The following is a 110,434-nucleotide window of genomic DNA, read 5'->3' as shown; positions in this document are numbered from 1 at the left end:
TTCCCGTTCTGGCCGGCGCGTCCGGGGCCGGGTGTGGGCCGCCTTCCGTCCTGAGGGGCCCGTCGGGGGCCGGGCGTCAGCTGCTTCCTGTCCTGTCCGTTGCGTCTGGGGCCGGACGCCGTCCGTTTCCCGTTCTGGCCGGCGCGTCCGGGGCCGGGTGCCGGCCTCTTTCCGCCCTGAGAGGCTCGTCGGGGGCCGGGCCTCAGCCGCTTCCCGTCCTGCCCGTCGCGTCTGCGGCCGAACACCGTTCGCTTCCCGTCCTGGCGGGCCTGTCCGGGGGCGGGCGACGGCCGCCTTCCGTCCTGACCAGCCCGCCCGGGGCCGGGCGCCGGTCGCTTCCCGTGCCGCACTTCGTGCCGGGGCCGGCCGCCTGGCCGGCCCCGGCGCCGCGCTGCCCCGTCCGTCCTGACCGCCACCACACCGGAGAGTGATCACATGGCTGCCCCGACCGGCACCGCCCTGACCCGCGCGATGTCCCGGGTCCCCGGGCCGGTGACCGTTGTGACGACCGTCGACGGCACCGGACGGCGCTGGGGGTTCACCGCGACCTCCTTCACCTCCCTGTCCCTCGACCCGCCCCTTGTCCTGGTCTGCCTGAGCCGCACCGCCAGCACCCACCCGGCGTTCGCGAGCGCCGACCGCTTCCTGGTCAACCTGCTCGCGCACGGCCAGGACCACCTCGCCCGCCGCTTCGCCCGCTCAGGCGTCGACCGGTTCGCCGAAGGGGACGCCGAGGGCGACGTCGTACCGTGCGAACTGGGCCTGCCCGGCGTTCCCGACGCCTGTGTCCGCGTCGCCTGCGCCCTGCACGCCCTGCACGACGGCGGCGACCACAGCATCCTCGTCGGCCGCGTCCTCGACACCCATGTCGACGACGACCGCACCCCGCTCGTCTACTACGACCGCACGTTCACCCACCCGGCCACCGCGCTCGACGTGCCGGACCCGCTGCTGTCCCTGCACCTCGCGGAGTGGTGAGCGCGCCATGGACGTGACCGTGAAGCTCGCCGTCGTCTACTACTCCGCCACCGGCCATGTCGCCGACATCGCCCGCGAACTCGCCGAAACCGCCGCGAAGGCCGGTGCCGAGGTCCGGCTGCGCCGGGTCGCCGAGCTGGCTCCGCCGGAGGTCGTCGCCGCCCAGCCCGCCTGGGCGGCCCGCGCGGCGGCGACCGCCGACATCCCCCTCGCGGCCGTCGAGGACGTGGTGTGGGCCGACGCCGTCCTGATGGGCTCGCCCACCCGGTTCGGCAATGTCGCCGCCCAGCTCAAGCAGTTCCTCGACACCCTCGGCCCGGCCTGGAAGAAGGGCGAGCTCGCCGACAAGGTCTACAGCGCCTTCACCTCCACCGGCAGCCCGCACGGCGGCAACGAGTCCACGCTGCTCGCCCTCATGCAGTCCTTCCACCACTTCGGGGGCATCGTCGTCGCCCCCGGCTTCACCCACCCGGACAAGTTCGCCGACGGCAACCCCTACGGCACCGCCCACCACGACGCGGGCGGCACCGCCCCGGTCGGCGACCTCACCCGCAACGCGGCCCGGGTCCAGGCCGACCGCGTGGTCCGCCTCGCCAGGGCCCTCGCGTCCGCCGCCCTCTGACCGGGCCGGGGGGTCCCACCCCCGGGAACCCCCCCGGCCCCGCTTCACGCCCTTCATCAGTCAGCAGCCGCTGCGACCCCAGGGAGAGCCATGTCCCGCCGCCTGTTCACCTCGGAATCCGTGACCGAGGGACACCCCGACAAGATCGCCGACCGGATCAGCGACACCGTCCTCGACGCCCTGCTCAGGGACGACCCGCGCGCCCGGGTCGCCGTCGAGACCCTGATCACCACCGGGCAGGTGCACCTTGCGGGAGAGGTCACCACCACGGCCCGCCCGGACGTCCCCGCGCTGGTCCGGGAGGCGATCCTCGACATCGGCTACGACGCCTCCCACAAGGGCTTCGACGGACGCTCCTGCGGGGTGTCCGTGTCGATCGGCGCACAGTCCCCGGACATCGCGCAGGGCGTCGACACCGGAGGCGCGGGCGACCAGGGGCTGATGTTCGGGTACGCCTGCGACGAGACGCCCGAACTCATGCCGCTGCCCATCCAGCTGGCCCACCGCCTCGCCCACCGGCTCTCCCAGGTGCGCAAGGAGGGCCTCGTCCCCTGCCTGCGCCCCGACGGCAAGACCCAGGTCACCATCGAGTACCTGGGCAGTCGCGCGGCCCGTCTGGACACGGTCGTCGTCTCCGCGCAGCACGCCGCCGACGTCGACCTCGAGACCCTGCTCGCCCCCGCCATCCGTACCCATGTCGTCGAGCACGAACTGGCCCGGCTGGCCGACGACGGCATCAAACTGGACACCGAGGGCCACCGCCTGCTGGTCAACCCGACCGGCCGCTTCGAGGTGGGCGGCCCGATGGGCGACGCCGGCCTCACCGGCCGCAAGATCATCATCGACACGTACGGCGGCATGGCCCGCCACGGGGGCGGCGCGTTCTCCGGCAAGGACCCCTCCAAGGTGGACCGTTCGGCGGCGTACGCGATGCGCTGGGTCGCCAAGAACGTCGTCGCCGCCCACCTCGCCCGCCGCTGCGAGGTGCAGGTGGCGTACGCGATCGGCAAGGCGGAGCCCGTCGGCCTGTTCGTCGAGACCTTCGGCACCGCCGCCGTACCGCAGACCGCGATCGAACACGCCATCCGGGAGGTCTTCGACCTCCGACCCGCCGCGATCATCCGCGACCTCGACCTGCTGCGCCCGATCTACGCCCGGACGGCCGCCTACGGCCACTTCGGCCGCGAACTGCCCGAGTTCACCTGGGAGAGGACGGACCGCGTGGACGCGCTGCGGCTCGCGGCGGGGGCCTGACATGCGGATCGCCGTCACCGGCTCCATCGCCACCGACCATCTGATGACCTTCCCCGGCCGCATCGCCGAGCAACTGCTCGCCGACCGCCTCGACCACGTCTCGCTGTCCTTCCTGGTCGACACCCTGGACGTCCGCGACGGCGGAGTCGCCGCCAACATCGCCTACGGTCTGGCCCAACTCGGCCACCGGCCACTGCTGTTGGGCGCCGTGGGCGCGGACTTCGCCCCGTACGGCGAACGACTGGCCGCACTCGGCGTGGACGTCTGTGGGGTCCATGTCTCCCGTACCCGTCACACCGCCCGCTTCCTGTGCACCACCGACCCGGACGGCAACCAGATCGCCTCGTTCTATCCGGGCGCGATGGCCGAGGCCCGGAACATCGACCTCGCCGACGTCCTGCGCAAGGCCCCCGCCGACCTGGTGCTGATCGGCGCCGACGACCCGGCGGCGATGCTCAGGCACACCCACGCCTGCCGCACCCACGGCATTCCCTTCGCCGCCGACCCCTCCCAGCAGCTCGCCCGGCTCGACGGGGACCAGATCCGCGAACTGGTCGAAGGCGCGGACCATTTGTTCACCAACGAGTACGAACACGCCCTGCTGCTCGCCAAGTCGGGCTGGACCCACGCCGACGTCCTGCACCGTGTGGGCACCTGGGTCACGACCCTCGGTGAGAAGGGCAGCCGCGTCGAGCGCGCCGGAGACCCGCCGCTCGACATCCCCGCGGTCCCCGCCGACCGGGCCGCCGACCCGACCGGCGTCGGCGACGCCTTCCGCGCCGGATACCTCGCCGCCCTGACCGCGGGCCTCGACCCCGCCGAATGCGCGCGACTCGGCTCGCAACTGGCCACGCTCGCCCTGTCCAGCGTCGGCACCCAGACCTACGCCGCGCCCCGCGCCCTCGTCCCCTCAGGAGGCGATACGACATGACGGTCCACGCACCCGTGGCCGAGCGGACCCTCAGGGGCCCCGCCGAACTGATCGCGGCCGGCCACCGCTCGTACTCCTTCGAGTTCTTCCCGCCCAAGACCGGCAAGGGGCAGCGGGCCCTGTGGAGCGCGCTGCGCCGCGTCGAGACCCTCAACCCGTCCTTCGTGTCCGTCACCTACGGCGCAGGCGGCACCTCCCGCGAGCGCACGACCGAGCTCACCCGGCGCATCGCCGAGGACACCACCCTGCGCCCGGTCGCCCACCTCACCGCCGTCGGGCACTCCGTCGCCGAACTCCGTTCGATCATCGGCCGGTACGCCGACGCCGGCATCCGTGACGTCCTCGCCCTGCGCGGCGACCCGCCGGGCGACCCGCAGGGGCCCTGGACCCCGCACCCCCGGGGCGTGCGGTACGCGGCCGAACTCGTCGAGCTCATCCGTTCCTGCGGGGCCTTCTCCGTCGGCGTGGCCGCGTTCCCCGAACGACACCCCCGCTCACCCGACTGGGACACCGACATCCGGCACTTCGTCACCAAGTGCCGGGCCGGCGCGGACTACGCCATCACCCAGATGTTCTTCCGCGCCGAGGACTACCTCCGGCTGCGCGACCGGCTCGCCGCCGCCGGATGCCACACCCCGGTCATCCCCGGGATCATGCCCGCCACCGGCTACGAGCAGATCGCCCGCTTCGCCCGCCTGAGCAACGCGACCTTCCCGGACGACCTCGCCCTGTGCCTGCGCACCGCACAGTACGACCCGGCCCTGTCCCACCGCATCGGAGTGGACCACGCCACCGGGCTCGCCCAGCGCCTCCTCGACGAGGGCGCCCCCGGTCTGCACTACATCACCCTCAACCATTCGTCCGCCGCCACGGACATCCACCGCGGCCTGCGTCTGCCGGAGGCCCGCCCGTGAGCAGGTTGCGCTGGCTGACCGCGGGGGAGTCCCACGGTCCCGCACTCGTGGCGACGCTGGAGGGTCTTCCGGCCGGTGTGCCGGTCACCACGGAGATGGTGGCGGATCATCTGGCCCGGCGTCGGCTTGGTTATGGGCGTGGTGCGCGGATGAAGTTCGAGCGCGACGAGGTCACCTTCCTGGGGGGTGTGCGGCACGGTCTGACGCTTGGTTCTCCGGTTGCGGTGATGGTGGGCAACACGGAGTGGCCGAAGTGGGAGCAGGTGATGGCGGCGGATCCGGTCGATCCGGAGGTCCTGGCGGGGCTGGCGCGTAATGCCCCGCTGACCCGTCCGCGTCCTGGTCACGCGGATCTCGCCGGTATGCAGAAGTACGGTTTCGACGAGGCCCGGCCGATTCTGGAGCGTGCCTCGGCGCGGGAGACGGCGGCGCGGGTGGCGTTGGGGGCGGTGGCCCGGTCGTATCTGAAGGAGACGGCCGGCATCGAGATCGTCAGCCATGTCGTCGAGCTGTGCTCGGTGAAGGCCCCGCAGGGCGTGTACCCGACCCCGGCCGATGTGGAGAGGCTGGACGCGGACCCGTTGCGCTGCCTGGATGCGGATGCGTCGAAGGCGATGGTGGCGGAGGTGGACCAGGCGCACAAGGACGGTGACACCCTGGGTGGGGTGGTGGAGATCCTGGCCTACGGCGTTCCGGTGGGTCTGGGCTCGCATGTGCACTGGGACCGTAAGCTGGACGCCCGCCTGGCCGGGGCGCTGATGGGTATTCAGGCGATCAAGGGCGTGGAGATCGGCGACGGGTTCGAGCTGGCGCGGGTGCCGGGTTCGAAGGCGCATGACGAGATCGTGGGCACGCCGGAGGGCATCCGGCGCACCTCGGGCCGCTCGGGCGGCACGGAGGGTGGCCTGTCGACGGGTGAGCTGTTGCGGGTGCGGGCGGCGATGAAGCCGATCGCGACCGTCCCGCGGGCGCTGCAGACCGTGGACGTCACGACCGGCGAGGCGACCCAGGCGCACCACCAGCGCTCCGACGTCTCCGCGGTCCCGGCGGCCGGGATTGTCGCCGAGGCCATGGTCGCCCTCGTCCTGGCGGATGCGGTGGCGGAGAAGTTCGGCGGCGACAGCGTGGCCGAGACCCGCCGCAATGTGCGGTCCTACCTCGACCACCTGGCGATCCGGTGAGTGGTGTGCAGGTGGTGCTGGTGGGTCCGATGGGGGTGGGCAAGTCCACCGTCGGCAGGTTGCTGGCCGAGCGGCTCGGCGTCGGCTTCCGGGACACGGACGACGACATCGTGGCCGGGCAGGGCCGTTCGATCGCGGAGATCTTCGTGGACGAGGGTGAGCCGGTCTTCCGGGCGATCGAGAAGGCCGCCGTGCACAGGGCGCTGGGCGAGCACGACGGTGTCCTCGCGCTGGGCGGGGGTTCCGTCCTGGATGCCGACACGCGGGCGCTGCTGGCCGGGCGGCGCGTGGTCTACCTCTCGATGGATGTCGAGGAGGCCGTCAGGCGGACCGGGTTGAACGCGGCCCGGCCCCTGCTCGCCGTCAACCCGCGCAAGCAGTGGCGCGAGCTGATGGAGGCCCGGCGGTCGTTGTACGAGGAGGTGGCCACGGCGGTCGTGGCCACCGACGGCCGTACACCCGAAGAAGTCGCCCGGTCGATCGCAGTGCACGAAATCGTCGTGAACGGGCCGGCCCATGGAAGGAATCCGCGAGTTGCCGGCGCCGGCTGGAGTCGCTCCGGGGGCGCGGCCAGGCTGGTCGAAGATCAGTCGTTGCGACCCCAGGAGAACCGATGAAGATCTCTCGTCACCCGGCCGGCGCCCCCTGCTGGGCGGACCTCGACACCACCGACGTCCCCGCCGCCCGCTCCTTCTACGGCTCCCTCTTCGGCTGGGAGGCCCTCGAACTCCCCAGTGGATACGTGAACTTCACACTGGGCGGAGAGAAGATCGTGGGCGCGGTCGCGCTGCGGGAGGGCCAGGAGCACTCGGCCGGCTGGAGCGTCTACTTCATGTCGGACGACCTGGACGCGACGACCAAGGCGGTCGAGGAGGCCGGCGGCCGGGTGGTGAGCCCGCCCGCCAAGGTGGGGCCGGCCGGCACCGCCGCCGTCTACCACGCGCCCGACGGCGCCGTGTTCGGCGCCTGGGAGCCGGACAAGCACATCGGGTCCGGTCTGGTGCGGGAGAGCGGCACGCCGGCCTGGTACGGACTCAGCACCCCGGACGTCGACGGCGCCAAGGCGTTCTACGCCCAGGTCTTCGGCTGGACGTCCGCCGTGCCCGGCGAGGCCGGGGGCGCCGCCGCGCACCTGAGGTTCGTCGGCGGGGTCGCGGACTTCGGCGGAATCACCAGCGGGCCCGAGGGCGCGGCCGGCTGGACCCTGCACTTCGGCGTCGAGGACATCGACGGCGCGGCCGTCACGGCGTCCGTCCTGGGCGGCAAGGTCGTCACCGCCCCCACCGAACTGCCCGGCGTCGGACGCGTCGCCGTGCTCGAGGACCCGTCAGGCGTGACCTTCGCGCTGGTGCAGCACGCCTGACGGAGGCAGACCGCCCCGGCGGGCAATCCCCCGGTCCGCCGGGGCGGCACGCGATCAACTGCACGCTTCCTTCAGCCGCCCCGCCCGGCGTGGAAGAAAACCCGCAGATCGTCCCCGTGGCTCGCCTCCGCGCGACGCGGTGAGCACGATCTGACTGTCGGCCCGAGAGCTCCGCAGCGGAGGGAGGTGGTTCGCCGTGCAGAGCGAACCTCCCAGTCAGCCCCCGCGTACCGCAGCCCTCCGCCCGGGGGCGCCGTGACGGCTCACGGCTGACCCTCCGTCCCTCGGCGACGGCTCCGGTGCGCGCCTTCGAGCAGCAGCCAACCGTCCCGCCGTCCTGCCGAGGTGACCCTGCCATGACGTACACCCAGCTGCCCAGCGAGCTCCACCACCCCCTCCAGCGCCACGACCTGCGCGCCACCCGGCAGCGGCCCGCCTGTCCGCAGGGCTCGGTGGGCCGCCGCATGACGACGCAAGTCATCGCGCTCGACGAGCATTTGACGGTACGTCAGGCCCTTGACCGGGTCCGGGACGACGGCGCCCGCGCCGACACCGTCTACACCCTCCCGGTGGTCGACCGGGAGCGCCGGCTGACCGGTGTGGTGGCCCTGCGCGATCTGGTGCTCAGCCCGCCCGAGGACGACATCGCCGCCCACGTCGTCACCTCCGGCGCCCGGGCGCACGCCGACGACCCCGCCGAGGAGACGGCGCGGCTGATGCGGGAGACCGACGCACTCGCCCTGCCCGTCGTCGACGGCGAGGAGCGGCTCGTCGGGCTGCTCACCATCGACGACGCCGTCGAGGTGATCGAGGACGCGGACACCGAGGACGTGGCCCGGCAGTCCGGCTCCGAGCCGTGGACGGGGCACTACATGGCGGCCACCGTCTGGCGGCTCGCCCGCTACCGGGTGGTGTGGCTGCTGCTCCTGCTGCTCGCCGCGACGCTGACGGTCACCGTGACGGAGGCCTTCGAGAGCACGCTGGAGAAGGTCACCCAACTCGCCACGTTCATCCCGCTGTTGATCGGCACCGGCGGCAACGCCGGCGCACAGGCGGCGACCGCGGCCGTCCGCGCGCTGGCCGTGGGGGAGGTGCGGGTGTCGGACCTGCCCGCGGTGGTGTGGCGGGAATGCCGGGTGGGTGTGGTGCTCGGCTCGATCCTGGCCCTGCTCGGACTGGTCCTCGGCACCCTGTTCGTGGGCGTGCACATCGCCGTCGTGGTCGGCGTGGCGCTGGTCATCATCTGCGGCTGGGCGGCGACCGTGGGCGGCACCATGCCCCTGCTGGCCAAGCGCCTGGGCATCGACCCGGCGGTGGTCTCGGCCCCAATGGTGACGACCCTGGTGGACGCCACCGGCCTGGTCATCTACTTCCTCACCGCCCGCGCCGTACTGGGCATCTGACCACCGCGCGAAGGCGCCCCGCCCACCGGCCGGTCCCGAGACGGGCCGGCCGGTGGGCGGGGCGCCGTGCTGGTGGCGGTACGGCTCCCGGGCCGCACGGCCTATGGCTGTACGGCCTCCGGCCGAACGGCCTCCAGGGTGCGCGCCTCCCTCTTGCGCTGCCGGCGGCCGACCCGCGGTTCCTGGTCCGGCAGCCAGCCGAAGGCGAGGCAGCTTCCGACGGCTCCCAGGAGCAGACCGACGAAGAAGCCGCCCAGGTTCGAGGTGAGCCAGGTGCCCAGGGAGGCCAGGACGCCGATGATCGAGTAGAACAGGCGCTGCGTGGGGTTGAAGAGGGTCAGCAGCCCGCACAGCAGCATCACGGTGGGCAGGAGGTAGCCGGCCAGGTTCTGGGTGGCGGCGTGCATGATGACTTTCAGCGAGGCCTTCTCGGTGAGCAGGATCTCCGCCCCGCCCAGGGCGAGCAGCAGCCCGCCCCAGAACGGACGACGGGCCCGCCACTCACGAAAAGCGGGCCGCGCGCCTTGCTTCGGACTGTCCGACATCAGCAACCCGAGTCGCTGAAGCTGAGTTTCAGGCCCGGCAGCTTGAACACCCCGGCCGTCGTCGCATAGTTGGTCTGCCGCAGGTTGTCGATGTGCACCGTGTCGGCCTGCTGGCTGAAGACGCCCGGCAGTCCCTTGACGCCGGCCTTGTTGAGCGTGCTCGCGTCGTTGCCGATCTCGATGTTCTTGAAGGAGGCGTCGCCGGTCAGCAGGGTCGAGTCCGTGGTCAGGTCGGTCGCCTGCACCTTCGACGAGCCGCTGCCCGCCTTGATCAGCAGGTTGGTGCCACCCAGGTCGACACTCTGGCACAGGCTGTCCAGTGTCGCGCTCTTGATGGCGGAGGTGACGATCAGCACCTGCCCGCCCGTGTCGCCCGCGTTGGGGCTGTTGTCGATCATGCTGTCGAGCCCACCGAACTGCTCGAAGCCGGTGCCGTCCAGCGACTTGGCGGTCACCGTGAAGGGCATTCCGGAGATCGAGAACGAGACCCCCAGTGCCCCCTCGGCGGTCATGATCGCGAGACCGGCCGCGACCGTGACGGCCGGGACCGCCATCACGGCGGCGCGGCGCAGCCGGACCCGCCCGCGTCTCGCGGGGTCGGGTGAGGAACCGCTTTCTGGGTTCCCAGTGGTGAGTTCGGCGGACGAGGCCATTTCTGCTCCCATGTGCATTGGTCGGTGCGGGTTGGGCATCATCGGCGCGTTGTCCTGGCGCGGACAGCGGCTGCAGACGCACGCCTCCTCCCAACTCCCGGCGGGTGGAAGGGCTTTCTCGTACTCCGCAGTAGCCAGCGAGGAAGTTACCCGTGGTTACTTTTAAGGGTCAAGGGAGTTGTGAAAAAAGGGTGTCGGTTGTGCCCCACCTGTGGGCCGGCAGGTCCCGCCGGGTCCGGCCAAACTCTTGAACGATCGTCAACTCCCCTGTCCTGCCTTGACGTTGACTGACACTCAGGTCTACAACTGCCCCTGGCTTCCCCCAGATCCGTGGCGCCGGATCCAGCCACGCGGCACCGTCCGCGTCTCCCGGAACCCTTCTGTCCGCACGGGTCCTTCACGGCCCGAGATCCCCCAGACGGCCCGGTAAGGGCACTTCCCCCCTGGTCCGCTCCAGGCCGTCGCTTCCGCCCGGCCCGGCCACAGGCCCACCCCCAGGGTCTGCGGCCGGTCACCGGCCGGACGTCGTTGCCGGTCCGTGGCGTACGGAGAAGGCGTCACGGTCCGGCATCGGCGGACGCCGACCGGCGTCCCCCCACTTCCTTGCGCCACATCGGAAGCCCCCCAACCCTCAAACCCCGCACAAGAAAGAGGTACGTCCGCATGCGCACTCGCACCCTCCTCACCCTCGTCGGCACCGTCGCCGCTCTCTCGATCCCCGCGGCCGTCCCGGCCTCGGCGGCCGACACCCCCGTCCTCACCACCGGCTCGACCGGCGGCACGGCCGTCGCGGTCGGTGACGTCCTTTCCGCGCCGCTGGCCAGTGGCACCAACGCCACGCTGTACTCCAGCGCGACCGGCACCAGCGGCGTGAGCTGCAAGTCCTCGACCTTCACCGCCACGGTCGCGGACAACCCCGCCGCGCCGGGCACGGCCACCGAGACGGTCGGCGCGCAGACCTTCGACAGCAGCAGCTGCACCAGCAACGTCCTGGGCGTGACGGGCGTCACCAGCATCACGGTCGACAACCTGCCGTACACCACCACCGTGGCCTCCGACGGCACGCTCACCGTGACCCCGGCGAGCGGCTCCACCATCCAGACCACGGTCAAGCTGAAGACCCTGCTGGGCAGCATCACCTGCGTCTACCAGGCCCCCAGCCTGACCGGCACGACGAACAACAGCGACGCCAGCATCAACTTCACCAACCAGCAGTTCAGCAAGGTGTCCGGCTCGTCGCTCTGCTTCAGCAGCGGCTACTTCACCGCCAAGTACGCCCCGGTGACGGACAACGGCGCCACCGTCTACGTCAACTGACCCTCAAGAAGACGTAGTTCAGCGTCGACGCAGACGCAGCGCCAGGGCGGCGCCGCCGGTGAGTACCAGCACCGCAGCGGCGCCGCCCGCCAGCATGGGCGCGGACGGGCCCGAGCCCGCGGTGGAGGTCGAGGCCACCGGTGTGCTGTCGGGGGCGGCGGACCCCTGCCGTGGAGTCGCGGCCGCCTCTGCCGTACGGGACGGAGTCGTACGAGGCTCGGGCGCGGCCGTGGGGCTGCCGCTCGCGCCCTTCCCGCCACCGCCCGCGGACGTCGACGCCGATGCTGCCGTACCGCCGCTCCTGCCGCTCCCCGCCGTCCCGAACACCACGTCCGAGCACGAGTAGTACGTGTCCGTCGTGCTGCTGTTCTGCCAGATGGTGTAGAGCACGTGGTGCCCGCTCCGGTCGGAGGGCAGCTTCGCGGTGATGCGGTACGCGCCGTTCGTCAGGGCCGGGTCCTTGACCGAGGCGAACGGCTGGTCCGGCAGCTCGTCCCAGGTCAGCGGCTTCTTCGGGTCATAGCCGGGCTTGGTGAGGTAGAGCCTGAACGTGCCGGTGTGCGGGATCGTCGAGGCGTATTTCATCGTCAGGGTCGCGCCCGGCTTCAGGGTCGTCGACGGCCAGTCGGAGCGGGCGAGGTCGAGGCCCTTGTAGGCGGGCAGTCCGCCGCTGCACAGCTTTCCGTCGGGGATGACCTGCCGGTCCCTGCCGCCCACGTCCGCGACCCGCAGGTTGTCCCAGAACGTGAAGGGGGCGCCGTTCGCGGCGACGGCCGCCCTGCACGCCGCCGACTGCGCGTCGCCGCCGCCGTCGGGCGAGCAGGCGTAGGCCCTGCTGACCGGATCCGTGGGCGCGCCGTGCGCCTGCGCGGGGCCCGCCGCCCACAGAGGCAGCAGGAACGGGGTCACGAGGGCGGCCGCCAGGGCGGTGCGGTGTGCGGTCATCCGGGGCATCCGGAACGTCTCCTCGGCCGGCGCGGAACGATGTGCTCCCGTGAAGTACGGGCGACCGGCCCGGCGCGTTCAGCGCGCGACGCCCGGGAGTGATCCGGAGCGAACACCTCCTCGAATCCTGACCGTTCACCTGCGTCGTACGCCCCTCGGGGCAACCCGGGCCACATTGAAAACCAACCGGTCGCCTCGTACTCTGGCGGTCGCCGGCACGGGCACCTCACCGTCTGGTCTGTCATCCGTTTCCAGGGGGACCGAGGGAGGGACATGCCTCAACCGACCATGCCTCGACCTGCCTTGACGGCCACCGTGCCGCGTCAGCTCGTCCACCGCGCCGCCGTGGCGGAAACGTTTCTCACCGGCTGGGAGCGCACCGGTCCCGACCGGTTCACGCTGTTCGCGCAGTGGCCGCGAGCCCATCAGTTACACGTGTCGCCGGACCGGTCGGCGTATGAGCCGCTGCTCGTCGCGGAGACCGTCCGCCAGTGCGGAGCACTTCTCGCGCACGCCGAGTACGACGCCCCGTTCGACCACTGCTTCGTACTGAAAGAGCTGCACGTCACCACGCATCCCGAGCACCTCGCCGTCGGCGCCGCGCCCGCCGAACCCGTCCTGGACGTCACCGTCTGCGACGTCCGCCGGCGCGCGGGCCGCCCCACGGCCCTCCGCTACCACACCGACGTACGCCTCGGCGGCGAGCGCGTCGCCGGCGCGCACATCGCCGTCAGCTGGACCAGCGAGTCCGTCTACCGCCGGCTGCGGGGCGGTCGCACGCCGGCCACCGTCACCCCGCTGCCGCTCCCGCCCGCCCTGCCGGCCGCCGCCGTGGACCGCGCCCTGCCCGCGGACGTCGTGCTGGCCCCGCCCGCCCGGCCCGGCCGCTGGCAACTTCGAGTAGATACCGCCCATCCCGTTTTCTTCGACCATCCGCTCGATCACGTCCCCGGCATGCTGCTCCTGGAGGCGGCCCGGCAGGCCGCCCGTGTCCGGGCCGTCGGGCCGACAGGGGGTGGGTCCTTCCATGCGGCCTTCCATCAGTATGCTGAGCTGGACAGACCCACCTGGATCGAGGTGACGGACGAGACCGGGGCGGGTCTGAAGGTCCGCGGATTCCAGGGCGAGTCGACGGTGTTCGAGTGCGCCGTCGGCGCCGCCGCACGGTGAGATATCGTTTACTGCGAGTGAGAAAAACAAACAGCCCGGCCCGTTTAGAGCTCCAGGAGTGTTCAGTCGATGGCGAGGCAGTTACGCGCCGAGCAGACCCGCGCGACGATCATCACGGCCGCAGCAGACCTGTTCGACCGCCGCGGCTACGAGTCGACCAGCCTGAGTGACATCGTCGAACACGCGCAGGTCACCAAGGGCGCCCTCTACTTCCACTTCGCGGCCAAGGAGGACCTCGCCCACGCCATCATGGAGCTGCAGTCCAAGGCCTCGCGCGAGGTGACGAAGGACCTCGACGGCCGGGGCTACTCCTCGCTCGAAACCCTGATGCGCATCACCTTCGGCATCGCCCGTCTCTCCGTCGAGGGCCCGATCCCACGGGCCGGGCTCCGGCTCGCCACCGGGGAAGTGGCCGTGCGGCCGCCACTGCAGCACCCCTTCACCGAATGGCGGGACATCGCCACTCGCAAACTCCTCGGCGCCGTCAAGGAGTCCGACGTCCACCCGGACATCGACGTCGACGCCGTCGCCCACTCCCTCGTCAGCTTCTTCGTCGGCACCCGCGTCGTGGGCCGCTCCCTCGAACCCGTCGCCCACCAGCCCCGCAGACTGGCCGAGATGTGGCACCTCACCATCCGCGGCCTGGTTCCGGTGCCCCGTCGCGCCCGCTATGTGAGCCTCGCCGCCCGGCTGGAGCGGGAGCGCTCCGCTTGACGTGCCGGTGTGCGGCTCCGCCGCGGGGTGCGACGGGTCGCCCGTCGTCCGTTGTCGGTCGTCGGTCGTCCGTCGTCGGCCGTCTGCGGCTGCGTCGTGGCTCGGCGCGCCCGCGCGGCGGAGCCGCGGATCGGCTGTGACATCAGCCGCTGCCGCGGCGGGGCGCCGCGCCCCTTTCAGGCGTCGGCAACCGCAGCGGACTCGTTCGGCCCGCTTAGGGTGGGCGCATGCCCCACAGCCAGTCCGCGCCCGTGATCCTCGGCAACGAGCCGGGGTCCTTCCCCCGCAGCGTGCTCGCCGAGCGGCATCCCGCGATCATCCGGCAGGTCCGGGAGGCCTTCCCCTACGGCCCCGCACAGCACCGCGCCCTCGACGCGCTCCTGGCGAGCTGCACCAAGGGCGTCGTCGAACCGCTCCCCGCCGACGCGCACGACCGGGCCCGCTGGGAGGCGTGGGGCATGGCCCAGTACGCCGGCCGTTCCTGGTACGACATCCCCTGGCTCTGGTCGGAGAGCTACTTCTACCGGCAACTCCTCGACGCCGTGGGCTACTTCGGCCCCGGGCCCTGGCAGGGCATCGACCCGTTCCGCCCCTTCAAGCTGGCCGAGCTCGACTCCCCTCAGACGGACGAGGAACTGGCCGCCCTCGACGCCCTGTCCGCCGACGACCAGGACCGCGCCCTGCTGCACGGCTCCCTCTGGGGCAACCGCGCCGACCTGGGCTTCCGCCTCTCCGCCGCCGGCGCCGGAACCGCGGACACCGCCCCGGGCCTGGTCGCCGACGACAGCGAGACCCTCTGGTCGCTGCTCCCGCCGTCCGGCGCGGGCACGCTCTGCCTCATCGCGGACAACGCGGGCCGCGAACTCATCCCCGACCTGCTCCTCATCGCCCACCTGCTCGAACGCGGGCGCATCGGGCGTGCCGTCCTGCACATCAAGCCGTACCCGTACTACGTCTCCGACGCGACGACGGCCGATGTCCTCGACGCGCTCAGGAGGCTGACCGGGGCGCGGGGCGCAGCCGTCGAGTACGGCCGCATCCTGTGGTCCGCGATGACCGACGGCCGCCTCGGCCTCCGCGCCCACCCCTTCTCCGTCGCACCGCTGCCGTACGCGGACATGCCGGGCGACCTGCGCGCGGAACTCGCCACGGCCGCGCTGACCGTCGTGAAGGGCGACCTCAACTACCGGCGCCTCGTGGGAGACCGGCTGTGGGCCCCGACCACGCCCTTCGCGGACGTCACGGCCCACTTCCCCGGACCGGTCGCCGCCCTGCGCACCCTGAAGTCCGACGTGATCACCGGCCTGGACCCCGAAACGGAGGCCGCGCTCGTGGCGGCCGAGGGGCAGCGGTGGCGGACCGGCGGCACCCACGCCCTGATCCAGGTGCGGACGTGAGGGTCTGTACCTGAACTCAAGCCACCTGCACCGGCAGCGACTTGATCCCGTTGATGAAGTTGGACGTGAGCCGCCTGGCCGGCCCCGCCGTGCGCAGGACCGGCAGGGCGCGCAGCGCCTCCCCGTACAGCACCCGCAGCTGCAGCCGGGCGAAGTGCGCGCCCAGGCAGACGTGCGGGCCGTTCCCGAAGGAGACGTGCGGGTTCGGCGTACGGGACAGGTCGAGGCGGTCCGGCGCGGCGAAGACCCTTTCGTCGTGGTTCGCGGAGGCGTGGAAGACGACCACCTTGTCGCCCGCACGGATGTGCCGCCCAGCCAGGTCGGTGTCGCGGGCGGCGGTGCGGCGGAAGGTGAGGACGGGCGGGTGCCGGCGAAGCAACTCCTCCACGGCGGGGGGAAGTCCGGCCTTTCCGGCGCGCAGCAGCTCGTACGCCTCCGGGTGCTCGGCCAGGATCAGCAGGCCGCCGGGGGCGGCGCTACGGACGGTGTCGTTGCCCGCGACGGTGAGCAGGAAGAAGAACATCTCCAGCTCGGCGGCGGCGAGTTCGGGGTCCTGGGCGAGGGTCGTCAGCACGTCGTCGGCGGGGTGGCGGCGCTTGTGCGCGGCGAGCTGCTGGGCGTAGGCGAACATGTCCCGGAGCATCGCGGGGGAGCGGGGGTTGACCGGTTTGCCGTCCGCGTCGAGCACGGGGGTGCCGGCCTCGTCCGGGTCCTGGTAGCCGATGACCCGCTGCGTCCAGTGCAGCAGCAGGCCGCGGTCGCTGTCCGGGACGCCGAGCAGGTCGGCGAGGTTGAGCAGGGCGTAGTCGTCGGTCACGGCGGTGACGAGGTCGACGGTGCCGTCGGTTGCACGGGCCGCCTCCAGCGCCTGCGTGAACAGCGTCCGGGCCCGCTCCCGCGCGACCGTCGTGAAACGGTCGATGCGGCCGGGGGTGAAGGCGCGGCTGACCAGTCGCCTCAGCCTTCCGTGTTCCGGCGGATCCTGATTGAGCATCATCCGGCGGATGAAGGGGAGGTCGGCGGGGTCGGGATCGCGGATCTGGGTCGCGCCGAGGTGTGAGGAGTACGTGGCCGAGTCCTTGAGGACGCGGACGACGTCCGCGTGCCGGGTCACCGCCCAGAACCCGGGCCCGGCCGGCCAGCCCAGCACCTCGGGCTCGTCCTGCCAGGCCACGGGGTGGTGGTCGCGCAGGACGCGGTAGGCGGCGTGGGGGACCCCGTCGGCGTACTGCCGCGGATCGAAGACGTCCGGGACGGGCGGGGCCTCGGGGGCATGCATGGGACCACGGTGAGGGTCCCTGCGGGGCTCGGGCAAGGGGACGTGCGGGCCCCTTTAGGGGGCGGGGTGTGGTGATCATGACAATTACCTGGTACTCATGCCGCATGGCGTTACGGGGATTGCGGACGGGAATCGGGAAATCGGTGGCTGTCGCGGCCGCCCTGACACTTCTCCTCGCGGCCTGCGGAGACGACGGCGGGGGCGCCACGTCCGCCGACGGACGTACGAAGATCACGGTGGCCGCCCTGCCGTTGACGGACTCCGCGGCGCTCTACCTCGCACGGGACCGCGGACTGTTCACCAAGGAGGGGCTGGACGTCACGATCCAGCCCGTCCAGCAGAGCATCCAGGCGTTGCCCGCGCTGGCCAAGGGGCAGGTCGACGTGATCGCGAGCGCGAACTATGTGACGTTCCTGCAGGCCGACGAGAAGGGCACCCTCGACCTCCGCATCCTCGCCGAGGGCGTACGGGTCGCGCCGCACATGATGGACGTCCTGGTGCCGAAGGACTCGGGCATCAAGAGCGTCGCCGACCTCGCGGGCAAGAAGGTCGCCGTCAACATCCTCAACAACATCCAGTCGCTCACTCTCAACGCGATCCTCGACGCGAAGGGCGTCGGCAGGCCCGTCTACCGGCAGATCGCCTTCCCTCAGATGGGGCCCGCCCTGGAGCGGGGGCAGGTGGACGCCGTGCACGCGGTGGAGCCGTTCGACAGCGCGATCCGGGGGGAGCTGAAGGCGAGGGTGCTCCTTGACGGCGGATCGGCGCCCGTCCAGTCGCTGCCCATCAGCGGGTATGTCACCACGCGGACGTTCGCCGCCGAGCATGCCAAGGCGGCCGCGGCCTTCCGGCGTGCCATCGAGGCCGCTTCGAAGATCGCGGCGCGGGATCCGGGTGCCGTACGGGAGGAACTTCCGAAGTACACCAAGGTGACCGCGGACCAGGCCACGTCGATCGGGCTGCCGGCGTATCCGGCCTCCACCGATGCGGCACAGTTGCGGCGGCTCACTGAACTCATGAAGAAGCAGGGGCTGTTGAAGAAGGCCCCCGACCCGGCGACGCTGCTGGTCAAGTGACGCCCAGGTGAAGCGGCTGAAACGGCGGGAACGGCTCGCACGGCATCAGGAGCTGTGGCTCGGCCTGCTCGGGGTGGTGCTGGCCTTCGGGGCGTGCGAGGCGGTCGGCCGGGCAGGCATCGTCCGGCGCAGCTACCTTCCGCCCGCCTCCGAAGTACTCGCCCGTGCCGTGGAGCTGGCGGGTGACGGCGCCTTCCTGGACGGGGTCGGTGCCACCCTGCGGGCCTGGGCGCTCGGGCTCGGTCTCGCCGTCGCGATCGCGGTCCCCCTCGGGCTGCTGCTCGGCAGTGTGCCGGTCGTCGACTCCGCCGTACGCATGATCGTGGAGTTCCTGCGGCCGCTGCCGTCGGTCGCGCTGATCCCCCTGGTGTCGCTGCTCCTCGGCACCGGCACCGAGACCAAGGTCGCGCTGATCACCTACGCGTCGGTCTGGCCCGTCCTCTTCAACACGATCTACGGCCTCGGCGAGACCGACCCGCTCGCCAAGGACACCCTGCGGGCCTTCGGCTTCGGCCGGGTCTCCGTCCTGCTGCGGGTCGAGCTGCCCGGTACGGCCCCGTTCATCGCCGCCGGCATCCGGATCTCGGCGGCCGTCGCCCTCATCCTCGCCGTGGCCACTGAGCTCCTCTCCGGCTTCGGCGAGGGCCTCGGCATCTTCATCGCCCAGGCGGGCATGGCCACCGACGGCACCCGGGACGTCTTGGCCGGCGTGGTGTGGGCGGGCGCCCTCGGGCTGGTCATCAACGGCGTGCTGGTCCGGTGCGAACGCCGGTTGTTCCCGTGGACACCGGAGCGGCGGGCGGACGGGCGCGGGGTGCGGTCGTGAGGCAGGTGATCCGGCGGCAGACGGCCGCAGCACGCCGGGCGTCGGGCGATGCCGCCCGGAGCACGTCCTTCCGTCACGCACTCCTCCGCGTCCTGGTGCTCCTCGTCGCCCTCGCGCTGTGGCAGGTGGCCGCACAGGCCCACGGCAGCGTGTACTTCCCGCCCCCGGGTCGCATCGCGCACCGCGCCTACGCGTTGTGGTTCTCGGGGCCCGCCCGGCACGCGTTTCTCACCGAGGCCGCCGTGGGGGACGTACTGCCGAGCCTCGGACGGATGGCGGCCGGGTTCGGGATCGCCGCCGTCGCCGGGATCGGAGCGGGCGTCGCGGTGGGACGGTCGCGCCGGGCGTACGCCCTGTGCAATCCCGTCCTGCAGTTCGCGCGGGCCGTGCCGCCGCCCGCGCTGGTGCCCGTCTTCGTCGTCGTCCTCGACTTCGGCACGCCGATGCAGATCGCGTCGATCGCCTTCAGCGCCGTCTGGCCGGTGCTGGTCAACACGGCGGAAGGGGCACGGGGCACCGACCCGCTGCGGCTCGACGTCGCCGCCGTGCTGCGCCTGAACCCCGTCGAACGGCTCCGCTTCCTGATCCTTCCCTCCGCCCTGCCCCGCATCTTCGCGGGCCTGCGCCTGAGCCTCTCGCTCTCCCTCATCCTCATGGTGTTCTCCGAACTGCTGCCGGGCACCGCCAACGGCATCGGCTACACACTCACCGACGCCCAGTCCCGCTCCGACCTGCTCACCGTATGGGCGGCACTGCTCCTGCTCGGGGTCCTCGGCCACCTCCTCAACACCGCGCTTGTGGCGGTCGAGAGGCGGATGCTCGGACAGGGAAGGAGCACGGCATGACGCTCCGCCTCGACTCCCTCGGCCAGCGCTACGGCGATCAGCGCGTCCTGCACGACATCACCCTCACGGTGCCCGACGGCCAGCTCCTGTGCGTCGTGGGCCCGTCCGGATGCGGCAAGTCCACGCTCCTGCGCACCGTCGCGGGGCTGCAGCCCGCACACGAGGGCACCGTCACCGTCGACGGAACCCCGGTCAACGGCGTACCCGACCAACTCGCCGTCGTCTTCCAGGACTACGGCCGCTCCCTCTTCCCCTGGCTCACCGTCCGCGACAACGTCGCCCTCCCGCTGCGCCGCCGCAGCCTAAGAGCCCGTGTCACGTCCCCGGCCGGGCGCTCGACGCCTGGCACGCACGCTCGCGGCGTTGCCGAATCGCCCACGTGGCTCCGCCACGAGGGCGCTCCGGCGCCTTGCGATCGCACGCACCAGACGCCGCGCGCTGATCCGGCCGGGGACGTGACACGGGCTCTTACACGGGCCGAGCGCCGCGCCGAGGCCGAGCGGATCCTGGAACGCGTCGGCCTCGACGGCACCGGCCGCCGCCACCCCTGGCAGCTGTCCGGCGGCATGCAGCAACGCGTCGCCATCGCCCGTGCCCTGGTCTGCCGCCCCTCCCTGCTGCTCATGGACGAACCCTTCGGCTCCCTGGACGCCCAGACCCGCGAGGACCTGGAGGACCTTCTGCTGGAGGTCCACCGCACCGAGGGCACCACCATCGTCTTCGTCACCCACGACATCGACGAGAGCGTCTACGTCGGCGACCGCGTCGTCGTCCTCTCCCCGGCCCCCGCCTCCCACATCGTCCTCGACCTGCCCGTCGAACTCCCCGGAAAGCGCGACCAGATCGCCACCCGCGGCCTGCCCGAGTTCGTGGCGCTGCGGGCGGAGGTGGGGCGGGCCGTGCGGGGCTCCTAGGGCCGTCCTGTTCCCGGTTCGCCCCCGATTCACGCGATGGTGTGATCATGTCCCGGCCCGCGGATGGTGCCGGAGGGGCACGGGTAGGGCCCGGCCATGACGCAGCAGCCCTTCGAACTCCCGCACTTCTACATGCCGTATCCCGCGCGGCTGAACCCGCATGTCGACGAGGCGCGTGCCCATTCGACCGAGTGGGCACGGGCGATGGGCATGCTGGAGGGGTCCGGGATCTGGGAGCAGTCCGACCTCGACGCCCACGACTACGGACTTCTCTGCGCCTACACCCACCCCGAGTGCGACGGACCCGCGCTCTCCCTGATCACCGACTGGTACGTGTGGGTCTTCTTCTTCGACGACCACTTCCTGGAGACCTTCAAGCGCACCCAGGACCGCGCCGGCGGCAAGGCCTACCTGGACCGGCTGCCCCTGTTCATGCCCCTCGACCTCGCCACTGACGTACCGGAGCCGCAGAACCCGGTCGAGGCCGGGCTCGCCGACCTGTGGGCACGCACCGTGCCGTCGATGTCGGTGGACTGGCGCCGTCGCTTCGCCGTGGCGACCGAGCACCTGCTCAACGAGTCCCTGTGGGAGCTGTCCAACATCAACGAGGGACGCATCGCCAACCCCGTCGAGTACATCGAGATGCGCCGCAAGGTGGGCGGCGCCCCCTGGTCGGCGGGTCTCGTGGAGTACGCGACGGCCGAGGTCCCCGCGTCCGTGGCCGCCTCGAGGCCGCTCAGGGTGCTGAAGGAGACGTTCTCCGACGCCGTCCACCTGCGCAACGACCTGTTCTCCTACCAGCGCGAGGTCGAGGACGAGGGCGAGAACAGCAACGGCGTGCTCGTCCTGGAGACCTTCTTCGGCTGCACCACCCAGGAGGCCGCCGACACCGTCAACGACGTCCTCACCTCCCGCCTCCACCAGTTCGAGCACACCGCCCTCACCGAGGTGCCCGCACTGGCCCTGGAGAAGGGCCTCACCCCGGACGAGGTCGCCGCCGTCGCCAAGTACACCCAGGGCCTCCAGGACTGGCAGTCCGGCGGCCATGAATGGCACATGCGCTCCAGCCGCTACATGAACGCCCGCGCACAGTCCACGCAGCCGTGGCACGGCCTGACCGGCCCCGGCACCTCCGCCGCCGACGTCGGTGCGCTGCTCGCGGCGGCCGGCGCGGAGCGCCTGCGCGCCTACACGCATGTGCCGTACCAGAAGGTCGGGCCCTCCCTGCTGCCCGACTTCCACATGCCCTACGAGGTCGAGCTGAGCCCGCACCTGGACGGAGCCCGGCACCGCCTCACCGGCTGGATGCACGCCATGGGCATGCTGCAGGAGGGCGTCTGGGACGAGGACAGGCTCGCCGCCGCCGACCTTCCGCTGTGCTCCGCGGGCCTCGACCCCGACGCGACACCCGAGGCCCTCGACCTGAGTTCGCAGTGGCTCGCCTGGGGCACGTACGCGGACGACTACTACCCGCTCGTGTACGGCCACCGCCGCGACCTGGCGGCCGCGCGGCTGACCACGCAGCGCCTGGCGGACTGCATGCCCGTCGACGGTGAGGCGGCCCCCACCCCGCTCAACGGCATGGAGCGGGGCCTGGCCGACCTCTGGGCGCGCACCACGACGCAGATGACCCCCGAGCAGCGGCGCACCCTCAAGGACTCGGTGAACGTCATGACCGAGAGCTGGGTGTGGGAGCTGTCCAACCAGCTGCAGAACCGCATCCCCGACCCGGTCGACTACCTGGAGATGCGCCGCGCCACCTTCGGCTCCGACCTCACCCTGAGCATGTGCCGGATGGGCCACGGCCCGGCGATCCCGCCCGAGGTCTACCGCAGCGGTCCCGTGCGCGCCCTGGAGAACGCCGCCATCGACTACGGGTGCCTCATCAACGACGTCTTCTCGTACCAGAAGGAGATCGAGTACGAGGGCGAGATCCACAACGCGATCCTCGTCGTACAGAACTTCTTCGGCATCGACTACCCGACCGCGCTCTCCGTCGTCCACGACCTGATGACCCAGCGCATGCAGCAGTTCGAGCACATCGCCGCACACGAACTGCCCGTGGCGTACGACGACTTCAAGCTCTCCGACGAGGCACGCGAGGCCATGGACGGCTATGTGAAGGACCTGCAGAACTGGATGGCGGGCATCCTCAACTGGCACCGGAACGTGGATCGTTACAAGCCGGAGCATCTGGCCCGCCGCACCCACGGCTTCCTCCCGGACCGGCCTGCCGCCATGACCGCACATTAAACTTTTTCGTGCGGAACGGGACATTCAGGGAACTTGGGCGAGGCGTCGGGAGTCTTCTGGGACAAGGGGAACAGACCACAGAACACGGGGGTGTTCGAACCTTGACCGACATCATCGAGAGGATCACCGAGGGCGGCACGGGGGAGACCGCGCCGGCTCCGGACGAACTGGCGCCGTACGTCGCGCCGTTACCCGTCCCGCCCGTCGTACGTCCCGCATCCGGTGACGTGCTGCGGGAGACGGAGATCGCCCTGCGCCCGGCCTGGGTCCGGCTGCACCCGCAGCTTCCGCCGACCCTGATGTGGGGCTACGCCGGACAGGTGCCGGGCCCGACCATCGAGGTGCGCCGCGGGCAGCGCGTCCGCATCGCCTGGACCAACCGCATTCCCAAGGGCACTGAATACCCGGTCACTTCGGTGGAGGTGCCGGTCCGCGCACCCGGCACCCCGCCGGCCACCACCGAGCCCGGCCGGGAGGGCGTCGAGCCGAACAAGGACGTGGCCGCCCTGCCCGCCTGGTCGGTGACGCACCTGCACGGAGCGCAGACGGGCGGCGGCAACGACGGCTGGGCCGACAACGCCGTCGGATGCGGCGACGCCCAGCTGTCGGAGTACCCGAACGAGCACCAGGCGGTGCAGTGGTGGTACCACGACCACGCCATGAACATCACCCGGTGGAACGTGCACACGGGCCTGTACGGCACCTATCTCGTCCGTGACGACGAGGAGGACGCCCTCGGACTGCCCTCCGGGGACAGGGAGATCCCGCTGCTGCTCGCCGACCGGAACCTCGACACGGACGAGGACGGCCGGCTCAACGGGCGGCTGCTGCACAAGACGGTCGTCGTCCAGCAGCAGAACCCGGAGACGGGCAAACCGGTCTCCATCCCGTTCACCGGCCCGTACACGACGGTCAACGGCCGCATCTGGCCGTACGCCGAGGTGGACGACGCCTGGTACCGCTTCCGGCTCGTGAACGCGTCCAACGCGCGCATCTACAGCCTCGTCCTCGTCGACGAGGACGACAACCCGGTGCCGGGTGTCGTCCACCAGATCGGCAGCGACGGCGGACTGCTGCCCCGCCCGGTCCCGGTCGACTTCGACGACGCGCTGCCGACGCTGACCGCGGCCCCGGCCGAGCGCTTCGACCTGCTCGTCGACTTCCGGGGCCTCGCGGGCCGCAGGCTGCGCCTGGTCAACAAGGGCCGCGGACAGGCACCGGGCGTGCCCGACCCGGTGAACGACGTGCGCTATCCGGCGGTCCTGGAGTTCCGGGTGGGCGAGAGCGGCTGCACGGACACCTTCGAGCTGCCCGAGGTGCTCTCCGGCTCCTTCCGCCGGCTCACCCACGACATCCCGCACGGCCACCGCCTGATCGTGCTCACCCCGCCCGCCACCAAGGGCGCCGGCGGACACCCGGAGATCTGGGAGATGACCGAGGTCACCGACCCCGGCGACATCCAGGTCCCGGCCGACGGCATCATCCAGCTCAAGGGCGCGGACGGCACGACGAAGACGTACCGGCGCACGTCCCGGACGTTCAACGACGGCCTCGGCTTCACCATCGCCGAGGGCTCCTACGAGCAGTGGAGCTTCCTGAACCTCGCGCCGATCGTCCACCCGATGCACATCCACCTGGCCGACTTCCAGCTGCTGGGCCGGGACGCGTACGACGTCTCGGGCTTCGACCCGGCGGTGGGCGGCACCCGCGCGCCGATCGCGTACGACCCGGGCACACAGCTTCCGCTGGCGCCCAACGAACGCGGCTACAAGGACGTCTTCCGGGTGCCGGGCGGTCAGATACTGCGCGTCATGGGGAGGTTCGACGGCGCGTACGGCCGGTTCATGTACCACTGCCACCTTCTCGAGCACGAGGACATGGGCATGATGCGGCCCTTCGTCGTGATGCCCGAGGAGGCGATGAAGTTCGACCACGGCGGCGCGCACGGCGGCCACGGCGAGGGTCACACGGGCTGACCCTCGGCCTGCGCCGCGTGTGCCACCGCGGCTCGCGCCAGCGCCCGGATCATCGGGTGCGGGCGCGAGCCGTCGCCGGCCAGCTCCGGCTGGAAGAGAGAGGCCAGGAAGAAGGGGTGGCCGGGGAGTTCGGCCATACGGACGTGGCCGTCCTCGTCGGCGCCGGAGAAACGCATGCCGTGTGCGCGCAGCGTGTCGAGGTGACGGCTGGGCCCGTACTTGCAGAAGTAGCGCTCGACCGTCCGCTCGGACCCCAGCACGGACTGGGCGAGGGAGCCCGCCTCGAGCACGACCGTGCCCTCATGGCCCACGAGTGAGCAGGCCAGCGGCTCGATCAGCAGGTCCTCGGCCGCCGGGTCGCTCTCCGCGTGGGCCACCCGGGTCAGTCCGCACACGGTGCGGGCGAACTCCAGCAGGGCGTGCTGGAATCCGCCGCACGTTCCGAGGAAGGGGATGCCCTCCTCGCGCGCGGTGCGGATGGCCGTGAGGACGCCCGTCTGGCTGCGGTAGGGGCTGCCCGGCACCACCCACACCGCGTCGAATCCGTGCACGGCGTCGGCGGCCTCGGCGTCCTCGGAAGGATCCAGTAGGCGTCGAGGACGAGCCGCTCGCGCTCGGCGAGGGCGTCGAGCAGACGAGGGATGCGCGTGTGGGCCACGACATTGGGGGAGCGGTCGCCGACCAGGGCGACCCGGGCGGTCCGAGCCGCGGTGTTCGTCATGTCCTCATCCTGAGTGCGGCCGTCGGATCGCGTCCAACGATGATTTCTGCACCCGCGATAAGGAGACCTGATGCAACCCTGGGGCCCATGGACCCGCACCTCCTGCGCACCTACGTCACCGTCGTCCGTCTCGCCTCCTTCTCCGAGGCCGCGCGTGAACTGGGCTACACCCAGTCGGCGGTGTCCCAGCACATCGCCGCACTGGAACAGGACCTCGGTACGCCGCTCCTCACCCGCCGCCCCGTCGCACCGACCGCGGCCGGCGAGAGGCTCCTGGAACACGCGGATCCGCTGCTGCTGCGCCTGGACGCGGCCCGCGCGGACGTCCTGCGGATGGCGGCCGTACCCGCACACGGCCTGAGGCTCGCCGGGGCCCCCACCGCGCTCGTCCCGCGGGCCGTCGCCGCGCTCCCGGCCGCGGGCGTGACCGTGCGCGTGCTGCCCCGCGACGAGATCCCGGCCGCCGTCGCCACCGGCACGACGGACCTCGGCCTGGTCGACGGCCTGGCCGCCCCCAGCGACCCTCTGCGGCTGCCCGACGTGGCCCCTTTGATCACGCACGGCGTGGCGGAGGAACCCGTGTGCGTCCTCCTGCCCGCCACGCACCCGCTGGCCCGCCGTCGCGGCCTGCGCCTCGGCGACCTCGCCGACGCCCTCCCCCACTGCCTTAAGGGCGTGGGAGGTGCCCCCAGCTGGACGCCCCGGACGCGGGCCTGCCGCTGGCCCACCGCCGCGCCGCGAACGGCGGCCACGGCTTCCGTCCCGCCCTGCGCTACGAGGGCACCGACGTCCGCACCCTCACCGCCCTCGCCGCCGCCGGCCACGGCCTGATCCTGCTGCCGGGCTCGGCGGCCACGGAAGTGCCGGGCACGGTCTCCGTCCCCCTCACACACACCCGCGCGTGGTGCACCGCACCGAACTGCTGCACACGGGCTCACTCGCCGGAGCGGCGGCGACGCTGGCGGGGGTGCTGGAGGACCGGGTGTGAGCCGCTCAGTCTCACTCGTTCGTGGCTCGTCGGGCATCGGGGCTCCGGGTAGAGGTCCAGCCGGAGGCGATCCATGGAACAGACTGCGTTGCGTCCCAAGCCAATGCCGGGTGGGGAGCCCGGCGGCGGCACCGAACCCGGCACCGCCCGGCGCCCGCACGCCGTGCGCCGGCGCGGCCGACGGCTCAGGGCCGCCCTGTTCGGCCTGCTCGTCGGAACGGTCCTGGTGCTGTCCGGGGTAGGTCTCGGCACGGTCGGCGCCACGGTGATCGGCATGAGCAAACTCGCCGACCTGCAACGCCGGGCGCCGGCCCCGGGCAGCCCCTCGGCCACGGCGCACCCCAGTCCGTCGTCCCCGACGGCATCCGCGTCCCCGGCGCCCGCCGTCGCGACGCTGGGCCTGGAGGCCGTGGACGCGTACAAGGCGGGCGCCCTGGTCGTCGGCGTCCACGTGCCCGGCCCGGGCTATGCGGCGGGCCTGGTCCGCGGGGACGTAGTCCTCGCGTTCGGCAGGACCCGCATCGACTCGGCCGCCGACCTCGCACGCGCCGTCGCCGGGGCCCGCCCGGGTGTCCGCATCACGCTGACGATCCGTCACCGAAGTGGCGCCTACCAGCAGGTGACGGCGCTGCCCGGCGTCGTCACCTGACCACCCGGAAGTGGGTGGTGAGCCGTCCGGGCCTGCCCGGGCGGTGGAACGCGAGCAGTGCGGGCAGGGTGCGTCCGCCTCCCAGCCCCGGGGTCCGGGTGGCCCGGCGCGCACCCGCTCGGACCACGACTGACGGTCTGGCGCCCAGGATCCGTTGAGCGGCGGGGAAACCACTGGTCCCCGTCCATGGAGTGGGCCACGATGAGCCGCATGCTGAGCACCCTTCTCGCCTTCCTCGGCGCCTGCACCCTGATCGCCGCCTCACCCGGCCCCAGCACGGTGCTGATCATCAAGCAGTCCCTGCGCAGCCGCCGCTCCGGCTTCCTGACCGTGCTCGGCAACGAGACCGGCGTCTTCGTCTGGGGCGTGGTCGCCGCGTTCGGGCTGACCGCGCTGCTCGCGGCCTCCGAAGTGGCGTACGAGGTGATGCGGATCGTCGGCGCGGTCGTCCTGGTCGGCTTCGGCATTCAGGCGCTGCGGCAGGCGCGGCGCACCAACCGGGCCCCGGAGAGCTGGGAGGGCGCCGACAAGAGCGGCTGGGCCGCCTACCGCGGCGGGCTGCTGCTCAACCTCGCCAACCCCAAGGCGGCGGTCTTCGCCATGTCCTTCCTGCCGCAGTTCGTGCCGCAGGGCGCCCCGCACCTGCCCGCGATGCTGGGGCTCGCCGCGCTCTGGGCGGTCTACGAGGTCGGCTACTACGGCCTGTACGTGTGGTTCGTCGGCCGGCTGCGGGCCGTCCTGTCCCGGCACGGGGTGCGCCGGCGTCTGGAGCAGGTCTCCGGGGGCGTCATGCTGCTCCTCGGTGCCCGCCTCGCCCTGGAGAGCTGACACCATGGCCGACGCGGCGTCCGAAAGACCCGCAGACCGGTCGCGCCGCCCCCGCGGTACGGGCAGGATGCTGCCCGTAGTCCCTTGTGGTCCCTTCACCCTCCCAGGGAGGCCAGGATGACCGGCAGTACGCGCGCGCCCTTCACCGCCGACGACTACCGGGACCGGATGGACCGCGCCGCGCGGGCCGCCGCCGACGCCGGTCTCGCCGGGCTGCTGGTGGCGCCGGGCCCGGACCTGGTGTGGCTGACCGGCTATGCGCCCACCGCGGTCACCGAACGGCTCACCCTGCTGGTCCTCGTCCAGGGACGCACCCCCGTCCTGGTCGTCCCCACCCTGGAGGCCCCGGACGCCGCGCAGGCCGTCGGCGCTCCCGCCCTGGCGCTGCGCGACTGGACCGACGGCAAGGACCCCTACGCGGCGACCGCCGCCCTGCTCGCCGGCACCGGCCGCTTCGGCATCAGCGACAACGCCTGGGCGATGCATCTGCTCGGACTGCAGCGGGCGCTGCCCGGCACCGACTACGCGTCCCTCACCGACGCCCTGCCGATGCTCCGCGCCGTCAAGGACCCGGCGGAACTGGAACTGATGGCGGCCGCGGGCGCGGCCGCGGACGCGACGTTCGAGGAGATCCGCAAGGTTCCCTTCGCCGGCCGCAGGGAGTCCGAGGTCGGCGCGGACCTCGCCGACCTGCTGCGGCAGTTCGGACACTCGCAGGTCGACTTCACCATCGTCGCCTCCGGGCCGAACGGCGCCAACCCGCACCACGAGGTCGGCGAGCGCGTCATCGAACGCGGCGACATGGTCGTCCTCGACTTCGGCGGCCTCAAGGACGGCTACGGCTCCGACACCTCCCGCACCGTCCACGTCGGCGAACCCACCGACGAGGAGCGCCGGGTGCACGACCTGGTGCGCGAGGCCCAGGAGGCGGGCTTCCGGGCGGTCAGGCCCGGCGTCGCCTGCCAGGAGGTCGACCGTGCCGCCCGCGCGGTCATCGCGGAGGCCGGGTACGGCGAGTACTTCATCCACCGCACCGGGCACGGCATCGGCGTCACCACGCACGAGCCGCCGTACATGATCGAGGGCGAACGGCAGCCCCTCGTGCCCGGCATGTGCTTCTCCGTGGAGCCCGGGATCTATCTGCCCGGCCGCTTCGGCGTGCGTATCGAGGACATCGTCACGGTCACCGAGGACGGCGGCCGCCGCCTCAACGACACCGACCGCGAGATGGTCATAGTGGACTGAGCGACCCCAGGAGCCCCAGCACACCTTCGAGTGACAACGGCGCGACCATGACCCAGGCACCGACACCCACCGCGGACACCGTCCGCCGGCTGGTCAGTTCTCTGCTCAAGGAGGGCGCCGGCACAACAAGGGGAGCCACCGCCGCCGGACCCGAGGTGCGGCCCGTCGCCGAGGGCGGCGAGCACTCCACCTGGTGGGTCGGCACCCGCCATGTGCTGCGCCTCGCCCCCGACCGCGAGGCCGCCCTGCGCCAGCGCCGCGAACTGCGCCTGCGCGACCTCGTACGCCCGCATCTGCCGATCGCCGTGCCGACCAGCGTGGCGCACGGCGAGTGGGCGCCCGGGCTGACGTACACGCTCGACACCAAGGTGCCCGGCGGGACAGCGGAGCAGTACGACGTGTCCGCCGTCGGTGAGGCCGACCTCGCGGGGCTGCTCACCGGGCTGCGCGAGGTGCCCGCACGGCAGGCCGAGACGCTCGGCGTCCCGCGCACCGCCCCGCGCTCCCTGGAGGCGCTGCGCCGCGCCGCCGGGCGCGCCGCCGAACGCCTCGCCGCGGCCGACGAGTTGGACCCCCTCCGGCTGAACCAGCTCACCCCGCAGGCCGCCGTCCAGCTCGCCGCGCAGTCCGGCACCGCGGTCCTGGTCCACCACGGCCTCAAGGGCGAACACCTCGTGGTCAGTGCCGACGGCCGGGTGCGCGGCATCCTCGACTGGACGGACGCGGCCGTCGGCGATCCCGCCGAGGACATCGCCGGCCTCGCGATCGCGGTCGGCTCACCCGCCGCCGTCCGCGCCGCCACACTCGCCGGCTACGCCGCCCGCCCCTGCCTCCGCGGCCTCTGGCTTGCCCGCTGCGACACCGTCGTACGCCTCGCCGAACAGCTCAAAGGCCAGGACGCCGGCCCGCTGTCCCTCCTCAGGCTCCAGCTCCGCCGCGCCTGGGAGGCGATCCTCCTGGAGAGGGTGACGGAGTTCCGGGACGAGGACGCGGACGAGGAGTTCTAGGCGGCCTCGGCGAAGTCCGGTGCAGGCGCGGTGCAGTATCCGTCTGCGGCTCCGCCGCGCGGGCGTGACCAGCCATGACGCACTCGCAGACGGCGGAGGGGCCGGTCGCGGCACAGCCTGCGGGGCGCCCGGCGGCCGTTCACGCCTGGAGCAGCAGCACGGCCGGCTCTCGGGGCGCATGCAGCATCCCGTCCGTGCCCAGGGGCACGGGGTGGTGTCCATGTGGTCTTCGCCGCGCGGGCGTGACCAGCTGCGACGGATCCGTAGACGGCGGAGGGCCGGTCGCGGCACAGCCTGCGGGGCGCCCGGCGGCCGTTCACGCCTGCAGCAGTACCACGGCCGACTCTCCGGGCACATGCAGCACCCCGTCCGCGCCCGGCGCCTCGACGGGCTCCCATGCGGCGAGTACGTCCGCGTGGCGGGGGCCCAGGGGGATCGCCGCCGGCTCCTTGGCGAGGTTCACGGCCACGCGCACGTCCCCGCGGCGGAAGGCCAGCCAGCGCTCCCCCTCGTCGAAGGCCACCTTGGTGTCGGCGAGGTCGGGGTCGGTCAGGTCGGCCTGCTCGTGCCGCAGCGCGATGAGCCTGCGGTACCAGTCCAGCACGCGCGCGTGCGGCTCGTCCGAGAGCTCCGCCCAGTTGAGGCAGGAGCGCTCGCGCGTCGCCGGGTCCTGCGGATCCGGGACGTCCTCCTCGGCCCAGCCGTGCGCCGCGAACTCCCGCCGCCTGCCCCGCCGTACGGCTTCGGCGAGCTCCGGATCGGTGTGGTCGGTGAAGAACTGCCAGGGCGTACCGGCCGCCCACTCCTCGCCCATGAACAGCATCGGGGTGAAGGGCGCGGTGAGGGTGAGGGCGGCCGCGCAGGCGAGCAGGCCGGGGGAGAGGATCGCTGAAAGGCGGTCGCCCTGGGCGCGGTTGCCCACCTGGTCGTGGGTCTGGCTGTAGCCGAGCAGCCGGTGCCCGGCCACCCGCGTGCTGTCCAGGGGGCGCCCGTGGTGCCGGCCGCGGAAGCTGGAGTACGTGCCGTCGTGGAAGTAGCCGTGGGTCAGGGTCCGGGCCACCGCGGCGAGCGGAGCGCGGGCGAAGTCCGCGTAGTAGCCCTGGGACTCGCCGGTCAGCGCGGTGTGCAGGGCGTGATGGAAGTCGTCGTTCCACTGCGCCTGCAGCCCGAACCCGCCCTGCGCCCGGGGCGTGATGAGCCGCGGGTCGTTGAGGTCGGACTCGGCGATCAGGAACAGCGGCCGTCCCAGGTCGGCCGCGAGGGCGTCCACGGCCGTCGACAGTTCCTCGAGGAAGTGGCACGCGCGCGTGTCCGCCAGCGCGTGCACCGCGTCCAGGCGCAGCCCGTCGATCCGGTAGTCACGCAGCCACGCCAGCGCGCTGCCCAGCAGAAACGCCCGCACCTCGTCCGAGCCGGGGGCGTCCAGGTTGACCGCGGAACCCCAGGGCGTGTGGTGCGTGTCCGTGAAGTACGGGCCGAAGGCGGGCAGGTAGTTGCCCGACGGTCCGAGGTGGTTGTGCACGACGTCCAGGACCACGCCCAGGCCGAGTTCGTGCGCCCGGTCGACGAACCGTTTCAGCGCCTCAGGGCCGCCGTACGGCTCGTGCACGGCCCACAGCGATACGCCCTCATAACCCCAGCCGTGCCGGCCCGGGAAGGGGCACAGCGGCATCAACTCCACGTGGGTGACGCCCAGTTCGGCCAGATGCCCGAGCCGCTCGGCGGCCGCGTCCAGGGTGCCCTCGCGGGTGTACGTGCCCACATGGAGCTCGTACAGGACCGCGCCCGGCAGCGGGCGCCCGGCCCACTCGGTGCGCCATGCGTACCGGTCGTGCTCGACGACCGCGCTCAGCCCGTCCGGGCCGTCCGGCTGCCGGCGCGAACGCGGGTCGGGCAGCACGGGGCCGTCGTCCACCGCGAACCCGTACCGCGAGCCGTCCCCCGCGGCGGCCTCCGTCCGCCACCAGCCCTCCCGGTCCTGATCACGCTCCAACGCGTGCGTGGCGCCGTCGCACTGGAGCGTCACTCGGCCGGCCTGCGGTGCCCACACCTCGAACTGCACGGACGGTTCCCCTTCGTCTGCTCACCGTGATGTAGCCCGTCCATGGTGCTTCAAACGAGATCAATCCGCCTTTGAATCACCCCTTTTACGGCGGGTGTCGTCAGGTACGCGTGCGTGGCGGCCGTTTTCTCGTTTTCTGGACACCCGGGGTTCACTGACCGACAATCACCAACGTGACGTCGTCTTTCGAGTTCAACACGTACCCCGCGCGGCTGTCCGACGTGGAGCGCGACAAGGCGCTGAAGGTGCTGCGTGACGGCGTCGCCATGGGTCGGTTGTCGCACGACACGTTCATCCGCCGCATGGAGCTGGCCCTCACCGCCCGCCGTTCGGACGAACTCGCCGCACTCACCGCCGACCTCCCGCAGGAAAGCCGCGTCGCCCGCCTGGTGTTCGGCACCGTGGAGGCGGTCTCCGGCTTCACCGTACGGCTGCGCAGGGCCTGGCAGGCCGAGCGCCTCCCCAAGCTGCTGCTGCCCCACCCCGCGGGCGGCTACCCGCTGCGCATCGGTCGGGATCCGGCCAACGGACTGCGCCTCACGCATGAGACCGTGTCCCGTGTGCACGCCGAACTCAGCCGCCAGGGCGGCATGTGGGTGCTGCGCGACCTCGGCTCGACCAACGGCACCACGGTGAACGGGCGGCGGGTCATCGGAGCCGCCGTCGTCCGCGAAGGCGATCAGGTGGGCTTCGGGCGGATGGCGTTCCGGCTCGCCGTCGACTGAGCCCCGACTAAGTCACGCCTTAGCCTTGGCCTGAGCATGACACTGCGTTGACGTGCGGTGATGGCGCAAATCGCTTTCCCTTCCATGGTGTTGACGTACCCCCCAAGTCGTGACTGACTGTGCGTACGCCATGCACATCAGGTGAACCGACGGCGCCACATTGTGGAGGTGTGCCCTGCCGCCCCTCCTGCGCTACCCGACGGCCGACGAACTCGGCGCGCGGGCGGCGGTACTCGTCTCCCGGCGTCCGAGCGACGCCCGTCTGCGCCGCGTCGGCACCTCGCGCGCGGGCACCCCCATGTGGCTGCTTTCCGTCGGTCACGGCAGCCGTCAGGCCCTCGTCGTCGCGGGGCCCCACGCCAACGAACCCGTCGGCGGTGCCACCGTGCTGCGCCTGGCCGAGCGGGCCCTGGCCGACCCCAGGTTCACGGAGGGCGCCGACGCCACCTGGAACCTGCTGCTGAGCCTCGACCCCGACGGCCTGCGCCGCAACGAGGGCTGGCTGCCGGGCCCGTACAGCCTCGGCCGGTACTTCCGGAACTTCTTCAGGCCCGGCTTCCTGGAACAGCCCGAATGGCTGCCCGACGGCGCGGCCGGCGCCGCCCTGCCGGAGACCCGCACCCTGCTCGACCTCCAGGACGAACTGCGGCCCTTCCTGCAGTGCTCCCTGCACGGCGTCGACGTGGGCGGCGGCTTCGTCGAGCTCACCCACGACCTGCCGGGCCTCGCGGGACGCGTCGCGCACACCGCCGCCCGCCTCGGCATCCCGCGCGAACTCGGTCCGTACGACACCCTGTACTGGCCGAGCCTCGGCCCCGCCGTCTACCGCATCCCACCGCCCCGCATCGGCGACCTGGCCGCGGCCATCACCGAGGCAGCCGTCGAGTCCACCTGGTTCCACCCCTACCGGCACGGCACGGTCACGGCGGTCGTCGAGGCCCCCATGTGGGGCGTGGCGGCCGTCGAGGACGGCTCCCCGCCCGCCGACGCGGCCGCCGTGCTGCGCGCCGTCAGCCACACGCTGCGCCACGACACACGGCTCCTGGAGGTGCTCCTGGCGCGGCTGCGGCCCCATCTCGCAGGCATGCCGGACGCGGCCCGCCTGCTCGCCCCGGTGGACGACTATTTACTGGTCTGCCCCGGGCTCGCCGACGCATGGGACCCCGATGTCGCCGACGGGGCGCGCCCCCTCCCGCCGCTCAGCACCGCCCACCTGGCCGCCCTGCGCATCGCCGGACGGCGGCTGGCACTGCGCACGGCAGGGCTGCTGCACCAGCTCGTGACCCGCGCCGGCCGCGACCCGGCCGGTGTGCTGCCCGACCTCGACCGCCTCATCGACGACTGGTGCGCCGACTACCGCGACGGCATGGGGGCGCGCTGGATCCCGGTCCCGCGGCAGGTGGAGTACCAGTCGAACGTGGTGCTCGGCGCGTTCGAACTCGCCCTGCGGCACGCGCCCGCGTGCTCCCGTTCGGGTGAGTCGGGGTGGGGTTCCCAGGCCGCCGTGCCGATGCATCGGGAATGACGATCAGCACCACAGTGAAAGCGGTACGGGGCTCGCTGCTGGCGGCCGCCCTCCTCGCCGGCGGCGCGGCCCCGGCCCAGGCGGCGTCCCCGGACTTCCCGCCGACCGACTGGCTCTACCTCACGGTCACCAAGGGCGACGCCCGGTCCCCGCACACACGCGACACCCTGCTGCTGTGCGACCCGCCCCAGGGGCACGCGCGAGCGGCCGACGCGTGTTCGGAGCTGGCGGCGGCGGACGGCGACATCGCCCGCATCCCGTCGAAGAAGAACATCTTCTGCCCGATGATCTACGCCCCGGTGACCGTCCACGCGCGCGGCGAGTGGAACGGCCGGCGGGTCGAGTACACCCAGACCTTCTCCAGCGCCTGCGTCATGTCCGGCCGCACCGGCTCGGTCTTCGCGCTGGACGCCTGACACGGGCTCCGCGGTTCGGCCGCGCCCCGAAGGGGCGCGGGGCGGCATCCATATGCGGCTCCGCCGCGCGGGCGCGACCAGCCACGATGGCGCAGCAGTCGATCGACGACCCATTGCGGCCCCATCAGCGGAGCGTGTCGCACCGGTCAGGCCGCCCCCTCGCGCGCATGCAGCGCCGCCGCGAGGACCGTCCGGGACTGGTGCTCGACCTGGTGCTCCACAGGCACCCAGCGGGCGCGGAAGCGCTCCGCGAAGGCGTCGCTCCAGGTCGCCACCAGCCGTTCCAGGCCCGGTGCCGCCCGGTCGTCCGCCTCCTGCAGGACACGCAGCAGCATGGCCGCCGCCCGCAGCGGCAGGCGGCGGCCGAACGCGTCCACACTGCCGATGTACGCCATCGTGTTGTCGGCGGGCGGTGTGTGCGTCCAGTCCGCGGCCAGGCCCGGAACCAGCTCAAGCGCCCACTTGGCGGCCCGCAGCAGCGGACCGTCGAGGCCCTCCAGACGCGGCAGCGCCTCGGCGAGCACCCGCTCCACCTCCAGCGCGTCCCGCAGCAGCCGGCGCGCCAGCCGTCGCATCGCCGCGGCCGGAGCGGGATGCGGAGCGGGGTCGTCCACCAGGTCGCTGGCCCACATCGGCACCTCGACCACCGCCGTCAGACCGCCGTGGCGGTGGGTGTCGTACCAGGTGCTGTGGCGTGCGTCGTCCGGCATGCTCGGGTACGCGGCGCCCGTGCCGGGGGAGGGCATCACATGCACCCCGGGCCCGGACGCGGCCCAGCCCGCGGCGTCCGAGGCGCCCGTCTCCACCGGGATGTGCAACTCGGCCGCGGACTTCGCGAACGGCTCGGCGAGACCCGGTATGTCCTTGGTCAACTGGACCCAGCTGCCGCCCAGGTCGGTCCCGTGCAGGGTCGCCTGGAGGTAGGGGCGCAGTTCGTCGATGACCCGGGTCAGCGCGCGGGTCTCGGGCGGCAGCCGGTGCGGCGGCAGCACCGACGGCGACCACTCCGGCTGCTCCTCGGCCGCCGGCCGGAAGAACCCGAGGTGGTAGTCGAACAGGCTGCGGGGTGCCGGAGTGCGGTGCAGACTCGCCCCGTCGGGGTCGGCGCACAGCAGGAAGTGCCAGGAGGTGTCCGCTCGCAACTCCCGCTCGGACACCACCCGTTCGGCGAGGGCGAGCGAGGTGGGGCCGCCGGTCGGCTCGTTGGCGTGGGCGCCCGCGACGACGAGCACGGCACGCCGCGCATGGCCCACGGACAGCAGGTGCAGGGGTCTGCCCGCCCGGGAGACTCCGACCTGCCTCAGGGTGCACAGACCGGGTCTGTGAGCGGCCAACGCGCCTGCGGACGCGACGATTTGAGTCAGGGTGGGGTAGCGCAGCTGCGGCAGGAGACTCACCCCCGTCACGTCCGCCCGGCTTCGCAATCCGCAGTACCCCACGCTCCAGGTGAAGTGTCAATAACGCCTGGGGGGAGGCTCCAGGGGGCGCCCAGATGCATTCACCGCCGCCGACAAGGGGCAACGCTGCCGACGGGGGCACGGACACCGGCGCTCACTGCTGGTGCAGCCCGCGTCCGGCGAGCGTCAGAAAGGTCTCGCCGACCGCCTCCGACAGCGTCGGGTGCGGGTGGATGTGGCGGGCCACGTCCGACGGATACGCGTCCCAGCCGACGATCAGCTGGCTCTCCGCGATCATCTCGGACACATGCGGGCCCACCAGGTGCACACCGAGCACCTGCCCGTCACCCGCCTCGGCGACGACCTTCACCATCCCGCCCTGCCCGTGCACCATGCCCTTCGCGACCGCCGTCAGGGGCATGGTGTTGACGTCCACCTCGTACCCACGCGCGCGTGCCTCCGCCTCGCTCAGGCCCACGGCCGCGGTCTGCGGCGACGAGTACGTCACCCGGGGCACGGCCGCGTAGTCGACCGGCACGGACGCCACGCCGGCCAGCGCCTCGGCCACCAGCAGGCCCTCCGCGAACGAGGCGTGCGCCAGGCCGAGTGACGGCGGCGGCAGCAGGTCACCGACGACGTGAACGCCACCCACCGGGGTCACCAGCCGGCCCCAGTCGGCCGGCTCGACGAAGCCGCGCGCGTCCGTCGCAAGGCCCGCGGCGGCCAGGTCCAGGCCGTCGGTGACCGGGGCCCGGCCGACCGCCACCAGGAGCCGCTCCACCTCGACGGTACGGGTCTCGCCGCGGGCGGTGCGCACACGCGCGCGTACGCCGTCCTCGAGCAGCTCGGCGTCCAGCAGCCGGGCGCCGGCCTGCACGTCGATGCCGCGCTTCTTCAGGCCGCGCGTCAAGTGACGGCTCACGTCCACGTCCTCGAGCGGCACGAGCCGGTCGGCGGCCTCCACGAGGGTGACCTCCGCACCCATCGAGCGGTGGAACGAGGCGTACTCCACGCCGATCGCGCCACCGCCGAGCACCAGGACCGAGGCCGGCAGACCCGGCGCGAAGAGCGCGTCGTCGCTCGTCACCACGCGCCTGCCGTCCGGTTCGAGCCCCGGGAGCGTGCGCGGCCGCGAGCCGGTGGCCAGGACGATCCCACGGCGTGCGGCAAGGTCCCGCTCCCCCGGCGGGAGTTCACCGTCCGGGCCCTGCACACGGACCGTGCGCGGCCCCGTCAGCCGGGCGCTGCCCCGCACGACTTGTACGCCGGCATGCGCCAGATGCGCCTCCACGCCACGGTGGTTGCGGGTCACGATGTCGTCGCGTGTGGCGACCAGCGCCGGCCAGTCGACGGCGTCCAGGCTCGCCTTCACCCCCCAGCGCTCGCGCGCCTCGGCGATGCCGTCGACGAGCTCGGCGGCGTGCAGCATCGCCTTGCTGGGAATGCAGCCGCGGTGCAGACAGGTCCCGCCGACCTTGTCGCGCTCGACGAGCACGACGTCGAGTCCGAGGGCGGCGGCGCGCAGGGCGGTGCTGTATCCGCCGGTGCCGCCGCCGATGACGATGACATCAGCGGTGCTCAGGTCCTGTGTGTCCTCCATGCCCCCAGCCTCCGTCCGCCCCTTGCCATAAGTCCAAGGCAATGTTCTTGTGGAACCGATGCAAGATGTTTATGAGACGGGGCGGTCATGAGTCTGCGCCAGATGGAGTACTTCCTGGCGGTCGTCGACGAGGCGTCCTTCACCCGCGCGGCCGAGGTCCTGCACGTCTCCCAGCCCGCGCTCTCGCACCAGATCAAGGCACTGGAGCGGTCGGTCGGCGGTGCCCTTCTGGAGCGTCTGCCGCGCGGAGTGCGCCTCACGCCGATGGGCCGCGCCTACCGGCCGCACGCCGAGCGTGCCGTCCGCAGCGCCGCCCAGGCCCGCCGCGCGGCCCGTGCCGCCGCCGGCGCCGAGGGCGGCGAACTGCACATCGCCGCCGTCCACTCCGTCGCGGTCGGTGTCCTGCCGGACGTGTTCGCCCGCTGGCGCGCCGCCCACCCCCACGTGCTGCTCCACCTGCACGAGTACGCCACCTCCCAGGCCCTGGAGGAGGAGGTCGAGCGCGGCACCGCGGATCTCGCCGTCGGCCCCGCACCCTCCGACGGTCCCGGCACCGTCGTGCCGGTCGGAGAGGAGGAGGCCGTCCTCGTCGTCCCCTTCGACGACCGCTTCGCGGGCCGCACGACGGTGACCCTGCCCGAACTCGCCGACCGCCAGTGGATCCGCTGCGCCATGGAACCCGTCGTACACGGCGAACGCTTCCTCGACTGGGCCTGCGGGCTGTCCGGTTTCACGCCACGCACCGCCGTGTGGACCGAGCACACGTCGACGGCCGTACGCATGGCCGCGTCCGGAGTCGGCGTCTGCGTCGCCCCCTCGCACATCGTGCGCGGAGCGGTGGGCGAGGACTGCACGGTCCTGTCACACACCCCACCCTGGCGCCGCCCGATGACCGCCTTCGCCCGCGTACCGCCGACCGGCGCCGCGGAGGCTTTCGTGGACCTCCTGAGGGCGTCATGGCCCACGCCGGGTGAATGAAGCATGCCGGGATCGGCAGCGCCCTCAAGGGGCGCGGCGCTGTGTCGATGTGCGGCTCCGCCGGGGGCGCGATCGGCCATGACGGCGCTGCACACGATCGACGACGGCAGCGCCCCTGAGGGGCGCGGGGCCGTATCAATGTGCGGCTCCGCCGCGTGGGCGCGACCAGCCACGTCGGGCCCGCAGAGATCGACGTCCCATCGCACCCCCCCCGCGGCGGAGCCGCATAGCCACGCAGCCCGCGGAGGCTCAGTCCGCGGCAACCCGCTCCAGCAGAGCCACCGGCAGCCGCCCGAAAAGCTCCCCCACGCGCGCGTGCCCCACGAACTCCCGCCCGGGAGACAGCGCATCGCACCAGCGCCCGCCCGGCAGCGGCAGGACCGTGTCCCCCCAGCCCCCCGCCTCCGCCAGCCGCAGCGACAACCGCGTCACGGCCGTGACGACCTCTCCGGAGCGCGCGAACGCCACGCAGTGGGCCGCCGCCGGGCCCTCGGCGGTCAGCGGCGCGTACGTCGCCCCCTCCCCGAAGACCCCGGGACGCCGCGCACGAAGCCGCAGCGCCGCCGCTGTCACCGCACCCTTCTCCCCGGCATCCGCGGCGGGCGGGAACCGCACCGGACGCCGGTTGTCCGGGTCCACCAGCGCCAGGTACTCGCCCTCGGTGCCCTGGTAGACGTCCGGCACGCCCGGCATCGTCAGCTGGACCAGGGCGGTGCCCAGCACGTTCGCCCGGATGTGGGGCGCGAGCGCATCGCGGAGGGCGACTACGTGCTCGCCCGGCGTCCCGCACGGCCCCGCCGCGACGAACGCCGCCACCGCCTCCTCGTAGGCGGGCTCCTGCTCCGTCCAGCTCGTCAGCAGCCCCGCCTCGCGCACATGCTTCAACAGGGCCTGCTGAACGCGCTCCTCGGCCGCCGCACCGAGCCCGAACACCGTCTGCCACGCCGCCCACGCCACCTGCGCGTCCGGCACGCCCTCGCCCGCCCGCGTCACCTCCGCCAGCACGTCCGCCCAGCGCTGCGGGCACTCGGTGAGCACGGCCAGCGCCGCCCGTACGTCGGCACTGCGCTTCGTGTCGTGCGTCGACACGACGGTCCCGGTCGCGGGCCAGTCGCGCTGCACGCGCGCGCAGTAGGCGTGAAAGTCCTCCGCAGACACCGCGGGGCTCCCCGGGTTGCCGCCCACCTCGGTCGCCGACAGCAGCGGCACATAGCGGTAGAACGCCGTGTCCTCCACGGACTTGGCCCGCAGCGCGGACGCGGTCTGCGCGAACCGCGCCCGGAACTCCACCTGCTCGGGCCCGTCTCCATGCCGCCCGAGGACCAGATCCCGTACGACGTCCACCGCACCGGCCTCCTCCGGCACGACGAAGGCGAGCCGGGCCTCGGCCGCGGCCTCCTCGGTGACCACGGCGGCCGCGTCCCCGGAGGCGTACGGCCGGTAGACCTCCAGGCGGACCAGCAGCTCCTGCAGCGCCGTGCGCAGCGCCCAGGGAGCGCGGTCGCGCAGCGCGGGGTCCGGCGCGGCGGCACACAGTCTGCTCGCCACCCGGGTCAGCCGGTCGGTCTCGGTGGCCAGCTCGTGCGTGAGCACCTTGTACGCCGCCCGCCGTACCGTCGCCGCCCAGTCGCCGCCACGGTCGGTCTGCGGGGCCGCGAACCGCCGGTACTGTCCGAGGAGTTCCCCGAACCCGGCCGGATCGGTGAAGAGGCCGTCGACGTGCCGCAGGGCGTCGTAGCCGGTGGTGCCCGCCACGGGCCAGGAGGCCGGCAGCGGCTCCCCGTCGGACAGGATCTTCTCCACGACCGTCCAACGGCCGCCGGTCGCCTCGTGCAGCCGCCGCAGATACGCGTCGGGGTCGGCGAGCCCGTCGGGATGGTCGACGCGCAGCCCGTCGAGCACGCCCTCGTGCAGCAGCTGCAGGATCTTCGCATGCGTGGCCTCGAACACCCCCGGATCCTCGACCCGCACCCCGATGAGCTCCGAAATGCTGAAGAAACGCCGGTAGTTGAGCTCGGTGCGGGCCAGCCGCCACCACACCGGCCGGTACCACTGCGCGTCCAGGAGCTGCGGCAGTGGCAGCTTCTCGGTGCCCTCGCGCAGCGGGAACACATGGTCGTAGTAGCGCAGTACGTCACCGTCGACCCGCAGCTCACCGATGACCGAGCCGAGCGGGCCGCCCAGCACCGGCAGCAGCACCTGGCCGCCCTGCGCCTCCCAGTCGATGTCGAACCAGCGCGCGTACGGCGACTTGGGGCCCTCCCGCAGCACCTCCCACAGGGCGCGGTTGTGGCGCGGAGCCATGGCCATGTGGTTCGGCACGATGTCCACGACCAGACCGAGACCGTGCTCCCGCGCGGTGCGCGCCAGCGCGCGCAGCCCCTCCTCGCCGCCCAGTTCCCCACGCACGCGCGCGTGGTCCACGACGTCGTAGCCGTGCGCCGAGCCCGGTACGGCCTCCAGGACGGGGGACAGGTGCAGGTGCGAGACGCCGAGCGAGGCCAGATACGGCACGGCGGCCACCGCGGCCGCGAAGGGGAACTCGGGCTGCAGCTGCAGCCGGTAGGTGGCCGTGGGCACCAGGGGGGCGGGTCGCTCAGGTGTCATGCAAACCTACGTACCCGCCCTGTCGCCCTTCGTGTCATCGTCCCCTCCACGGGTGCACGCGCGCGTGGCTAGCGTCGAACGATGGGGAGCACCGGGCGAACGTACAGGGACGTCATCGGCCTGACCGGGCCGCTGCTTCCGGTGATGTCCTTCCTGGGACGGCTGCCGACGGCAACGATCCAGTTCGGCAGCGTGCTGCTGGTCGCCCGGACCAACGGGTCACTGGCCGCCGCGGGGCTGACGGGCGGGGCGCTGGCGGCCGGGCAGGTGGCCTGCGGCCCGCTGGTGGGGCGGCTCGCCGACCGGCGCGGCCAGCGGACGGTCGTGCTCGCCTTCTCCCTCGCCAACGCCGCCGCGATCGCCGCGCTCGTCGCCGCGGCCCTCGCCGGTCTGTCCGTCGCGCTGCTGGCGCTCCTCGGGGCGGTGGCGGGCGCGACCGTGCCGCTGATCGGCCCCCTGGGCCGCGCCCGTCTGGTGGCGCTGGCCCGCCGGTCCGCAGCCCCCGAGTCCACGGTCGGCGCGGCCCTCTCCTTCGAGAGCACCCTCGACGAGATCTCCTTCGTCCTGGGCCCGGCCCTGGTCGGCCTGGCCGCCGTACTCGCCCACCCCGCCTACGCCCTCGGCGGGGCAGCGCTCCTGGTGGCCGTATGCGGAAGCGGCTTCGCACTGCACCCGACGGCGAGGGCGACACGGCGCGACCGTCCGGCCCGCAGCGTCCCAGGCTCCCGCATGCCCCGCTCCGTGCACCCCCTCCGTGCCGCTCTCGCCCTCCAAGGAGCGATGTTCGGAGCCTGTCAGGCGGGTGTCACCGCGCTCACCGAGCGGCTGGGACAGGAGGAGCAGGCCGGTCTCGTGTACGCCGCCATGGGGGTGATGAGTGCGGTGGCGGGCCTCTCCATGGCCGCCGTGCCCGGACGCATCCCCTTCACGGCGCGCTGGCGGGCGGCGACCGCGGCCGCGTTCGTGCTCTCGCTGCCCCTGCTGTGGACGCGGAGCATGGGCGGCCTCTATGCGGTCGTCACCGTCCTCGGGGTCGCCTATGCCCCGCACCTGGTCACGGTGTTCGGCCTCACGGAGCGCGCGGTGCCGCCCACCCGGCTGGCCGAGGCGATGGCGTGCGCGACGAGTGCGATCGTCGGCGGCCAGGCCCTCGCGGTCGCCGTCACCGGCCGCCTCGCCGAGTCGTACGGCCCTGCGGCCGCCTTCGCCGCGGCGAGCACGGCTGCCGCACTCGCCTGCGCGATCGCCCTGACGGCGCGCCCGTCCTCGTACACCGGGCCCACCACCGAACCCGCCCGCCACGCGCGCGTACCCGGCGAGCGGCCGGCCACACCGACGCAGGAGCAGGATCTGGAGCCGACCTAGACCGGCCGCTGCAGCACCGTCAGGCTGCGGTCCACCAGCGTCAGCCGCTCGCCCGCCTGCACCTTCGGGCCGGTGTGCGGCGGCACCCCGTCCGAGCGGGCGGTGTCGACGACCACCTCCCACTGGCGCCCGTGGTTGACGGGCACCACGAAGTCCAGCGTCTTCGGCGAGGCGTTGAACATCAGCAGGAACGAGTCGTCGGTGATCCGCTCACCGCGCGTACCCGGCTCGGAGATCGCGTTGCCGTTCAGGAACACCGTCAGCGCCGAGGCCGGCGCCGAGTCCCAGTCCCGCTGGGTCATCTCCTTGCCCTCCGGCGTGAACCAGGCGATGTCCGACAGCTCGTCATGAGTGCCCTCCACCGGGCGCCCGTGGAAGAAGCGGCGCCTGCGGAAGACCGGGTGGTCCTTGCGCAGCCACACCATCGCCCGTGTGAAGGCCAGCAGCTCGCTGTCGGCCGCGTCCTCCTCCGGGTCGAGCCATTTCACCCAGGCCAGTTCGTTGTCCTGGCAGTAGGCGTTGTTGTTGCCGCGCTGGGTGCGCGCGAACTCGTCGCCGTGGCTGATCATCGGCACTCCCTGGGAGAGCATCAGCGTGGCGACGAAGTTCCGCATCTGGCGCGCCCGCAGCTTCAGCACCTCGGGGTCGTCGGTCTCGCCCTCCGTGCCGCAGTTCCAGGACCGGTTGTGGCTCTCGCCGTCCCGGTTGTCCTCGCCGTTGGCCTTGTTGTGCTTCTGGTTGTACGAGACGAGGTCGTGCAGGGTGAAACCGTCGTGGCAGGTGACGAAGTTGATCGAGGCGAGCGGGCGGCGCCCGTCGTCCTGGTACAGGTCCGAGGAGCCGGTCAGCCGGGACGCGAACTCGGCGAGCGCGCGCTGCTCGCCGCGCCACATGTCCCGTACGGTGTCGCGGTACTTGCCGTTCCACTCGGTCCACAGCGGCGGGAAGTTGCCCACCTGGTAGCCGCCCTCGCCGACGTCCCACGGCTCGGCGATCAGCTTCACCTGGGAGACCACCGGGTCCTGCTGCACCAGGTCGAAGAACGACGACAGCCGGTCCACCTCGTGGAACTGGCGGGCCAGGGTCGCCGCGAGGTCGAAGCGGAAGCCGTCGACGTGCATCTCGGTGACCCAGTAGCGCAGCGAGTCCATGATCAGCTGCAGGACGTGCGGGGACCGCATGAGCAGCGAGTTCCCGGTGCCCGTGGTGTCCATGTAGTAGCGCGGGTCGTCGGTGAGCCGGTAGTACTGCGGGTTGTCGATGCCCTTGAAGGACAGCGTCGGGCCCAGGTGGTTGCCCTCGGCCGTGTGGTTGTAGACCACGTCCAGAATGACCTCGATGCCCGCTTCGTGCAGTGCCCGGACCGCCGACTTGAACTCCAGGACCTGCTGTCCGCGGTCGCCCCAGGAGGCGTATGCGTTGTGCGGGGCGAAGAAGCCGATCGTGTTGTAGCCCCAGTAGTTGTTCAGGCCCATGTCGACCAGCCGGTGGTCGTTGACGAACTGGTGCACCGGCATCAGCTCCAGCGTCGTCACGCCGAGCTCCACCAGATGCTCGATGATCACCGGGTGCGCGAGCGCCGCGTAGGTGCCGCGCAGCTCCTCCGGGAGCCCCGGGTGCTGCATGGTGAGGCCCTTGACATGGGCCTCGTAGATCACCGTCTCGTGGTATCCGCGCCGCGGCGGCCGGTCGTCGCCCCAGTCGAAGTACGGGTTGACCACGACCGACGTCATGGTGTGCGGCGCCGAGTCCAGGTCGTTGCGCTTGTCGGGCGCGTCGAAGTGGTAGCCGTAGACCTCCTCGCCCCAGCGGACCTTGCCGCTGATCGCCTTCGCGTAGGGGTCGAGCAGCAGCTTCGCCGAGTTGCAGCGCAGGCCGCGCTCAGGGGCGTACGGGCCATGCACGCGGAACCCGTAACGCTGTCCCGGCATGATGCCGGGCACGTACGCGTGCCGCACGAACGCGTCGCTCTCGCGCAGTTCCACCGCCGTCTCCGAGCCGTCGTCGTGGAGCAGACACAGCTCTACTCGGTCCGCGGCCTCCGTGAAGACCGCGAAATTGGTACCGGCGCCGTCGTACGTGGCACCGAGGGGATACGCCTCGCCAGGCCAGACCTGCATGGACACGACTCTTTCAGGTGGAGCGCGCCCCAGGGGGCGCCTTGGCGTCGAGTGTCCCCGAAAGTGATGGAACCACCTATGACTTACGTCCCTCTTACCGATCGACCAGTGCATACGCCGTTTGGCAACGCCGTATGCCCATCAGTGGGGCAGAAAAGTACTCCCGGGGATGATGGGGGAGTAGGGGGCAAATGTGCGCAAGATAGTGCACCGCCACCTTGGCAAGGTGGTGGCCGGTGCGGCCATAGCGGTGGCCGGAACTGCCGTGATGGTCGGGATCACGCTGCCGGGGACGGCGGGGGCCGACGATTCGGGAGGGACCAGGGCGGGACAGGCCCAGCAGGCGGCCCAGGCGAACGGCACGCCCGCTCCGGGTGTCGTCGAGCGGGCGCCGGCCGAAGGGGAGAAGGGCAAGGGCCTCGATCCGCTGACCGACGACGAGACGAAGCGCGTCGAGAAGATCGCCCTGAGCCGGCAGCTGCTGAACTCCGGGGAGAACGTCAAGGGCGCCCGCGGCCCGCAGCGCCTCACCGTGGAGCTGGCCGAGCCGGACACCGACCAGCCGGACAGCGCGAACGCGCCCCGGCGCGCGGACGTGACGTTCTACGACTACCGCAGCGACAGCGTCGTCACCAAGACCGTCAACCTGGACACCGGGAAGGTCGAGGAGACGAGCACCCAGCACGACGTCCAGCCGCCGCTCAGCATCGCCGAGCAGACCGAGGCGGCCCGGCTGCTGATCGCCGACCCGCTGGGCGCGGGCCTGAAGGCGGACTACAAGGACGCCACGGGCAAGGAACTCACCTCCCCGGACCAGCTGACGCTCACCAGCATGGTGTTCCGGGCGACCCCGGGCGTGAAGCCGGCCGAGCTCGCCAAGTGCGGCGAACACCGCTGCACCCGGCTCTTCCCGAAGGTCAGGAACGGTGCCTGGATCGACACCCGGGACTTCGTGATCGACCTGAGCGCCCGCAAGGTCGTCAAGCTCGGCTGACCCGGGCTCCGTTCACTTTTCACACCTGCTTCTCCTGTAAGGGAGTCACTTCGTCATGCACGTCAACAGAGACAGCCGTGCCCGCCGCAGGGCGCTGCGCAGGCGGGCCCTGGTGGGCCCGCTCGCGGTCGGACTCGCCCTCGGCGGCACGGCAGCGGCACCGGCCTTCGCCGACCACAAGGAGGCGGCCGCCGCCGCGGCTCCCCAGTGCAGCGCGGCCTACCAGATCGAGCAGACGCTCTCCTCCGGTACCACCTGGCGGATGTGCTGGCGCTTCGAGAGCAGGTCCGGGGTCGTCCTGGACGACATCTCCTACCAGCCGCCCGGCGAGTCCCAGCCGATCAAGGTCCTCAACAGCGCCAAACTCGCCCAGATCGACGTGCCGTACGACGACGGCAGCATCGAGTACAACGACGTCACGGACTACAACTTCGGCAACGGCCTGCTGAACCTCACGCCCGACGAATGCCCGGGCGGCACCATCAAGACGGTCAAGGTCGCGGAACCCTTCTACTCGGACTCGCAGAACGTCAACGGCCTGTGCGCCACGACCCGTTCCCGCGGCCACGCCTACCACCTGCTGTCCGACGCCAACAAGACCTACCAGGCGCAGGGCAAGGACCTGCTCCTCTACACGGTCAACAAGGTCGGCTGGTACGAGTACATCACCGAGTGGCGCTTCCAGGACGACGGCACGATGAGCATGAACGCCGGCGCCACCGGCAGCCTCTCGCCCGACGACTACGACGCGGGCGACGGCCGCGGCTGGCCCATCGGCAAGGGCGCCAAGGCCTATGCCACCAGCCACAGCCACAACATCTTCTGGCGGCTCGACTTCGGCCTCGACGGGTCCTCCAAGACCAGGATCGAGCAGTACGACTCGAAGGTCAGCGCCCCGGTGGGCGGCCAGCAGGCGCCGACCAACAAGACGACCCTCACCAAGGTCACCAAGGAACTCGCCGGCGACGCCAAGGACATGCGCTGGTGGCGCGTGGTCAGCACGGCCGGCAAGAACAAGGACGACCACCCGCGCTCGTACGAGATCGTCCAGGGGCCCACCGCGAAGTACCCGGGCCACAGCTTCACCCAGCACGACGTGTACTTCACCGAGTACAACAAGTGCGAGCAGTACGCCAGCGGCAACCCGCTCAACTGCGGTGCCGGACACGGCAAGTCCGTCGACACATGGGTCAACGGGCAGACGCTCACCCACCCCATAGTCTGGGTGAACGTGGGCTTCCACCACATAGCCCGGGACGAGGACCAGCAGCCGATGCCGGTTCACTGGCAGGGCTTCTCCATCGCCCCTCGTGACGTCACGGCTATGAATCCGCTCACTCCGGCCGACCTGGCCGCCCAGAACGGGCACTGGCACTAAGGCAGTTGAGAATCGACCTGTCCATCCGGCTGCACCGCTGACCGCTCCCGGAGTACCCTTCCTTGATCGTTGACACGGGGATGCTCGGGGGAGCGGAAGGCGGTGCGCGGGTGGGGTCGGGAGGGCTGGAGTTGCCCCCTGGTGACGAGGGTCACGAGGGGAACTCCACAGATGTCCCGCCCGGCACGGTGTCCCTGGCCCGGCCGATGGCGACGAGTTCGATCGGGCCGGAGCTGGACTGGGATGCCGACGCCTGGCGCGAGGTGCGTACGCGCGCCCAGCGAGCCGGCCGGGCCTACATCTGGCTGAACCTCGTCGAACAGCGGCTGCGCGCGGTCGTGGCCGCTGTTCTGCGGCCCATCTACGAACCCGTCCACGGCGACGACTGGGTGGTCGCCGCGGCCGGGCCGGCCGGCCAGGAATGGGTGCAGCGCGCGGTCGCCGTACGCGAAGTCAGCCGCCGCAAGGGCTATCTGCTCGACCCGGCCGACGACAACGTCCTCAGCTTCCTCACCCTCCCGCAGCTGCGGGAGCTGATGGTGCAGCACTGGCCCTGCTTCGAGCCGTACGTCGACGACCGCCGCGACGTCGAACTCGCCCTGGACGAGCTCGAGGTCACCCGCAACGTCGTCTCCCGCAACCGGGCCCTTTCCGAGGCCGTCCTGAACCAGGCCGAGCGGGCCTCGGCGAAGCTGCTGGACATCCTCGGCGCCGCCGGGGACGTGCCGTCGGCCCGCCGGCTGCCCGTGGACGCGGTGGAGGAACTGGTCGGCGACCGGTACGCGGACGTGGTCGCCGTACACCCCGACCGGGTACGGCTGCTGCGCCAGTTCCCGGCCGAGGACATCTTCGGCGGCGCCCGCCGCCTCGACGCCGTCGGCATCGGCCTCAACCTGCTCGTGCAGAACTTCTCCGGGCGCCGGCTGGTGCGCCTGGCCGAGGCGGGCTGCCGGGTCCGGCTGCTGTTCCTCAACCCGGCGTCCAGCGCCGTCAAGCGCCGTGAGCGCGAACTCGGCATGAAGCGGGGCGAGCTGAGCCGCGCGGTCGAGATGAACATCCTGCACATGCGCCGCGTCCGGTCCAGGCTGCGCGACCCGGCCGCCTTCGAGATCCAGGTCTACGACGAGACCCCGCGCTTCACCGCCTACCTCGTCGACGGCGACGGCTCGGACGGCGTCGCCGTCGTGCAGTCCTATCTGCGGCGCTCGCGCGGCATGGAGGCTCCGGTGCTGGTGCTGCGCAACGGCAGCCGGATGGTGAAGCCGGACGACATGGACAAGGGAGTCGAGAGCGGGCTGTTCCCGACATACCGCGAGGAGTTCGAAACGTCCTGGGCGGATTCGCGACCTGTGTCCTGAACTGTCGCCGGGGCCAAGCGGAATGCGGTCCTCGGATTGTCAGTGGCCCGTGGGAAGGTGGAGACCACTGGGGGAAAGCACCACCAAGAAGGGGGGCCACGCATGGGCTGGCACCGGGAGCTGCTGATCGGCTTCGACCTGGAGACGACCGGGACCGATCCGCGTGAGGCGCGCATCGTCACGGGGGCCGTGATCGAGGTCAGGGGCGGACAGCCCCTAGGACACCGGGAGTGGCTGGCGGATCCGGGCGTGGAGATCCCGGCGGACGCCGTGGCGGTGCACGGCATCAGCAACGAACGCGCGGCGGCTCAGGGCCGCCCGGCCGACGAGGTGGCGAACGCCATCGCGGACGTCCTGGCGACGTACTGGAAGACGGGCGTCCCGGTCGTCGCCTACAACGCGGCCTTCGACCTGAGCCTGCTCTCCGCGGAACTGCGCAGATACGGACTGCCGTCCCTGCGCGACCGGCTGGGCGGCATCGACCCCGCCCCGGTCATCGACCCGTACACCATCGACCGATGGGTCGACCGCTACCGCCGCGGCAAGCGCAACCTCGAAGCGGTCTGCACGGAGTACGGCGTCACCCTCGACGCCGCCCACAACGCCACCGCCGACGCCCTGGCCGCAGCCGGCCTCGCCTGCGCCATAGCCACCCGCCACCCCAAAATCGCGGCCCTCGGCCCGGCGGAACTCCACCTCCGCCAGATCGAGTGGTACGCGGAGTGGGCGGCGGACTTCCAGAACTTCCTGCGCCGCAAGGGAGACGCGACCGCCGTGGTGGACGGCACCTGGCCGCTGCGGGAGTTGACGGACGAGCCGGTCTGAGGGGGACGGCCGGTGGCTTCGCTCAAACGCCAGTAGGCGTCGCGGCCCGACCGCGGACATCCGCTGCGCCCTCTGCGTCGATCTCGTTCGGGGCTGCCGCACGGTGGGCCCGTTCCACGGCCTGCCCCCAGTAGGTGCCGCCGACCATCAGGGCCGCGCCGAGCGCCGTGAGCGCGGTGAGACGCTCGCCGCCGAGGGCGATGCCGACGGCCATGGCCCAGACCGGCTCCGTGCCCAGCAGCAGGCTGGCTCGGCTGGCGGAGGTCCGCTGCACGGCCCACGTCTGGACGAGAAAGGCGAACACGCTGCAGAACAGGGCGAGATAGACGAGCTGCACCCAGGTCCCGCCGTCGGCCCGGGCGAGCGTCGGCAGGCCGACCACGCCGGCCGGCAGGAACAGAGCCGTGCCGACAAGGGTCTGCACGGTCGTCAGATGCAGCGGACGGATCGCGCGCCCCACGGTGAGCCGCCCGACGAGCACGACATGCACCGCCCGTACCAGAGCGGCGCCGAGCATCAGCAGGTCGCCGAGGCGCGGGGCGTGGAAGCCGTTGCCGGACATCAACAGCCCGACGGCCAGGACGCACACACCAGCGGCGGCGAAGAAGACGGGAGGCAGCCCGCGGCCCCTGCCGTGCCTGCCGCCGCGGTCGAGGAGAGGGGTGAGCACGATGGTGAGGCTGATGATCAGCCCCGCGTTGGCGGCACTGGTGTGGGCGACGCCGTACGTCTCCACGAGGAGAACGGCCACCTGGGTCACCCCCAGAGGCACACCGGCTCGCAGCTCGTCCCGCGTCCACCGACGCGGCCCACGCCCGAGGGCGACGAGCCCGAGACAGGCGAGCGCCGAGAGTGCGTACCGAGCGAAGAGCACCAGCAGCACAGGCAGGGCGGAGGTGGCCGTCTGGGCGGACAGATAGCTCGAACCCCAGACGACGGCGACAAGGAGAAGGATCAGGTCAGTACGGCGCAGCTCGGACATGCACCCACGGTGCACCGATCACCACTCTGAAGCCCAGAACCAACTTCTTAACAAACCCTTTAGCACTCCTACACTGAAGGCATGGACGAACGGCAGCTGCGCATCCTGCGGGAACTCGGCGAAATGGGCAGTGTGACGGCGGTCGCCGAGGCGCTGCTGGTGACACCGTCGGCGATCTCCCAGCAGCTGCGGTTGCTGCAGCGCGCGATCCCCGTCCCGCTCACGGAGCGGGAAGGCCGACGGCTGGTGCTCACGGACGCCGGGCAGGCGCTGGCGGGCGCGGCCATCGAGGTGGAGACGGCGCTGGAGCGGGCCCGGCACACGGTGGGGGAGTTCCTGGACCGCCGCGACGGCGAAGTGTCGGTGGCGGCCTTCAACAGCGCGGCCGCGACCTTCTTCCCGCCCCTCCTCAGGGCGCTCACCGCACCGGACGCCCCCACCCTCGCCCTTGCCGACGAGGACGTGGCCCAGGACGACTTCCCCCGTCTGACCCGCGAGTACGACCTGGTCCTGGCTCACCGACTGGACCACGCCCCACGCTGGCCGACCACGGTCACGGCGACAACGCTCCTCCGTGAACCGCTCGACGTGGCCATGCCGGCGACTCACCCCCTCGCCGCCAAGCGCCGCGTGACCCCGACAGACGTCGCCGACGAACCCTGGATCACGGTCCACGACGGCTTCCCGGTCATGGCCACCATCGAGGCCATCGCCGCCGCAGCGGGCCGCCACCTCCACCTGGCCCACCGCGTCAACGAGTTCGCGGTGGTGGCAGAACTCGTAGCAGCAGGCGGCGGCCTCGCCCTGATGCCCCGCTGGACGGTGCGCCCCCACCCCGCACTGGCCTTGAGACCCCTGAGCGGAGTCCAGGCAAGACGCCACATCGACGCCCTCTACCGCCCGGAACGCACGGCCCGGAGAGCGGTCCGCACGGTCCTCACGGAACTACGTCATGCGGCGAGTGTTGTTCAAAAGGGCGGCGAGAGCGCCCCTTGACGGGCGCGGGGCGACCCGCCACATGCGACCTTCAGCCGCCAGAAGACCACAAGGCCCCACCCCCTGGGCGCTCAGAACGGATACCACCGCAGCGCCTCGTCTCCGCTCCGCAGGCTTGCCACCCGCCGCTCGAACTCGACAAGCGCCTTAGGGTTGGACGGCGCATGCTGCGCCACCCACGCACAACTCGCCGTCTCCCGGGCGCCCCGCAACACTGAGCACCCCTCCCACTCCCGCACATCCCAGCCGTACACCTCGGTAAACGAGTCGTAGGCGTCATCGGGCATCCCGTACCGATCGTGGGACAGCGCCATGACCACCAGATCGTGCTCCCGCAGATCCGAGGAAAACGTCTCCAGATCCACCAGCACCGGCCCGTCAGGACCGACATGCACATTGCGGGGAAGGGCGTCACCATGGATCGGCCCCGGAGCAAGACGCGGCGTCAGCGCAGCCGCGGCCTCCGCAAAACCGTCGCGCCGCTCCCGCAGATACGCCGCGTCGGCGGGATCGATCGCATCCCCCGCCAGCCGCAACCACCGCTCCACCCCACCCAGCAACTCCCGCGGCGGCAAGGCGAAGTCAGGCAGGGGCAGTGCGTGGACGATCCGTAGCAGTTCGGCCAAATCCCGGGGCTCGGCCGGCCGTACGGCATCCGGGATCCGGTGCCACACCGTCACCGGGTGACCCTCGACCAGCAGTGGCTTGGGCTCCGCCGCCCGCACCGCCGGCACGCCCTCGTCCGCGAGCCACACGGCGATGGCCAGCTCCCGCCGCGCCCGGTCGAGCAGTTCGGCGTCACGGCCCACCTTGACGACCAGGTCGCCGGAGGCGAACACCGCGTTCTCGCCCAGGGCGAGCAGCCGTGCGTCCCGCGCCGGGCCGGGCAGCACCCGCGCCGCGGCCAGTACGTCCCGCGCCCGTGACTCGTCCACAGCCTTCCTCCCACGTCCGCGTATGCACCGGTGAACGGCGTCGAGATCGCGCCACCCACCGTCCCAGTCTCGCATTCGCACAGGTCGGACCGTGTGCGTACGGCCTTGACGGTGCACACCCCCTTCACGACCATGACTCAGGCCCGCCGGGTCCGAACGTCACGAGCCGCGCAAAGGAGCCGATCACGTGACACTGGTGACCGCGACAAGGCGGTCGGCGCAGGGCGTGCCACGCACCGCAGGGGGCCGTCGGCTCCCCGACCGCGGGGCCTGGTTCCTGGTCCTGCCCGCCCTGATCCCGATCCTCGTCCTGAGTGTCGGCCCCCTCCTCTACGGCATCCTGCTGGCCTTCACCGACGCCCAGTCGGGCCGTACCCGGTCCACCCAGTGGATCGGCGGGCTCAATTTCCAGGATCTGCTGCACGACACCCTGTTCTGGGAGTCGTTCCGGATCGGCCTGGTGTGGGCGGTCGGCGTCACCGTTCCCCAGTTCCTGCTCGCCCTCGGCCTCGCCCTCCTCCTCGATCAGGAGCTGCGCCTGCGCTGGCTGGCCCGTGCCCTCGCGATCGTCCCGTGGGCCATGCCCGAGGTCGTGGTCGGCATCATGTGGCGGCTGGTCTACAACCCGGACGCGGGCGTCCTCAACGAGACACTGCACGATCTCGGGCTCGCAGGCGGCCACGACTGGCTCAGCGGTCTCGGTACCGCGCTGCCCGCAGTGATCGTCGTAGGCGTCTGGGCCGGCATGCCCCAGACCACGGTCGCCCTGCTCGCCGGTCTGCAGAGCACCCCGCGCGAACTCCACGAGGCGGCCGCGGTGGACGGCGCCGGAGCCTGGCGCCGCTTCCGCACGGTCACCTGGCCGGCCCTGCGCCCCGTCGCCCTCGCCATCACCGCCCTCAACCTGATCTGGAACTTCAACTCCTTCGCCCTGGTCTATGTGCTGACCAACGGCGGGCCCGGCGGCCGCACCCGGCTGCCCATGCTGTTCGCCTACGAAGAGGCCTTCCGCTACGGACAGTTCGGGTACGCGGCGGCGATGGGATGCGTCATGGTCGCGTTGATCTCGGTGCTCCTCGCGGTCTTCCTGGCCGGCCGGCTCAGGGGAGGGGACGACACATGAGGACCAGGACCGGCACGCGCGTCGGCCAGTACACCGCCTTGCTCGCCTATCTCGTCTTCCTCGCGTTCCCCTTCCTCTGGCTGGTCTCCACCGCCTTCAAGGCGCCGCGTGAGCTGGGGAGCCTGCACCCCACCTGGATCCCCCGGCACCCCACCCTGGACAACTTCCGGCAGGCCTTCGACGAGCAGCCGCTGCTGCACGCGGCGCTCAACTCCCTGCTGGCGGCGGCCGGGGCGGCGGTGATCGCCGTACTGATCGCGACCCCGCTGGCGTATGTCATGGCCCGGCGCCGCACCCCGCTGACCAGGGCCGCCACCGGCTGGGTGGTCGTCAGCCAGGCGTTCCCGCTGGTCCTGGTGATCATCCCGCTGTTCCTCGTGCTGAAGCAGCTGCATCTGATCAACTCGCTCGCAGGGCTGACGCTGGTGTACGTGGTGTGGGCGCTGCCGTTCGCGCTGTGGATGCTGGCCGGGTACGTCCGGGCGGTGCCGGCCGAGGTCGAGGAGGCGGCGGCGGTCGACGGGGCGGGGCGGGTACGGACGCTGGTGTCGGTGGTGGCGCCCCTGCTCGCGCCGGGGATCACGGCGACGGGGCTGTTCGCGTTCGTCACCGCGTGGAACGAGTTCTTCTTCGCGCTGGTCCTGCTGAAGACGCCGGACAGACAGACCCTCCCGGTCGTGCTCAGCCATTTCATCGGAGCAGAAGGCGTCGCGGATCTCGGCCCGCTGGCGGCGGCCGCGTTCCTCGCCACCCTTCCCTCACTGGTCGTCTTCGCGGTCATCCAGCGGCGGATCACGGGCGGCATGCTCACCGGGGCGGTGAAGAACTGATGCGCAGCACAACCGGATTCGCCGGCCACGCAGGATGCGTTCTGGCCCTCGTCCTCACGCTGCTGCTGGCCGGCTGCACCGGCAGCGGCACCGGAGACACGGCCGACGGGCGGATCACCCTCCGCTTCCAGTCCCTGGCCTGGCAGCAGGAGTCCGTCGAGGCCAACAAGGAGCTCGTGAAGGAGTGGAACGCGAGCCACCCGGACATCAGGGTCGAGTATGTGCAGGGGAGTTGGGACAGCGTCCATGACCAGCTCCTCACCTCCTTCGAGGGCGGCGAGGCGCCCGACATCATCCACGACGCCTCGGACGACCTCGCGGACTTCGCCTACGGCGGCTACCTCGCCGATCTGACCGACCTGCTGCCCCAGCGCCTCAAGTCGGACATCCCGCAGCGGAGCTGGCAGACGGCGACCTTCGGCGACGGCGTCTACGGTGTGCCCTTCCTCCAGGAGCCGCGCGTCCTCATCGCCAACGCGACCTGGCTGAAGAAGTCGGGCGTACGGATACCGACGCCCGAACGGCCGTGGAGCTGGGCGGAGTTCCGGCAGGTGACGAAGCGGCTGAGCGGCAACGGGAAGTACGGCGTCGCCTGGCCGCTCAAGGAGCCGGTGTCCGCCACCCTCAACCTGTCCCTGTCGACGGGCGGGCAGCTCTTCCACCGAGGTACGGACGACAGGGTCACGGTCCGCTTCGAGGCGGCCGACCAGGTCGTGCCGCGCACGGTGCACGACCAGGCGAACACCGACCGCAGCGCCTCGCCCACCACCCTGGGCAGCGGCGGCTCGGACACCCTGCCCGGATTCTTCGGCGGCAAGTACGCGATGGTGCCGCTCGGCTTCTCCTACCGGCAGCAGATCGTGCAGCAGGCGCCGAAGGGCTTCCACTGGCAGGTGCTGCCCGCTCCGGCCGGCACCGACGGACTCGCCCAGGGCGTCAGCCCGCAGACCCTGTCCATCGCCGAGGACAGCCCCCACAAGAAGGAGGCGGCCGAGTTCGTCGACTACCTGCTCCGGCCGAGGAACATGGTGCGGCTCGCGCTGGGGGACTGGATGCTGCCGACGGGCACCCGGGCGCTCGAGGACCCGGCCCTGCACACGGCCGAGAACGGCTGGGCGACCGGCACCGCCCTGGCCGCCCACCTCCGCTCGGCGCCCGCCCAGTCCGTCCGCGGCTACCCCGAATGGAAGGACAAGGTGGCGACCCCCGCGTTCCAGGAGTACTACAGCGGGGCCATCGGCCTCGACGAACTGCGCAGCCGGCTGGAGAAGGACGGCAACCTGGTGCTCGCCCGCTACCAGCGCTGACAGCCGGCGGCCGGGCGGCCGCCACGGAAAACCCGTTGCCCGGCGTACGGCCGCCCGCCTAGCGTGCCGTTCGTGGCAGCGAACAACGCGATCATCAACTCCGGTCTCGGCCGGGGCTGCACGCACTCCATCCGGATGCGTCGTGGCCCCGGAGCCCTGACCGGCCCGGGGAGCCCCACCCGCTGATCACTCGCGGTGCGATCCGCCCCCGTCTTTCTCTTCTCTTCTTGCCTTCCGGTCAGGGCCTTCGGCTGCCCGTTCCCCCTTCCCGGAAGACAAGGACCGCAGGCCATGGCCCGCCCCACTCCCGTTTCCCGCGCGCTCTCGCAGAACTTTCTCGCCGACCGCGCCACCGCCGACCACATCGCCCGGCTCGCCGTCCCGCACGGACGGCAGGCACCCCTACTGCTCGAAGTCGGCGCGGGGAAAGGCGCGTTGACCGAACGGCTCGCCCCGCGCTGCCGTGAACTGCACGCGTACGAGATCGACCGACGACTCGTCCCCGTGCTGCGCAACCGGTTCTCCGGCGCGGCCCAGGTGCGGGTGATCGGCGTAGACTTCCTCGCCGCGCGGCCCCCGCGCACCTCCTTCTCCGTCGCCGGAAACGTGCCCTTCTCCCGTACCGCGGCGATCGTCGACTGGTGCCTGCGGGCCCCCGCCCTCACCGATGCCACCCTGCTCACCCAGCTGGAGTACGCCCGCAAACGCACCGGCGACTACGGGAGCTGGACCCTGCTCACCGTCCGCAGCTGGCCCCGCCTCGAGTGGCGGCTGGCCGGCCGCGTGGCCAGGACACGGTTCCAGCCCGTGCCCCGCGTCGACGCCGGGATCGTACGCATCGAACGGCGCCGCACCCCACTGCTCGAACCCGCCGCGTACGACAGCTGGCGCTGCCTCGTCGAGCTCGGTTTCTCGGGCGTCGGCGGTTCGCTGCACGCCTCGCTGCGACGTGCGCACCCGAGGCGCCGGGTGGACGCCGCGTTCCGCGCGGCGGATCTGGACCCCCGGGTGCTGGTCGGGGAGGTGGCACCCCAGCGGTGGCTGAGGCTGTACGAGGTGCTGACCGGGTGAGCTTCGCCGTACCGCAGGCCGTCGACCAGTTCGGCCATGCGGACATGGCGAGGGCCCGCCGGCTCCCCTGTGGCCGGCGGGCCCTCGGTCGGTGAGGGGGTTCAACCCCTTCAGACGCCCAGTCGCTCACCCTCGTCACGTCGCACCGGGTGGGTGATGACCTCCGCCGACTCGTCGTGCGTCAGATCGGGCAGCCGGTTCAGCCACTTCGGCAGATACCAGTTGCGCTCGCCCAGCAGCGCCATCACCGCCGGGAGCAGCACACCCCGGATGATCGTCGCGTCGATGAGCACCGCGGCCGCGAGGCCGACACCCATCTGCTTCATGGACTGCATGGACAGGGTGCCGAAGATCGCGAACACGGCGACCATGATGACCGCGGCACTGGTGACGACACCGGCCGTGGTGACCACACCGTGCTGGATCGCGTCCCGGGTGCTGCGGCCGCGCAGCCGCGCCTCGCGGATCCGCGAGACCACGAACACGTGGTAGTCCATGCTCAGCCCGAACAGGATCACGAACAGGAACAGCGGCAGCCAGGTGATGATCGCGCCGACGCCCTGCGCGCCCACCAGCGAGGCGCCCCAGCCGTGCTGGAAGACGGCGACGAGGATGCCGTAGGCCGCGCCCACCGACAGCAGGTTGAGCAGGATCGACGTGATCGCAACGGTCAGCGAGCGGAACGACAGCAGCATCAGCACGAAGGCGAAGACCACGACGAAGGCGAAGACCGGGACGACCGCGCCGCCGAGCTGGGCGTTGAAGTCGTGCGAGCCGGCGACCTGCCCGGTGATCGGCGCCTGCACGCCGTCCAGCTTGCCGAGCGTGGCGGGCCGCACCTCGTCGCGCAGCTTCTCCAGGCTGGCGCCCGCCTTGTCCAGGTCGGAGCCGCCGACCAGCGGGACGTACACGTAGGCGATGTTCTGCGCGTCGTGCAGCGTGATCTCGACCGGGCCGCGCGAGGCACCCGAACTGATCGCCCGCGCCTTGAAGTCGGCGAGCGCGGACTTCACCTCGGGAGCGTTGATGTCCTTGGCCTTGACGACGACCTCGGCCGGCTCGGAGCCGCCGGGGAAGGCCTCGTTGACCCGGTTGTACGTCTGCACGATCGGCAGCGAGTCACCGAACTCCTGGTCCAGCGTGAGGTTCTGGGTCTTCATGCCCAGCGCCGGAGCCGCGACGGCCAGCAGCGCACCGGCCGCGACGAGCACGGAGACCAGCGGCTTGGCGAGCACACCGCGCAGGACCGCGGTCCAGAACCGGCTCTCCCCGCCCGTGCGGGCGGCCCGGCGCTCCATCGCCTTGCGCAGGAAGGGAATCCGGCCCTTCTCGACCCGCTCGCCCAGCAGCGAGAGCAGCGCCGGCAGCACCGTCACCGACCCGACCATGGCGACCGCCACGACCATCAGCGAGGCCAGACCCATCCCCTGGAACGTGACGAGCCCGGTGAACAGCATGCCCGCCATCGCCACGCACACCGTGATGCCGGAGACGACGATCGCCCGGCCGCTGGTGGCGGCCGCGATCCGCAGGGCCGTCTGCGCGTCCCTCCCGGCCGCGCGCTCCTCGCGCTCACGGCGCAGATAGAACAGGCAGTAGTCGACGCCGACCGCCAGACCGACCAGCAGCATCACGGAGTTGGCGGTGTCGCTCATCGGCATCACATGGCTGACGACGCCCATCAGGCCCATCGTCGCCATGATCGCGGTGATCGCCAGCGCCACCGGCAGCAGCGCGGCCACCAGCGCACCGAAGGCGATGAGCAGGATGCCGAGGGCCACCGGCACCGCGGACAGCTCGGCCTTCTTGAAGTCGTCGCCGAACGCGTCCTTGAACGTCTTGTTCATGCTGGCGCTGCCGATCTCCTCGATCCGCAGCGTCTGGTGCTCCTTCTGCGCCCCCGCGACGGCCTTCAGCACCGGCTCCACGCGGTTGTACGCGGTCTCGGCGTCGCCGCGCATGTCGAACTGCACCAGCGCGCTGCGCCCGTCCTTGGAGATCGTGTGCGTGACATACGGCGACTTCACGTCCGTGACCCTGCCGGTCCCGTCGACGGCCTTCACGACCGCGTCGACCGCGGACTTGAACTCGGCGTCCGTCGCCCGGACGTTCCCGTTCCTCGCCTGGATCAGAACCGTCTCACTGGCCGGTTCCTCGATCCCCGCATCCTCGATGATCTTGGCAGCGGTATGTGTCTCGCCCTTGAGCTGCTCGCTCTCCTTGACGTCGACCCGGCCGGCGGCCGAACCGATCCCCATGGCCAGGACGACGAACAGCACCCAGATGCCGACGGCAGCCCATCGGTGCCGGGCGCTCCAGCCACCGGCCCGGGCGGCTATGCCCCGCACCCGCGAATCTCCGTTCCCCATGACGGGCTTGCCCCCTCGTATGCGGTGACAGCCCCCTGCCGCCACCTTTCGCTTCGAAGGTATGGGCCGGATAAGAGCGTCTCGTCGTGCTGCCCGGTGAAGTGCGGCGGGCGCGGGTCCTCCCCCCGGACCCCGGTGTCTCACCGCTGGGGAGGATTTCGGCCCCTTACATCTATCGGGACTTCTCGGGGATGAAGATCGGGGTGTCCGGTCCGTCGGCATCGCTCCTCTTGTTGTTGCGAAACCTTGTTGAACAAGTCACAGGTGCGTGTATCGGTTGAACCGGAGCCCCGGGTTCGGACAGAGTTTCGGGCAGTCCGCCCGTGCGGACGCGACGGCCGTCGTGCCCGCCCCCACGGGGCACGACGGCCGCCTTATGGTGTGCGCCATGACGACGACGTATGCGGCGCTGCTGCGCGGGATCAACGTGGGCGGCAGGAAGAAGCTCCCGATGGCCGAACTGCGGCAGCTGATGGACGGCCTCGGCTACGAGGGCGTACGCACCCATCTGCAGAGCGGCCAGGCCGTCTTCGCGTCCGGCCACGGCGACGAGGAGTCCCTGGCCGCCGAACTCGCGCAGGCCATCCAGAAGCACTTCGGCTTCGCCGTCGACGTGATCGTGCGCGACCACATCTACCTCAAGGCGGTCGCCGAGGCCTGTCCGTTCCCGACCGCCGACCTGGAGGCCAAGCAGCTCCACGTCACCTACTTCTCCGCGCCGGTCGACGCCGAACGGTTCGCGGAGATCGACCGGGAGGCCTACCTCCCCGAGGAGTTCCGCCTCGGGGACCGCGCCCTGTACCTGTACGCGCCGGACGGCCTCGGCCGCTCCCAGCTCGCCGCCCACCTCGCCAAATCCCGTATCAACAAAGGCGTGATCGCCACCAGCCGCAACTGGAACACCGTCCTGAAACTGGTGGAACTCACGGGAGAGTGACCGGGCGAAAACCCGGCTCTTCATGGCAGGTACACACGACTGTGCGAGGCTCCTCCCATGCGTTACATCATCATCGGAGCGGGAGCCGTCGGCGGTTCGATCAGCGGGCGGCTCGCGGGTGCGGGGCACGAGGTGGTCCTGGTCGCGCGCGGCGCGCACCACGCGGCGCTGCGGGACGGCGGGCTGCGCCTGAAGGTGCCCGACGGTGAGTACACCCACCGGCTGCCGACCGTCGAAGGGCCGGACGAGCTGGGGCAGTTGAGGGCCGACGACGTGCTCGTCCTCGCCGTGAAGACCCAGGACACCGTGGGCGCGCTGCAGGCCTGGGGGCCGGCGCCGGTCGCGGGCGGCGGCACGGCGGCCGGGCGGCTGCCGCTGTTCTGCGCGCAGAACGGGGTGGAGGGCCAGCGGCTCGCGCTGCGGGTCTTCCGCCGGGTGTACGGCGTCTGTGTCTGGCTGCCGGCGACGTTCGTCGAACCGGGGGTCGTCTCCGCCCCATGCGCCCCGCTGACCGGCATCCTGCACCTGGGCCGCCATCCCCACGGCACCGACGAGACGGTACGGCTGGTCGCCGCCGACCTGGAGAAGTCGGGGTATTTCGAGGCGCCGGTCGTGCCGGACGTGGCGCGCTGGCAGTACGCCAAGCTCCTGTCCAACCTGGGCAACGCGCTGGAGGCGGTCGCCGGGCCGATCGCCGACGACAAGGCCGCAGCGCTGTACGGGCGCGTGCGCGCCGAGGGCGAGGCCGTGCTCGACGCGGCCAGGATCGTATACGCGGGCGTCGAGGAGCAGAAGGCGGTACGTGGCAACAAGGTGGATCTGGTCCCCCTCGACGGCGCCCCGCGCGGCGGAGGTTCCTCCTGGCAGTCCCTCGCCCGCGGCACCGGCGCCATCGAGGCCGACTACCTCAACGGCGAGATCGCACTGCTCGGCCGCCTGCACGGAGTGCCCACCCCGCTCAACGATCTCCTCCAGCACCTGGCCAACACCTTCGCGCGCGAGCACCGGGAACCAGGTTCGATGCAGATCGACGACCTCGTCCGTCTCACGGACGAGGCTGTCGCGTTTGTTCAAGAGCCCGGAGCGGCCTCCTCCTAACGTGTGGCGCATGACGTACGACGACGACCCGAAGCACTTGCACACGTTCATGACCGAGTGTGCCGCCGAGGCGGCGCGTGTAGCGCGCGGCGTCCCGGCGGACCGGCTCGGCCAACCCACCCACTGCCCCGACTGGGACGTCCGCGCCCTGGTCAACCACTGGGTCCTCTACACCTCCCACGGCCTGGAGCACCGCGCCCTGCGCAAGCAGCTTCCCGAGGAGCTGACCGCCCGCGACTTCACCGCCGACCCCGACTGGCCCTCGGCCTACGCCGCTCAGCTGGACCGCGCCGTCGCGGCCTGGGCCGACCCGGCGGTGTGGGAGGGCGAGGTCGACCTGGGCATGGCCAAGATGTCCGCCGCCGAGATCGCCTCGATGGTCATCAAGGAGATGGCGGTGCATGGCTGGGACGTCGCCACCGCCACCGGCCAGAAGTTCCACGTCTCGGACGACGCGGCCCGCTTCGTCCTCGACGTGGTCGAGAAGCACGGCGAGCTCTACCGGCAGTACGACGGCTTCGCCGACCCGGTGCCGGTGCCGGACGACGCCCCGGTGTTCGACCGGGCGCTCGCGGCCAGTGGACGGGACCCTGAATTGGGTCAGTGACAGGACCTCGGATTGGGCCGGGACACTGCACCACCCGACCACTACCGTCGACCTCATGACGAACACCTCGCCCGCCATCTCGCCCACCCGGGTCGACTTCTGGTTCGACCCCGCCTGCCCCTTCGCCTGGATCACCTCCCGCTGGCTCCTGGAGGTCGAGCGCGAACGCCCGCTCGACCTCCGCTTCCACGCGATGAGTCTCCATCTGCACAACCTCGGCAACGAACTCCCCGACTGGTACCGGGAGTTGGTCGACAAGTCGATCGGCCCGGTACGGGTCGCGGTGGCCGCAGCCGAGCGGCACGGCGAGAAGGTCCTGCGGGACCTGTACACGGCGTTCGGCACCCGCATCCACGAGCGCAAGGACGAGGACTTCGACGCGGTGATCGCCGACTCCCTCGCCGAACTCGGCCTCCCCGCGGATCTCGCGACCGCCGCGCACGACCCGTCGTACGACGAGGCCGTCCGCCGAAGCCACGACGCCGGCACCGAGCCGGAGTCGGGCGGCTATGTAGGGACTCCCACCATCCATGTCGACGGAACGGTGTGGTTCGGACCCGTGCTGAGGGCGATCCCGCGGGGCGCGCGAGCGGCCGAACTCTTCGACAGCTTCCGGGTGCTGGCGACCGACCCCGACTTCTTCGAACTGAAGCGCACCCGCACGGGCGGGCTGTCCTTCGACTAGCCTCTGCCGCCCCTCAGGCGCTCGCCCGCACCGGCAGCAGCGCCCGAGCGGCCGCCTGGTCGTACCTGTGCAGCAGCACGCGTGCCACTTCCGGTGCCGCTCCCAGCACATCGGCGAGGACATCCGCCTGTGCAGCACCCCGGGCGATACGGTCCGGCAGGAACCCCGGTGCCAGTACATAGGGTGCGACAGCGACCCGCTCACAGCCGAGCGCTCGCAGCTCCCGTACGGCGTCCTCGGTGCGCGGAAGGGACGCGGAGGCGAACGCAGGCCGCACGGCGCACCAACCGGTGTGCCGCCACTCCCGCGCGATTTCTGCGATCACTGCGATCGCCTCCGGGTCGGTGGACCCCGCCGAGGCCAGCACGACCCCGGTCGAGGACTTGTCGGCAGGGCTGAGCCCCGCCTCGTACAGACGTCGTTCGAGCGCCGACAGCAGCAGCGGGGACGGGCCGAGTACCTCTGCTTGGCGGATGCGGAGCGACGGCGGCGCGTCCCGCAGGACCGCCGGGATGTCCGCCTTCGCGTGGAACGCGCGGGTCAGCAGCAGGGGGAGCGCCACGACGTCACGGACGCCCTCCGCGGCCAGGGACTCCAGCACCCCGTGCACCGAGGGGACGTTGAAGTCCAGGAAGCCCGTCTCCACCCGTACGTCCGGGCGCAGCGAGCGCACCCGGCGTACGAGAGTGTGCACCGTCGCGGCGTGCCGCGGGTCGCGGCTGCCGTGGGCGATGACCAGGAGAACGGGCTTCGATCGATGCATGGGACTCAGCTCTTCACCAGCAGGCCGCGGCTGCGCAGCACCCACCGCTCCAGCGGGCTGAAGATCAGCAGGTCGATCGCGATGCCCACGAACAGGATGAGCAGGATGGCCAGGAAGACCGTCGCCATGTCGCTGTTGGTACGGCCCACCTCCAGCAGCTGGCCCAGGCCCATGCCCATGTCCGGGGACTGGGCGATGATCTCGGCAGCCATCAGGGAACGCCAGGAGAACGCCCAGCCCTGCTTCAGACCGGCCACATAGCCGGGCAGCGCCGCCGGCATCACGATGTGCCAGGTGCCGCGCAGCCCGGTCGCACCCAGCGTGCGGCCCGCCCGCAGGAACAGCGGGGGCACCTGGTCGACGCCCGACACGAGACCGTTGGCGATCGAGGGAACGGCACCCAGCAGGATCACCGTGAACATCACCGAGTTGTCCAGCCCCAGCCAGATCACCGCGGGGGCGACCCAGGCGACCGAGGGCAGCGACTGGAGTCCGGAGAGGATCGGACCGAACGCCGCACGCACGAACTTCACCCGGGCCACCACCAGGCCCAGCGGCGTCCCGATGATCAGCGCGAGCAGGAAGCCGAGCAGACCACGGGAGACGCTGCCCCAGATGTAGTCGAGCAGGGTCCCCTTGAGCCACTGGTCCTCGACCGCGGCCCACACATCGCCGGGGGAGGGCAGCTTCGACGGGTCGTCGACGACGGGATAGAGGAGCGTCCAGGCCACCAGCACCACGGCGATGGCGAGGATGGGCGGCAGGATCTTGTTCTTGAAGGTCTGGCTGAAGGGCGTACGGCCGGTGGCCGTGGTCTCCAGCGCGTCGAGGCCCGCCTCGACGCTTCCGGCGTCCTGGGCCGGCGTCGTCTCAGTGCTGGCCATGACGGCGGATCTCCCCACGCAGTACATCGGTGATCTCAAGGGACAGTTCGGCCACGGGCGCGTCCTCGATGCGTCGCGGCTGCGGGATGTCGACCGCCCACTCGCGCGCGATCCGCCCCGGACGAGACGACAGGAGGATCACCCGCTGCGCGAGCCGCACCGCCTCGCGCACGTTGTGCGTGACGAAGAGAACGGACACGCCCGTCTCCGCCCAGATCCGCGTCAGCTCGTCGTGCAGCACGTCGCGCGTGATGGCGTCGAGGGCCGAGAACGGCTCGTCCATCAGCAGCAGGTTGCTCTCCTGGGCGAGCGCCCGGGCCAGCGCCGCACGCTGGCGCATACCGCCCGACAGCTCGTGGACACGCTTGCCGTACGCGCCCTTCAGACGGACCAGTTCGAGCAGCCGCTCGGTCCGTTCACGCCGTTCGTTCTTCGGAACTCCCCTGAGCTTGAGGGCGAGTTCGATGTTCTTGCCCGCTGTCAGCCAGGGGAAAAGGGCGTGCTCCTGGAACATGAGAGCCGGGCGGCCGTCCGTGGCGATGGAGCCGACGGTCGGCTTGTCCAGTCCGGCCACCAGGTTCAGCAGGGTGGACTTGCCGCAGCCCGAGGCCCCCAGGAGGGTGACGAACTCGCCGGGCGCGACATCAAGCGTGATGTCGTCCAGGACGAGCTGCTGCCCGCCCGGTCCTGCGAAGGACTTCGAAACATGCTCAAGGCGAGCGGCGTACTCCACCGACTCTTCGGCCTTGGCGAGGGTCGTTGCCATGGTCGTCACCTCCTGGGAACTCGTCGGGCGGGAATCAGCTGGAGCCGAGACCGGCGTCGTCGACCGTGCTCTCGCCCTCGGCCTTGAGGACCTTGTTGAGGATCGTGAGGTCGTAGATGCCCTTCAGGTTGGGGTTCTTCAGCAGACCGGCCTTGACGGCGTGCTCCGCCTCGGTGTTGAGGGTGGAGGCCAGCGGGTCGTTGGTGAACTGGATCGACTGCCAGGCAGGGTCCAGGACCTTCGCCTTCAGGGCCTTGCCGGAGTCGGCCTCCAGCCGCTGGTTCGCCACCGCCTTCGCCTTGTCAGGGTTGGCGTTGATCCACTTGTTGGCCTCGACCGACGCCTTCAGCACGGCCTCGACGGCTTTCGGGTGCTCCTTGAGGAAGGCCTGTCGCACGACGATGTTCGTGATCACGAACTTCTTGTCCGGCCACAGCGACGCCTCGTCGAGCAGCACCTTGCCGCCCTCCGCGACCAGCTTGGACGCGGTCGGCTCCGGCACCCAGGCGCCGTCGATGGCACCCGACTTGTAGGCGTCCGGCGTGATCTTGTTGTCAGTGCGCACCACCGACACATCGCCCTTGCCGGTGTTCGCGTCGACCTTCCAGCCCTGGTCGGCGATCCAGTTGAGGAACGCCACGTCCTGCGTGTTGCCGAGCTGCGGGGTGGCGATCTTCTTGCCCTTGACGTCCTTCAGGGACTTGATCTTCTTCGGGTTGACGACCAGCTTCACGCCGCCGGACGCCGAACCACCGATGATCTTCAGGCCCTTGCCGCCGGACTTGACGTAACCGTTGATCGACGGGGACGGGCCGATCCAGCCGATGTCGATGGAGCCGGAGTTGAGCGCCTCGATCTCGGACGGGCCCGCGTTGAAGATCTGGTAGTCCGCCTTGGTGGCGCCCAGTTCCTTCTGGAAGAGGCCCTGCTGACGGGCGACGAGGGCGGTGCCGTGGGTCAGGTTGCCGAAGTAGCCGATCTTGACGGAGCCGAGCCCGTCGATCTTCGACGCCCCCGCGGCGACCTTCTCCTTGGCGTTGTCGCTCGTGGACTTGGACCCGTAGCTGCAAGCGGCGAGTGTGAGGAGCGGAAGTGCGGCTACCACGGCGATGCCGCGGCGAAGGAACGTTGAGCGGTTGACAGGCACGGGAGGTGTTCCTCTCGGAGGCCCGGCGGTCACGGTCTCTCAGGTCGTGGCCGGGAGGTCGGCAGGTCTTCGTCGCTTCCGGGACGTCGGGTGGGGGGACAGGGCGCGCAGGCAGTGCGCGTACGTCAACGCACACATCGCGCCACTCCGCCCTGCCCGCTGCCCAGAGCGCCGCTGCCGACGCGGCCGCCCTCCTTCGCGAACGTGGAGTAGTAGTCGGGGGACTTCATGTCAGAAGTCCCAACCGTCGTCTTCGGACTCGTCCTTGACCGGCTCCGGGGACGCGAACGACTCGCCGACCATGCCCGCGGTGAGCGTGGTGCCGTCGTTCGGGTCGATCAGGATGAACGAGCCGGTGCGGCGGGAGTCGGCGTAGGAGTCCACCGGCAGCGGCTCCGCCGTGCGGATCTTCACACGGCCGATGTCGTTGGCGACGAGCTGTCCCGGGTGCGGGTGCAGGGACAGGTCGTCGAGCGTGAGACGGGACGGGATGTCCTTGACGATGGCCTTGACCGTGCGGGTGCCGTGCTTGAGCAGCACCCGGTGGTTGACGGTCAGCGCCTGGTCGGCGACGTGGCAGACGGTCGCCTCGATGTCCTGCGTGGTCGCCGGGGCGTCCTTGCTGGGCACGATCAGATCGCCGCGCGAGATGTCGATGTCGTCCTCCAGGAGGACCGTCACCGACTGAGTGGTCCAGGCGACGTCGACCGGCTCACCGAGCAGATCGATGCCGGAGATGCGGGAGGCACGGCCCGAGGGGAGCACCGTGACGGCCTCGCCGACGCGGAAGGAACCCGCGGCGATCTGGCCCGCGTAGCCCCGGTAGTCCGGGTGCTCGGCGGTCTGCGGGCGGATCACGTACTGCACGGGAAGGCGCGCGTGGCAGTGGCTGAGGTCGTGTGTGACCGGAACCGTCTCCAGGTGTTCGAGCACCGTCGGGCCGCCGTACCAGTCCATGTTGGCGGACGGCTCCACCACGTTGTCACCGGCGAGCGCCGAGATCGGGATCGCGGTGACCTCGGGGACGCCCAGTTCGGTCGCGTACGCCGTGAACTCCTCGGCGATCGCGGCGAAGACCGGCTCCCTGTAGTCGACCAGGTCCATCTTGTTGACGGCGAGGACGACGTGCGGGACGCGCAGCAGCGCCGCGATCGCGGCGTGCCGACGGGTCTGCTCGACGACACCGTTGCGGGCGTCGACCAGGATCACGGTCAGCTCGGCGGTGGAGGCACCCGTCACCATGTTGCGGGTGTACTGCACATGGCCGGGGGTGTCGGCGAGGATGAACCGCCGCCGGGGCGTGGCGAAGTAGCGGTACGCCACGTCGATCGTGATGCCCTGCTCGCGCTCGGCGCGCAGGCCGTCCGTCAGCAGCGCGAGGTCGGGGGCCTCCTGGCCGCGGCTGGCGGAGGCGCGCTCGACGGCCTCCAGCTGGTCGACGAGCACCGACTTGGAGTCGTGCAGCAGCCGGCCGACGAGCGTGGACTTGCCGTCGTCGACCGAACCCGCGGTCGCGAACCGCAGAAGGGTCGTCTCGGAGAGTTCCGTGGTCGTGCTCATGCCTAGAAGTACCCCTCGCGCTTACGGTCTTCCATCGCGGCCTCGGACATCTTGTCGTCGGCGCGGGTGGCACCCCGCTCGGTGAGCCGGGAGGCGGCGATCTCCGTGATGACCTGCTCCAGCGTCACGGCGTCCGAGTCGACGGCGCCCGTGCAGGACATGTCGCCGACGGTCCGGTACCGGACGAGCCGCTTCTCGACACTCTCGCCGTCCTTGGGCCCGCCCCACTCGCCCGCGGTCAGCCACATGCCGCTGCGGGCGAACACCTCACGCTCGTGCGCGAAGTAGATCTCCGGCAGCTCGATGCCCTCGCGGGCGATGTACTGCCACACGTCCAGCTCGGTCCAGTTGGACAGCGGGAAGACGCGCACGTGCTCGCCGGGCGCATGGCGGCCGTTGTACAGGTTCCACAGCTCGGGGCGCTGGCGGCGCGGGTCCCACTGCGAGAACTCGTCGCGCAGCGAGAACACCCGCTCCTTGGCCCGGGCCTTCTCCTCGTCGCGCCGTCCGCCGCCGAAGACCGCGTCGAACTTCTCCGCCTGGATCTTCTCCGTCAGCGGCAGTGTCTGCAGCGGGTTGCGGGTCCCGTCCGGGCGCTCCTTGAGCACACCCCGGTCGATGTAGTCCTGCACCGATGCCACGTGCAGCCGCAGCCCGTGCTTCGCCACCGTCCGGTCGCGGTACTCCAGGACCTCGGGGAAGTTGTGTCCGGTGTCCACGTGCAGCAGCGAGAAGGGCACCGCGGCCGGCGCGAAGGCCTTCAGCGCCAGGTGCAGCATGACGATGGAGTCCTTGCCGCCGGAGAACAGGATCACCGGCCGCTCGAACTCGCCCGCCACCTCGCGGAAGATGTGCACCGCCTCGGACTCCAGGGCGTCCAGGTGCGAGAGGGCGTACGGGGAGGCCGTACCCTCCTCGACCGCGGCGACGGTCGTCGTCATGCCAGTCCCCTTTCGGTGAGCAGCGCGTGGACCGCGGCCGCGGACTCCTGGACGGTCTGGTGCTGCGACTCGATGCGCAGATCGGGCGTCTCGGGCTCCTCGTAGGGGTCGTCCACCCCGGTGAGGCCCGACAGCTCGCCCGCCGCCTGCTTGGCGTACAGACCCTTCACATCACGTACGGAGCAGACCTCGACCGGGGTCGCCACATGCACCTCGATGTACGGCGCCCCGCCCTCCTGGTGGCGCTTGCGCACCGCCTCGCGGCTGTCCGCGTACGGTGCGATCACCGGGACGAGCGCCTTGACGCCGTTGCGGGCGAGCAGTTCGGCGAGGAAACCGATGCGCTGCACGTTGGTGTGCCGGTCCTCGCGGCTGAAGCCGAGGCCCGCCGAGATGAACTCGCGGATCTCGTCGCCGTCGAGCACCTCGACGAGGTGGCCCTCCTCGCGCAGCCGGCCGGCCAGCTCGTACGCGATGGTGGTCTTGCCGGCACTCGGCAGACCCGTGAGCCAGACGGTGGCTCCGGTCGTCACGTTCGTCTCCTGAATGTCTGTCGTGGTCATCCGTGCAGCCCGCACTCGGTCTTGGCACTGCCCGCCCAGCGGCCGGCGCGCGCGTCCTCGCCCTCCAGGACACGGCGGGTGCAGGGGGCGCAGCCGACGGACGCGTAGCCGTCCATCAGCAGCGGATTGGTCAGTACGCCGTGTTCGGCGACGTAGGCGTCCACGTCGTCCTGGGTCCAGCGGGCGATCGGGGAGATCTTGACCTTCCGGCGCTTCTCGTCCCAGCCGACGACCGGGGTGTTCGCCCTGGTCGGGGACTCGTCGCGGCGCAGACCGGTCGCCCAGGCCACATAGTTCTTGAGGCCCTGCTCCAGCGGCTGCACCTTGCGCAGCTTGCAGCACAGGTCGGGGTCGCGGTCGTGCAGCTTGGGACCGTACTCCGCGTCCTGCTCGGCGACCGTCTGGCGCGGGGTGAGGGTGATGACGTTGACGTCCATCACGGCCTCGACCGCGTCCCGGGTACCGATCGTCTCGGGGAAGTGGTAACCGGTGTCGAGGAACACCACGTCGACGCCGGGCATGGCGCGGGAGGCGAGGTGGGCGACCACCGCGTCCTCCATGGACGAGGTCACGCAGAAACGCTTGCCGAAGGTCTCGGCCGCCCACTGGAGGATCTCCAGCGCGGAGGCGTCCTCCAGGTCACGGCCGGCCTGCTCGGCGAGCGCCTTGAGGTCCTCGGTCGCCTTCTCTTCCTGAACCGCGGTCATATGTCGTCTCCCCCTGCTTCGGAGTGCTGAAGGCCCCGGGCCAGCAGCCCGAGGAACTTCAGCTGGAAGGCCCGGTTGCACGCCGCGCATTCCCAGGCGCCGTGGCCCTGCTCGGACGGACGCAGGTCCTCGTCGCCGCAGTAGGGGCAGTAGAAGGGGGCGGCCCGCTCGCTCACGAAAGAGCCTCCTCGCTGGCACGCGAGGCCCAGGCCGCGAAGGTCTCGCCGTCCTCGCGCTCGGCCTGGAACCGCTTCAGGACCCGCTCGACGTAGTCCGGCAGCTCCTCGGACGTGACCTTCAGGCCGCGGACCTTGCGGCCGAACCCGGCCTCCAGGCCCAGCGCACCGCCCAGGTGCACCTGGTAGCCCTCGACCTGCTCGCCCTTGTCGTTCAGGACGAGCTGCCCCTTGAGACCGATGTCCGCCACCTGGATACGGGCGCAGGCGTTCGGGCAGCCGTTGATGTTGATGGTGAGCGGCTCGTCGAACTCCGGGATCCGGCGCTCGAGTTCGTCGATCAGGGTGGCGCCGCGCTGCTTGGTCTCGACGATGGCGAGCTTGCAGTACTCGATCCCGGTGCAGGCCATCGTGCCGCGCCGGAACGGGGACGGCTTGGCGGTCAGGTCCAGCGCCTCCAGGGCCTCGACCAGCGGCTCGACCTGCGCCTCCTCGACATCGAGGACGATCATCTTCTGCTCGACGGTCGTCCGCACCCGGCCCGAGCCGTGGGCCTCGGCGACCTCGGCGATCTTCGTCAGCGTGGCACCGTCGACGCGGCCGACGCGCGGGGCGAAACCGACGTAGAACCGGCCGTCCTTCTGCCGGTGCACACCGACGTGGTCGCGCCAGCGGCCCGAGGGCTCGGCGGGCGCGGGACCGTCGACCAGCTTGCGCTTCAGGTAGTCGTCCTCCAGGACCTGGCGGAACTTCTCCGCGCCCCAGTCGGCGACGAGGAACTTCAGACGGGCGCGGGTGCGCAGCCGCCGGTAGCCCCAGTCGCGGAAGATGCCGACCACGCCGGCCCACACCTCGGGCACCTCGTCCAGCGGCACCCAGGCGCCGAGCCGTACGCCGAGCTTCGGGTTGGTGGACAGGCCGCCGCCGACCCACAGGTCGAAGCCGGGGCCGTGCTCGGGGTGCTCGACACCGACGAACGCGATGTCGTTGATCTCGTGCACCACGTCGAGCAGCGGGGAGCCGGAGATCGCCGTCTTGAACTTGCGCGGCAGGTTGGAGAACTCCTTGCTGCCGATGTAGCGCTCGTGGATCTCGTCGATGGCGGAGGTGCCGTCGATGATCTCGTCTTCGGCGATGCCCGCGACCGGCGAGCCGATGATGACGCGGGGTACGTCGCCGCAGGCCTCGGTGGTGGACAGCCCGACCGCCTCCAGGCGGTTCCAGATCTCGGGGACGTCCTCGATGCGGATCCAGTGCAGCTGGATGTTCTGCCGGTCGGTGATGTCCGCGCTGCCGCGCGCGAACTCTTGCGAGATCTCGCCGATCACGCGCAGCTGCTGGGTGGTCAGGCGGCCGCCGTCGATGCGCACCCGCAGCATGAAGTACTTGTCGTCCAGCTCCTCCGGCTCCAGGATCGCGGTCTTGCCGCCGTCGATCCCGGGCTTGCGCTGGGTGTACAGGCCCCACCAGCGCATTCGTCCGCGCAGGTCGTTGGGGTCGATCGAGTCGAAGCCGCGCTTCGAGTAGATCGTCTCAATGCGTGTCCGCACATTGAGACCGTCGTCGTCCTTCTTGAACTGCTCGTTGCCGTTCAGCGGGGTGTGGTGCCCCGCGGCCCACTGGCCCTCACCGCGGTGTCGGCTCACCTTGCGGCGGGGAGTCGCGGCGGCAGGCTTCTGCGGGGTGGCGGCCATGGTGATTACGTCCTTCGGGACAGGCGGGAAAGCGGCTCTGACCTGCGCGTTCGGGCGCATGGGCATACGTGCGCGTCGTTGCGCGGGATGAGAGGAATGTCAGGAGATGTCGGGCGTGCTGCCCCGTGGCCGGAGGCCACTGTGGATGCTGCGTCAGCGCGCCGGACAGATGGCGCTGGACATGCGGCCGAGGTCGACGTGCCGCCGACTCACCAAGGCAATTCCAGTTCCAGACATGACGGAAGCGTGTCACGGCGATCTGGACACAGTCCAGCTTCGTCCGAGATGTGGACACCCTTGTCTCGAAATATGGGACAAGGGTGTCGTCGATCACATCGGCTGCCGCCGGTCTTGTCGGTGCAGGTCAGGCGCGGTATGCCCCGGGCCACGGGCCGGGCGCCGCCACCTCCGCCTGCTCCTCGACCTTGGTGTCGAAGAGCTTGAAGCCCCGGCGCAGATAGTTGTCCATGGCGTGCTCCCCGTCCAGGCTGCAGGTATGCAGCCAGACCCGCTTCGTCTGCGCCAGTCCGGGCCAGCGCTCCGCGAGGTCCCAGGCGCGGGCGGCGCCGTACGACAGCAGGTGTCCGCCGATCCGCCGGCCCCGGAAGGCCGGCACCAGACCGAAGTACACGATCTCCACGACCCCGTCGTCCTGCGGCTCCAGTTCCACGTATCCCGCCGGCGTTCCCCGGTCGTATGCAACCCATGTCTCCACGCCCGGCCGGCCCAGGTGCTCCTGCCACCGCGCATACGTCCAGCCCAGCCGGTCGATCCAGCGGATGTCACCACCGACGGACGCATACAGGAACCGGCTGAACTCGGGCGAGGGCACCTCGGAGCGAACGATCCGCACGTCTCCCTCCGGCACGGCGGCCGGAAGCAGATCGGTCGGTGCGGTCTGCTCCAGGGACCAGGTGGTCACGGGAATGTTGGTCATGCGGGTCAGGGAATCATTCGGCCCAAGGATCTGTCGATCGCCGCGGTCCGGTAGCGCCCCAAAGGGGCGCGGGGCCGTATCGATATGCGGCTCCGCCGCGTGGGCGCGACCAGCCACGACGTTGCCGCAGACAAAAGACAGCCAGACGCTCAGCCAAGAGACCCGTCGATCGAGCTCAGCGGCAACGCATACAACATCCGCCCGCCCTGCGACCACACCTCACCGGTCTCCTCCCAATAAGAGAGGGACCCGGAGGGTCCGGCCCAGCACCGGTTCGTCCCGTCCGAACCGCACCGCGTGGCCTTGGCGTCGCGCGCGTTCTGCCGCCACAGCGTGCCGTGGCCCTCCGCGGTGTCCGCCGCGCGGGCCAGGTACCACTGCGACCCGTACGACAGGATCCCGCCGACGCCGGCCGTCTTCGTCTCGTACGCCTCGGTCGCCGTCGCGCGCCCCGCGAGGTCGGTGGCCAGCAGGCCGGCTCGGTCCGGGTCGCTGCTGAACGCGTAACGCCACAGCCGGGTGTGCCGACCGCTGTCCGCGGGCACCCACTCGCTCGCCACCAGGCTGTCCGGCGCGGTGCTGCGGTCGAGGGAGATCGCCGCCGGGCGGGCGCTCCCATCGGTGAGCCGGTAGGAGCCGACGGCCGGCAGGACATACCGCGCGCCGTACGCCGACCAGCCGCCGCGCACCCTGCCGACCGCGCCGCTGTCGACGGTGGCCCGCTGGATGCGGTGCATGTCGTACACGTACAGCCCGTCGGCGGCGGTGACCAGGAGCTTGCCCTGGTACCAGACCATGCCGGAGACGGGGGAGGCCAGTCCGCGGTAGTCGCGGCCGCCGTCGACCGGGACGGCGAGGGTCGCCCAGGCGTAGGTGAGGCGGTCGGGATCGCTCGCGTCGACGAAGGCGACCCGGGCGAGGCCCGGCTTCGCCGACCTGCCCGCCTGGTGGGTCCAGCCGGAGAGGATCACGCGGTGCTCGCCCCAGTGGCCGTCGTCGTCCGCGTCCCCGGAGGTGGTGACCGCGCCCGCCCGCCAGCCGCGGGTGTCGGCGGCGTCCCAGCAGTACGCGCGCGTGGCCGCGGGCGCCACGGGCAGCGCCGTGCGCTCCGTGGTCGTACAGTCGGCCGCGCCCAGCAGGGAGTGGTCGGCGTCGTCGAGGACGGTGCTCACGCCGACGGGCCTGCCCATGGCGGCGGCGAGCCGGTCGAGGGTGCTGCGCGGCACCAGACGCTCCTGGAGCCGCAGCCCGGTCGTCCGCTCGGACGCGTCGAGTGCCTTCAGGGCTCCTGGCCTGTCACCGACCGTGGCCTGCGAGGCGCTGATCATGGTGGCGGCGGCGGTGAGTGCGAGAGCGGTCCCGGCGAGGAGTGCGCGCAGCGCACGGCCCCGCTTCTGCCTGCGGTGTCGGCCACGTTGCTTCATACGTCCTCCCGAGGCGGGCCAACTGCGGCCATTGGTCAGTGTGTTGACCAAAGGAGCAGGTGGGGTGGCCCGTAGAGGGATGCTACGGCAGTCCGGCGCGGTAGGGCACGAAGACCGTGCAAATATGCGGAAGATACCGCCGTGTGGTCACTGAGGAGTATGTGTCGGACACGCTCAGGGCATGTCGGCCGGCTGCCGTACGTTGATCACCGCCGGTGCCGTCGACTGCGGCAGCAGATCGCGCGGGTCGGCCGGCAGGAGCAGCTCCACCTCCGCGTCCTCCGCGAAGCGGTACGGCCGGTGCTCCAGCAACCCGCCGAGATAGCGCCGTACTCGGGACATCTCCGCTCGGACCGTCACCGTACGGGCCGGGTCGCCGAACACCTCCTCGGCCAGGCCCGCCGCGCTGCGGCCGCCGCGGTGCAGGGCGAGCAGATAGAGCAATTCGGCGTGCCGGGGGCTCAGTTCGTGGCTCCAGGAGCCCGCGGAGCCGGACACCGTGACCGACCAGCGGCGCGACTGCGTCAGGTCCAGCACGACGCGCGTGGCGCCGCGCGGAACCGGCTCGTCCGTGGCCCGGACCAGCCAGCCCTCGGCCAGCGGCTCCACCGAGCACAGACCGAGCGGCGGCAGCCACCGGCGTCCCGCCGTCAGCGACTTGGGCAGGGCGACCCGGCTGGTGTACGGCATCCCGGTCACCGCCGCGGTCCAGCCGTCCCGGTCCACCGCCAGCGCCCGGCCGCCGACCCGGGCCAGGACCGGCGCGGCCACCGCGCGCAGCCGCTCCAGCGAGGTCAGATGCAGCTCGCGCAGCCGGGCCTCGGCCAGCTTGGCCACCGAGTCCACCCAGGCGAGCGTGGCCGGGTGCATCGTCTCCAGGGGGCCGCTGACGTCCACGACACCGATCAGCCGGCCGTCGCGCGGGTCGGTGATGGGCGCGCCGGTACAGGTCCAGGAGGTCTGCGAGCGCACGAAGTGCTCCGAGCCGAAGACCTGCACGGGCTTGCGCACCACGGCCGGGGTGCCGATGCCGTTCGTCCCGACGACGTCCTCCCGCCAGTCGGCGCCCAGTTCGAAGCCGAGCCCGTCCGCCTTGCGCAGCACGGCCGGGCTGCCCTCCCGCCACAGCACCCGGCCGTCGGCGTCGGCGACCACCATGATGTGGTGGGCGACGTCCGCGACCGACAGCAGCCCCTCGCGCAGCACCGGCAGGACGTGCCGCAGCGTCGTGCTCTCCCGGCGCCGCCGTACCTCGTCGGAGGGCAGCAGCCCGGAGCGGTGGTCGCGTTCGGGGTCGATGCCGCCGCGCAGCATGCGCCCCCAGGACTGCTCGATCACCGGGCGCGGCGCGACGGCGGTGCGCTGCCCGGAGAGCCTGGCGGCGCGGACCTCGCTGAGTACCCGCGCCGCGCGCGCCGTGTCGACCACGGCGAGTTGCGTCACGTCCGTCGGCGGGTGCGCCACGGGGCCTCCCGGAAGAAGAGCTCGGGACAACCGGTTTCTCGCCGCGTTTCGGCCACGGAGCCGGAGTCGTCCGTACTGTCCGTCCATAGTGCCGTCCGTTCCTGGCGGACGGGCCCAGTCCAGTCGCAGACAGCAGCAAGTTGCAACCCCTTGCAACCCTGGTGGACCGGCTCCTGGTTGATTGAATATTGAGCAACGCCGTCCCGAGCGGCGTTCGTGGCCTCGAACGGGCCGGTTGGGCGGGGGTGGTGCCGTGTCGGCGCAGCACCACCCCCGTGCTGCATGAGCCCAGGTCAGGACACCGGCCGGGCCCGCTCCACCACCGACGCCAGGTCCAGGGTGTGGGGCAGCGTCCCGAAGGCCGCGCCCGCGTCCCCGCCCAGCCGTGCGGCGCAGAAGGCGTCGGCCACCTCCGGCGGGGCGAACCGGACGAGCAGCGAACCCTGGAGCACCAGCGCGAGCCGCTCCGTCAGCCGCCGGGCCCGTCCCTCGATCCCGTCCAGGTCGGCCAGCTCGGTCAGCAGGTCCTTGATCGCGCCGTCCAGGCGGTGGTCGGCGCCGCGGGCCTTGCCGACCTCCTGGAGGTAGGCGTCCAGGGCCTGCGGCTCCCGCTGCAGGGCGCGCAGCACGTCCAGCGCCTGGACATTGCCCGCACCCTCCCAGATCGAGTTGAGCGGCGACTCGCGCACCAGCCGGGGCAGCCCCGACTCCTCGACATACCCGTTGCCGCCCAGGCACTCGGCCGCCTCGACCGCGACCGGCGGACAGCGCTTGGTCACCCAGTACTTGGCGGCCGGTACGGCGATCCGCAGCAGCGCCCGCTCCTGCGCGCTCCCGTCGTCGTAGGCGGCGGCGAGACGCAGGGCGAGCGTGGTCGCCGCCTCGGACTCCAGCGCCAGATCGGCCAGGACGTTGCGCATCAGCGGCTTGTCGACCAGCTTCGCGCCGAACGCCTCCCGGTAGGTGCAGTGGTGCACGGCCTGCGCGACCGCCTGCCGCATCAGGCCCGCCGAGCCCAGCACGCAGTCCAGCCGGGTCGCCGCCACCATGTCGATGATGGTGCGCACCCCGCGCCCCTCCTCGCCGACCCGGCGGGCCCAGGTGCCGTCGAACTCGACCTCACTGGAGGCGTTGGAGCGGTTGCCGAGCTTGTCCTTGAGCCGCTGGATCAGAAAGACGTTGCGGGAGCCGTCCTCCAGGACACGCGGCACGAGGAAGCAGGTGAGCCCGTCCGGAGCCTGGGCGAGCACCAGAAAACCGTCGGACATCGGGGCCGAGCAGAACCACTTGTGCCCGGTGAGCTCGTACGTTCCCTCCTCGGCGAGAGGCCGTGCGGCCGTCGTGTTGGCGCGTACGTCGCTGCCGCCCTGCTTCTCCGTCATGCCCATCCCGAACAGGGCGCCGGCCTTGAGGCGGGCGGGCCGCAGCTCGCGGTCATAGACCATGGAAGTGAGCCGTGGTTCCCACTCGGCGGCGAGGTCCGGGTCGGTGCGCAGGGCGGGGACGGCCGCGTGGGTCATCGACAGGGGGCAGAGGTTCCCGGCCTCGACCTGCGTCCACACCAGGAACGCGGCGGCTCTGCGAACATGGCCGCCGGGCCGGACCCAGGCCGCGGTCAGCCCCGCCGCGACACCCTTGCCGAGCAGGCGGTGCCAGGCGGGGTGGAAGTCGACCTCGTCGACGCGGTGGCCGTGGCGGTCGTGGGTGCGCAGCCGGGGCGGGTTCTCGTTGGCCTGGACCGCCCACTCCTGCAGCTGCGCCGAACCGGAGGCCCGGCCGAGCGCGGCCAGGTCGCCGTGCGCCTCGTCGAGCAGTTCGGGGTCCAGGTGCCGTTCGACGGCCTCGGTGAGGGCGCGGTCGGCGCCGAAGAGGTCGTAGTCGGCCAGGGGTGGGGGCTGGTTGGTCACTGTGTGGGTGCGGCCTGCCATGCGGCGAAAGTACCCCCGGCGGGGATGCTGAGCCACCAGGGGGCTGCACCCCCTGGACCCCCGGCCTCGTCCTCGCACTCCGGACGGGCTGAACCACGCCAGGCGCGCCATGACCGGTTCCGGTTCCCTCGCGTCCGTCGGCCGGCCCTCCCTGTCATGAAGCCGCGGGCGGCCGGGCGGCGGCAGGCGAGGACGGCGTCGCTCTCCTCGATGCGGACCAGGTGGTCCACGTACGACTCGTCGAGCAGCGCCGGCGGCACGCGCGTCCCGAGGCCCGGGATCGTCCGGCGCCCGCGCCCCGCCGAAGCTCACCGAGCCGACGCTGTCGACGGCCATTCCCTCCGGTGGTTGCCGCCCTGTTGCGGCCAGGTTTCCGCGGGCAGCGCTCCGACAGGCTGCCGGGGACGGGGATGAGTGCACGCGGCCACGGCGGATACCGTTAGGTCGTGCAGTCAGCAAGTGAATCGCCGCAGAGCCCCTCCGGGCGTCTCCACCGGGCGCGTGCCCTCTATCGGAACGTCTCGAAGCGCAGGACTGCCTGGCTGCTGCTCAAGGACACGGTCAACTCGTGCATGGAGTACCGCATCCTCGGCCTCGCGGCCGAGGCCGCGTTCTTCACGCTGCTGTCCGTACCGCCCCTGCTGCTGAGCCTGATCGGCCTGCTCGGCTACGTCGACGACTGGACCGGCGCCCACTCCATCGCGAGCCTGGAGAACAACATCCTGGAGGCGTCCCGCACCGTCCTGTCCGACAAGGGAGTCTCGGAGATCGCCCAGCCGATCCTGCACGACGTCATGAAGGGCGGCCGTCCCGACGTCATCTCCATCGGCTTCCTGTTCGCCCTGTGGTCGGGCTCCCGCGCCGTGAACGTCTTCATCGACACCATCACCGTGATGTACGGCCTCGACGGCGTCCGGGGCATCGTGAAGACCCGCCTGCTGTCGTTCGCGCTGTTCATCGTGGCCCTGCTCATCGGCTCGGTCGCGTTGCCGCTGATGGTCGCCGGGCCGGACGCGGTGGTGAACATCGTGCCGTGGTCGACGACCGTCGTGCAGGTCCTGTACTGGCCCGTCGTCATCGTCCTGTCGATCGCGTTCCTGACCACGCTGTACCACGTGTCCGTGCCCGTGCGCTCCCCGTGGATCGAGGACGTGCCCGGCGCGCTGGTCGCCCTCGCGATGTGGGTGCTCGGCAGCTTCCTGCTGCGCATCTACCTGACCAGCACGGTCGAGGGCCCCACCATCTACGGCTCGCTCGCCGCGCCCGTCGCCGTACTGCTGTGGATCGGTGTGTCCGCGTTCGCCGTCCTCGTCGGGGCCGCGGTCAACGCCGCGATCGACCGGGTCTGGCCGGCCGCCGCCACCGCCGCGGCCCGCGCCGCAAACGAGCGGCTGCGCGAGGTGCAACTGGCCGAGCACGTGGCCCGCGCGGCCGCCGGCCACGAAACCGACCCGACCGACCCGGACATGCCCTCGGAATTCCCGGAACGCTGGTCCCGTTTCCTGCCCCCGGAGGACGTGACGTCGAGGCTGCGGACACACGTCAAGAGCACCCACCCGCACCACAAGCACGACGATTCCTGAAGCGCCCCCGAAGGGGCGCGGGGCTGTGTCGATGTGCGGCTCCGTCGCGACCAGCCACAGACGGCCCGCACCTCGCAGACATCCCGCACCCCGAGGGCGCTCCCCGCTACACCTTCCACACCCCTGCCGCCGCGGCCTCCCGCACGAAATCCCCGAAGTCCCGGGGCGCACGCCCCAACACCTGCCGGATCCCGTCCGTGAGACGCGCATTGCGCCCATCGAGCAGCCCCTCGAACACCCCCACCAGAAACTCCGCCTCCTCGGCCGGCACGCCGAACCCGGTCAGCGCCTCGCCGTAAGCCCGCGCAGGCACCGGCGTATAGGAAACCGGCGTACCGATCGCCGCAGAGATCTCCGCGACCGCCTCGCGGAACGACAGCAGCCGAGGCCCGGTCACCTCCACCGTCCGCCCGACATACCGCCCCCCGGACGTCAGAGCGACCGCGACGACCTCGGCGATGTCCCGCACATCGACGAACGGCTCCCGCACCTCACCGGCCGGAAACACCAGCTCCCCCCTGCGCACCTCCTCCACCAGCGGCCCCTCGCTGAAGTTCTGCGCGAACCACGCGGCCCGTACCACCGTCCAGTCCGCACCCGACGCCTTCAGCGCCTCCTCGGTCGCCAGCGCCTGCTCCTCGCCGCGCGCCGACAGCAGCACCAGCCGCCGCACCCCGAGCCCGACCGCCTGCCGGGCGAGCTCCCCGACGCCCTCGGCCGCGGCGGGGGCACCGACGTCGGACGGGTACATCAGGTACGCCGCGTCGGCGCCCCGCAGGGTCTTCGCCCAGGTCGTCGGGTCCTCCCAGTCGAAACCGTGGGCGCGGGACGCGGCCCGCACCCCGAGCCCCGCCGCCCGTGCCGACCGCGCCACGCGGCTCCCGGTGCGCCCCGAGGCACCGGTGACCACAACCGTCGTGTTCTGCGTGTTCGCTGCGTTCTCAGTCATGCCCCCAGTCAAGGGCCGCACGTCCCAGGACCCCATCGCTGAACGGCTCATTCCCATGCGCGGGCGTCTACGCTCACGGCATGGACCCCCTTGCAGGTCTCCTCGACGGACCCCGCGCGCGGGGCGCCTTCATGATCCGGGCGTGTTTCGAACCGCCCTGGTGCGTACGGATCGAGGACCGTGCCCCGCTCACCGTCATGCTGATGGTCCGCGGTGAGGCGTGGATCATGCCGGACGCGGGCGAGCGAAGCGAGATGGGGGTCCCCCCGGCCGAAGGCTTGGGGAGGGTGCTGCTGCGGCCCGGCGACCTCGCCATCGCGCGCGGTCCGGACCCGTACACCTGTGCCGACGCCCCCGAGACCCAGCCGCAGGCGCTGATCCTGCCGGGTGCCGAGTGCCGCTACCCAGACGGGCGTTCCCTCAACGGCGTCATGGACCTCGGCGTGCGTACCTGGGGCGACCGGCTCGACGGGTCGGCCGTCATGCTGATCGGCACCTATCTGTGGCAGGGCGAGGTCAGCGGGCGCCTGCTGGACGCCCTGCCGCCGCTGCTGACCCTCACCCCCGACGTGTGGGACTGCCCGCTCACCCCGCTCCTCATGGAGGAGATCGTGCGGGACGAGCCGGGCCAGGAGGTCGTCCTGGACCGCCTCCTCGACCTGCTGGTGATCGCCGCGCTCAGGGCCTGGTTCGCCCGCCCGGAGGCGGCGGCACCGGCCTGGTACCGGGCGCTCGCGGACCCCGTGGTGGGCCGGGTCGTCCGGCTGCTCCACGACGACCCCGCCCACCCCTGGACGGTCGCCTCCCTCGCGGCCGAGGCGGGAGTCTCCCGGGCGGCCCTCGCCCGCCGCTTCACCGGTCTCCTGGGCGAGCCCCCGATGACGTATCTGACCGGCCGGCGCCTGGCGCTGGCCGCCGACCGGCTGCGCGACACCGACGACACCCTGGAGGCGATCGCCCGCCAGGTCGGCTACGGCAGCGCGTTCGCACTGTCCAGCGCCTTCAAGCGGGTGTACGGCGTGAGCCCGCAGGAGCACCGGACGCGGACGGCGTAGCCTTCCGTATGTGTACACGGAGAGGGCGTCCCGGCTGACCGGGGCCGTCGTGTGGACGAACACCCCGTCCGAGGCGGGAGCCGGGCGCGTGCTGCCCGACGGCTGCATGGACCTGCTGTGGCACCAGGGCCGGCTGCTGGTCGCGGGCCCCGACACACACGCGTACGTCACCGAGGGCGAGCCCGGAGTGTGGGTGGGCGTCCGCTTCTACCCCGGCACCGCCCCCGCTCTCCTCGGCGTACCCGCGCACGAACTGCGCGACCGGCGCGTGCCGCTCAGCGAACTGCGGCCGGCCGCGGAGGTCCGCCGCCTCACCGCCCGGGTGAACGCCGCCGCCGAACCGGCAGGCGGCCTGGAGGAGTTGGCGCTGCGGCTGGCCGCCGACACCGAACCCCCCGACCCGCTGCTACGACACCTCGTGGCCGCCCTCGGCGAGGGCCGCCCGGTCGCGGCCACCGCCGACGAACTCGGCCTGGGCGCCCGCCAGTTGCACCGCCGCTCCCTGGCCGCCTTCGGCTACGGTCCCAAGATGCTGGCCCGGGTGCTGCGGCTGCAGCGGGCCCTGGGGCTGGCCCGCGAAGGGGTGCCGTTCGCGGAGACGGCGGCCCGGTCCGGGTTCGCCGACCAGGCCCATCTGGCGCGGGACGTCAAGGAGTTGGCGGGGCTGCGGCTCGGGGAGCTACTCGGCCGCGGGTAGCTGCGCGAACAGGTCGACGCCGTTGCCGTCCGGGTCGTGCACGGTCGCGTACCGCTGTCCCCAGAAGGCGTCCCACGGCTTGAGCTCGCCGTGGTACCCGGCGCCCACGAGATCCTCGTACACGGAGTCGACCTCGGCGGGCGATCCGCACGTGAAGGCGAGCGAGATCCGGCCGCCACCGGCCGGCGGCTGCCAGTCTGCGTTAAAGGAACGGATGGTGTCCTCGGTGTCCAGTGCGAGGATCAGCCCGCCGGGCAGCTCGGCGTTGACGTGCGGCTGGTCCTCGGAGCCCTCCGGGAAGACGAGCCCGAGGCGACGGTAGAAGGCGAGTGAGGCGGCCATGTCGGAGGCGACCAGGCCGATCACGGCGAATTGTGGAGTCATGCCGTCACCGTAGGCAGCACACCGGCGGCCGGTCTTGAAGGAATCGGACACGCTCAGCTGAAGGTCACCGGCCCGCGAGGGGTGTCCACCGTGAACGAGAGACCCACCGGCCCTTCGGTCACGACGAGCTCGGTCCCGACGGCGGACAGCAGGAGGCGTATCTCGTCGGGGTCCGGAGCGGTGGCCGACACCCGGAGCAGGGGAGTGACGGGCAGCCCTGCCGCTGTGGGGTGGGCCGAGGACCCCCAGTCGATGAGGAAGGGCACGAGACCGGACGGGTGTGCGGTGTCGCCGTCGGTCAGCCGCCACTCCAGCAGCGTGCCGTCCGGCCGGCGCCGGCTCATCGGCCTCACCGGACCGGGGTCGTACCCCCGCGCCCGTGCCTCGGCGACCGCAGCGTCCAGATCCGGCGGGCTGATCGCCCAGGTCACCGTCCGTGCGGAGGTCAACTGGTCGACATCGAACGGCCGGGGGCCCTCAGGCCCGGACTGCTCCGGATCGGGGCCGATGATCTCCAGATAGCTCGACCCGCCCAGCGACACCAGGTGGTTGCGGGTACCGAAGCCGACATGAGCCCCGCCGGCCGGAGGCGTCACACCGGTACGCCGGGCGAAGTCGGCTACCGTCGCGGCGAGTTCGGGCGTCGCAAGGACGAGATGGTCCAGATGCACGGGAATGTCGTTCATCCCAGCCGAGGCTACGCAGCCGGCCACCACAATGGAACGCCTGTGCGGCAGCGGCATTCAGGGGCGCGGGGCCGTGTCGATATGCGGCTACCGCCGCGCGGGCGCGACCAGCCACGACGCGGCCGCAGACGAACGACGTACAGCGGCACTCCCGGCTTGCGCTCAGCGCGGGCGTCCCGTGCTGGCACGCTCCACCAGCCGGGTGGACAACTCCGTACGCGTCCCCTCCGGCCGATCCCCGGCCATCATCCGCACAAGCAAGTGCAACGCCCCCGCCGCCATCTCGGACAACGGCTGCCGAATCGTCGTCAGGGCGGGAGCGATCCACCGCGCCTCGGGCAGATCGTCGAAGCCCACCACGCTGATGTCGTCCGGAACCCGCAACCCCCGTGCGGCCAGGGCCTCGTACACCCCCAACGCCATGTGGTCGGAGCAGACGAAGACCGCCGTCGGCGGCTCGGGCAGGTCCAGGAGATCCAGCATGCGCCGGTGCGCGACGCTCACGTCGAAGCCGGCGTGCCGGACGTACTCCGGCCGATGCCGCACCCCCGCCGACGCGAGGGCCGAGCGGTACCCGGCGACGCGGGCGCTGCTGCACATCTTGCGCTGGTGACCGGCGATGACGGCGATGCGTTCGTGGCCGAGGGAGAGCAGGTGCTCGGTCGCGGTGACCCCGCCCTGCCAGTTCGCCGCGCCCACCGAGACCACTCCCGGCGGCGGTTCGAGGACCGGGTCGATCAGGACGTACGGGATGCGGTGCGTGTCCAGCCAGGCGTACTGCGACGGCGTCAGCTCGGCCAGGTTGAACAGCACCCCGGACGAACCGCGCGCGATCAGCTTGTCCAGCCAGCCGCGCTCAGGGCGCCCGCCACGGGTGCGGGTGAGTCCCGCCGAGACGACCACCTCGAGACCCACGTCGTGCGCGGCCGCCTCCACACCGTGCAGCACCGCCCCCGACCAGGAACTCTCCAGCGAGTGCACGACCAGGTCGACCAGCCCCGGCACCTTCGCCGCGTCGAAGCGGGGTCTGCGGACATAGCCGAGCCGGTCCAGGGCCTCCGTGACGCGGCGGCGCGTTTCCGGGGCCACGTCCTCACGGCCGTTGACCACCTTGGACGCGGTCGGCACCGACACCCCCGCCTCGCGGGCCACGACCGCCAGCGTCGGCCCGGCCGCCACGCTCGCACTCCCCGTGCGGACCATCGGGAACCACCTCTCCGGCCCGCCCGAGGGCCATGAAAAGTTTCGACCAGCGCGGAAACGGTAAGCGCTTCCTACACTAATTTCACCCGATCACATCGGGAAGAGGCCGGACTTCCCAGGTCTTCGCGGTTTCAGACTTTCGAAACTTCGAACGCGGCGCTGCTCGGCGCCCAGCAGGGGGCAAGGCGGAAGAGGTGACTACGGGTCCACCAGCGGGGGCTACGACCAGCTCGGTTTCGGCACCCTGATGTACGCCAAGCAGCCGCCGGATCGCGCTCTGCACCGGAATACCGGGGCGATCTGTGGTGCTCTGGTGTTACCGGTGTTGTGGCGCGGTAAGGAGGCTGATGGTCGTATGACGGCAGCAGTCCAGGCAGACCCGGTGGTGAGCACGCCGTACGGAGCCGTACGCGGCCGGTACGAGCAGGGCATCGCGGTGTTCCGCGGCATCCCCTACGCCGCGCCGCCCTTCGGCCCCCGCAGGTTCCGGCCCCCGGCGCCGCCCGAGCCCTGGGACGGCGTGCGTGACGCGGGCGCGTTCGGGCCGACGCCGCCGAAGCCGCCGTACTCCGAGGCCTTCGAGAAGTACCTGTCCGACCCGGTCATCCCCGGTGACGACTGCCTCAATCTGAACGTGTGGACGCCCGAGCCGGGCCCCGGGGCCCGGCTCCCGGTACTTGTATGGCTACACGGCGGCGCTCTGACCAGGGGATCCTCTGCTGTGCCCGTGTACGACGGGCGGAACTTCGCCCGCGACGGCGTCGTCCTGGTCTCGGTCAACTACCGGCTGGGAGTCGAGGGCTACGGACTGTTCCCGGACGCCCCCGCCAACCCCGGCCTGCGCGACCAGCTCGCCGCCCTGCGGTGGGTGCACGAGTCGATCGGGGCCTTCGGCGGCGACCCCGACCGGATCACCGTCGCCGGGCAGTCCGCGGGGGCGATCAGCATCGGCGCCCTGCTGGCCGCCCCGCAGGCGCAGGGGCTGGTACGGCGGGCGGTCCTGCAGAGCGGGCCGCCCGAGGCGTTCGAACGGGACAAGGTACGGCGCATGGTGCGCCGCATGGCCACCCGGCTGAAGATCCCCGCCACCGCTGCGGCCTTCGCCGACGTCGACCGCGAACTGCTCCTGCGCACCCAGGCCGACGTGGGCAAACTCAGCAGCCCGGTGCTCGGCGGCCCCTCCTTCGGGATCGTCGTCGACGGCGACCTGGTGCCGCGCGACCCCTTGGAGGCGCTCATCGACGGCGACGTTGCGCGCGGCGTCGACCTGATGACGGGCTGGACCCGCGACGAGTACCGCCTCTGGCTCGTCCCCGGCGGCCTCCTGGAGCGCGTCGACCACCTGGGCGCCGTCGCCCTCGCCGGCGCCATGGCCCGCTGCCACTGCAACATCGAGGTGCCCCGCGGCTACCGCACCCTGCACCCCGAGGCCGGCACCGCCGAGATCGTCGGCCAGATGGTCACCGACCACCTGCTGCGCCTCCCGCTGCACCACCTGGCCGACGCCCGCCCCGGCACGTCGTACGTGTACGAGTTCGCCTGGCCCTCCAACCTCCCCGACCTCGGCGCCTGCCACGCCCTGGAGCTCGGCTTCGTCTTCGACACCGGCGACCTACCGGAATCCCGCAAACTGGCAGGTGAGGGAGCACCTGACGGGCTGGCCGACGCCATGCACGCGGCGTGGGTGCGGTTCGCGGCCGACGGGAACCCCGGCTGGGAGCCCTGGGACGCCACACATCCGGTGCGGATCTTCGACGCGGGCGAGCCCCGCACCGTCCACGGGCCACGGGACGCCGAAATCGCCCTGTGGACCGCCGACGCCCTCAGGGCTCCGCCCTCCGCGCCCGCATCGGTCCCGGTCGACGGTTCGCCCACACGCAGCGCGGAACTGCGGTCGGTCGTACGGCGGCTGCGGCTGCCCGGCTCGGTCCGCCGCCAGTGACCACCGGAGGCTGCTACTGCCGAACCGCCGCCACGGAGTCCCGCACCACCACAGGCGTCCCCAGCAGCAGATGCTCGTCCGGGGTCTCCGGGGTGCGGCCCAGGGCGGTGCGGACGGCGAGCCGGCCCAGTTCCTCGTACGGGACATGCACCGTGGTCAGGGCGGGGTGCAGGTCGCGGGCGAAGGGGAGGTCACCACGGCGAAGCCGCAGTCGCGGGACAACGGAAGCCCTACGGCGACAGAGCGGACCGCTCAGTCCCGCAGGACCCCGGCGATCCCCGCGATGGCCGCAGGCCCTACCCTGCAGCACCCGCCGATCAGCCGCGCACCGGCGCCCCGCCACCCCCTCACCTGCTCGGAGGTGAAGGTGGAACGCCCGGCCCAGGCACGCGCCTGCGCATCCCAGGCCTCCCCACTGTTGGGGTAGACAACGACAGGCTTCCCAGTGACCCGGACGGCAGTGCGAACCGCCCCCTCCACGTCCTCCGGCGCACAGCAGTTCACGCCGACAGCGATCACCTCGTCCACCTCGGCCGCAAGACCGAACGCCTCCTCCAGCGGCTGCCCGGCCCGAGTCCGGTCACCGTCGACCGAGTAGGAGAGCCAGGCGGGGACGCCGAGTCCCCGCACCGCACGCAGCAGCGCCGCCGCCTCGTCGGCATCCGGCACCGTCTCCAGCGCCAGCACGTCCGGACGGGCAGCGGCCAGCACCTCCAGCCGGGGCCGGTGGAAGCGCTCCAGCTCGTCGACGCTCAGCCCGTACCGCCCCCGGTACTCGGAGCCGTCCGCGAGCATCGCCCCGTACGGGCCGACCGACGCGGCCACCCACAGCGGCCGCGAGACCCCCTTCGCCTGCGCCCGCCGCGCCGCCTCGCGCGCCAACTCCACACTCAGCGCGAGCAGTTCGGCCGCCTTCTCCCGTCCGATCCCGCGCCCCGCGAACCCCTCGAACGTGGCCTGGTAGCTCGACGTGATCGCCACGTCCGCGCCCGCCTCGTAGTACGCGAGATGCGCCTCGGTGATCGCCTCGGGCCGCTCGGCGAGCAGCCGCGCCGACCACAGCTCGTCGCTCAGGTCGTGCCCGGCGGACTCGAGCTGGTTGGACATGCCGCCGTCGAGGACGACGGATCCGGCGGCGAGGGCCTCGGCCAGGGAGGAAGGGGTGTCGCTGCTCATGTGAAGACGCTAGCCGAAGGCGCCGGTGACGACCGTTCACGTCCATCACGTGAACAGACCGCCCAACATGTGGGACGCCCGAAGCGGGAACCGGCGGGGGAGACGTCCACACCGTCCGCGTGAGGCGATACAGCGGCGGTCAACCGTGCGCCGCATGCCGCCCACCCCTCCGCGCGCCCCTGCGCCCGCGCCTGACCGCCGGCACCACGAGCCCGACGAGCAGCCCCGCCGCCAGCACGTACGGCCACCAGCCGAGGCCGCTGCTCGCGCTGTTCGCGGTGCCGCCCGCCGCCACGCCGGACGATGCCGTATCCGGGTGGGTGGCGGTCGGGGAGTGGCTCCCGGCGGCCGCGGTCAGGGTGACGTCATTGCCGTCGCCGCCGTGGTAACTGATCCGGTACGTGGTGCCGGCTAGCTTCAGCCGTGTGCCTTCCTTGAGCCCCTTGAAGGCGCCGGTGGTCTTTGACCTCCCCGAGTGCTCGATGAGGGTGATCGCAGGGGCCGGTTGTGCCCCGGCGGCCGACAGATCGAGGTTTCCGGCCAGCCGGACCGACGATCCCGTCACCTGCAACGGCGCGGCGCCCAGGACCAGTTCGCCCTTCGCGCTCTGTGTGTAGCTCCCGGCGACCGTGACCCCGCCCGTCACGACACCGTCGTTGGTCACGGCCCCCTTCACGGTGCCCTTGCCGGTCAGCGTGGTGGCCACGCGCAGTCCGGACGGGCCGGGGTCGAGCCGCGAGCCCGCCGAGCTGAGTCTGATCGCCCTGCTGTGGACGAGGCTCGCGCCGGAGCGCAGCGCCAGGGTGCCCTTCTCGACCGTCGTCGTGCCGGTGTACGTCACCTGGCTTCCCGTCAGGGTGGCCGCGGCGGCCCCGGTCTGCGTCAGGGATCCGCTGCCGCCGATCCGGGACAGGGCCAGGGCCTTGCCCGTGTTGTTCAGCACCAGCGAGCCGTTGTCGACCACCTGGTAGAGGTCGCCCTTGGTGTAGAGCCCGCCGTCCCCGCCCGGCCTGCCGCTGCCCAGTCGCAGTACCGCGCCCCTCTCGACCGTCGTCGAGCCGTTGTAGTACTGGACGGCGGCGAAGGTCACATCGTTGCCCCTCGTCCCCTTGATGACGATGTCCCCGGCGCCGGGCGCGGCCAGCGTGTCGTGGAACCTGCCGCCGCCGATGGGAGCGCCCAGCGTCACCGGCCCGTCGTAGTCGAACGTGAGCAGCGAACGGGAGCGCGCCGCAAGCAGGTTGATGTAAACGGTCTCTGCCGTGCCCGGCATGAAGATCTTGTCGGTCGTGCCGTCGCCCCACTGGACGTTCGCGCCCTTGATGTTGGTGCCGCGCTTGTTGACGTTCTTGTGCGCGGGTGTCCAGTTCAGGGACGGGTCGCTGAGTGAGGGGTCGGTGTCGCCGCCCTGGTTCGACCAGCTGTACTGGCCGGTCAGGATCACCTTGCTGCCGGGCCGGGACTGGACGTTGATGTCACTGCCGTACTCGCGCTGGTAGAAGTCCATGCCCATGGTGACGGTCTGACCGAGAGGCGTGTCCACGGTCCAGGTGCCCTGGTTGAGGACCTTGCGCACGTTCGGCAGCGAGGTGGCGAACTCCGGCGCGCCGGCGCTGAGCTGCGTGCCGTTGTCGATCACCCCCGAGAAGGGGTGAGTGCCCGACAGGGCCCAGCTGCCCCACAGGAAGCGCGGCTGCGTGATCAGGCCCGAGCCGCTGATCGTGCCCAGGTTGTAGGCGCTCGTCAGCGACAGCCGCAGCGTGCCGTCGACCCGGATGTTGTCCTGGTTGAGCCGGAACCCCGGGGTGTTGTACGGGAAGTGCCCGATCAGCCCGGTCGTCCCGCCGTTGCCGTACTGCAGGGTCGCGCCCCGCTCGACGGTGATCGCGGGCGGGTCGGCGTCGGCCGTGGTGACGTACGGGTGGTTGCCGCCCTGCGTCCTCACCACCTGCCGCTGACGGGATCCGGGGAGCGTGAAGTCGCTGTCCTTGGTGAGGACCAGCGTGCCGCCGCCGCGGACCGTGAGGGTGCCCTCGCCGCGGAACACCCCGTCGTACGTCGTCGTCCCGGACGGCACGGTCACCACGGCGTCGCCGGTGAGCGTCACGTCCCGGTCGGCGAGCACATCGGCGGTGACGTCACGGGTACCGACGGCGGCCGCGGGGGGAGCGGTGGAGAGCAGGGCGGCGACGGCCGCGAGGGCTCCGGCGACGGCTGCTGTCTGGTGGGTATGGCTGCGCACATCAGAGGAGACGGGCCGGGGGGCCGCCGATAACAGAAAAACTGCCGTACGGCCGACATTGGGAAAGCGCTGTCTGCCAGTCGCGTCAGACCCGTTGACCTCCTCGTTCCACACCCATACCTTTTCGGCGTTCGTAATGTCAGATGTTGTTCGCTACCTCGAACGCCCCCCTGAGAGGCAGCCGCATGAGCCGCAACGACGACCTGCCCCAAGTCCCCAGCCGTCGCCTGATGCTGAAGGGAGCCGCCCTGGCCGCGGGCGCCCTGGCGGCCACCCCCGCCGCGGCCACCGCCGCACCGACCGCGAAGGCGGCCCCGTTCGTGAACCCCCTCGTCCGTCAGCGCGCCGATCCCTACATCCACCGCCACACCGACGGCCACTACTACTTCACGGCCACCGTCCCCGAGTACGACCGCATCATCCTGCGCCGCTCCCGCACCCTGAACGGCCTTGCGACCGCCGCCGAGTCCGTCATCTGGACCAAGCACGCCACGGGGGTCATGGGCGCGCACATCTGGGCCCCGGAGATCCACCGCATCGGCGGCAAGTGGTACATCTACTTCGCCTCCGCGCCCGCCGAGAGCGTCTGGGACATCCGCATCTGGGTCCTGGAGAACGCCGGCCCCGATCCCTTCAAGGGAACCTGGGTGGAGAGGGGCCAGGTGAAGACCGCCTGGGAGACCTTCTCCCTGGACGCCACCACCTTCAGCCACCGGGGCACCCGCTATCTCGTCTGGGCCCAGCACGAGCCCGGCATGGACAACAACACCGCCCTGTGGCTGTCGAAGATGGCGAACCCCTGGACCCTGACGGGGCCTCAAGTGCGGCTCTCCACCCCGGAGTACGACTGGGAGACCGTCGGCTACAAGGTCAACGAGGGCCCCGCGGTCCTCGCCCGCAACGGCCGTCTCTTCCTCTCCTACTCGGCGTCCGCCACCGACTACCACTACTGCATGGGCCTGCTGACCGCCGACGCGAACGCCGACCTGATGGACCCCGCCCACTGGTCCAAGTCGCCGACCCCGGTCTTCACCAGCAACGACACCACCAAGCAGTACGGCCCCGGCCACAACTGCTTCACGGTCGCCGAGGACGGCCGCAGCGACGTCCTCGTCTACCACGCCCGCCAGTACAAGGAGATCACCGGCGACCCCCTGAACGACCCCAACCGCCACACCCGGATCCAGAAGCTGGGCTGGAACCCGGACGGCACCCCCCACTTCGGCATTCCCGTGGCCGACACGGTCGCCGGCTCCGTGAAGGAGAGTGCGTGAGATGAGACGTGCGTACGCCGTGCTGCTCGCCCTCTGTCTGTCCCTCTTCGGTGCTCTCGCGACCGCCGGACCCGCGCAGGCCGCCGCTCAGACCGTCCCCAACGGCGTCCAGTTCACGGACACTTCGGGCAACCCGGTCCACGCCCACGGTGGCGGCGTCATCAAGGTCGGCTCGTACTACTACTGGTTCGGCGAGGACCGCAACAGCGACAACACCTTCAGGTACGTGAACGCCTACCGCTCCACCGACCTGAAGAACTGGGAGTTCACCCACCACGTCCTGACCCAGTCGTCCGCCTCCGAGCTCGGAACCGCCTACATCGAGCGCCCGAAGGTCATCTACAACGCCTCCACGGGCCAGTTCGTGATGTGGATGCACAAGGAGAACGGCGTCGACTACAGCCAGGCCCGTGCGGCCGTCGCCGTCTCCGACACCGTCGACGGGAACTATACCTACCAGGGCAGCTTCCAGCCGCTCGGCCAGTACATGTCCCGGGACATCACCACGTTCGTCGACACCGACGGCACCGCGTACATGGTGTCGGCCGCCAACGAGAACTACGACCTGCACATCTACAAGCTCACCGCCGACTACACCGGCATCGCCTCTCTGGTCGCCAACCCGTGGCCCGGCGGCCACCGCGAGGCCCCGGCCCTGTTCAAGCGGGACGGCGTCTACTTCATGCTGACCTCCGCGGCCACCGGCTGGAACCCCAACCAGCAGCAGTACGCCACCGCCACCAGTCTCTCCGGCCCGTGGACCTCGATGACGAACGTCGGCGACTCCACCGCCTACGGATCGCAGACCGCGTACGTCCTTTCCGTCCAGGGGACTTCGGGCACCTCGTACCTCTACATGGGCGACCGCTGGGGCAACTCCTTCGGTGGCACGGTCAACGACTCCCGGTACGTCTGGCTGCCGCTGACCTTCCCGAGCTCCACCTCCATGTCCCTGTCCTGGTCCCCGGAGATCACCGTCGACACGGCCGCCGGGACCGTCACCGGCACCAGTGCCACGTACAACACGCTGATCGCGCGGCACAGCGGCAGGTGCGCCGACGTCACCAGCCAGTCGCTGTGGCAGGGCGCCCAGATCAAGCAGTACGACTGCAACGGCGGCACCAACCAGAAGTACTGGTTCAAGTCCCTCGGCAGCGGCTACTACCAGCTGGTCGTCAGGAACAGCTCCCTGTGCGTGCAGGAGAACGCGAGCACGGTCACCCAGGAGAACTGCAGCAGCGCGGCCACCACCCAGCAGTGGTCGCTGACCACGTCCGGCTCCTACGCCAACGTCAAGTCCCGGGCGAGCGACGAGTGCCTGGACGTGTCCGGCGCGTCCACCGTCAACTCCGCCGCCATCATCACGTACACCTGCAACGGAGGCACCAACCAGCAGTGGACGCGCGGGACTTGACCTCAGGTCAGCAGATCGATCGCGTCGATCGACGTGCCCGCACTGAGGAAGGACGTCGTCCCCGAGCCGCTCACCACGTTGATCCTCAGCACGTTGTACTGGCTGGTGTCGGCGAGCCAGGCACTCGCCGGAACGCTGTAGGTGAACGTGTGGTTGTTGCCCCGGTACGAGCCCACGGTCAGCGACCTGGTGCTCGGCTGGTCGGGCGGCGAGGGGATCGACGAGGTCCAGTCGTTGACGCTGATCTGCGGCCGTCCGTTGGCGTACGCCGTCGTCACACCGATGCGCAGGGTGTGCGCGGCGGCGGCCTGCGCGGCCGTCAGCTTGAAGTAGACGGTGATGCCGCTGTTGACGTCCTTCCAGAGGTAGCAGGGGAAGGCCGAGGTCTCCGTTCCGCTGCCGATGACGACGTTGCCGGTCCAGGACGCGGCCCGGCTGTCCGACGGATGCGCGTACGTCATGAGGTCCGCGTTCTTGAACCCGCTCGGCGAGCCGTTCCAGTCCCCGATGCGCCAGATCGCGCTCGCGTTGCCCGGGTCGTTCGACGAAGGGATCGCGAGGGTGTTGAGGGTGGTCGTACCGCCCGCGGTGACCGTCACCGAACTGCTGTAGACGGCCAGTTCCCCCTTGAAGACGGTCAGGGTGTACGTCCCCGGCAGCACCCCCGGAATGGAGAAGTAGCCGTCCGAGGAGCGGGCCGGACCCCAGTACTGCGCGGCCGGGTTGGCGAGCCCGACGGTGTACGGGAACGCCGTGTTCCGGCCGGTGATCCCGACGCCGGCGACCTTGCCGCGTCCGCTCGCCGCGACGTATCCCGAGATGCCGAGCGAGTCCGCCCAGGGGGTGGTGAGGTTCGCGTGGTACAGCGCGGAGGAGGGTGCGCCGCCGTCCGTGAAGGCGATGACATACGGGCCCTGCAGGCCGAAGCGCTGGGCCTCGGTCTGGTTCTCGCCGTAGTAGAGGATCTCGTACAGGCCGCCGCCGTCGGCGCTCTGGTGGCGCAGCAGGGAGCGGTAGAACGGGCCACCGGAGGCCTTCTCGTGGTTGGAGCGGACCACGTACAGGCCGACGCTCCCCGTGGACCAGCCGATGTAGTCGTAGTCGATGACCCGGAGCTTCGAGTAGTGCTTGGAGCGGGTCTGGCCGTCGGACTTCGCGAAGACGTCCGAGGCCTCGACGGTGGTCGGCGCGTAGGTGTACGAGTCGGGCTCGTCGTTGAGGAACATGCCGGCCTTGACGCGCACGATGTAACGGGTGGCGCTGACCGAGTCGTCCGCCTTGTTGGTCCACAGGTAGACGTTGTTCTCGCCGCTGCGCGCCGCGTAGTAGTGCCTGAGGGTGCCGTGGGCGACGGAGATCAGGATCGTCGAACCGGACTGCTTGACGGTCACGGTGGAGGTGCCGAGGCCCGACTCGATGTGCGAGTTCTTGCCGCCGTAGCCCTGGTACTCGGTGCCCTTGTAGACCAGCGAGGTCAGGTCGCCGTTGGTCTTGCTGACCTTGAAGACCAGGCTGGCGCCGGTGTCGACGACGTAGTTCGAGCCGTCGTCGGAGTAGCCGAAGCCCGCGGCCGACGCCGGGGCGGCGAGCGGCCCGGCGAGGGCGGCCGTCCCGGCGGCAGCGGCGGAACCGAGGACGAAGGTGCGGCGGCCGAGCGGTCTGTTCGCGGTCTCGGACATGGGGGGTGCCTCCTCCGGAAGCCGTGTGGGGTGGTGCGAGTGGTTGTGAGGGTGACAGTTGAATCGATTTCGCGAAAGGGCTTTCACGCGCAGGAGGTTGGCCATCTTGTGAAATCCGTTCAAGGTCTAGAAAGCGCTTGTTCAGAGCGGTACGGTCCCTGCCGCCCGGCCTTGCCGTTCGGTCGTTTCCTCGGAGGGACACGCGAGTGAGACGTTTCAAGCTCGCCCTGCCGGCGGCGCTGATGCTGAGCGCCGGCCTCACGGCGGCCGCACCGGCCCAGGCGCACGAGGGGCACCGCCCCCTGGGCATCGAGAACTGCACCGCCGGCGCCTGCCACTTCGACGTCCCGCCCGGCACGTACGACGTGAAGGTCCTCCTCGGCGGCGAGGCCGCGTCCAGCACGAGCATCAGTGGCGAGACCCGGCGCTCCCTGCTGCCCGAGACACCCGTGGCGGCCGGTGGACGCGTCGCCCGCAGCTTCACCGTTAACGTGCGCACGCCGGAGGGCGAGCCGACCGGACCGGACGGAACTCCCGGTCTGGATCTGGCGGTCGGCGGCTCGGCCCCCGCGCTCGCCGGTATCAGCGTCACACCCGCCCGGCACGCCCGCCGGATCCTCCTGGTCGGCGACTCCACCGTCTGCGACCAGCCCGCCGCCCCGTACTCCGGCTGGGGCCAGCAGCTGCCGCAGTACCTCCGCAAGGGCCTGTCCGTCGCCAACTACGCCGACTCCGGCGAGAGTACGGTGACGTATCTGCGGAACCCGCGGCTCTGGGCCACCGTCCAGCCGCTGATCCGCCCCGGCGACCTGGTCCTGATCCAGCTCGCCCACAATGACAAGACCACGGACGAGGCGACGTACCGGGCCAACTTGGGGACACTGGTGGCAGGTGTACGGGAGAAGGGCGGCGAACCGGTGCTCGTGACTCCCGTCGTGCGGCGCTGGTTCAATGCGGACGGGACTTTGAACAACGACACCGCACTGCTGGTCAACAGTCTCGGAGTGGACCATCCTGCTGTCATCCGCTCGGTCGCCGCGGCGCAGCACGTGCCGCTCGTCGACCTGACGGCCGAGACGAAGGCGCTGGTGGAGTCCCTGGGTGTCGAGGGCTCCAAGGCGATCTACCTGTACAACGAGAAGAAGGACAACACCCACACCTCCGTCCACGGCGCCACGGTGTACGCGGGACTTGTCCGCGACGCGCTTGTCGCCCAGCATCTGGTACCGGAGGGACTGGTGCGGGTGGGATGAACTCCTGGGGCGTCTCGACCGGAACCGGGGCGCCCCAGGTCCCGCCCTTCGTCCGTCGCCGCCGCTCCTGGAAGTGAACCGATGCACCTGCCTGCCGAGGACCGCGCCGTCAGTCCGCACACCGGCTACACCCGAGCCCACTGGGAGGCGGCCGCGGACGCCCTGCTCGCCGCGGTCGAGCCGTACGCCGCTCAGGGCGGCGCGCTCTACCACCTCCCCGGCGACCGCACGAGCTGGTCCGGCCGGCTCTCCGACGGCCTGGAGGGCTATGCCCGTACGCTGCTCGCCGCGGCCTTCCGCCGCGACGAGACCGCGCTGCAGCGCTACGCCGACGGGCTCGCGGCCGGTGTCGCGGGCGTCTGGCCGCGGATCGAGGACCGCAGCCAGCCCCTGGTCGAGGCGGCGTCGATCGCCCTCGCGCTGCGGCTGACCCGCCCGCTGCTGTGGGACCGGCTCGACGACGGCGTACGACAGCGGGCGGCCGCCTGGCTCGGGGACGCGCTGACCGCCGAAGCCTGGCCCTGCAACTGGGAGTTGTTCCCGGTGACGGTGGGCGGATTCCTCGCCGACATCGGTTACGAGGCAGAAGCCTCCCGCAAGGCGATCGACCGCGGCCTTGAGCGCATAGAGGAGTGGTACGTCGGCGACGGCTGGTACACCGACGGCGACGGCCGCAAGTTCGACTACTACAACGGCTGGGCGATGCACCTGTACCCGGTGCTGCACGCCTGGCTGGCGCAGGACACCGCGCTGCTCGACCTGTACGGGGGCAGGCTCTCCCGCCATCTGGAGGACTACGCCCGCCTGTTCGGCGGCGACGGCGCCCCGATGCACCAGGGCCGCTCGCTCACCTACCGCTTCGCGACGACGGTGCCGCTGTGGCTGGGCGCGCTGACGGGGCACACGCCGCTGCCGCCGGGACAGACGCGGCGGCTGGCCTCGGGGGCCCTGAAGTACTTCCTGGAGCGAGGCGCGCTGGACTCCCGCGGCCTGCTCACCCTCGGCTGGCACGGTCCCGACCCGGCGGTCCTGCAAGGCTATTCGGGCCCCGCGTCCCCGTACTGGGCGAGCAAGGGCTTCCTCGGCCTGCTCCTGCCGCCGGACCACCCGGTGTGGACGGCGACGGAGGAGCCGGGCCCGGTGGAGCGCTCCGACGCCCTCACCCCGATCGCGGCCCCCAACTGGCTTCTGCAGTCCACGCGTTCGGACGGCGTGGTCCGCCTCCACAACCACGGCAGCGAGGACGTCCGCTACGACCCGTACTACACGCGCCTCGCCTACTCGACGGTGACGGAGCCGGCCGCGTCGTACGACAACTGTGTGAGGGTCGGCGACGATCCGAGCCGCACGGAGATCGAGCCGTTGGGCGTCGGCGACGGGTGGGTGGCCTCGCGGCACACGGCGGGTGGGGGAGCGCGGGTGACCAGCGTCGTGCTGGCGCGGGGTGCCGTGGAGGTACGGGCTCATCTGGTCGCGGGTGCCGAGCCGGGGACGGAGGTGCGGGTGACCGGGTGGGCGGCGGCAGAGGGACTGCGGGCCGAGCTGTCGCCGGCCGTCGGACTCTCCGACGAGCTCACCGGGGTCTGCGGCGAGGGCGACACCCTCTTCGTCGCGCTGGTGAGGCTGACCGGTGAGGAGGATCCCGTGCCGCTGGGGGAGACCGCGAGCGTACGGGCAGACGGCGCCGGGGAGTTGACGGTGCGTTGGAGCGAGGGGCCCGAGGTGCGGGTGTCGCTCGGTGGACCCGGGGCCGAGATCGTCGTCGAGGAGTCCCGTCCCGCAGGGTGAGGCCCGGTGCGCCGCCGACCTCCTTGGCGCCCTTGACGGCGGTGTCCGCAGCCGAGCGCCTGCCCGCGGAGCTCAGCGGGGCGACATGGATGCCGTCGGAGGCCGGCCAGGCCACCCGCAGGGTGCCGTTCGATGCGACCGCGGTCGCCGTCGGCGTCCACTCGCGGGTGTTGTGGTACCCGCTGACGGACAGGGGAACTTGGCCGCCCGACTCACCGAGGTGGTGGTCACCGAGAGGCCACCTGCGGCCGTGGTCGCGGCACCGGCCGTGGCGTACCAGGCACCGAAAGAGCGCGGCAGTCGCGACCTCTTGCCGCAGCAATGTCCCCTGGTCGCCGCCGGGGTCAGCCGCCGAGCACGGGCAGGGTGAGGCCGCAGTCGACGGGCTTCGCGTGGGCGGGATCGAGGGCGTTGCGCACGAGTTGCGCGGCGTTGGAGTCGTAGGCGATCGAGACGTGTTCGGAGAGGTCCTGGCGGCAGACGTCCTGGATCGTGATGTTCTTGACGGTCGCGCCCGGTCCCGGGGTCAGGAACTGGTGCGTGTACGGGGTGACGACCTCGTCGAACCTGGTGGAGATGACGGTGTAGGAGACGCCCGGCTGTGTGTCCCCGTCCCGGTCCAGGGTCTTGTTCACCTCGGAGCCGACCATCTGGTCCGCGTACGCCTGGCCGAGGACGAGGGAAACCGGCTGGTTGAGGCCCAGCTTGGTGGTCAGTGCGCCGAGGCCGGAGCCGGTCGTGCCGTGGTTGGAGGGTGCCAGGCCGATGAGGCTGTGCACCTTGTTCCGCTTCGGGTGCGCGGGATCCGTGCCGCCCGCGAACCGCAGATACCAGCGGGGCGTCAGACCACCCCCCTGCGAATGCCCGACGAGGTCGACCTGCTTGGCCCCGGTGGCCTGCAGCACGCGGTCGACGTAGGCGGCGATCTGCCGGGCCGAGTCCGGGATGTGCGCGGTTGCCTTGACCGGACTGCCGGGCGCCCCGCCGTAGTTGACGGCGAAGACGCAGTAGCCCTGCTGCTTCAGGTACGGCGACAGCAGGCCCCAGTTGAGACGGGCGTTCTCCCAGGTTCCGTGCACCAGGACGACCGGGCGCGGATGCTCACGCGTGGGCTTGCAGTTCCAGTCGTCGGCCCCGGGCGGCGCCGCCTCGGGGGCGAGGAGTCCGCCGACCGCCGCCGCGGGCAGGGCGAGGAGGCTGCGCGGGGGCGGAGGTGCGGGGCTGTCGGCCGCTACCGCCGCGCCCTGTTGCCCCAGGCCCAGCGCCAGGGCGAGCCCAGCACCGACCGTGGCCCACCTGGCGCGCCGCCCGCCCGACCGATTCCGGGAGACATTCCGATCCGTCATCGCGCCACTCCTCGTCTCAGGGCCGGCAGAAGGCCGACGCGGAGATGATCGAGGAGCGGCTTCAGCGGTGTGCTCGACGACCGCGCGCAACACCACTCATGGAGCAGCAGGTTTTCACCCGTCCGGCCCGTGTCCTGTCGCAACCCGGCGGAGACGAACGCCTGGGGCGTGACAGTTCGGCCGACGAAGGGATGCCGCCGGAGGCGCGGCCGGCGGGCGACGCGGTGGGCGGCCTCTCATGACCCGGCTCACAGCGCTCGGCGGTGAGTCCTTGGTAGAGTGAGGACTTTCGTGGGTATCAGACCCTTTGGACTCATCTCCGGCGAGGGACCGAGGAACCATGGACATGGACATCCCCGGCGACAAGCGACTGGCGGCTGCCGTCGTCATGGACGACGAGGGCCGGGTGCTCCTGGTCCGCCGCAGTGAGACGGAGAAGTTCCTCCCCGGAGTGTGGGGCGTCCCCTGCGGCAAGATCGATCCGGAGGAGAGCGCCCGGGACGGAGCGCTGCGGGAGCTGAAGGAGGAGACGGGGCTCCTCGGTGAGGTCGTCCGCAAGGTCGGCGAGTCGTCCTTCGTCAGCGAGTACCGAGGGCACGAGATCAAGAACTGGCAGGAGAACTTCCTGGTCAGGCCGTTGAGCGAGGAGATCACCCTCCCTCGGGCCGACCAGTCCTACGCCTGGCTCGCACGCTCCGAGCTGACCACGGTCGAGATCGACGAGTACAACCTCGACATCGTGGACCAGGCCTTCATGAACTCCTGAAGGCCTGACCTCATGAGCTTCTGAGCAGCTCGGCGAGTCCGCTCAGCGCCGCCAGGTAGTCGTCCGTCTCCAGCGGCACCTTCGGTACGGCGCCCGGATGCGGTCCCGCCGCGGTGAACACGTCGGTGTGCTGCCGCCGTCCGCTCCCCGTCTCCAGGAACAGCGTCACCGTGGGTACGTCCGTGTCGCACCAGGCGCGGTGCAGGGTGTGCGCGGGCAGGGCGTATGCGCTGCCCGCCGCGTACTGCCCCACATGCGTCAGCCGCAGCCGCGCGGGACCGGCGGGCTCCAGCAGCCAGTCCGCCGAACCCTCCTTCAGTGACTCCTCGTACCGGGCGGCCGTGATGCCGTCCCTGCCGCCGCCCTCCACGTCGTACAACTCCATGGCGAGCCGCCCGCGCACGACATGAGAGGCGAGCGGGGAACGGTGGTTGTGGATGTCCTCCTTGCCGATCGCGCCGGCGCCCGGGTGCCACAGATGGGCGCGCAGCATGTGCCGCGGCCCGCCGTCGATCAGCAGCAGCTTGTCGAAGCCGAGGACGTGCCGGTACGAGAGCCGGGCGCACCCTTCCGGATCGCCCTCCCCGGAGGCCAGTTCGGCGATCAGCTCCAACAGCCGCTCGGGCGAACCGAGTTCGGCGACCACAGAGCGGGCCGCGGCGACCCGTTCGTGTTCGGGCAGTTCACCGTCCAGCGTCCCGGCCAGCAGTCGTCGCGCCGCCAGAACCTGCCGACCGCCCATGCACACATACCTCCGCGCTCACTGCTCCCGGGTTACCGCTTCCGGTTCATTCTTCCGGTCGATACATCCATACGGCATGTGCCCGCAGCGCCGAAAGACCTTGGTAGGTCATCCACATGGGATGCCGCAGCTCACTGCTGTCGGTCCGGCCCCAGGACCAGATCCCGTCCGTCTGCCCGGCCCACACGGCGGCCGCCGCGCCGTCCAGCCGCTCCCGCCACGCCTCCTCGAGACCGTCCTGCGCCGCGACCTCGCGGGCGCCCGGGGTCATCAGCGCGCGCAGCACCCAGGAGGCGGTGAAGTGCCGTACGTTCAGCACCTCGTGGCGCTCGGGGTCGTCGGTGCGGGGGCGGCGCACCTCCTCGCGCAGGTTCCGCAGGTCAGGGCAGTGCGTGTGGGTCGCGCCGGCGCAGGCCAGCAGCCAGCGCACCCCGTCCTCGCGGGCGGAGCGGGCGCCCGCGCCCTCGGGTTCGTCCAGCACCCGGGCGGCCCGGTCGAGGGCCACCACCGCCTGTGCGGTGTGCAGGGCGGAGGGCATGCCGTACGGCGGGTCGAGACGGTAGCTCCAGCAGCGCAGATGCTCACGGCGCGGGTCGCTGATCGCCCCGTCGGCCAGGGCCTCGCGCAGCACGGGCAGTACGGCGGAGCCGGGCGCGGCGCGCAGCAGCCCGCGCAGCACGGTCGTCACCACATGGGTCGACTCCCGCCCGGCGCGGTCGAGTTCGCGGGTGAAGCCGGCCGTGCAGCGGCCCACCTCCTCCGCCAGCGGCTCGCCGGACGCCCCCGCCCGGGCCAGCGCGCCCAGCACCAGCGCGGTGACCTCGGGGCGTGGCTCCGCGCCCTGCGACCGTGCGGACCAGCCCCCGGCGGGCAGCCGCAGCCGCCAGAGCGTGTCCACGAGATCCCCGGTGCGCAGCCGTCCGTCGGGGACGCCGAAGTCGAGCATGATGTGCAGGCCGTACGCGGTGCCGACGGAGGTGGGGCGGGGCGGGCTGCTCTCGCCGAGGGAGTGCGACCAGCCGGTGAGCCGCCCGCGGGCCGGGTCGTCGACCACGCACACCTTGTCGACGAGCGTGCCGTACGCGGCCGCGAAGACCTGGGGGAGCGGTCCGGGCGCGGAGGACTCCGCGGCTACGGGGGCTGTGACGGCCGGTCTGGGTGGTCCTGCCGCCGCCCGGGCCCGGAGCAGTGCCGCTGCGAGCCAGGCGGCCACACCGGTCCCGATCCCGCTGACCCCGGAGATCAGGTATTTGGCGGCCTCCCCGCCCAGGGAGCCGGGCAGCACCCCGAACAGGAACTGGAACACGGCGTACCCGGCGGCGGCGCAGCCGAGGCTGCCCAGCCAGCCGACGAACCGCGCGGCCTCGCTCGGCCCGCCGGGTTCCGGTGCGGTGCCGTCCGATCTCAAGGGACCGCGTCCCAGCTGCTGTTGAGACAAGGCACGCTCCCTCCCCCGAAGCTTCCAGTCTAAGTGGTCAGCGGGACGGGTGTGCCGCCGCCTGCGAGCAGCGTCTTGGCGAGCAGCTCGGCGAAGGCGACGGGATGCTCTGCCACACCGACATGCCCGCCCGGGAACTCGACGAAGCGGATGCCGTTGCCGCAGTGCTCGGCGAGGAACCGGGCGGTGCGGTGGAGGAGCTGACCGCGGGAGTCGGCTCCCGCGGCGAGGGTGAGGCGGGTGGCGGAGGCGGTGAGCGCGGGGAGGTCGGGGGTGTACGAGGTGAACTGCCGCAGTACATGGGCGAGGAAGAGGGCCATCGGGATGCCCAACTCCTCGTCGCGGGAGAGGGGTTGACCCGACGGGCTCTCCTGCGGCTCCTGTCCGGCGAGTACGGCGCCCATCGTGACGGCGGCCGCTTGCAGCCCGGCGGCGCGATACGTGTCGTACACCTCCTGGAACACGGCCTGCTGCCGTATCCCGTCCGGGAGCACACCCACGCACGGCGGCTCATGCGCGACGACGTGCCGCAGCCGCTCGGGGTGCCGGGCGAGCAGGTCGAGGACGGCGATACCGCCGGAACTGGTCCCGAAGACGTACGCGGACTCGCCCTCGGCGAGAACCTCGTCGAGGACGCGGCGCGCCCCGTCGCTCCACTCCTCCACCCGCTGGTCGCCGACGGGTTCGCCGAGCCGCCCGTGGGCGAGCCCCAGGGGGTCGTACGTCACGACGGTGAAGCGGTCGGCGAGCACCTCCGTCAGCGGGGCGAATCCCGCGGGATGCCCGGCCCCACCCGGGACGATCAGCAGGACGGGCCCCGTGCCCCGTACGTCGTAATGCAGGTCCTCAGCCATCGCTCCGCTCCTCGCTGTTGTGCTCGCTGCTCTTCTCCCGGGGCCAGTTCTCGAGCGTCACATGCAGGGCGTCGACGGCCTTGTCCCAGGACTTGCGTACATCGCGTGCGGCGCCGAAGCCGCCGGTGGCCTCCAGGGCGCAGTAGCCGTGGAAGGTGCTGCGCAACAGGCGTACGGCATCGGTGAGATCGGGTTCCTCCAGGCCGTAGGCGCGGAGCATGCCGTAGGTGATCTCGGCGGTGCGGCGGAAGTCGGGGGAGGCGGCGATCAGCGCCTGGTCCATACGGATCTGGGTGGCGGCGTACCGCCCGGGCCGCTCCAGCGCGTACTCCCGGTAGGCGCCTGCGAAGGCGGCCAGCGCGTCCTTGCCGGCACGTCCGGCGACCGCGACGGCGATACGGTCGATCAGCTCGGCGCCCGCGAACAGCGCCAGGCGGGTGCGGAGGTCGTCGAGGTTCCTGATGTGCGAGTAGAGGCTCGCGTCCTTCACGCCGAAGTGGCGGGCCAGGGCGGACAGAGTGACGTTCTCGAAGCCGACCTCGTCGGCGAGGTCGGCTGCGGCCGCGACGATGCGCGCGGGGGTGAGTCCGGCTCTGGCCATGGATCGCTTCCCTTCCTAGGAGCCCTAGGAAGAAACCTAGTGTGCCCAGCTGTCTCTCGTCGACCGATTTACCTCCCGTGTCACAGGCGGCCGGGCTGTCTCGTCCCAGGTCTCGAAGAAGGCTTCGGAATCAGGTTCGGAATCAGGTTCGGGATCAGGAAGGTGATGGTCATGCGGGTGTTCGTGGCAGGCGGGAGCGGGGTCCTGGGACGGCGGCTGGTGGGGCAGTTGGTGGCCCGGGGGCATCAGGTGACGGCCACGACGACGAGTCCGGCCAAGCTGGACCTGCTGACGCGGCTGGGTGCCGAAGGGGTCGTGATGGACGGGCTGGACGCGGTGGCGGTCGGTCAGGCGGTGGCCGGGGCCCGGCCGGACGTGATCGTGCATCAGATGACCGGCCTTTCCGAAGTGCACGCGGGCAAGCCCGACATGAGGAAGGCCGAGCGGTTCTTCGCCACCACCAACCGGCTCCGCACCGAGGGGATCGACCATCTGCTGGCCGCCGCCGAGGCCACCGGCGTCTCCCATGTCGTCGCGCAGAGCCACGCCAGCTTCAACGGGAACCGTGCGGGCGGCTGGGTCAAGACCGAGGAGGAACCGCTGCAGACGGTGGAGGGGACCAAGGCGCTCAGCCACCTCGAGGACGCCGTCGTCGGGGCCGGCGGTGCGGCCCTGCGCTACGGCGCGTTCTACGGGCCGGGCGCCAACGACGATCAGGTGAAGATGGTGCGCAAGCGGATGTTCCCGCTCGTCGGGGGCGGCACCGGCTACACCTCGTGGGTGCATCTCGACGACGCGGCGAGCGCCACCGTCCTGGCCGTGGAGCAGAAGGCGAGGGGTGTCTTCAACATCGTCGACGACGAGCCGGCGCCGGTCGCTGAGTGGCTGCCGTATCTCGCGCAGTGTGCCGGGGCCAAGCCGCCGCGGCGGCTCCCGGCATGGCTGGCGCGGCTGCTGGCCGGCGAGATGGTGGTCGCGATGATGACCGAGGGCCGCGGCTTCTCCAACGCCAAGGCGAGGCGGGAGCTGGGCTGGGAGCCGCGGTACCCGTCCTGGCGCCAGGGGTTCCGCGAAGAGCTGGTGTGATCACCGCCCCCGGTGGACGGTGTCGAGCTCCCCGACCGCCGCCCGTACGTGCTCCGGGTCCTGCCTGGCGCCTACGCACCGCCACACGGGCCGCCCGTCGTTCTCGCCCAGGTGCATCCCGAGGTCGTGCACGGTACACACCGGCCAGGCCTGCCACAGGCACTCGGCGACGGTGTCCTGCGCCGCCTCGGCGACGGCGGCCAGGGCGGCGAGAGGCGCCTCGCGGCGCGAGCCGGGGTAGCCCTGCCAGAGCGGGTTGCCCCACCACTCCCCGTTGGGCAGGGTGACGTACACATTCTCCGGCTCGCCCTCCTCCCAGTGCGGCAGGGCCATGAGCCGCAGCGGCCCCTGCTCCGGCAGAGTCGCGGCGACATCCCGGTTGACCAGGGCGAGGGCCTCGTCCAGCACGGGGTACTCGCCGGGCTGGACCTGGCGGGGCATGGGTTCCTCGAAGGGCGTGTACATGTCCCCATCCTCCGTGGCGGGCCGCACCCCGCACGTACGGCTGTGACCTACGGCACACCGCTAAAAGCGGCGCACCAAGTCACGTTCGCGCAAACGGCGTTCGAAGTTCTTCGCTTTCGGCGGATGCGCAGTTCGGCAGGGGTGGCGCATGAGGTGCGAGGGTCGGCGGGCCGTGGCGGTGCGCGGCTGTGAATTCGCCCCTGGCCAACAGTCAGCGGAAAGCTACCCTCCGTTATAAAGATCTGTTCGAAGGACTGCACGTTTTCCGGGGCGCGTCCGGTTGTCTGTTTCCCAGAGCAACGAGGCTCTAGGTGCCAGGCCCGTCCAGTGCGGGGGACCGGGCGGTAAGGGCACTGTCTGAAAGAGAAGGAAAACAGTCACTGTGAACTACGACGTAGTCAGCCTCGTGCTGGCCTTCGCCGCCGTGGCGCGCTCGTACGCGCCCGACGTGTGGTTCTTAGTGCGGCGTCTGCTCGGCGCCGGAGTCCGCGTCGGGGCCCTCGCCCTGAGCGAACAGCAGCCTCCCCCCGTTCCGACACCCCCCGCCCCGGCCTCCTGGACCGAAGGAGGCCACCGATGACCAGCCCGCAACCCGACCCCGCAGGCCGCACGAGGCGCAGTTCCGACTTCGTCATGCCGCCCGAGTTCTGGGACTTCCACGCCCGCTACGACCGCGCGTGCTTCGAGTACAGCCGCATCCACCTCGGCGGCAACGCGCTCGCAGCCCGTCGGCTGGTCAACCGCACCTTCCTGTACCTGGCCACCATCTGGCCCCGCCTGGAGGCCATGGAGAACCCCGGCGCCTACGCCTGGGCCCTGTTCAAGCAGCGCGTCCACGGCGAACTCACCGCCCAGGGCCGCAGCCCCGCCACGACCGAGACGCTTGCCTTCGCACGGGCCATCCGTGCGGCCAGCGCACCCCTGCTCGGCGCCTTCCGCAGCGCCTTCCAGGCCGAGTACGGGGAGGAGATCGCCGAACTCGAGGAAGGGCTGGGCCTGTTCCGCCAGATGTCACGGCTGAGCGAGCGCCAGTTCGACGTGATCCTGCTGCGTGACGTGCTCGAGTTCGACACCAGGGACACGGCGCTGATCCTGGGCATCCGTGAGGCCACCGTCCGGTCCACCCGGCGCACCGCGATCCACCGGCTCGCGACCGCCATGGGCTACCGGACCGAGAGCGCCCCCGACACCGCCGGCGAAGAGAAGGAGTGACCCACCCGTGAACCGCACCCCGCGCAGCATCGAGGAGGCCCTGCGCCGCTCCCGCGTCTTCCGGGGCGAGTACGGCTACGCCGACCTGGAAGCCGCCCGGCACGACCTCGCCCGCGACCTGCACGAGCTGCGCTGGATGCGGTTCCTCAACACCGCCGCGCACTGCGGCCGCACCGCCGGGGCCAACCCGCTCCCGGCCGCCCTGCACGAACAGGCGGCGCACGACCTGCGCCTGCTGTGCCGCGGCACCGTCCACCACCACGGTGCCGCCCGCCGCATCACCGCCTTCGACACCGAACGCGACCCCGACGGCGCCCTCACCTTCGCCTGTCTGCTGTACCTCGCCGACCAGGAGGAGGGCGCCCAGTTCTGGTGGCGCTACACCGCCGGCGCCGGCAGCGTCACCGCCGCCCTGTGCCTGTATCTGCTCCATCTGCGTCGCGGTGACATGCGTGACGCCCAGCACTGGGCCGACCAGATCCACCGCCTCAACAGCCTCGACTGGACCAGCTACACACCCGTACCGCACCACGCCGACACCACTCCCCACGCCTGCGACGGCCCGGGCGTCCGCTACACGCTTCCTCCCGTGCCGCCGGCCGTCTCCGAACGGGCGGTCAAGGACGCGGTCGACGAACTGGAGGCACCGTACGACGGAGGCCTCGGCCCCGTCCCGCAGCCCATCCCCGCGCTCGCCGACCACTGGGACGACCTGGTCACCGCGTGAACGGCGGCCCGAAATTCGGTTGCCGGAGATCGGGACGGACATAGGGTTGCCGGGCCAGGGGGAGCGTGAGGCGGTGAGGGGGAGTGCGTGACGCACGAGGTACGCAGGCAGGACGGCGAGTCCGGCAACGGTGACGGCGAGTCCGACAGCCGCGGGCCCCGGAGCAGCACACCCGAGACCACGCGCCCGTCTGCCCGACCCCTGTGGCGGCAGCGGGACTTCGGTGTCTTCTGGGCCGCCCAGACCCTGTCCGTCCTCGGCGACGCCTTCGCCCTGATCGCCCTGCCCCTGCTGGTCCTCCAGGCCACCGGTTCGATCGCCCGTATGGGGCTGCTGACGGCGGTGGGCACGGCCGCCGCCGTTCTCGCGGCGGTGTTCGCCGGGGTCGTGGTGGACCGTGCCGACCGCCGCAGACTCCTGATCGCCTGCGACCTCGTACGGATGCTGCTGTACGGGCTGATCCCCGCCGTGTGGCTGTTCGGACCGCAGCTGTGGCTGCTGTACGTGGTGCTGCCGCTGTGCGAGGCCGTCGGCACGTTCTTCGCCGTCGGCTACGTCACCGTCGTCCGCAGCCTGGTCGCCGGCGACCGGCTGACGGAGGCCAACGGCCGCCTGAATGCCACGGCCGCCGGGGCCGGGGTGATGGGACCGCTGGGCGCGGGACTCGTCGCCGCCTGGACCGGCCCGGCCGCCGCCGTCGGCGTGGACGCGGCGAGCTTCGGGGTGTCGGCGGCCTGCATGCTCCTCGTACGGTTCCGTGCCCGCCCCCGCGACGAGAACCCGCCCGGGCGCACCGGCCTCTGGCGGGACCTGCGTACCGGGGCGTCCTTTCTCTACGGCCACCCGGTCCTGCGCTCCCTCACCGCGCTTCTCTTCGTCTTCAGCTTCCTCACCCTCGGCCTGACCGATCTGGTCATCTACCACCTCAAGCATGACCTCGGCCACGACGACGGCACGGTCGGCACCGTCATGGCCTGCGGTGCGCTCGGCACCATCACCGGTTCGCTGCTCGTCGCCCGGATCCGCCGCCGGCTCGGTTTCGGGCGGACCTGGACGGTCGCGGTCGCGGTGTGCGGGCTCGCCTTCGCCGGCCTGGGCTGGGCGCGGGACGTCCGCGCGGTGGCCGTCCTCGGCGCGGTCTTCCTGGCGTGCATCGCCGTCGCGGGCACCTGCTCCATGTCCCTGCGGCAGGAGATCACCCCCGAGCCCCTGCTCGGCCGGGTCACCTCAGCCTTCTGGACCCTCCACTACTCCGCGGCCCCGATCGGCGCGGCCGTGCTCACCTGGTCGGCGCAGCGGCAGGGCACGGCCGCGGTGGGTGTGGTGGCGGGCGGCTGCTGCGTACTGATCGCGGTCGCGGCCCTGTTCACGCCGATACGACGGTCGGGGTGAACGGCGTACGAGGTCATCCGTTCACCCCCGTGTAGTGGTCGAGGCTCCAGCGCCACAGCAGCCGTGCCCCGAGGTAGGCGAGCACGCCGAGCAGCGGGGAGGCCGCCGCCAGCCAGTACGGGACGCCCGTGTCGTGTCCGTGTCCGGTGAGCACCGCGGCCGGGAAGTAGGCGACGAACGCGAGCGGCAGACCGAAGGTGAGGAACCCGCCCACCGCCTTGGGCAGCACGTTCAGCGGATAGCTGCCGAAGGTGCCGAGCAGCTCCTCCAGCCAGCGGCCCCAGTAGTCCGCGGCCGGGAAACGCAGCGCGGCACAGGCGACCGCCGTGAACAGGGCGGCCTCCAGCAGCATGGCGCCGAGCACACAGGCGATGAGATACGTGACCCGCCCGGCCGTCCAGTCGAGGTGGCTGCGGGACAGGGCGCCGACCATCAGACCGACGGCGACCGTCAGATCGCCGAAGGCGTTGGTGGGGAAGAACTGCAGCTGCACCTGCCGGTGGACCGGCATCGGCCGCAGCAGATAGATGTCGATCTTCCCTTCCTGGACGAACCGGCCGAGCTGGTGCACCCGGCCCAGGCACAGCACGAACAACCCGTGGGCCAGCATCCGTGTCGCCGGGATCAGCAGCACGTCCGAGCTGTCCCAGCCGCCCATCCCGGTGAACCGGGTCAGCAGCACGGTCGCGAACACGATCACCGACACCTGCCAGATCGCGCCGATCGCGACCATCAGCAGGAACTCGGTGCGGTACTCCAGTTGGGAGCGGAAATTGAGGCGCGTGATGCGCCAGGCGATCCGGACGGCGTTCACGGACCTCAGCCTCCCTGGGAGATCACACGGCGGGCGGCCCGCCGCCACAGGAACCGGGTGAACAGGTGGAGCAGCACGGCCCAGCCGGCCTGGATCGCCAGCTGCCCGCCCGCGCCGGACAGTTGGATCCGGCCCACGTAGAGGGACAGCGGCACGTTGAGCGTCGCCTGGAAGGGCAGGAAGGCGCTCAGGGTGCGGAACCACTCGGGGAAGAACCACAGCGGGGCGTACACCCCGGACATCAGGTTCTGCGCGAAGATCAGGATCAGCATGGCGGCGGTGTTGCGCACGGTCCAGAAGCACATCTGGTCCAGCAGGAGCATGACGTGGTACAGAACCAGCTGCCCGAGCAGCAGGCTGACCACGAACACCCCGGCGACGGCAGCCGACCTGGGCGGCTCGATCACTCCGGCTGCGAGGCACACCGCGTAACCGGCGAGCACCCACGCGGCCCCGTAGACCTGCTCGCCGAGGGCGCGCAGCGCGTGGTAGCGGGCGGGGGACAGCGGGCGCAGGTACCAGTAGACGATGGTGCCGAAGTGCATGTGCTGGATGACGGTGTCCCGGCCCGCGTACTGGTCCAGCTCCCGCAGCCGGGAGGCGAGCACGGCCAGCACGGCGTACGTGATGGCCTGCTCGCGGCTCATGCCGGCCGTCACGGTGGTGTTCGCGTACAGGCCGCTCCACAGTGACGCGACCAGGACGACCTGGACGACCAGCCGGACCAGGACGGCCGTCATCCGGGGCGGGGCGTGCAGCTCGCCGAGCGGGGTGACGCGGGCCGCCCGCCACGCGTGCAGAACGGCCATGTCAGACCCCTTCCGCCGCGGGTTCCGCATGCGCGTACGCGACCCGCATCACGTCCTCCAGATCCGCCTCGTCGATGGCGATGCCGGTCACCTCGTACCGCTCGATGACCGCCTTGAGCGCCTGGTGGACCGTGGGAGCCTCGGGTCCGTCCGGACCGAACACCACCCGCGGGCCGTCCTGCCGCAGCAGTGCGATGCCCGGGGGCGGTACGACGTCGGTGTGCCCGTCGGCGAGCGTCGCCCGCACCTGCCAGGTCGAGCCGAACTTGCGGCGGATCTCGTCGAGAGAGCCGTCGAGGACGAGCCGCCCGTGGTTGATCAGGACGACCCGCTCGGCGAGCCGCTCGACCTCCGTCATGTCGTGCGTCGTCAGCAGCACCGTACGGCCGCGCTCCTCGACCTGGTGCCGCAGGAACTCCCGCACCTGCTCCTTGACCACGACGTCCATGCCGATGGTCGGCTCGTCGAGGAAGACGACCGGCGGGTCGTGCAGCAGCGCGGCCGCCAGGTCGCAGCGCACCCGCTGGCCGAGGGAGAGATGGCGGACGCGGGTGTCCCAGAAGGCGGACAGTTCCAGGATGTCGTCGAACTCCCGCAGCCGTACGGCGTGTTCGGCGTTCGGCACGTCGTAGATGTCCCGCAGGATCGCGAACGACTCCTTGACCGGCAGATCCCACCACAACTGGGTGCGCTGCCCGAACACGGCGCCGATGTTGCGGGCGTTGCGCTCCCGCTCCTTGTACGGCACGACGCCCGCCACCCGGGCCTCGCCGGAGGTGGGCGTGAGGATGCCCGTGAGCATCTTGATGGTGGTGGACTTGCCCGCGCCGTTCGGGCCCAGCAGGGCGAGGAGTTCGCCCGGGGCGACGTCGAAGCTGATGTCGGAGACGGCGTGCTTGACGGCCCGCTCCGGGTTGACGAGGGATCTGAGCGCGCCGGCGAAACCCGGCCGGCGCACGGTGGTGTGGAAGGAGCGCGAGAGGGAGCGGACCTCGATACTGCCGATCACTCGATGAACCTCCGGGTGAGCTGGATCAGCCAGACGGTCGCCGCGAGCGAGGCGGCGGAGAGCGCGGTCAGCAGCCAGGGGACGGCGTGGATGCCCGAGGCCTCGATGCCCGCCCCCAGCAGCGGGGGAGCCGCCACTCCGCCGGTCATCGACGCGGCGATGACCCAGGCACCGGCGCGCCTCGCCTGGGGAAGCGCCCTGTTCAGCCAGGGCAGTCCGGTCGGGAAGACCGGCGCGATGAACAACCCAACACCGGCGTAGGCCACCGGCGCCACTCCTTTTACACGTGCCAGCAGCAGACACACCGTCATGCCGGCCGCGCAGATCGTCAGGATCCGCTCGGGGGAGTACTTCAGGGTGATCGGCACGACGAGGAAGCGGCCCGCCGTCATCATCAGCCAGTACACGGAGGTCGCCGAGGCGGCCACGGTCGCGCTGTAGCCGACGGTCTCCAGATGCGTGGGCTCCCAGCCGCCCACACCCGCCTCCACGCCGACGTTCAGGATGTACAGGGCGAGGAAGCCGACGAGGATGCGGTGCAGGCCGCCCGACGATCCGGGTTGCTGTTCCTTCTCCGGCGGCTCGGCCGGGCGGGTGCGTACCCCGCTCG

General features: G+C 71.5%; 99 protein-coding genes and 4 pseudogenes (1 of these 103 running past the window's edge). 56 read left to right on the top strand and 47 right to left on the bottom strand.

The features are described from left to right. Nucleotides 1–435 precede the first annotated feature (435 nt). From ACFY1U_RS24370 to mgtE, 9 genes are all read left to right on the top strand, one after another. On the top strand, nucleotides 436–978 hold the full coding sequence (locus ACFY1U_RS24370) for a flavin reductase family protein (protein ID WP_390696226.1): 543 nt from the start codon (nucleotides 436–438) through the stop codon (nucleotides 976–978). Between the two features lie 7 nt (nucleotides 979–985). Next, complete coding sequence (gene wrbA, locus ACFY1U_RS24365; protein WP_390696225.1) at nucleotides 986–1,600, top strand: NAD(P)H:quinone oxidoreductase; 615 nt, start codon at nucleotides 986–988, stop codon at nucleotides 1,598–1,600. A 90-nt stretch (nucleotides 1,601–1,690) separates the two neighbouring features. Then, nucleotides 1,691–2,854 (top strand): methionine adenosyltransferase, encoded by a 1,164-nt coding sequence (gene metK, locus ACFY1U_RS24360; RefSeq protein ID WP_390696224.1) that lies wholly within the window; start codon nucleotides 1,691–1,693, stop codon nucleotides 2,852–2,854. A 1-nt stretch (nucleotide 2,855) separates the two neighbouring features. Beyond that, nucleotides 2,856–3,785: a carbohydrate kinase family protein gene (locus ACFY1U_RS24355; protein WP_390696223.1), complete on the top strand. Its 930-nt coding sequence runs from the start codon at nucleotides 2,856–2,858 to the stop codon at nucleotides 3,783–3,785. Continuing rightward, nucleotides 3,782–4,699 (top strand): methylenetetrahydrofolate reductase [NAD(P)H], encoded by a 918-nt coding sequence (gene metF / locus ACFY1U_RS24350; RefSeq protein WP_390696222.1) that lies wholly within the window; start codon nucleotides 3,782–3,784, stop codon nucleotides 4,697–4,699. The genes ACFY1U_RS24355 and metF overlap by 4 nt, the downstream gene beginning before the upstream one ends. Further along, a complete protein-coding gene (aroC, locus tag ACFY1U_RS24345) occupies nucleotides 4,696–5,880 on the top strand; it encodes a chorismate synthase (RefSeq protein ID WP_390696221.1) in 1,185 nt (394 codons plus the stop codon). The genes metF and aroC overlap by 4 nt, the downstream gene beginning before the upstream one ends. A gap of 29 nt (nucleotides 5,881–5,909) precedes the next feature. Next, nucleotides 5,910–6,497, top strand: coding sequence for a shikimate kinase (locus tag ACFY1U_RS24340; RefSeq protein ID WP_390696423.1), 588 nt, complete (start codon nucleotides 5,910–5,912; stop codon nucleotides 6,495–6,497). Continuing rightward, nucleotides 6,494–7,243, top strand: coding sequence for a VOC family protein (locus ACFY1U_RS24335; RefSeq protein WP_390696220.1), 750 nt, complete (start codon nucleotides 6,494–6,496; stop codon nucleotides 7,241–7,243). The genes ACFY1U_RS24340 and ACFY1U_RS24335 overlap by 4 nt, the downstream gene beginning before the upstream one ends. Nucleotides 7,244–7,599: 356 nt before the next feature. Beyond that, entirely contained in the window at nucleotides 7,600–8,646 is a 1,047-nt protein-coding gene (gene mgtE, locus ACFY1U_RS24330; protein WP_390696219.1) for a magnesium transporter, read from the top strand. 101 nt (nucleotides 8,647–8,747) lie between these two features. Here the strand turns inward: mgtE and ACFY1U_RS24325 are convergent, their stop codons facing one another. Together ACFY1U_RS24325 and ACFY1U_RS24320 are read right to left on the bottom strand one after the other, a co-directional pair. After that, nucleotides 8,748–9,191 (bottom strand): DUF6114 domain-containing protein, encoded by a 444-nt coding sequence (locus ACFY1U_RS24325; RefSeq protein WP_390696218.1) that lies wholly within the window; start codon nucleotides 9,189–9,191, stop codon nucleotides 8,748–8,750. After that, nucleotides 9,191–9,844, bottom strand: coding sequence for a DUF6230 family protein (locus ACFY1U_RS24320; protein WP_390696217.1), 654 nt, complete (start codon nucleotides 9,842–9,844; stop codon nucleotides 9,191–9,193). The genes ACFY1U_RS24325 and ACFY1U_RS24320 overlap by 1 nt, the downstream gene beginning before the upstream one ends. Before the next feature lie 663 nt (nucleotides 9,845–10,507). Here ACFY1U_RS24320 and ACFY1U_RS24315 point away from each other — a divergent pair. Next, the gene (locus ACFY1U_RS24315; protein ID WP_390696216.1) at nucleotides 10,508–11,161 is read left to right on the top strand and encodes a Tat pathway signal sequence domain protein; all 654 of its coding nucleotides are present in this window, start codon (nucleotides 10,508–10,510) and stop codon (nucleotides 11,159–11,161) included. 18 nt (nucleotides 11,162–11,179) lie between these two features. On the opposite strand, the gene ACFY1U_RS24310 is transcribed toward ACFY1U_RS24315, so the two are convergent. Further along, nucleotides 11,180–12,115 (bottom strand): lytic polysaccharide monooxygenase, encoded by a 936-nt coding sequence (locus ACFY1U_RS24310; protein ID WP_390696215.1) that lies wholly within the window; start codon nucleotides 12,113–12,115, stop codon nucleotides 11,180–11,182. A 279-nt stretch (nucleotides 12,116–12,394) separates the two neighbouring features. Here ACFY1U_RS24310 and ACFY1U_RS24305 point away from each other — a divergent pair, with 279 nt between their 5' ends. The 3 genes from ACFY1U_RS24305 to ACFY1U_RS24295 all read left to right on the top strand — a co-directional run bounded on the left by ACFY1U_RS24305 (nucleotide 12,395) and on the right by ACFY1U_RS24295 (nucleotide 15,387). After that, nucleotides 12,395–13,276, top strand: a complete 882-nt coding sequence (locus tag ACFY1U_RS24305) for a ScbA/BarX family gamma-butyrolactone biosynthesis protein (protein ID WP_390696422.1) — start codon at nucleotides 12,395–12,397, stop codon at nucleotides 13,274–13,276. Nucleotides 13,277–13,345: 69 nt separating this feature from the next. Beyond that, nucleotides 13,346–13,990: a ScbR family autoregulator-binding transcription factor gene (locus ACFY1U_RS24300; RefSeq protein ID WP_390696214.1), complete on the top strand. Its 645-nt coding sequence runs from the start codon at nucleotides 13,346–13,348 to the stop codon at nucleotides 13,988–13,990. Nucleotides 13,991–14,217: 227 nt separating this feature from the next. After that, nucleotides 14,218–15,387, top strand: a complete 1,170-nt coding sequence (locus ACFY1U_RS24295) for a damage-control phosphatase ARMT1 family protein (protein WP_390696213.1) — start codon at nucleotides 14,218–14,220, stop codon at nucleotides 15,385–15,387. A gap of 16 nt (nucleotides 15,388–15,403) precedes the next feature. Here the strand turns inward: ACFY1U_RS24295 and ACFY1U_RS24290 are convergent, their stop codons facing one another. Then, the gene (locus ACFY1U_RS24290; protein WP_390696212.1) at nucleotides 15,404–16,666 is read right to left on the bottom strand and encodes a cytochrome P450; all 1,263 of its coding nucleotides are present in this window, start codon (nucleotides 16,664–16,666) and stop codon (nucleotides 15,404–15,406) included. 143 nt (nucleotides 16,667–16,809) lie between these two features. Between ACFY1U_RS24290 and ACFY1U_RS24285 the strand changes: the two genes are divergently transcribed. From ACFY1U_RS24285 to phsA, 6 genes are all read left to right on the top strand, one after another. Continuing rightward, nucleotides 16,810–17,742, top strand: a complete 933-nt coding sequence (locus ACFY1U_RS24285; protein WP_390696211.1) for an ABC transporter substrate-binding protein — start codon at nucleotides 16,810–16,812, stop codon at nucleotides 17,740–17,742. A gap of 7 nt (nucleotides 17,743–17,749) precedes the next feature. After that, nucleotides 17,750–18,568: an ABC transporter permease gene (locus tag ACFY1U_RS24280; RefSeq protein ID WP_390696210.1), complete on the top strand. Its 819-nt coding sequence runs from the start codon at nucleotides 17,750–17,752 to the stop codon at nucleotides 18,566–18,568. Then, nucleotides 18,565–19,413, top strand: a complete 849-nt coding sequence (locus ACFY1U_RS24275) for an ABC transporter permease (RefSeq protein WP_390696209.1) — start codon at nucleotides 18,565–18,567, stop codon at nucleotides 19,411–19,413. The genes ACFY1U_RS24280 and ACFY1U_RS24275 overlap by 4 nt, the downstream gene beginning before the upstream one ends. After that, nucleotides 19,410–20,327, top strand: coding sequence for an ABC transporter ATP-binding protein (locus ACFY1U_RS24270; RefSeq protein ID WP_390696208.1), 918 nt, complete (start codon nucleotides 19,410–19,412; stop codon nucleotides 20,325–20,327). The genes ACFY1U_RS24275 and ACFY1U_RS24270 overlap by 4 nt, the downstream gene beginning before the upstream one ends. A gap of 96 nt (nucleotides 20,328–20,423) precedes the next feature. Next, nucleotides 20,424–22,580 carry a germacradienol/geosmin synthase Cyc2 gene (gene cyc2, locus ACFY1U_RS24265; protein ID WP_390696207.1) on the top strand — a complete coding sequence of 719 codons (2,157 nt, stop codon included), beginning with the start codon at nucleotides 20,424–20,426 and terminating at the stop codon, nucleotides 22,578–22,580. Nucleotides 22,581–22,681: 101 nt separating this feature from the next. After that, nucleotides 22,682–24,556 (top strand): O-aminophenol oxidase PhsA, encoded by a 1,875-nt coding sequence (gene phsA, locus ACFY1U_RS24260; RefSeq protein WP_390696206.1) that lies wholly within the window; start codon nucleotides 22,682–22,684, stop codon nucleotides 24,554–24,556. Here the strand turns inward: phsA and ACFY1U_RS24255 are convergent. After that, nucleotides 24,544–25,277 (bottom strand): annotated as a pseudogene (locus ACFY1U_RS24255) (hypothetical protein). The gene phsA and the pseudogene ACFY1U_RS24255 sit on opposite strands and share 13 nt — an antisense overlap. An 87-nt stretch (nucleotides 25,278–25,364) precedes the next feature. On the opposite strand from ACFY1U_RS24255, the pseudogene ACFY1U_RS24250 reads away from it, so the two are divergent. The 5 genes and pseudogenes from ACFY1U_RS24250 to ACFY1U_RS24230 all read left to right on the top strand — a co-directional run bounded on the left by ACFY1U_RS24250 (nucleotide 25,365) and on the right by ACFY1U_RS24230 (nucleotide 29,994). After that, nucleotides 25,365–26,265: pseudogene (locus tag ACFY1U_RS24250) on the top strand (LysR family transcriptional regulator). Between the two features lie 73 nt (nucleotides 26,266–26,338). Further along, complete coding sequence (locus ACFY1U_RS24245; RefSeq protein ID WP_390696205.1) at nucleotides 26,339–26,914, top strand: PDZ domain-containing protein; 576 nt, start codon at nucleotides 26,339–26,341, stop codon at nucleotides 26,912–26,914. Between the two features lie 210 nt (nucleotides 26,915–27,124). Further along, nucleotides 27,125–27,742, top strand: coding sequence for a LysE family translocator (locus tag ACFY1U_RS24240; RefSeq protein WP_390696204.1), 618 nt, complete (start codon nucleotides 27,125–27,127; stop codon nucleotides 27,740–27,742). Between the two features lie 117 nt (nucleotides 27,743–27,859). Beyond that, nucleotides 27,860–28,987: a M24 family metallopeptidase gene (locus ACFY1U_RS24235; RefSeq protein WP_390696203.1), complete on the top strand. Its 1,128-nt coding sequence runs from the start codon at nucleotides 27,860–27,862 to the stop codon at nucleotides 28,985–28,987. Nucleotides 28,988–29,034: 47 nt separating this feature from the next. Next, nucleotides 29,035–29,994, top strand: a complete 960-nt coding sequence (locus tag ACFY1U_RS24230) for an aminoglycoside phosphotransferase family protein (RefSeq protein WP_390696202.1) — start codon at nucleotides 29,035–29,037, stop codon at nucleotides 29,992–29,994. Between the two features lie 316 nt (nucleotides 29,995–30,310). On the opposite strand, the gene treZ is transcribed toward ACFY1U_RS24230, so the two are convergent. Continuing rightward, nucleotides 30,311–32,056 (bottom strand): malto-oligosyltrehalose trehalohydrolase, encoded by a 1,746-nt coding sequence (gene treZ / locus ACFY1U_RS24225; protein ID WP_390696201.1) that lies wholly within the window; start codon nucleotides 32,054–32,056, stop codon nucleotides 30,311–30,313. A 173-nt stretch (nucleotides 32,057–32,229) separates the two neighbouring features. Here treZ and ACFY1U_RS24220 point away from each other — a divergent pair, with 173 nt between their 5' ends. From ACFY1U_RS24220 to ACFY1U_RS24210, 3 genes are all read left to right on the top strand, one after another. Then, nucleotides 32,230–32,781 (top strand): FHA domain-containing protein, encoded by a 552-nt coding sequence (locus tag ACFY1U_RS24220; RefSeq protein WP_390696200.1) that lies wholly within the window; start codon nucleotides 32,230–32,232, stop codon nucleotides 32,779–32,781. A 160-nt stretch (nucleotides 32,782–32,941) separates the two neighbouring features. After that, a complete protein-coding gene (locus ACFY1U_RS24215) occupies nucleotides 32,942–34,306 on the top strand; it encodes a M14 family zinc carboxypeptidase (RefSeq protein ID WP_390696199.1) in 1,365 nt (454 codons plus the stop codon). After that, nucleotides 34,303–34,722, top strand: a complete 420-nt coding sequence (locus ACFY1U_RS24210) for an SSI family serine proteinase inhibitor (protein WP_390696198.1) — start codon at nucleotides 34,303–34,305, stop codon at nucleotides 34,720–34,722. Before ACFY1U_RS24215 ends, ACFY1U_RS24210 begins: the two co-directional genes overlap by 4 nt. 146 nt (nucleotides 34,723–34,868) lie before the next feature. On the opposite strand, the gene ACFY1U_RS24205 is transcribed toward ACFY1U_RS24210, so the two are convergent. Both ACFY1U_RS24205 and lpdA read right to left on the bottom strand, forming a co-directional pair. After that, a complete protein-coding gene (locus tag ACFY1U_RS24205) occupies nucleotides 34,869–36,119 on the bottom strand; it encodes a M14 family zinc carboxypeptidase (protein WP_390696197.1) in 1,251 nt (416 codons plus the stop codon). A 154-nt stretch (nucleotides 36,120–36,273) separates the two neighbouring features. Continuing rightward, nucleotides 36,274–37,719 carry a dihydrolipoyl dehydrogenase gene (gene lpdA, locus ACFY1U_RS24200; protein ID WP_390696196.1) on the bottom strand — a complete coding sequence of 482 codons (1,446 nt, stop codon included), beginning with the start codon at nucleotides 37,717–37,719 and terminating at the stop codon, nucleotides 36,274–36,276. An 87-nt stretch (nucleotides 37,720–37,806) separates the two neighbouring features. Between lpdA and ACFY1U_RS24195 the strand changes: the two genes are divergently transcribed. Continuing rightward, the gene (locus tag ACFY1U_RS24195) at nucleotides 37,807–38,697 is read left to right on the top strand and encodes a LysR family transcriptional regulator (RefSeq protein ID WP_390696195.1); all 891 of its coding nucleotides are present in this window, start codon (nucleotides 37,807–37,809) and stop codon (nucleotides 38,695–38,697) included. A gap of 249 nt (nucleotides 38,698–38,946) precedes the next feature. On the opposite strand, the gene treY is transcribed toward ACFY1U_RS24195, so the two are convergent. Further along, complete coding sequence (treY, locus tag ACFY1U_RS24190; RefSeq protein WP_390696194.1) at nucleotides 38,947–41,304, bottom strand: malto-oligosyltrehalose synthase; 2,358 nt, start codon at nucleotides 41,302–41,304, stop codon at nucleotides 38,947–38,949. A gap of 81 nt (nucleotides 41,305–41,385) precedes the next feature. Here treY and ACFY1U_RS24185 point away from each other — a divergent pair, with 81 nt between their 5' ends. Then, nucleotides 41,386–42,669 carry an MFS transporter gene (locus ACFY1U_RS24185; protein ID WP_390696193.1) on the top strand — a complete coding sequence of 428 codons (1,284 nt, stop codon included), beginning with the start codon at nucleotides 41,386–41,388 and terminating at the stop codon, nucleotides 42,667–42,669. On the opposite strand, the gene glgX is transcribed toward ACFY1U_RS24185, so the two are convergent. Then, on the bottom strand, nucleotides 42,666–44,789 hold the full coding sequence (glgX, locus tag ACFY1U_RS24180; protein ID WP_390696192.1) for a glycogen debranching protein GlgX: 2,124 nt from the start codon (nucleotides 44,787–44,789) through the stop codon (nucleotides 42,666–42,668). The genes ACFY1U_RS24185 and glgX overlap by 4 nt on opposite strands. A gap of 193 nt (nucleotides 44,790–44,982) precedes the next feature. Between glgX and ACFY1U_RS24175 the strand changes: the two genes are divergently transcribed. From ACFY1U_RS24175 to ACFY1U_RS24160, 4 genes are all read left to right on the top strand, one after another. Then, on the top strand, nucleotides 44,983–45,783 hold the full coding sequence (locus tag ACFY1U_RS24175; protein ID WP_390696191.1) for a Tat pathway signal sequence domain protein: 801 nt from the start codon (nucleotides 44,983–44,985) through the stop codon (nucleotides 45,781–45,783). Nucleotides 45,784–45,838: 55 nt separating this feature from the next. Then, nucleotides 45,839–47,161, top strand: a complete 1,323-nt coding sequence (locus ACFY1U_RS24170) for a copper amine oxidase (RefSeq protein ID WP_390696190.1) — start codon at nucleotides 45,839–45,841, stop codon at nucleotides 47,159–47,161. A gap of 80 nt (nucleotides 47,162–47,241) precedes the next feature. Then, on the top strand, nucleotides 47,242–48,519 hold the full coding sequence (locus ACFY1U_RS24165; RefSeq protein ID WP_390696421.1) for an SAV2148 family HEPN domain-containing protein: 1,278 nt from the start codon (nucleotides 47,242–47,244) through the stop codon (nucleotides 48,517–48,519). A gap of 102 nt (nucleotides 48,520–48,621) precedes the next feature. Continuing rightward, nucleotides 48,622–49,344: a 3'-5' exonuclease gene (locus ACFY1U_RS24160; RefSeq protein WP_390696189.1), complete on the top strand. Its 723-nt coding sequence runs from the start codon at nucleotides 48,622–48,624 to the stop codon at nucleotides 49,342–49,344. A gap of 22 nt (nucleotides 49,345–49,366) precedes the next feature. Here ACFY1U_RS24160 and ACFY1U_RS24155 read toward each other — a convergent pair whose 3' ends face one another. Then, nucleotides 49,367–50,326 carry a DMT family transporter gene (locus ACFY1U_RS24155; RefSeq protein WP_390696188.1) on the bottom strand — a complete coding sequence of 320 codons (960 nt, stop codon included), beginning with the start codon at nucleotides 50,324–50,326 and terminating at the stop codon, nucleotides 49,367–49,369. Nucleotides 50,327–50,407: 81 nt separating this feature from the next. On the opposite strand from ACFY1U_RS24155, the gene ACFY1U_RS24150 reads away from it, so the two are divergent. Continuing rightward, nucleotides 50,408–51,322, top strand: a complete 915-nt coding sequence (locus tag ACFY1U_RS24150; RefSeq protein ID WP_390696187.1) for a LysR family transcriptional regulator — start codon at nucleotides 50,408–50,410, stop codon at nucleotides 51,320–51,322. 71 nt (nucleotides 51,323–51,393) lie between these two features. Here the strand turns inward: ACFY1U_RS24150 and ACFY1U_RS24145 are convergent, their stop codons facing one another. Beyond that, the gene (locus ACFY1U_RS24145; protein WP_390696186.1) at nucleotides 51,394–52,257 is read right to left on the bottom strand and encodes a phosphotransferase enzyme family protein; all 864 of its coding nucleotides are present in this window, start codon (nucleotides 52,255–52,257) and stop codon (nucleotides 51,394–51,396) included. A gap of 187 nt (nucleotides 52,258–52,444) precedes the next feature. Between ACFY1U_RS24145 and ACFY1U_RS24140 the strand changes: the two genes are divergently transcribed. The 4 genes from ACFY1U_RS24140 (at nucleotide 52,445) to erm (ending at nucleotide 56,588) form a co-directional block, all read left to right on the top strand. Beyond that, the gene (locus ACFY1U_RS24140; RefSeq protein WP_390696185.1) at nucleotides 52,445–53,380 is read left to right on the top strand and encodes a carbohydrate ABC transporter permease; all 936 of its coding nucleotides are present in this window, start codon (nucleotides 52,445–52,447) and stop codon (nucleotides 53,378–53,380) included. Next, nucleotides 53,377–54,210, top strand: coding sequence for a carbohydrate ABC transporter permease (locus ACFY1U_RS24135; RefSeq protein WP_390696184.1), 834 nt, complete (start codon nucleotides 53,377–53,379; stop codon nucleotides 54,208–54,210). Before ACFY1U_RS24140 ends, ACFY1U_RS24135 begins: the two co-directional genes overlap by 4 nt. Continuing rightward, nucleotides 54,210–55,517, top strand: a complete 1,308-nt coding sequence (locus ACFY1U_RS24130) for an ABC transporter substrate-binding protein (RefSeq protein WP_390696183.1) — start codon at nucleotides 54,210–54,212, stop codon at nucleotides 55,515–55,517. The genes ACFY1U_RS24135 and ACFY1U_RS24130 overlap by 1 nt, the downstream gene beginning before the upstream one ends. Nucleotides 55,518–55,808: 291 nt before the next feature. After that, complete coding sequence (erm, locus tag ACFY1U_RS24125) at nucleotides 55,809–56,588, top strand: ErmE/ErmH/ErmO/ErmR family 23S rRNA (adenine(2058)-N(6))-methyltransferase (protein WP_390696182.1); 780 nt, start codon at nucleotides 55,809–55,811, stop codon at nucleotides 56,586–56,588. Nucleotides 56,589–56,698: 110 nt separating this feature from the next. On the opposite strand, the gene ACFY1U_RS24120 is transcribed toward erm, so the two are convergent. After that, nucleotides 56,699–58,957 (bottom strand): MMPL family transporter, encoded by a 2,259-nt coding sequence (locus ACFY1U_RS24120; protein WP_390696181.1) that lies wholly within the window; start codon nucleotides 58,955–58,957, stop codon nucleotides 56,699–56,701. A gap of 388 nt (nucleotides 58,958–59,345) precedes the next feature. On the opposite strand from ACFY1U_RS24120, the gene ACFY1U_RS24115 reads away from it, so the two are divergent. The 4 genes from ACFY1U_RS24115 to ACFY1U_RS24100 are packed head-to-tail and all read left to right on the top strand — an operon-like array spanning nucleotide 59,346 to nucleotide 62,284. Beyond that, nucleotides 59,346–59,894 carry a DUF1697 domain-containing protein gene (locus tag ACFY1U_RS24115; RefSeq protein ID WP_390696180.1) on the top strand — a complete coding sequence of 183 codons (549 nt, stop codon included), beginning with the start codon at nucleotides 59,346–59,348 and terminating at the stop codon, nucleotides 59,892–59,894. A gap of 57 nt (nucleotides 59,895–59,951) precedes the next feature. Then, the gene (locus tag ACFY1U_RS24110; protein WP_390696179.1) at nucleotides 59,952–60,992 is read left to right on the top strand and encodes a ketopantoate reductase family protein; all 1,041 of its coding nucleotides are present in this window, start codon (nucleotides 59,952–59,954) and stop codon (nucleotides 60,990–60,992) included. Between the two features lie 10 nt (nucleotides 60,993–61,002). Continuing rightward, the gene (locus tag ACFY1U_RS24105; RefSeq protein ID WP_390696178.1) at nucleotides 61,003–61,599 is read left to right on the top strand and encodes a TIGR03086 family metal-binding protein; all 597 of its coding nucleotides are present in this window, start codon (nucleotides 61,003–61,005) and stop codon (nucleotides 61,597–61,599) included. A gap of 55 nt (nucleotides 61,600–61,654) precedes the next feature. Next, nucleotides 61,655–62,284: a DsbA family protein gene (locus ACFY1U_RS24100; RefSeq protein WP_390696177.1), complete on the top strand. Its 630-nt coding sequence runs from the start codon at nucleotides 61,655–61,657 to the stop codon at nucleotides 62,282–62,284. Nucleotides 62,285–62,297: 13 nt separating this feature from the next. On the opposite strand, the gene ACFY1U_RS24095 is transcribed toward ACFY1U_RS24100, so the two are convergent. The 16 genes and pseudogenes from ACFY1U_RS24095 to ACFY1U_RS24020 all read right to left on the bottom strand — a co-directional run. After that, the gene (locus ACFY1U_RS24095) at nucleotides 62,298–63,047 is read right to left on the bottom strand and encodes a sirohydrochlorin chelatase (protein WP_390696176.1); all 750 of its coding nucleotides are present in this window, start codon (nucleotides 63,045–63,047) and stop codon (nucleotides 62,298–62,300) included. Nucleotides 63,048–63,052: 5 nt separating this feature from the next. Then, entirely contained in the window at nucleotides 63,053–63,931 is an 879-nt protein-coding gene (locus ACFY1U_RS24090; RefSeq protein WP_390696175.1) for an ABC transporter permease, read from the bottom strand. Continuing rightward, nucleotides 63,918–64,697, bottom strand: coding sequence for an ABC transporter ATP-binding protein (locus ACFY1U_RS24085; protein ID WP_344401978.1), 780 nt, complete (start codon nucleotides 64,695–64,697; stop codon nucleotides 63,918–63,920). Before ACFY1U_RS24085 ends, ACFY1U_RS24090 begins: the two co-directional genes overlap by 14 nt. A gap of 34 nt (nucleotides 64,698–64,731) precedes the next feature. Next, nucleotides 64,732–65,844 carry an aliphatic sulfonate ABC transporter substrate-binding protein gene (locus tag ACFY1U_RS24080; protein ID WP_390696174.1) on the bottom strand — a complete coding sequence of 371 codons (1,113 nt, stop codon included), beginning with the start codon at nucleotides 65,842–65,844 and terminating at the stop codon, nucleotides 64,732–64,734. Nucleotides 65,845–66,075: 231 nt separating this feature from the next. Then, entirely contained in the window at nucleotides 66,076–67,404 is a 1,329-nt protein-coding gene (locus ACFY1U_RS24075) for a GTP-binding protein (protein ID WP_115909877.1), read from the bottom strand. A gap of 2 nt (nucleotides 67,405–67,406) precedes the next feature. Next, nucleotides 67,407–68,345: a sulfate adenylyltransferase subunit CysD gene (cysD, locus tag ACFY1U_RS24070; protein WP_390696173.1), complete on the bottom strand. Its 939-nt coding sequence runs from the start codon at nucleotides 68,343–68,345 to the stop codon at nucleotides 67,407–67,409. Continuing rightward, entirely contained in the window at nucleotides 68,342–68,908 is a 567-nt protein-coding gene (gene cysC / locus ACFY1U_RS24065) for an adenylyl-sulfate kinase (protein WP_344401983.1), read from the bottom strand. The genes cysD and cysC overlap by 4 nt, the downstream gene beginning before the upstream one ends. Next, the gene (locus ACFY1U_RS24060) at nucleotides 68,905–69,615 is read right to left on the bottom strand and encodes a phosphoadenylyl-sulfate reductase (RefSeq protein WP_344401984.1); all 711 of its coding nucleotides are present in this window, start codon (nucleotides 69,613–69,615) and stop codon (nucleotides 68,905–68,907) included. Before ACFY1U_RS24060 ends, cysC begins: the two co-directional genes overlap by 4 nt. Further along, nucleotides 69,612–69,791: a hypothetical protein gene (locus ACFY1U_RS24055; protein ID WP_099932046.1), complete on the bottom strand. Its 180-nt coding sequence runs from the start codon at nucleotides 69,789–69,791 to the stop codon at nucleotides 69,612–69,614. Before ACFY1U_RS24055 ends, ACFY1U_RS24060 begins: the two co-directional genes overlap by 4 nt. Continuing rightward, nucleotides 69,788–71,485, bottom strand: coding sequence for a nitrite/sulfite reductase (locus tag ACFY1U_RS24050; RefSeq protein WP_390696172.1), 1,698 nt, complete (start codon nucleotides 71,483–71,485; stop codon nucleotides 69,788–69,790). The genes ACFY1U_RS24055 and ACFY1U_RS24050 overlap by 4 nt, the downstream gene beginning before the upstream one ends. Before the next feature lie 153 nt (nucleotides 71,486–71,638). Further along, nucleotides 71,639–71,722, bottom strand: a complete 84-nt coding sequence (locus ACFY1U_RS24045; RefSeq protein ID WP_310591794.1) for a putative leader peptide — start codon at nucleotides 71,720–71,722, stop codon at nucleotides 71,639–71,641. 127 nt (nucleotides 71,723–71,849) lie between these two features. Further along, the gene (locus ACFY1U_RS24040; RefSeq protein WP_390696171.1) at nucleotides 71,850–72,422 is read right to left on the bottom strand and encodes a GNAT family N-acetyltransferase; all 573 of its coding nucleotides are present in this window, start codon (nucleotides 72,420–72,422) and stop codon (nucleotides 71,850–71,852) included. A gap of 149 nt (nucleotides 72,423–72,571) precedes the next feature. After that, nucleotides 72,572–73,846 (bottom strand): hypothetical protein, encoded by a 1,275-nt coding sequence (locus ACFY1U_RS24035; protein ID WP_390696170.1) that lies wholly within the window; start codon nucleotides 73,844–73,846, stop codon nucleotides 72,572–72,574. A gap of 174 nt (nucleotides 73,847–74,020) precedes the next feature. Then, on the bottom strand, nucleotides 74,021–75,310 hold the full coding sequence (locus tag ACFY1U_RS24030; protein ID WP_390696169.1) for a GAF domain-containing protein: 1,290 nt from the start codon (nucleotides 75,308–75,310) through the stop codon (nucleotides 74,021–74,023). Between the two features lie 293 nt (nucleotides 75,311–75,603). After that, nucleotides 75,604–77,238 carry an acyl-CoA dehydrogenase family protein gene (locus tag ACFY1U_RS24025; RefSeq protein ID WP_390696168.1) on the bottom strand — a complete coding sequence of 545 codons (1,635 nt, stop codon included), beginning with the start codon at nucleotides 77,236–77,238 and terminating at the stop codon, nucleotides 75,604–75,606. A 149-nt stretch (nucleotides 77,239–77,387) separates the two neighbouring features. Then, nucleotides 77,388–77,574 (bottom strand): annotated as a pseudogene (locus ACFY1U_RS24020) (2,3-diaminopropionate biosynthesis protein SbnA); the annotation flags it as partial. A 110-nt stretch (nucleotides 77,575–77,684) separates the two neighbouring features. Between ACFY1U_RS24020 and ACFY1U_RS24015 the strand changes: the two are divergent. Further along, the gene (locus ACFY1U_RS24015) at nucleotides 77,685–78,821 is read left to right on the top strand and encodes a YihY/virulence factor BrkB family protein (RefSeq protein WP_390696167.1); all 1,137 of its coding nucleotides are present in this window, start codon (nucleotides 77,685–77,687) and stop codon (nucleotides 78,819–78,821) included. Between the two features lie 106 nt (nucleotides 78,822–78,927). Here ACFY1U_RS24015 and ACFY1U_RS24010 read toward each other — a convergent pair whose 3' ends face one another. Further along, the gene (locus ACFY1U_RS24010; protein WP_390696166.1) at nucleotides 78,928–79,770 is read right to left on the bottom strand and encodes an NmrA family NAD(P)-binding protein; all 843 of its coding nucleotides are present in this window, start codon (nucleotides 79,768–79,770) and stop codon (nucleotides 78,928–78,930) included. 80 nt (nucleotides 79,771–79,850) lie between these two features. Between ACFY1U_RS24010 and ACFY1U_RS24005 the strand changes: the two genes are divergently transcribed. Together ACFY1U_RS24005 and ACFY1U_RS24000 are read left to right on the top strand one after the other, a co-directional pair. Continuing rightward, the gene (locus tag ACFY1U_RS24005) at nucleotides 79,851–80,825 is read left to right on the top strand and encodes a cupin domain-containing protein (RefSeq protein WP_390696165.1); all 975 of its coding nucleotides are present in this window, start codon (nucleotides 79,851–79,853) and stop codon (nucleotides 80,823–80,825) included. A gap of 10 nt (nucleotides 80,826–80,835) precedes the next feature. Continuing rightward, complete coding sequence (locus ACFY1U_RS24000; protein ID WP_390696164.1) at nucleotides 80,836–81,522, top strand: DUF6597 domain-containing transcriptional factor; 687 nt, start codon at nucleotides 80,836–80,838, stop codon at nucleotides 81,520–81,522. On the opposite strand, the gene ACFY1U_RS23995 is transcribed toward ACFY1U_RS24000, so the two are convergent. The 3 genes from ACFY1U_RS23995 to ACFY1U_RS23985 all read right to left on the bottom strand — a co-directional run bounded on the left by ACFY1U_RS23995 (nucleotide 81,505) and on the right by ACFY1U_RS23985 (nucleotide 83,795). Beyond that, nucleotides 81,505–81,906 carry a VOC family protein gene (locus ACFY1U_RS23995; protein ID WP_390696163.1) on the bottom strand — a complete coding sequence of 134 codons (402 nt, stop codon included), beginning with the start codon at nucleotides 81,904–81,906 and terminating at the stop codon, nucleotides 81,505–81,507. The genes ACFY1U_RS24000 and ACFY1U_RS23995 overlap by 18 nt on opposite strands. A gap of 53 nt (nucleotides 81,907–81,959) precedes the next feature. After that, nucleotides 81,960–82,592, bottom strand: a complete 633-nt coding sequence (locus tag ACFY1U_RS23990; protein ID WP_390696162.1) for a VOC family protein — start codon at nucleotides 82,590–82,592, stop codon at nucleotides 81,960–81,962. 162 nt (nucleotides 82,593–82,754) lie between these two features. Beyond that, nucleotides 82,755–83,795 (bottom strand): LacI family DNA-binding transcriptional regulator, encoded by a 1,041-nt coding sequence (locus ACFY1U_RS23985; RefSeq protein ID WP_390696161.1) that lies wholly within the window; start codon nucleotides 83,793–83,795, stop codon nucleotides 82,755–82,757. A 355-nt stretch (nucleotides 83,796–84,150) separates the two neighbouring features. Between ACFY1U_RS23985 and ACFY1U_RS23980 the strand changes: the two genes are divergently transcribed. Then, nucleotides 84,151–85,737, top strand: a complete 1,587-nt coding sequence (locus ACFY1U_RS23980; RefSeq protein ID WP_390696160.1) for a carboxylesterase/lipase family protein — start codon at nucleotides 84,151–84,153, stop codon at nucleotides 85,735–85,737. A gap of 13 nt (nucleotides 85,738–85,750) precedes the next feature. On the opposite strand, the pseudogene ACFY1U_RS23975 reads toward ACFY1U_RS23980, so the two are convergent. From ACFY1U_RS23975 to ACFY1U_RS23965, 3 genes and pseudogenes are all read right to left on the bottom strand, one after another. Then, nucleotides 85,751–85,930: pseudogene (locus ACFY1U_RS23975) on the bottom strand (substrate-binding domain-containing protein); the annotation flags it as partial. A gap of 59 nt (nucleotides 85,931–85,989) precedes the next feature. After that, a complete protein-coding gene (gene mmuM / locus ACFY1U_RS23970; RefSeq protein WP_390696159.1) occupies nucleotides 85,990–86,913 on the bottom strand; it encodes a homocysteine S-methyltransferase in 924 nt (307 codons plus the stop codon). A gap of 139 nt (nucleotides 86,914–87,052) precedes the next feature. After that, on the bottom strand, nucleotides 87,053–89,155 hold the full coding sequence (locus ACFY1U_RS23965) for an autotransporter (protein ID WP_390696158.1): 2,103 nt from the start codon (nucleotides 89,153–89,155) through the stop codon (nucleotides 87,053–87,055). Nucleotides 89,156–89,340: 185 nt separating this feature from the next. Between ACFY1U_RS23965 and ACFY1U_RS23960 the strand changes: the two genes are divergently transcribed. Then, nucleotides 89,341–90,429: a family 43 glycosylhydrolase gene (locus tag ACFY1U_RS23960; protein ID WP_390696157.1), complete on the top strand. Its 1,089-nt coding sequence runs from the start codon at nucleotides 89,341–89,343 to the stop codon at nucleotides 90,427–90,429. A 1-nt stretch (nucleotide 90,430) separates the two neighbouring features. Continuing rightward, nucleotides 90,431–91,843, top strand: coding sequence for an RICIN domain-containing protein (locus ACFY1U_RS23955; RefSeq protein ID WP_390696156.1), 1,413 nt, complete (start codon nucleotides 90,431–90,433; stop codon nucleotides 91,841–91,843). A 2-nt stretch (nucleotides 91,844–91,845) separates the two neighbouring features. Here the strand turns inward: ACFY1U_RS23955 and ACFY1U_RS23950 are convergent, their stop codons facing one another. After that, the gene (locus ACFY1U_RS23950) at nucleotides 91,846–93,522 is read right to left on the bottom strand and encodes a rhamnogalacturonan lyase B N-terminal domain-containing protein (protein WP_390696155.1); all 1,677 of its coding nucleotides are present in this window, start codon (nucleotides 93,520–93,522) and stop codon (nucleotides 91,846–91,848) included. 206 nt (nucleotides 93,523–93,728) lie between these two features. On the opposite strand from ACFY1U_RS23950, the gene ACFY1U_RS23945 reads away from it, so the two are divergent. Continuing rightward, nucleotides 93,729–94,775, top strand: coding sequence for a GDSL-type esterase/lipase family protein (locus ACFY1U_RS23945; protein ID WP_390696154.1), 1,047 nt, complete (start codon nucleotides 93,729–93,731; stop codon nucleotides 94,773–94,775). An 81-nt stretch (nucleotides 94,776–94,856) separates the two neighbouring features. Continuing rightward, nucleotides 94,857–96,563 carry a DUF2264 domain-containing protein gene (locus ACFY1U_RS23940; protein WP_390696153.1) on the top strand — a complete coding sequence of 569 codons (1,707 nt, stop codon included), beginning with the start codon at nucleotides 94,857–94,859 and terminating at the stop codon, nucleotides 96,561–96,563. A gap of 344 nt (nucleotides 96,564–96,907) precedes the next feature. Here the strand turns inward: ACFY1U_RS23940 and ACFY1U_RS23935 are convergent, their stop codons facing one another. Further along, entirely contained in the window at nucleotides 96,908–97,909 is a 1,002-nt protein-coding gene (locus ACFY1U_RS23935; protein ID WP_390696152.1) for an esterase/lipase family protein, read from the bottom strand. 346 nt (nucleotides 97,910–98,255) lie between these two features. Between ACFY1U_RS23935 and ACFY1U_RS23930 the strand changes: the two genes are divergently transcribed. Beyond that, nucleotides 98,256–98,675, top strand: a complete 420-nt coding sequence (locus ACFY1U_RS23930) for an NUDIX hydrolase (protein ID WP_390696420.1) — start codon at nucleotides 98,256–98,258, stop codon at nucleotides 98,673–98,675. A gap of 10 nt (nucleotides 98,676–98,685) precedes the next feature. Here the strand turns inward: ACFY1U_RS23930 and ACFY1U_RS23925 are convergent, their stop codons facing one another. Genes ACFY1U_RS23925 through ACFY1U_RS23910 form a run of 4 tightly spaced genes read right to left on the bottom strand, consistent with a single transcriptional unit; the run spans nucleotide 98,686 to nucleotide 102,310 of the window. After that, nucleotides 98,686–99,417 (bottom strand): hypothetical protein, encoded by a 732-nt coding sequence (locus tag ACFY1U_RS23925; protein WP_390696151.1) that lies wholly within the window; start codon nucleotides 99,415–99,417, stop codon nucleotides 98,686–98,688. 46 nt (nucleotides 99,418–99,463) lie between these two features. Next, entirely contained in the window at nucleotides 99,464–100,855 is a 1,392-nt protein-coding gene (locus ACFY1U_RS23920) for a hypothetical protein (RefSeq protein ID WP_390696150.1), read from the bottom strand. Between the two features lie 29 nt (nucleotides 100,856–100,884). Next, nucleotides 100,885–101,709 carry an alpha/beta fold hydrolase gene (locus ACFY1U_RS23915; RefSeq protein WP_390696149.1) on the bottom strand — a complete coding sequence of 275 codons (825 nt, stop codon included), beginning with the start codon at nucleotides 101,707–101,709 and terminating at the stop codon, nucleotides 100,885–100,887. Beyond that, nucleotides 101,702–102,310 carry a TetR/AcrR family transcriptional regulator gene (locus ACFY1U_RS23910; protein WP_390696148.1) on the bottom strand — a complete coding sequence of 203 codons (609 nt, stop codon included), beginning with the start codon at nucleotides 102,308–102,310 and terminating at the stop codon, nucleotides 101,702–101,704. Before ACFY1U_RS23910 ends, ACFY1U_RS23915 begins: the two co-directional genes overlap by 8 nt. A 171-nt stretch (nucleotides 102,311–102,481) precedes the next feature. On the opposite strand from ACFY1U_RS23910, the gene ACFY1U_RS23905 reads away from it, so the two are divergent. After that, nucleotides 102,482–103,396 carry an NAD-dependent epimerase/dehydratase family protein gene (locus tag ACFY1U_RS23905; RefSeq protein ID WP_390696147.1) on the top strand — a complete coding sequence of 305 codons (915 nt, stop codon included), beginning with the start codon at nucleotides 102,482–102,484 and terminating at the stop codon, nucleotides 103,394–103,396. On the opposite strand, the gene ACFY1U_RS23900 is transcribed toward ACFY1U_RS23905, so the two are convergent. Continuing rightward, nucleotides 103,397–103,861, bottom strand: coding sequence for a hypothetical protein (locus tag ACFY1U_RS23900; protein ID WP_390696146.1), 465 nt, complete (start codon nucleotides 103,859–103,861; stop codon nucleotides 103,397–103,399). A 382-nt stretch (nucleotides 103,862–104,243) separates the two neighbouring features. Here ACFY1U_RS23900 and ACFY1U_RS23895 point away from each other — a divergent pair, with 382 nt between their 5' ends. The 4 genes from ACFY1U_RS23895 (at nucleotide 104,244) to ACFY1U_RS23880 (ending at nucleotide 107,192) form a co-directional block, all read left to right on the top strand. Continuing rightward, nucleotides 104,244–104,441 carry a hypothetical protein gene (locus ACFY1U_RS23895; RefSeq protein WP_390696145.1) on the top strand — a complete coding sequence of 66 codons (198 nt, stop codon included), beginning with the start codon at nucleotides 104,244–104,246 and terminating at the stop codon, nucleotides 104,439–104,441. Beyond that, complete coding sequence (locus tag ACFY1U_RS23890) at nucleotides 104,438–105,073, top strand: sigma-70 family RNA polymerase sigma factor (RefSeq protein ID WP_390696144.1); 636 nt, start codon at nucleotides 104,438–104,440, stop codon at nucleotides 105,071–105,073. The genes ACFY1U_RS23895 and ACFY1U_RS23890 overlap by 4 nt, the downstream gene beginning before the upstream one ends. A 7-nt stretch (nucleotides 105,074–105,080) precedes the next feature. Continuing rightward, entirely contained in the window at nucleotides 105,081–105,800 is a 720-nt protein-coding gene (locus tag ACFY1U_RS23885) for a hypothetical protein (RefSeq protein ID WP_390696143.1), read from the top strand. Between the two features lie 201 nt (nucleotides 105,801–106,001). After that, a complete protein-coding gene (locus tag ACFY1U_RS23880) occupies nucleotides 106,002–107,192 on the top strand; it encodes an MFS transporter (protein WP_390696419.1) in 1,191 nt (396 codons plus the stop codon). Between the two features lie 13 nt (nucleotides 107,193–107,205). Here ACFY1U_RS23880 and ACFY1U_RS23875 read toward each other — a convergent pair whose 3' ends face one another. The 4 genes in view from ACFY1U_RS23875 to ACFY1U_RS23860 are tightly spaced (at most 5 nt apart) and all read right to left on the bottom strand, a layout consistent with a single transcriptional unit that may run on beyond the window. Next, nucleotides 107,206–108,006, bottom strand: coding sequence for an ABC transporter permease (locus ACFY1U_RS23875; protein ID WP_390696142.1), 801 nt, complete (start codon nucleotides 108,004–108,006; stop codon nucleotides 107,206–107,208). A gap of 5 nt (nucleotides 108,007–108,011) precedes the next feature. Then, nucleotides 108,012–108,815, bottom strand: a complete 804-nt coding sequence (locus tag ACFY1U_RS23870; protein ID WP_390696141.1) for an ABC transporter permease — start codon at nucleotides 108,813–108,815, stop codon at nucleotides 108,012–108,014. A gap of 1 nt (nucleotide 108,816) precedes the next feature. Continuing rightward, on the bottom strand, nucleotides 108,817–109,824 hold the full coding sequence (locus ACFY1U_RS23865) for an ATP-binding cassette domain-containing protein (protein ID WP_390696140.1): 1,008 nt from the start codon (nucleotides 109,822–109,824) through the stop codon (nucleotides 108,817–108,819). Beyond that, on the bottom strand, nucleotides 109,821–110,434 hold the 3' portion of the coding sequence (locus tag ACFY1U_RS23860; RefSeq protein WP_390696418.1) for an MFS transporter. It continues 469 nt past the right edge of the window; 614 of the gene's 1,083 nt are visible here — the last part of the coding sequence; its start codon lies beyond the right edge, outside the window — the gene reads right to left on this strand; it ends in the stop codon at nucleotides 109,821–109,823. The genes ACFY1U_RS23865 and ACFY1U_RS23860 overlap by 4 nt, the downstream gene beginning before the upstream one ends.

It is taken from the genome of Streptomyces sp. NPDC001351, assembly GCF_042896045.1.
Classification (GTDB): domain Bacteria; phylum Actinomycetota; class Actinomycetes; order Streptomycetales; family Streptomycetaceae; genus Streptomyces.
Note: the sequence above shows the minus strand (reverse complement) of the source record. Positions and strands in the feature narration are given on the sequence as shown.

Bases quoted from the DNA above. Each gene is read 5' to 3' on its own strand.
- ACFY1U_RS24370 (WP_390696226.1), top strand. From the start codon at position 436: ATGGCTGCCCCGACCGGCACCGCCCTGACCCGCGCGATGTCCCGGGTC.
- wrbA (WP_390696225.1), top strand. From the start codon at position 986: ATGGACGTGACCGTGAAGCTCGCCGTCGTCTACTACTCCGCCACCGGC.
- metK (WP_390696224.1), top strand. From the start codon at position 1,691: ATGTCCCGCCGCCTGTTCACCTCGGAATCCGTGACCGAGGGACACCCC.
- ACFY1U_RS24355 (WP_390696223.1), top strand. From the start codon at position 2,856: ATGCGGATCGCCGTCACCGGCTCCATCGCCACCGACCATCTGATGACC.
- metF (WP_390696222.1), top strand. From the start codon at position 3,782: ATGACGGTCCACGCACCCGTGGCCGAGCGGACCCTCAGGGGCCCCGCC.
- ACFY1U_RS24340 (WP_390696423.1), top strand. From the start codon at position 5,910: ATGGGGGTGGGCAAGTCCACCGTCGGCAGGTTGCTGGCCGAGCGGCTC.
- ACFY1U_RS24335 (WP_390696220.1), top strand. From the start codon at position 6,494: ATGAAGATCTCTCGTCACCCGGCCGGCGCCCCCTGCTGGGCGGACCTC.
- mgtE (WP_390696219.1), top strand. From the start codon at position 7,600: ATGACGTACACCCAGCTGCCCAGCGAGCTCCACCACCCCCTCCAGCGC.
- ACFY1U_RS24325 (WP_390696218.1), bottom strand. From the start codon at position 9,191: ATGTCGGACAGTCCGAAGCAAGGCGCGCGGCCCGCTTTTCGTGAGTGG.
- ACFY1U_RS24320 (WP_390696217.1), bottom strand. From the start codon at position 9,844: ATGGCCTCGTCCGCCGAACTCACCACTGGGAACCCAGAAAGCGGTTCC.
- ACFY1U_RS24315 (WP_390696216.1), top strand. From the start codon at position 10,508: ATGCGCACTCGCACCCTCCTCACCCTCGTCGGCACCGTCGCCGCTCTC.
- ACFY1U_RS24310 (WP_390696215.1), bottom strand. From the start codon at position 12,115: ATGCCCCGGATGACCGCACACCGCACCGCCCTGGCGGCCGCCCTCGTG.
- ACFY1U_RS24305 (WP_390696422.1), top strand. From the start codon at position 12,395: ATGCCTCGACCTGCCTTGACGGCCACCGTGCCGCGTCAGCTCGTCCAC.
- ACFY1U_RS24300 (WP_390696214.1), top strand. From the start codon at position 13,346: ATGGCGAGGCAGTTACGCGCCGAGCAGACCCGCGCGACGATCATCACG.
- ACFY1U_RS24295 (WP_390696213.1), top strand. From the start codon at position 14,218: ATGCCCCACAGCCAGTCCGCGCCCGTGATCCTCGGCAACGAGCCGGGG.
- ACFY1U_RS24290 (WP_390696212.1), bottom strand. From the start codon at position 16,666: ATGCATGCCCCCGAGGCCCCGCCCGTCCCGGACGTCTTCGATCCGCGG.
- ACFY1U_RS24270 (WP_390696208.1), top strand. From the start codon at position 19,410: ATGACGCTCCGCCTCGACTCCCTCGGCCAGCGCTACGGCGATCAGCGC.
- cyc2 (WP_390696207.1), top strand. From the start codon at position 20,424: ATGACGCAGCAGCCCTTCGAACTCCCGCACTTCTACATGCCGTATCCC.
- ACFY1U_RS24245 (WP_390696205.1), top strand. From the start codon at position 26,339: ATGGAACAGACTGCGTTGCGTCCCAAGCCAATGCCGGGTGGGGAGCCC.
- ACFY1U_RS24240 (WP_390696204.1), top strand. From the start codon at position 27,125: ATGCTGAGCACCCTTCTCGCCTTCCTCGGCGCCTGCACCCTGATCGCC.
- ACFY1U_RS24235 (WP_390696203.1), top strand. From the start codon at position 27,860: ATGACCGGCAGTACGCGCGCGCCCTTCACCGCCGACGACTACCGGGAC.
- ACFY1U_RS24230 (WP_390696202.1), top strand. From the start codon at position 29,035: ATGACCCAGGCACCGACACCCACCGCGGACACCGTCCGCCGGCTGGTC.
- ACFY1U_RS24210 (WP_390696198.1), top strand. From the start codon at position 34,303: ATGACGATCAGCACCACAGTGAAAGCGGTACGGGGCTCGCTGCTGGCG.
- lpdA (WP_390696196.1), bottom strand. From the start codon at position 37,719: ATGGAGGACACACAGGACCTGAGCACCGCTGATGTCATCGTCATCGGC.
- ACFY1U_RS24195 (WP_390696195.1), top strand. From the start codon at position 37,807: ATGAGTCTGCGCCAGATGGAGTACTTCCTGGCGGTCGTCGACGAGGCG.
- treY (WP_390696194.1), bottom strand. From the start codon at position 41,304: ATGACACCTGAGCGACCCGCCCCCCTGGTGCCCACGGCCACCTACCGG.
- ACFY1U_RS24185 (WP_390696193.1), top strand. From the start codon at position 41,386: ATGGGGAGCACCGGGCGAACGTACAGGGACGTCATCGGCCTGACCGGG.
- glgX (WP_390696192.1), bottom strand. From the start codon at position 44,789: ATGCAGGTCTGGCCTGGCGAGGCGTATCCCCTCGGTGCCACGTACGAC.
- ACFY1U_RS24170 (WP_390696190.1), top strand. From the start codon at position 45,839: ATGCACGTCAACAGAGACAGCCGTGCCCGCCGCAGGGCGCTGCGCAGG.
- ACFY1U_RS24165 (WP_390696421.1), top strand. From the start codon at position 47,242: ATGCTCGGGGGAGCGGAAGGCGGTGCGCGGGTGGGGTCGGGAGGGCTG.
- ACFY1U_RS24160 (WP_390696189.1), top strand. From the start codon at position 48,622: ATGGGCTGGCACCGGGAGCTGCTGATCGGCTTCGACCTGGAGACGACC.
- ACFY1U_RS24155 (WP_390696188.1), bottom strand. From the start codon at position 50,326: ATGTCCGAGCTGCGCCGTACTGACCTGATCCTTCTCCTTGTCGCCGTC.
- ACFY1U_RS24150 (WP_390696187.1), top strand. From the start codon at position 50,408: ATGGACGAACGGCAGCTGCGCATCCTGCGGGAACTCGGCGAAATGGGC.
- ACFY1U_RS24135 (WP_390696184.1), top strand. From the start codon at position 53,377: ATGAGGACCAGGACCGGCACGCGCGTCGGCCAGTACACCGCCTTGCTC.
- ACFY1U_RS24130 (WP_390696183.1), top strand. From the start codon at position 54,210: ATGCGCAGCACAACCGGATTCGCCGGCCACGCAGGATGCGTTCTGGCC.
- erm (WP_390696182.1), top strand. From the start codon at position 55,809: ATGGCCCGCCCCACTCCCGTTTCCCGCGCGCTCTCGCAGAACTTTCTC.
- ACFY1U_RS24120 (WP_390696181.1), bottom strand. From the start codon at position 58,957: ATGGGGAACGGAGATTCGCGGGTGCGGGGCATAGCCGCCCGGGCCGGT.
- ACFY1U_RS24115 (WP_390696180.1), top strand. From the start codon at position 59,346: ATGACGACGACGTATGCGGCGCTGCTGCGCGGGATCAACGTGGGCGGC.
- ACFY1U_RS24110 (WP_390696179.1), top strand. From the start codon at position 59,952: ATGCGTTACATCATCATCGGAGCGGGAGCCGTCGGCGGTTCGATCAGC.
- ACFY1U_RS24105 (WP_390696178.1), top strand. From the start codon at position 61,003: ATGACGTACGACGACGACCCGAAGCACTTGCACACGTTCATGACCGAG.
- ACFY1U_RS24100 (WP_390696177.1), top strand. From the start codon at position 61,655: ATGACGAACACCTCGCCCGCCATCTCGCCCACCCGGGTCGACTTCTGG.
- ACFY1U_RS24095 (WP_390696176.1), bottom strand. From the start codon at position 63,047: ATGCATCGATCGAAGCCCGTTCTCCTGGTCATCGCCCACGGCAGCCGC.
- ACFY1U_RS24090 (WP_390696175.1), bottom strand. From the start codon at position 63,931: ATGGCCAGCACTGAGACGACGCCGGCCCAGGACGCCGGAAGCGTCGAG.
- ACFY1U_RS24085 (WP_344401978.1), bottom strand. From the start codon at position 64,697: ATGGCAACGACCCTCGCCAAGGCCGAAGAGTCGGTGGAGTACGCCGCT.
- ACFY1U_RS24075 (WP_115909877.1), bottom strand. From the start codon at position 67,404: ATGAGCACGACCACGGAACTCTCCGAGACGACCCTTCTGCGGTTCGCG.
- cysD (WP_390696173.1), bottom strand. From the start codon at position 68,345: ATGACGACGACCGTCGCCGCGGTCGAGGAGGGTACGGCCTCCCCGTAC.
- cysC (WP_344401983.1), bottom strand. From the start codon at position 68,908: ATGACCACGACAGACATTCAGGAGACGAACGTGACGACCGGAGCCACC.
- ACFY1U_RS24060 (WP_344401984.1), bottom strand. From the start codon at position 69,615: ATGACCGCGGTTCAGGAAGAGAAGGCGACCGAGGACCTCAAGGCGCTC.
- ACFY1U_RS24050 (WP_390696172.1), bottom strand. From the start codon at position 71,485: ATGGCCGCCACCCCGCAGAAGCCTGCCGCCGCGACTCCCCGCCGCAAG.
- ACFY1U_RS24045 (WP_310591794.1), bottom strand. From the start codon at position 71,722: ATGTCTGGAACTGGAATTGCCTTGGTGAGTCGGCGGCACGTCGACCTC.
- ACFY1U_RS24040 (WP_390696171.1), bottom strand. From the start codon at position 72,422: ATGACCAACATTCCCGTGACCACCTGGTCCCTGGAGCAGACCGCACCG.
- ACFY1U_RS24035 (WP_390696170.1), bottom strand. From the start codon at position 73,846: ATGAAGCAACGTGGCCGACACCGCAGGCAGAAGCGGGGCCGTGCGCTG.
- ACFY1U_RS24025 (WP_390696168.1), bottom strand. From the start codon at position 77,238: ATGGCAGGCCGCACCCACACAGTGACCAACCAGCCCCCACCCCTGGCC.
- ACFY1U_RS24010 (WP_390696166.1), bottom strand. From the start codon at position 79,770: ATGACTGAGAACGCAGCGAACACGCAGAACACGACGGTTGTGGTCACC.
- ACFY1U_RS24005 (WP_390696165.1), top strand. From the start codon at position 79,851: ATGGACCCCCTTGCAGGTCTCCTCGACGGACCCCGCGCGCGGGGCGCC.
- ACFY1U_RS23995 (WP_390696163.1), bottom strand. From the start codon at position 81,906: ATGACTCCACAATTCGCCGTGATCGGCCTGGTCGCCTCCGACATGGCC.
- ACFY1U_RS23990 (WP_390696162.1), bottom strand. From the start codon at position 82,592: ATGAACGACATTCCCGTGCATCTGGACCATCTCGTCCTTGCGACGCCC.
- ACFY1U_RS23985 (WP_390696161.1), bottom strand. From the start codon at position 83,795: ATGGTCCGCACGGGGAGTGCGAGCGTGGCGGCCGGGCCGACGCTGGCG.
- ACFY1U_RS23980 (WP_390696160.1), top strand. From the start codon at position 84,151: ATGACGGCAGCAGTCCAGGCAGACCCGGTGGTGAGCACGCCGTACGGA.
- mmuM (WP_390696159.1), bottom strand. From the start codon at position 86,913: ATGAGCAGCGACACCCCTTCCTCCCTGGCCGAGGCCCTCGCCGCCGGA.
- ACFY1U_RS23960 (WP_390696157.1), top strand. From the start codon at position 89,341: ATGAGCCGCAACGACGACCTGCCCCAAGTCCCCAGCCGTCGCCTGATG.
- ACFY1U_RS23955 (WP_390696156.1), top strand. From the start codon at position 90,431: ATGAGACGTGCGTACGCCGTGCTGCTCGCCCTCTGTCTGTCCCTCTTC.
- ACFY1U_RS23950 (WP_390696155.1), bottom strand. From the start codon at position 93,522: ATGTCCGAGACCGCGAACAGACCGCTCGGCCGCCGCACCTTCGTCCTC.
- ACFY1U_RS23940 (WP_390696153.1), top strand. From the start codon at position 94,857: ATGCACCTGCCTGCCGAGGACCGCGCCGTCAGTCCGCACACCGGCTAC.
- ACFY1U_RS23935 (WP_390696152.1), bottom strand. From the start codon at position 97,909: ATGACGGATCGGAATGTCTCCCGGAATCGGTCGGGCGGGCGGCGCGCC.
- ACFY1U_RS23930 (WP_390696420.1), top strand. From the start codon at position 98,256: ATGGACATCCCCGGCGACAAGCGACTGGCGGCTGCCGTCGTCATGGAC.
- ACFY1U_RS23925 (WP_390696151.1), bottom strand. From the start codon at position 99,417: ATGGGCGGTCGGCAGGTTCTGGCGGCGCGACGACTGCTGGCCGGGACG.
- ACFY1U_RS23915 (WP_390696149.1), bottom strand. From the start codon at position 101,709: ATGGCTGAGGACCTGCATTACGACGTACGGGGCACGGGGCCCGTCCTG.
- ACFY1U_RS23910 (WP_390696148.1), bottom strand. From the start codon at position 102,310: ATGGCCAGAGCCGGACTCACCCCCGCGCGCATCGTCGCGGCCGCAGCC.
- ACFY1U_RS23905 (WP_390696147.1), top strand. From the start codon at position 102,482: ATGCGGGTGTTCGTGGCAGGCGGGAGCGGGGTCCTGGGACGGCGGCTG.
- ACFY1U_RS23900 (WP_390696146.1), bottom strand. From the start codon at position 103,861: ATGTACACGCCCTTCGAGGAACCCATGCCCCGCCAGGTCCAGCCCGGC.
- ACFY1U_RS23890 (WP_390696144.1), top strand. From the start codon at position 104,438: ATGACCAGCCCGCAACCCGACCCCGCAGGCCGCACGAGGCGCAGTTCC.
- ACFY1U_RS23870 (WP_390696141.1), bottom strand. From the start codon at position 108,815: ATGGCCGTTCTGCACGCGTGGCGGGCGGCCCGCGTCACCCCGCTCGGC.